Annotated in this window: 100 protein-coding genes, 6 tRNA genes, 4 pseudogenes and 1 riboswitch (1 of these 111 running past the window's edge); of the genes and pseudogenes, 34 read left to right on the top strand and 76 right to left on the bottom strand. The window is 43.4% G+C overall.

Features of this window, described 5'->3' with window-relative positions:
• From H8S63_RS00555 to H8S63_RS00470, 18 genes are all read right to left on the bottom strand, one after another.
• Window positions 1–870, bottom strand: partial view of a glycosyltransferase family 4 protein gene (locus H8S63_RS00555; protein ID WP_186925402.1) — the 5' portion only. It extends 282 nt beyond the left edge of the window; the window shows 870 of its 1,152 coding nt (coding positions 1–870); it begins with the start codon at window positions 868–870; its stop codon lies off the left edge, out of view.
• Window positions 860–1,864 carry an acyltransferase family protein gene (locus H8S63_RS20260; protein WP_370527596.1) on the bottom strand — a complete coding sequence of 335 codons (1,005 nt, stop codon included), beginning with the start codon at window positions 1,862–1,864 and terminating at the stop codon, window positions 860–862. Before H8S63_RS20260 ends, H8S63_RS00555 begins: the two co-directional genes overlap by 11 nt.
• Window positions 1,865–1,946: 82 nt before the next feature.
• A complete protein-coding gene (locus H8S63_RS00545; RefSeq protein WP_186925400.1) occupies window positions 1,947–3,011 on the bottom strand; it encodes a glycosyltransferase family 4 protein in 1,065 nt (354 codons plus the stop codon).
• A complete protein-coding gene (locus tag H8S63_RS00540; RefSeq protein ID WP_186925399.1) occupies window positions 3,001–4,182 on the bottom strand; it encodes a hypothetical protein in 1,182 nt (393 codons plus the stop codon). Before H8S63_RS00540 ends, H8S63_RS00545 begins: the two co-directional genes overlap by 11 nt.
• A gap of 3 nt (window positions 4,183–4,185) precedes the next feature.
• Window positions 4,186–5,727: a lipopolysaccharide biosynthesis protein gene (locus H8S63_RS00535; protein ID WP_186925398.1), complete on the bottom strand. Its 1,542-nt coding sequence runs from the start codon at window positions 5,725–5,727 to the stop codon at window positions 4,186–4,188.
• Window positions 5,728–5,751: 24 nt separating this feature from the next.
• The gene (locus H8S63_RS00530; RefSeq protein WP_222619532.1) at window positions 5,752–6,120 is read right to left on the bottom strand and encodes an acyltransferase; all 369 of its coding nucleotides are present in this window, start codon (window positions 6,118–6,120) and stop codon (window positions 5,752–5,754) included.
• A gap of 358 nt (window positions 6,121–6,478) precedes the next feature.
• Complete coding sequence (locus tag H8S63_RS00525; protein WP_186925396.1) at window positions 6,479–7,063, bottom strand: serine O-acetyltransferase; 585 nt, start codon at window positions 7,061–7,063, stop codon at window positions 6,479–6,481.
• Window positions 7,060–7,566 carry an HAD family hydrolase gene (locus H8S63_RS00520; RefSeq protein WP_186925395.1) on the bottom strand — a complete coding sequence of 169 codons (507 nt, stop codon included), beginning with the start codon at window positions 7,564–7,566 and terminating at the stop codon, window positions 7,060–7,062. Before H8S63_RS00520 ends, H8S63_RS00525 begins: the two co-directional genes overlap by 4 nt.
• Before the next feature lies 1 nt (window position 7,567).
• The gene (locus H8S63_RS00515; protein WP_186925394.1) at window positions 7,568–8,617 is read right to left on the bottom strand and encodes an N-acetylneuraminate synthase family protein; all 1,050 of its coding nucleotides are present in this window, start codon (window positions 8,615–8,617) and stop codon (window positions 7,568–7,570) included.
• Complete coding sequence (locus H8S63_RS00510; protein ID WP_186925393.1) at window positions 8,614–9,363, bottom strand: cytidylyltransferase domain-containing protein; 750 nt, start codon at window positions 9,361–9,363, stop codon at window positions 8,614–8,616. Before H8S63_RS00510 ends, H8S63_RS00515 begins: the two co-directional genes overlap by 4 nt.
• Window positions 9,364–9,388: 25 nt before the next feature.
• Window positions 9,389–10,573: a UDP-N-acetyl glucosamine 2-epimerase gene (locus H8S63_RS00505; RefSeq protein ID WP_022276383.1), complete on the bottom strand. Its 1,185-nt coding sequence runs from the start codon at window positions 10,571–10,573 to the stop codon at window positions 9,389–9,391.
• A gap of 8 nt (window positions 10,574–10,581) precedes the next feature.
• Window positions 10,582–11,784 carry a capsular polysaccharide biosynthesis protein CapF gene (locus tag H8S63_RS00500; RefSeq protein ID WP_186925392.1) on the bottom strand — a complete coding sequence of 401 codons (1,203 nt, stop codon included), beginning with the start codon at window positions 11,782–11,784 and terminating at the stop codon, window positions 10,582–10,584.
• Window positions 11,784–12,875, bottom strand: coding sequence for a polysaccharide biosynthesis protein (locus H8S63_RS00495; protein WP_022276385.1), 1,092 nt, complete (start codon window positions 12,873–12,875; stop codon window positions 11,784–11,786). The genes H8S63_RS00500 and H8S63_RS00495 overlap by 1 nt, the downstream gene beginning before the upstream one ends.
• A 20-nt stretch (window positions 12,876–12,895) precedes the next feature.
• On the bottom strand, window positions 12,896–15,310 hold the full coding sequence (locus H8S63_RS00490; protein WP_186925391.1) for a polysaccharide biosynthesis tyrosine autokinase: 2,415 nt from the start codon (window positions 15,308–15,310) through the stop codon (window positions 12,896–12,898).
• 9 nt (window positions 15,311–15,319) lie between these two features.
• Window positions 15,320–16,153, bottom strand: coding sequence for a polysaccharide biosynthesis/export family protein (locus H8S63_RS00485; protein ID WP_022276387.1), 834 nt, complete (start codon window positions 16,151–16,153; stop codon window positions 15,320–15,322).
• 16 nt (window positions 16,154–16,169) lie between these two features.
• A complete protein-coding gene (locus H8S63_RS00480; RefSeq protein WP_186925390.1) occupies window positions 16,170–18,098 on the bottom strand; it encodes a nucleoside-diphosphate sugar epimerase/dehydratase in 1,929 nt (642 codons plus the stop codon).
• Between the two features lie 60 nt (window positions 18,099–18,158).
• Window positions 18,159–18,731 carry a UpxY family transcription antiterminator gene (locus H8S63_RS00475; RefSeq protein WP_022276389.1) on the bottom strand — a complete coding sequence of 191 codons (573 nt, stop codon included), beginning with the start codon at window positions 18,729–18,731 and terminating at the stop codon, window positions 18,159–18,161.
• A 353-nt stretch (window positions 18,732–19,084) separates the two neighbouring features.
• Complete coding sequence (locus tag H8S63_RS00470; protein WP_022276390.1) at window positions 19,085–20,032, bottom strand: site-specific integrase; 948 nt, start codon at window positions 20,030–20,032, stop codon at window positions 19,085–19,087.
• A 501-nt stretch (window positions 20,033–20,533) separates the two neighbouring features.
• Between H8S63_RS00470 and pyrB the strand changes: the two genes are divergently transcribed.
• The 5 genes from pyrB to glyA all read left to right on the top strand — a co-directional run bounded on the left by pyrB (window position 20,534) and on the right by glyA (window position 24,671).
• The gene (gene pyrB / locus H8S63_RS00465) at window positions 20,534–21,475 is read left to right on the top strand and encodes an aspartate carbamoyltransferase (RefSeq protein ID WP_007755317.1); all 942 of its coding nucleotides are present in this window, start codon (window positions 20,534–20,536) and stop codon (window positions 21,473–21,475) included.
• Window positions 21,472–21,933, top strand: a complete 462-nt coding sequence (gene pyrI / locus H8S63_RS00460; protein ID WP_007755315.1) for an aspartate carbamoyltransferase regulatory subunit — start codon at window positions 21,472–21,474, stop codon at window positions 21,931–21,933. The genes pyrB and pyrI overlap by 4 nt, the downstream gene beginning before the upstream one ends.
• A complete protein-coding gene (locus tag H8S63_RS00455) occupies window positions 21,930–22,499 on the top strand; it encodes a flavin reductase family protein (protein WP_007755313.1) in 570 nt (189 codons plus the stop codon). Before pyrI ends, H8S63_RS00455 begins: the two co-directional genes overlap by 4 nt.
• 17 nt (window positions 22,500–22,516) lie before the next feature.
• Entirely contained in the window at window positions 22,517–23,254 is a 738-nt protein-coding gene (locus H8S63_RS00450) for a porin family protein (RefSeq protein WP_186925676.1), read from the top strand.
• A 136-nt stretch (window positions 23,255–23,390) separates the two neighbouring features.
• Window positions 23,391–24,671 carry a serine hydroxymethyltransferase gene (gene glyA, locus H8S63_RS00445; protein ID WP_007755307.1) on the top strand — a complete coding sequence of 427 codons (1,281 nt, stop codon included), beginning with the start codon at window positions 23,391–23,393 and terminating at the stop codon, window positions 24,669–24,671.
• 161 nt (window positions 24,672–24,832) lie between these two features.
• Here the strand turns inward: glyA and H8S63_RS00440 are convergent, their stop codons facing one another.
• Window positions 24,833–26,500 (bottom strand): formate--tetrahydrofolate ligase, encoded by a 1,668-nt coding sequence (locus tag H8S63_RS00440; RefSeq protein WP_007755304.1) that lies wholly within the window; start codon window positions 26,498–26,500, stop codon window positions 24,833–24,835.
• 116 nt (window positions 26,501–26,616) lie between these two features.
• Here H8S63_RS00440 and aspT point away from each other — a divergent pair, with 116 nt between their 5' ends.
• The 5 genes from aspT (at window position 26,617) to H8S63_RS00415 (ending at window position 32,163) form a co-directional block, all read left to right on the top strand.
• The gene (gene aspT / locus H8S63_RS00435; RefSeq protein ID WP_186925389.1) at window positions 26,617–28,311 is read left to right on the top strand and encodes an aspartate-alanine antiporter; all 1,695 of its coding nucleotides are present in this window, start codon (window positions 26,617–26,619) and stop codon (window positions 28,309–28,311) included.
• Between the two features lie 61 nt (window positions 28,312–28,372).
• Window positions 28,373–30,007 carry an aspartate 4-decarboxylase gene (aspD, locus tag H8S63_RS00430; RefSeq protein ID WP_186925388.1) on the top strand — a complete coding sequence of 545 codons (1,635 nt, stop codon included), beginning with the start codon at window positions 28,373–28,375 and terminating at the stop codon, window positions 30,005–30,007.
• A 153-nt stretch (window positions 30,008–30,160) separates the two neighbouring features.
• Window positions 30,161–30,697: a hypothetical protein gene (locus H8S63_RS00425; RefSeq protein ID WP_055278745.1), complete on the top strand. Its 537-nt coding sequence runs from the start codon at window positions 30,161–30,163 to the stop codon at window positions 30,695–30,697.
• A gap of 570 nt (window positions 30,698–31,267) precedes the next feature.
• Window positions 31,268–31,546, top strand: coding sequence for a LysO family transporter (locus H8S63_RS00420; protein WP_032839737.1), 279 nt, complete (start codon window positions 31,268–31,270; stop codon window positions 31,544–31,546).
• Window positions 31,543–32,163, top strand: a complete 621-nt coding sequence (locus H8S63_RS00415; RefSeq protein ID WP_007755286.1) for a lysine exporter LysO family protein — start codon at window positions 31,543–31,545, stop codon at window positions 32,161–32,163. Before H8S63_RS00420 ends, H8S63_RS00415 begins: the two co-directional genes overlap by 4 nt.
• Before the next feature lie 4 nt (window positions 32,164–32,167).
• Here the strand turns inward: H8S63_RS00415 and H8S63_RS00410 are convergent, their stop codons facing one another.
• The 10 genes from H8S63_RS00410 to atpD form a co-directional block, all read right to left on the bottom strand.
• Window positions 32,168–34,339, bottom strand: a complete 2,172-nt coding sequence (locus H8S63_RS00410; protein WP_022276397.1) for an HRDC domain-containing protein — start codon at window positions 34,337–34,339, stop codon at window positions 32,168–32,170.
• Between the two features lie 90 nt (window positions 34,340–34,429).
• On the bottom strand, window positions 34,430–35,353 hold the full coding sequence (locus tag H8S63_RS00405; RefSeq protein WP_186925387.1) for a F0F1 ATP synthase subunit gamma: 924 nt from the start codon (window positions 35,351–35,353) through the stop codon (window positions 34,430–34,432).
• A gap of 102 nt (window positions 35,354–35,455) precedes the next feature.
• Window positions 35,456–37,039: a F0F1 ATP synthase subunit alpha gene (gene atpA / locus H8S63_RS00400; protein ID WP_186925386.1), complete on the bottom strand. Its 1,584-nt coding sequence runs from the start codon at window positions 37,037–37,039 to the stop codon at window positions 35,456–35,458.
• The gene (locus H8S63_RS00395; protein WP_007755261.1) at window positions 37,039–37,599 is read right to left on the bottom strand and encodes a F0F1 ATP synthase subunit delta; all 561 of its coding nucleotides are present in this window, start codon (window positions 37,597–37,599) and stop codon (window positions 37,039–37,041) included. Before H8S63_RS00395 ends, atpA begins: the two co-directional genes overlap by 1 nt.
• Window positions 37,600–37,604: 5 nt before the next feature.
• On the bottom strand, window positions 37,605–38,108 hold the full coding sequence (gene atpF, locus H8S63_RS00390) for a F0F1 ATP synthase subunit B (protein WP_007755259.1): 504 nt from the start codon (window positions 38,106–38,108) through the stop codon (window positions 37,605–37,607).
• A 4-nt stretch (window positions 38,109–38,112) separates the two neighbouring features.
• Window positions 38,113–38,370 carry an ATP synthase F0 subunit C gene (atpE, locus tag H8S63_RS00385; protein ID WP_004295758.1) on the bottom strand — a complete coding sequence of 86 codons (258 nt, stop codon included), beginning with the start codon at window positions 38,368–38,370 and terminating at the stop codon, window positions 38,113–38,115.
• A 45-nt stretch (window positions 38,371–38,415) separates the two neighbouring features.
• Window positions 38,416–39,552, bottom strand: a complete 1,137-nt coding sequence (gene atpB, locus H8S63_RS00380; RefSeq protein WP_186925385.1) for a F0F1 ATP synthase subunit A — start codon at window positions 39,550–39,552, stop codon at window positions 38,416–38,418.
• Window positions 39,536–39,970 carry a hypothetical protein gene (locus H8S63_RS00375; protein ID WP_186925384.1) on the bottom strand — a complete coding sequence of 145 codons (435 nt, stop codon included), beginning with the start codon at window positions 39,968–39,970 and terminating at the stop codon, window positions 39,536–39,538. Before H8S63_RS00375 ends, atpB begins: the two co-directional genes overlap by 17 nt.
• A 55-nt stretch (window positions 39,971–40,025) precedes the next feature.
• Window positions 40,026–40,271, bottom strand: a complete 246-nt coding sequence (atpC, locus tag H8S63_RS00370) for an ATP synthase F1 subunit epsilon (RefSeq protein ID WP_007760817.1) — start codon at window positions 40,269–40,271, stop codon at window positions 40,026–40,028.
• Between the two features lie 13 nt (window positions 40,272–40,284).
• Window positions 40,285–41,802, bottom strand: a complete 1,518-nt coding sequence (gene atpD / locus H8S63_RS00365; RefSeq protein ID WP_186925383.1) for a F0F1 ATP synthase subunit beta — start codon at window positions 41,800–41,802, stop codon at window positions 40,285–40,287.
• A gap of 641 nt (window positions 41,803–42,443) precedes the next feature.
• On the opposite strand from atpD, the gene purT reads away from it, so the two are divergent.
• Window positions 42,444–43,610 (top strand): formate-dependent phosphoribosylglycinamide formyltransferase, encoded by a 1,167-nt coding sequence (purT, locus tag H8S63_RS00360; RefSeq protein WP_186925675.1) that lies wholly within the window; start codon window positions 42,444–42,446, stop codon window positions 43,608–43,610.
• A 109-nt stretch (window positions 43,611–43,719) separates the two neighbouring features.
• Here purT and H8S63_RS00355 read toward each other — a convergent pair whose 3' ends face one another.
• The 5 genes from H8S63_RS00355 to H8S63_RS00335 form a co-directional block, all read right to left on the bottom strand.
• Window positions 43,720–44,874, bottom strand: a complete 1,155-nt coding sequence (locus tag H8S63_RS00355) for an acyltransferase (protein ID WP_186925382.1) — start codon at window positions 44,872–44,874, stop codon at window positions 43,720–43,722.
• Window positions 44,875–44,971: 97 nt separating this feature from the next.
• Window positions 44,972–45,535, bottom strand: a complete 564-nt coding sequence (locus H8S63_RS00350; RefSeq protein ID WP_055278749.1) for a Crp/Fnr family transcriptional regulator — start codon at window positions 45,533–45,535, stop codon at window positions 44,972–44,974.
• A 23-nt stretch (window positions 45,536–45,558) separates the two neighbouring features.
• Window positions 45,559–46,788, bottom strand: a complete 1,230-nt coding sequence (locus H8S63_RS00345) for an acyloxyacyl hydrolase (RefSeq protein ID WP_186925381.1) — start codon at window positions 46,786–46,788, stop codon at window positions 45,559–45,561.
• A gap of 32 nt (window positions 46,789–46,820) precedes the next feature.
• A complete protein-coding gene (locus tag H8S63_RS00340; RefSeq protein WP_186925380.1) occupies window positions 46,821–47,444 on the bottom strand; it encodes a chloramphenicol acetyltransferase in 624 nt (207 codons plus the stop codon).
• 166 nt (window positions 47,445–47,610) lie between these two features.
• Entirely contained in the window at window positions 47,611–49,128 is a 1,518-nt protein-coding gene (locus H8S63_RS00335; RefSeq protein WP_186925379.1) for a DUF4301 family protein, read from the bottom strand.
• Between the two features lie 106 nt (window positions 49,129–49,234).
• On the opposite strand from H8S63_RS00335, the gene H8S63_RS00330 reads away from it, so the two are divergent.
• On the top strand, window positions 49,235–51,451 hold the full coding sequence (locus H8S63_RS00330; RefSeq protein ID WP_186925378.1) for a bifunctional (p)ppGpp synthetase/guanosine-3',5'-bis(diphosphate) 3'-pyrophosphohydrolase: 2,217 nt from the start codon (window positions 49,235–49,237) through the stop codon (window positions 51,449–51,451).
• A 170-nt stretch (window positions 51,452–51,621) separates the two neighbouring features.
• On the opposite strand, the gene H8S63_RS00325 is transcribed toward H8S63_RS00330, so the two are convergent.
• The 3 genes from H8S63_RS00325 to H8S63_RS00315 all read right to left on the bottom strand — a co-directional run bounded on the left by H8S63_RS00325 (window position 51,622) and on the right by H8S63_RS00315 (window position 54,380).
• The gene (locus H8S63_RS00325) at window positions 51,622–52,776 is read right to left on the bottom strand and encodes an MFS transporter (protein WP_186925377.1); all 1,155 of its coding nucleotides are present in this window, start codon (window positions 52,774–52,776) and stop codon (window positions 51,622–51,624) included.
• An 8-nt stretch (window positions 52,777–52,784) separates the two neighbouring features.
• Window positions 52,785–53,606 carry a 3-methyl-2-oxobutanoate hydroxymethyltransferase gene (panB, locus tag H8S63_RS00320; RefSeq protein WP_007755208.1) on the bottom strand — a complete coding sequence of 274 codons (822 nt, stop codon included), beginning with the start codon at window positions 53,604–53,606 and terminating at the stop codon, window positions 52,785–52,787.
• Window positions 53,607–53,729: 123 nt separating this feature from the next.
• Window positions 53,730–54,380: an HAD family phosphatase gene (locus tag H8S63_RS00315; protein WP_186925376.1), complete on the bottom strand. Its 651-nt coding sequence runs from the start codon at window positions 54,378–54,380 to the stop codon at window positions 53,730–53,732.
• 172 nt (window positions 54,381–54,552) lie between these two features.
• On the opposite strand from H8S63_RS00315, the gene H8S63_RS00310 reads away from it, so the two are divergent.
• The 6 genes and pseudogenes from H8S63_RS00310 (at window position 54,553) to H8S63_RS00280 (ending at window position 61,502) form a co-directional block, all read left to right on the top strand.
• Window positions 54,553–55,911, top strand: coding sequence for an MATE family efflux transporter (locus tag H8S63_RS00310; protein ID WP_186925375.1), 1,359 nt, complete (start codon window positions 54,553–54,555; stop codon window positions 55,909–55,911).
• Between the two features lie 127 nt (window positions 55,912–56,038).
• Entirely contained in the window at window positions 56,039–56,854 is an 816-nt protein-coding gene (locus tag H8S63_RS00305) for a metallophosphoesterase (protein ID WP_186925374.1), read from the top strand.
• Window positions 56,835–57,638, top strand: a complete 804-nt coding sequence (locus tag H8S63_RS00300; protein WP_186925373.1) for a hypothetical protein — start codon at window positions 56,835–56,837, stop codon at window positions 57,636–57,638. The genes H8S63_RS00305 and H8S63_RS00300 overlap by 20 nt, the downstream gene beginning before the upstream one ends.
• 21 nt (window positions 57,639–57,659) lie before the next feature.
• Window positions 57,660–57,929, top strand: a pseudogene (locus H8S63_RS19865) (hypothetical protein); the annotation flags it as partial.
• 313 nt (window positions 57,930–58,242) lie between these two features.
• Window positions 58,243–59,706: a potassium/proton antiporter gene (locus H8S63_RS00285; protein ID WP_186925372.1), complete on the top strand. Its 1,464-nt coding sequence runs from the start codon at window positions 58,243–58,245 to the stop codon at window positions 59,704–59,706.
• Window positions 59,707–59,837: 131 nt separating this feature from the next.
• Window positions 59,838–61,502 carry a long-chain fatty acid--CoA ligase gene (locus tag H8S63_RS00280; protein WP_007760871.1) on the top strand — a complete coding sequence of 555 codons (1,665 nt, stop codon included), beginning with the start codon at window positions 59,838–59,840 and terminating at the stop codon, window positions 61,500–61,502.
• Window positions 61,503–61,629: 127 nt separating this feature from the next.
• Here the strand turns inward: H8S63_RS00280 and H8S63_RS00275 are convergent, their stop codons facing one another.
• The 10 genes from H8S63_RS00275 to nspC form a co-directional block, all read right to left on the bottom strand.
• Window positions 61,630–63,639, bottom strand: coding sequence for a glycoside hydrolase family 97 protein (locus H8S63_RS00275; RefSeq protein WP_186925371.1), 2,010 nt, complete (start codon window positions 63,637–63,639; stop codon window positions 61,630–61,632).
• 115 nt (window positions 63,640–63,754) lie between these two features.
• On the bottom strand, window positions 63,755–64,927 hold the full coding sequence (gene nagA / locus H8S63_RS00270; RefSeq protein WP_186925370.1) for an N-acetylglucosamine-6-phosphate deacetylase: 1,173 nt from the start codon (window positions 64,925–64,927) through the stop codon (window positions 63,755–63,757).
• Between the two features lie 20 nt (window positions 64,928–64,947).
• Window positions 64,948–66,114, bottom strand: coding sequence for an N-acetylglucosamine-6-phosphate deacetylase (gene nagA / locus H8S63_RS00265; RefSeq protein ID WP_007755161.1), 1,167 nt, complete (start codon window positions 66,112–66,114; stop codon window positions 64,948–64,950).
• A 192-nt stretch (window positions 66,115–66,306) separates the two neighbouring features.
• Window positions 66,307–66,382 (bottom strand) — tRNA-Gly (locus tag H8S63_RS00260).
• 34 nt (window positions 66,383–66,416) lie between these two features.
• Window positions 66,417–66,501 (bottom strand) — tRNA-Leu (locus tag H8S63_RS00255).
• 32 nt (window positions 66,502–66,533) lie between these two features.
• Window positions 66,534–66,606 (bottom strand) — tRNA-Gly (locus H8S63_RS00250).
• Between the two features lie 19 nt (window positions 66,607–66,625).
• Window positions 66,626–66,709 (bottom strand) — tRNA-Leu (locus H8S63_RS00245).
• A gap of 23 nt (window positions 66,710–66,732) precedes the next feature.
• Window positions 66,733–66,814, bottom strand: a tRNA-Leu gene (locus H8S63_RS00240).
• A 34-nt stretch (window positions 66,815–66,848) separates the two neighbouring features.
• Window positions 66,849–66,921: transfer RNA gene (locus H8S63_RS00235), tRNA-Gly, on the bottom strand.
• Window positions 66,922–67,039: 118 nt separating this feature from the next.
• Window positions 67,040–68,179: a carboxynorspermidine decarboxylase gene (nspC, locus tag H8S63_RS00230; protein ID WP_186925674.1), complete on the bottom strand. Its 1,140-nt coding sequence runs from the start codon at window positions 68,177–68,179 to the stop codon at window positions 67,040–67,042.
• A gap of 188 nt (window positions 68,180–68,367) precedes the next feature.
• On the opposite strand from nspC, the gene H8S63_RS00225 reads away from it, so the two are divergent.
• Window positions 68,368–68,925 (top strand): NAD(P)H-dependent oxidoreductase, encoded by a 558-nt coding sequence (locus H8S63_RS00225; RefSeq protein WP_007755155.1) that lies wholly within the window; start codon window positions 68,368–68,370, stop codon window positions 68,923–68,925.
• Here H8S63_RS00225 and H8S63_RS00220 read toward each other — a convergent pair.
• The 6 genes and pseudogenes from H8S63_RS00220 to H8S63_RS00195 all read right to left on the bottom strand — a co-directional run.
• Window positions 68,894–69,133, bottom strand: a pseudogene (locus H8S63_RS00220) (hypothetical protein); the annotation flags it as partial. The gene H8S63_RS00225 and the pseudogene H8S63_RS00220 sit on opposite strands and share 32 nt — an antisense overlap.
• Before the next feature lie 75 nt (window positions 69,134–69,208).
• The gene (gene lepB, locus H8S63_RS00215) at window positions 69,209–69,643 is read right to left on the bottom strand and encodes a signal peptidase I (protein WP_370527593.1); all 435 of its coding nucleotides are present in this window, start codon (window positions 69,641–69,643) and stop codon (window positions 69,209–69,211) included.
• Between the two features lie 143 nt (window positions 69,644–69,786).
• On the bottom strand, window positions 69,787–70,674 hold the full coding sequence (locus H8S63_RS00210; RefSeq protein WP_186925369.1) for an Rpn family recombination-promoting nuclease/putative transposase: 888 nt from the start codon (window positions 70,672–70,674) through the stop codon (window positions 69,787–69,789).
• A gap of 61 nt (window positions 70,675–70,735) precedes the next feature.
• Window positions 70,736–71,635: pseudogene (locus H8S63_RS00205) on the bottom strand (AAA family ATPase).
• A 196-nt stretch (window positions 71,636–71,831) separates the two neighbouring features.
• Window positions 71,832–72,515, bottom strand: a complete 684-nt coding sequence (locus tag H8S63_RS00200) for a glycine zipper family protein (RefSeq protein ID WP_186925368.1) — start codon at window positions 72,513–72,515, stop codon at window positions 71,832–71,834.
• Window positions 72,516–72,537: 22 nt separating this feature from the next.
• On the bottom strand, window positions 72,538–74,907 hold the full coding sequence (locus H8S63_RS00195) for an ATP-dependent helicase (protein ID WP_186925367.1): 2,370 nt from the start codon (window positions 74,905–74,907) through the stop codon (window positions 72,538–72,540).
• Between the two features lie 145 nt (window positions 74,908–75,052).
• Here H8S63_RS00195 and H8S63_RS00190 point away from each other — a divergent pair, with 145 nt between their 5' ends.
• The 9 genes from H8S63_RS00190 to H8S63_RS00150 all read left to right on the top strand — a co-directional run bounded on the left by H8S63_RS00190 (window position 75,053) and on the right by H8S63_RS00150 (window position 83,664).
• Window positions 75,053–76,792: an RHS repeat protein gene (locus H8S63_RS00190; protein ID WP_186925366.1), complete on the top strand. Its 1,740-nt coding sequence runs from the start codon at window positions 75,053–75,055 to the stop codon at window positions 76,790–76,792.
• A gap of 77 nt (window positions 76,793–76,869) precedes the next feature.
• Entirely contained in the window at window positions 76,870–77,487 is a 618-nt protein-coding gene (locus H8S63_RS00185) for a superoxide dismutase (RefSeq protein ID WP_007755077.1), read from the top strand.
• A 162-nt stretch (window positions 77,488–77,649) separates the two neighbouring features.
• Window positions 77,650–77,743, top strand: a riboswitch (TPP riboswitch).
• Between the two features lie 60 nt (window positions 77,744–77,803).
• Window positions 77,804–78,004: a sulfur carrier protein ThiS gene (gene thiS, locus H8S63_RS00180; protein ID WP_007755075.1), complete on the top strand. Its 201-nt coding sequence runs from the start codon at window positions 77,804–77,806 to the stop codon at window positions 78,002–78,004.
• A gap of 4 nt (window positions 78,005–78,008) precedes the next feature.
• Complete coding sequence (locus H8S63_RS00175) at window positions 78,009–78,626, top strand: thiamine phosphate synthase (RefSeq protein ID WP_186925365.1); 618 nt, start codon at window positions 78,009–78,011, stop codon at window positions 78,624–78,626.
• Window positions 78,627–78,658: 32 nt separating this feature from the next.
• Window positions 78,659–79,435, top strand: a complete 777-nt coding sequence (locus tag H8S63_RS00170; RefSeq protein WP_007760996.1) for a thiazole synthase — start codon at window positions 78,659–78,661, stop codon at window positions 79,433–79,435.
• Window positions 79,436–79,469: 34 nt separating this feature from the next.
• A complete protein-coding gene (gene thiC / locus H8S63_RS00165; protein WP_186925364.1) occupies window positions 79,470–81,158 on the top strand; it encodes a phosphomethylpyrimidine synthase ThiC in 1,689 nt (562 codons plus the stop codon).
• 12 nt (window positions 81,159–81,170) lie between these two features.
• On the top strand, window positions 81,171–82,295 hold the full coding sequence (thiH, locus tag H8S63_RS00160) for a 2-iminoacetate synthase ThiH (protein ID WP_007755056.1): 1,125 nt from the start codon (window positions 81,171–81,173) through the stop codon (window positions 82,293–82,295).
• A 4-nt stretch (window positions 82,296–82,299) separates the two neighbouring features.
• The gene (locus tag H8S63_RS00155) at window positions 82,300–82,992 is read left to right on the top strand and encodes a HesA/MoeB/ThiF family protein (RefSeq protein ID WP_007755054.1); all 693 of its coding nucleotides are present in this window, start codon (window positions 82,300–82,302) and stop codon (window positions 82,990–82,992) included.
• Between the two features lie 63 nt (window positions 82,993–83,055).
• Window positions 83,056–83,664 carry a thiamine phosphate synthase gene (locus H8S63_RS00150; protein WP_007755052.1) on the top strand — a complete coding sequence of 203 codons (609 nt, stop codon included), beginning with the start codon at window positions 83,056–83,058 and terminating at the stop codon, window positions 83,662–83,664.
• A gap of 126 nt (window positions 83,665–83,790) precedes the next feature.
• On the opposite strand, the gene H8S63_RS00145 is transcribed toward H8S63_RS00150, so the two are convergent.
• Window positions 83,791–84,303: an outer membrane beta-barrel protein gene (locus H8S63_RS00145; RefSeq protein ID WP_186925363.1), complete on the bottom strand. Its 513-nt coding sequence runs from the start codon at window positions 84,301–84,303 to the stop codon at window positions 83,791–83,793.
• A 267-nt stretch (window positions 84,304–84,570) separates the two neighbouring features.
• Window positions 84,571–87,291 (bottom strand): pyruvate, phosphate dikinase, encoded by a 2,721-nt coding sequence (gene ppdK / locus H8S63_RS00140; RefSeq protein ID WP_022275111.1) that lies wholly within the window; start codon window positions 87,289–87,291, stop codon window positions 84,571–84,573.
• 247 nt (window positions 87,292–87,538) lie between these two features.
• Here ppdK and rlmD point away from each other — a divergent pair, with 247 nt between their 5' ends.
• Together rlmD and H8S63_RS00130 are read left to right on the top strand one after the other, a co-directional pair.
• Complete coding sequence (gene rlmD, locus H8S63_RS00135) at window positions 87,539–88,909, top strand: 23S rRNA (uracil(1939)-C(5))-methyltransferase RlmD (RefSeq protein ID WP_222619537.1); 1,371 nt, start codon at window positions 87,539–87,541, stop codon at window positions 88,907–88,909.
• A 115-nt stretch (window positions 88,910–89,024) separates the two neighbouring features.
• On the top strand, window positions 89,025–89,945 hold the full coding sequence (locus H8S63_RS00130) for an RluA family pseudouridine synthase (RefSeq protein ID WP_007752679.1): 921 nt from the start codon (window positions 89,025–89,027) through the stop codon (window positions 89,943–89,945).
• Between the two features lie 158 nt (window positions 89,946–90,103).
• Here the strand turns inward: H8S63_RS00130 and H8S63_RS00125 are convergent, their stop codons facing one another.
• The gene (locus H8S63_RS00125; protein ID WP_022275114.1) at window positions 90,104–90,517 is read right to left on the bottom strand and encodes a hypothetical protein; all 414 of its coding nucleotides are present in this window, start codon (window positions 90,515–90,517) and stop codon (window positions 90,104–90,106) included.
• Between the two features lie 110 nt (window positions 90,518–90,627).
• On the opposite strand from H8S63_RS00125, the gene H8S63_RS00120 reads away from it, so the two are divergent.
• A complete protein-coding gene (locus H8S63_RS00120) occupies window positions 90,628–92,262 on the top strand; it encodes a B12-binding domain-containing radical SAM protein (protein ID WP_186925362.1) in 1,635 nt (544 codons plus the stop codon).
• On the opposite strand, the pseudogene H8S63_RS00115 reads toward H8S63_RS00120, so the two are convergent.
• A pseudogene (locus H8S63_RS00115) lies at window positions 92,259–92,723 on the bottom strand (hypothetical protein); the annotation flags it as partial. The gene H8S63_RS00120 and the pseudogene H8S63_RS00115 sit on opposite strands and share 4 nt — an antisense overlap.
• Window positions 92,724–93,035: 312 nt before the next feature.
• Between H8S63_RS00115 and map the strand changes: the two are divergent.
• Together map and H8S63_RS00105 are read left to right on the top strand one after the other, a co-directional pair.
• Window positions 93,036–93,890: a type I methionyl aminopeptidase gene (gene map, locus H8S63_RS00110; RefSeq protein WP_007761064.1), complete on the top strand. Its 855-nt coding sequence runs from the start codon at window positions 93,036–93,038 to the stop codon at window positions 93,888–93,890.
• Window positions 93,890–95,122, top strand: coding sequence for a DNA recombination protein RmuC (locus tag H8S63_RS00105; protein ID WP_007752581.1), 1,233 nt, complete (start codon window positions 93,890–93,892; stop codon window positions 95,120–95,122). The genes map and H8S63_RS00105 overlap by 1 nt, the downstream gene beginning before the upstream one ends.
• A gap of 52 nt (window positions 95,123–95,174) precedes the next feature.
• On the opposite strand, the gene H8S63_RS00100 is transcribed toward H8S63_RS00105, so the two are convergent.
• From H8S63_RS00100 to dnaB, 10 genes are all read right to left on the bottom strand, one after another.
• Entirely contained in the window at window positions 95,175–96,374 is a 1,200-nt protein-coding gene (locus tag H8S63_RS00100; RefSeq protein ID WP_186925361.1) for a sodium:proton antiporter, read from the bottom strand.
• An 87-nt stretch (window positions 96,375–96,461) separates the two neighbouring features.
• A complete protein-coding gene (gene lepA, locus H8S63_RS00095; protein WP_007752572.1) occupies window positions 96,462–98,243 on the bottom strand; it encodes a translation elongation factor 4 in 1,782 nt (593 codons plus the stop codon).
• A gap of 129 nt (window positions 98,244–98,372) precedes the next feature.
• A complete protein-coding gene (locus tag H8S63_RS00090) occupies window positions 98,373–98,573 on the bottom strand; it encodes a winged helix-turn-helix domain-containing protein (protein WP_004295603.1) in 201 nt (66 codons plus the stop codon).
• A gap of 154 nt (window positions 98,574–98,727) precedes the next feature.
• Window positions 98,728–99,186: a C-GCAxxG-C-C family protein gene (locus H8S63_RS00085; RefSeq protein ID WP_186925360.1), complete on the bottom strand. Its 459-nt coding sequence runs from the start codon at window positions 99,184–99,186 to the stop codon at window positions 98,728–98,730.
• 41 nt (window positions 99,187–99,227) lie between these two features.
• Window positions 99,228–99,992 carry an exodeoxyribonuclease III gene (locus H8S63_RS00080; RefSeq protein ID WP_032839541.1) on the bottom strand — a complete coding sequence of 255 codons (765 nt, stop codon included), beginning with the start codon at window positions 99,990–99,992 and terminating at the stop codon, window positions 99,228–99,230.
• 29 nt (window positions 99,993–100,021) lie between these two features.
• Window positions 100,022–101,275 (bottom strand): Nramp family divalent metal transporter, encoded by a 1,254-nt coding sequence (locus H8S63_RS00075; protein ID WP_007752553.1) that lies wholly within the window; start codon window positions 101,273–101,275, stop codon window positions 100,022–100,024.
• A 225-nt stretch (window positions 101,276–101,500) separates the two neighbouring features.
• A complete protein-coding gene (locus H8S63_RS00070; RefSeq protein WP_007752551.1) occupies window positions 101,501–101,746 on the bottom strand; it encodes a TIGR03905 family TSCPD domain-containing protein in 246 nt (81 codons plus the stop codon).
• Between the two features lie 6 nt (window positions 101,747–101,752).
• Window positions 101,753–102,487, bottom strand: a complete 735-nt coding sequence (locus tag H8S63_RS00065; protein WP_007752549.1) for a YebC/PmpR family DNA-binding transcriptional regulator — start codon at window positions 102,485–102,487, stop codon at window positions 101,753–101,755.
• 31 nt (window positions 102,488–102,518) lie between these two features.
• Window positions 102,519–104,981 (bottom strand): phenylalanine--tRNA ligase subunit beta, encoded by a 2,463-nt coding sequence (gene pheT / locus H8S63_RS00060; RefSeq protein ID WP_186925359.1) that lies wholly within the window; start codon window positions 104,979–104,981, stop codon window positions 102,519–102,521.
• 266 nt (window positions 104,982–105,247) lie between these two features.
• On the bottom strand, window positions 105,248–106,816 hold the full coding sequence (gene dnaB / locus H8S63_RS00055; protein WP_186925358.1) for a replicative DNA helicase: 1,569 nt from the start codon (window positions 106,814–106,816) through the stop codon (window positions 105,248–105,250).
• 196 nt (window positions 106,817–107,012) lie between these two features.
• On the opposite strand from dnaB, the gene ispE reads away from it, so the two are divergent.
• Window positions 107,013–107,840 carry a 4-(cytidine 5'-diphospho)-2-C-methyl-D-erythritol kinase gene (ispE, locus tag H8S63_RS00050; RefSeq protein WP_186925357.1) on the top strand — a complete coding sequence of 276 codons (828 nt, stop codon included), beginning with the start codon at window positions 107,013–107,015 and terminating at the stop codon, window positions 107,838–107,840.
• 219 nt (window positions 107,841–108,059) lie between these two features.
• On the opposite strand, the gene galE is transcribed toward ispE, so the two are convergent.
• From galE to H8S63_RS00005, 9 genes are all read right to left on the bottom strand, one after another.
• Complete coding sequence (gene galE / locus H8S63_RS00045) at window positions 108,060–109,094, bottom strand: UDP-glucose 4-epimerase GalE (protein WP_007752533.1); 1,035 nt, start codon at window positions 109,092–109,094, stop codon at window positions 108,060–108,062.
• A gap of 180 nt (window positions 109,095–109,274) precedes the next feature.
• A complete protein-coding gene (rsxA, locus tag H8S63_RS00040; RefSeq protein WP_186925356.1) occupies window positions 109,275–109,847 on the bottom strand; it encodes an electron transport complex subunit RsxA in 573 nt (190 codons plus the stop codon).
• A gap of 22 nt (window positions 109,848–109,869) precedes the next feature.
• Window positions 109,870–110,454 carry an electron transport complex subunit RsxE gene (gene rsxE, locus H8S63_RS00035; protein ID WP_007752528.1) on the bottom strand — a complete coding sequence of 195 codons (585 nt, stop codon included), beginning with the start codon at window positions 110,452–110,454 and terminating at the stop codon, window positions 109,870–109,872.
• Window positions 110,455–110,473: 19 nt separating this feature from the next.
• Window positions 110,474–111,184 (bottom strand): RnfABCDGE type electron transport complex subunit G, encoded by a 711-nt coding sequence (locus H8S63_RS00030; protein ID WP_007752522.1) that lies wholly within the window; start codon window positions 111,182–111,184, stop codon window positions 110,474–110,476.
• The gene (locus H8S63_RS00025; RefSeq protein WP_007752521.1) at window positions 111,181–112,176 is read right to left on the bottom strand and encodes an RnfABCDGE type electron transport complex subunit D; all 996 of its coding nucleotides are present in this window, start codon (window positions 112,174–112,176) and stop codon (window positions 111,181–111,183) included. Before H8S63_RS00025 ends, H8S63_RS00030 begins: the two co-directional genes overlap by 4 nt.
• A 5-nt stretch (window positions 112,177–112,181) precedes the next feature.
• Window positions 112,182–113,519, bottom strand: coding sequence for an electron transport complex subunit RsxC (gene rsxC / locus H8S63_RS00020; RefSeq protein WP_007752519.1), 1,338 nt, complete (start codon window positions 113,517–113,519; stop codon window positions 112,182–112,184).
• Between the two features lie 24 nt (window positions 113,520–113,543).
• Window positions 113,544–114,446, bottom strand: a complete 903-nt coding sequence (locus H8S63_RS00015; protein WP_186925355.1) for a Fe-S cluster domain-containing protein — start codon at window positions 114,444–114,446, stop codon at window positions 113,544–113,546.
• A gap of 6 nt (window positions 114,447–114,452) precedes the next feature.
• A complete protein-coding gene (locus H8S63_RS00010) occupies window positions 114,453–114,878 on the bottom strand; it encodes a SoxR reducing system RseC family protein (protein WP_186925354.1) in 426 nt (141 codons plus the stop codon).
• Between the two features lie 153 nt (window positions 114,879–115,031).
• A partial coding sequence (locus H8S63_RS00005; RefSeq protein WP_186925353.1) for a PD-(D/E)XK nuclease domain-containing protein occupies window positions 115,032–115,343 on the bottom strand: 312 nt, incomplete at its 5' end.

The raw sequence follows: 115,343 nt of genomic DNA, 5'->3' as shown, positions 1-115,343 counted from the left end.
AGTATTATAGAAAGCATTTAGCTGGCGATGATCAACTTCATTTTTAAATTCAAAATAATTATTCAATTCTTGTCTTTGCACATACTCCTCACACTCTGTTCTAGTTACCCCCGTACCAATAAATGTAACTTTTATGTCTTCAAATCCTTCCTTAAGCAATATTTCTACAGCCTTTATTAATGTTATCTGGTCTTTAATTGGCCAGAAATTTGCCACACATCCAATATGAAAACCGGAATGTGATCCATTTGTTGAATAAAATTTAGTTTTATCTACCCCATTGTATAAGACATAAGTATCTTTAAGTTTTATACCATCATACTCAGCAAGATAGCGTAATATCTCCTTACTTACTCCCACATGTAAATCAATTCTGTTACACAACTTCACGCCATAACTTATACAACGCCTCTTATGCCATTGCCTATCAGCAAAACGTCCATCGGTAATGCTAAGTACGTCATATCCATGATGTTGCAGAATCGTTTTTGTCCGGGGATTCTTAGATTTTACATAATCAGCATACTTTGCTAAACTTGTTACATGAGAATGCACTACAGCTATGTCTTCATATTTAACATTGATACGTTTCAAAGCTTTGCTAAAAGAATGTAGACTGAAATAATCCCCCGCCCCCGGCCACGCATTTGTCGGCAAGTCATACTGCACAAAACGATGTACATTAATACCATCGTATTCATACTCCCCCACTTTGTGCATCCAGGAGTCAGGCATCATCACAATTACCCGATAACGACCGTCACACATTATTGCCTTTACTTGATCATACACGTAAGGACCACGAAATGACTGCGCTGAAGGGAAAAACGGCGTAATAACTAAATATATAGGTTTATAATCAATTCGCATTATCATTTCTTTTATACGCCACTAATAAATTCGTACAATAGTTGCACATTTTATTAAAGCTATAAGCCAATAAAGTACTTACAATTATCAATGCCAAACCTTGAAAGACACTATCCTTTACAATATATTTTACCAACCAAATATGAATCAGATAGAGTTCCAAACTTATAGTCCCAAACATCACTATAACCTGTGAATTTACCATATTCCTCATTAAATAGAGTAATGTCATGAAAGATATTCCTAAAGGCAATTTTATTCCCAATTCACATAACAGAAACCAATGAGTATTCGATAAATCCCTCATAAAAGAGAGTTGTTTAAGCGCAAGACAACCTATACCTAGTAAGAGCAAAAAACTATTATAAAAGCACACTTTTCTAAAAGGCACGCAATCTATCACTCTCTTCCTCTCCGATACTATAACTCCCACCAAGAAACTAAAAGCTTGTTCAGCACATAGTGATGAAAGACACAAAAATGAATAGATCGCAAAAAGTAAAAGCAATAATAACTTGTACTTACCGTTAAGTAACTTATTACTAATATAAAAAGCTATATAACACCTTACCAAATAATCAATATACCAAAAAGAAGAATGTGAACAATTGACGATAGAAAAATATGCACTTCCATCTAATATAGAACCATCTATCATCAACCATATCATCCTAAATAGCACATATGGAAAAATAACACGCAGCACTTTTTTCTTCCAAAACGATTTTAGCCCATTTTTCTTCCATGATTCATTAAGTCCATAACCGGATAAAAAAAGAAACATTGCTACTCCTATGCCACCGAAGGGAGTGAACCCTACAAAATTCCAACACCCTGCAATGTGGCAAAGCATTATTATCAGTATAGCGTAACCCCTATATACTGAAGTATTAGACAATGACAATACGTCTTTACATAATATCAAGTTATCACAAATAAAATATGACGGTAATGAAGTTTTCTTATTATCAACATAAGAACATAGTCTCAACACTACAAACAATACAAAAAACAGTAAAAATGAATTCAGCACTTTTATATACTTTTTACAAAAGTAATTTTATTAACAATGTGTATTATCTAACCAAATTTTCTATTACCTTCTCCCAATCTTTAATAAGCACCCGCCAATCAAATGATTCAGCCAATTTTATAGCTTCGTCCGCAAGAGTATTGAGTTTCCAAGGACTTTGCTGAAGATCTTTGAGTATCACCTCTATATCATCTATTTTATCAACCACATAACCATTTTTCCCTGTGGTAATCCATTCCGAGGCCCCATAATCTGAATAAACAATGGACGGTACCCCCATAGCTGCCGTTTCAAGTGTTACTTTTGGAAAGCCTTCAGAACGAGAAGGAAAAATGTGCAAATCAATACCTTTGAGAAACTCCGATATTTGAGTATGGTCCATTAAACCATGATAGACACAGTTCCTCAGTCCTTTGGATCCAATTTCCTCAACTACATCATAACCAATACCACCACCAACTATATGAAAAGTGAGCGCCGGAAACTTCTCTGCTATTGCATAGAAATCATCAATACCCTTATAGCGAATATTATTACCTATAAACGCTATATTATGTAACTTATCTCTAGGTCTACTTTGAGGTTGAAATAGCTCTGTGTCAATACCTAAAAACAGCACTCCGTCAGAATTAATCCCCAGCAATTCCTTATTCTTCTCAGACATGTATTTAGTAATAGCATAGGTCTTCGTTGTAAAGCTATAGACGTTTACAATAGCTTCCTTAGAGCCATAAGATACAATAGATTTATCTAGATTTGTACCTGATATGACCCCCTCAACAGTGGTGAACGACTTCTTACCAAACCACTTCAGACACCTACTACAGAACTCCCATATTTCACCTTTTGGCAAATATGCCACGTCACACCACATAATACCTCTCAAATATGTAAGATAACGAAAATAACGTTGAGGACGCAAACACTTAAACAACTTTATGCCAACCAAATCACTATCCACACTCAAATTACCATTTGGGAAAAGCATTGCCGCACACTCAATCTTCCCCTTATTAAGATATTTCGCCAAAGCACGACAATTCAAATTTTGCGCATTAGTGTAATTAACGTATCCTCCAAGGAACACTTTTATCTTTTTAGTCTTCATTTCCTGTGAGTATTTTTAATACCTGCTGTCTGTTAAACGAAGCGTATGCACTATCATACCACTCCTTTACAACCTTACAATCTTCTTCATAGACCTGCTTGTCCGCTATCCGTGTTCCCACCTCTAATAAACTCATACTTTCATAAAGAGGATAGCGATATTGTTCATAAAAGATTGTTGTACCATGAGACAACATCTCATCAACCAAGAAAAAAGTAGGAACACCAAAATTTGCATATTCGAAACTAGTAGTAGAACTCCATGTAATGTGGAATAAAGCTAAAGGAACCAACTCTATTAATGTTTTTGTGGTAAACTCTACAAACGGATATTTTGTAGTGACATCACTCAAATCTACCTCATTATTAAAACGAGGATGGTGCTTCAACAACACCTTATAACCCCATTTATCCAATTGCTCCAAGCACTCATACAACATCTTAGGCGAATGCTTATACCACATTTCACCATCTGATGTTATTTGTAAAGATATTATAACACACTCTCGTTTTTGATATACAATATCAATCACAGAATTTCGTATTGGATAACCAACCACTTTTATCCTCTTATATAATTCATCTTTGAACAAAGCCCCATCAAAAGCACATCGATAAAGCGTTCCCCATAACATGACACGTCTATTGGACTTTATATATGAAGGTACCAAATAGTCTTTTTCTACGAAATATCCCGGATGTCCATTAAATATGATTCCATGTTGGTAATCGTACACTATTCCGTTTGGATTTAACTCAGCTAAAACATCAATCATAGAGTTTGAGATTGTAATATACCTCTTTGCTCTAAACTTATGAAAGGTAATTGCATCCCAAAAATGAGCTATATTCGCATCTATCTCTACAGGTGCTTTTCCTTTATGACCAACACGCATCAGCTTACGCATTATCGTCACAATCCAAAAGAAAGCATCTGCTTTCATACACTGAGGATCGCGAGGATTAGAAGTACCACTATCAGGTTCTTCCATTATAAGATATTTTACTCCATTCTCTTTGCAAATCTCAACTATCGAATCAAAATAAGGATTCGTACCTTTAGTTGAACGATTAAAATGTTGCGGATAATATAGAATTACATCTATATTTTTGCCAAACAAAATGTGCTTAATCAATTGAACAAAAGAATATAAGATATCGAAAAACATCATACATTATTTATTTTTCCAATAATCTCTAACGTGAATCATTAAAAATCTAAAATTTTTGTCGAAACACATAAAGAATATGGTAAGGAGAAATAAAATTAAACATCCAATAATAAAACTATACATAAAAGCACCAATCATTGAAGTTGAATTAACCAAAGAACTAATTCCTCCTTCCACATACAAAACACCACATATTGTTATACAAAGGATAACAACATATTTTAAAAACACAGGTAGATATTCTTTAATTATGGACATTTGGAAACCATTTTTAAATAAATAATATGGTTGCCAACAAATTTTTATAAGCAAATCTGCTATTGTAAAAGCAAATAAGATACCAGGCAATCCAAAATACTTACCTAATATTAATGATAGAGACATGCTAATAAACACCTCTGCTATTGGAGCCCACACATCTTGAAACAATCCATAAGCATCTTTAAAATTTGTCACAGTAAGACGCGCTTGAAGTATGAAAATATGAATAGACATCAGTATGAGAACTAATTGAGGCATAATATATTCTTCACCTAACCATACAAGAATTAACTTTGGGACAGCAAAATAAAGCGTTATACTGCACAGTCCTGCAACAAAATATCTTAAACTCATAAGTTCAAAAAATACTTTAAGTAATTTTTCTTTATTACCCTCTGCTATTAAATTTCCTATACTAGCTCCCATACCAATAAATAGACCATCAAAAAAGGCTGTTATTTTAGACATCAACATATTATAATTGCCATATATTGCAACCATAGACAATGAAGAAAAAATACTTATAAAAATGTTTATTGACCCGTTGAATATTAAATGAGATAACTTAAATGCAAAAACTTGCTTTGTCCTTACCCACAAGTCTTTGTAGTCTTTAAATTTTGCTCTTCCCGATTTAATTGAAGTATTTAGCCATGGATAACGTTTCTTCACTGAAAAATGAAGAATGATCGAGTTTACTGTTCCCGCAACAATCTCCAAACATATCCACCAAATATAACAAAATGGCAGTAATGATGACATCATCTGTAACACCGTCTTAACAACAGTAATAATGTTATAGCGATACATTATTACATAGTTGTTCTGCGATGCAGAAAGAATAATCTGCTTATAATTAACAAAATAACTAAGCAGAGCACCATATACCATTGAGAAGAACATGAAATACACCAACCATAATGGAATATTTATATCCTTAAACATTAACGGGAAAAAGCATGAAAATATAAAACTGACACTACCTATTAATATACCTATACGGGAATAAAGGAATCCATACACCGATATAATATCACTTATTTTCTCTCTCTCATCATTAAACAAAGGCTTATAAAGAGTAACACCAACAGCAGTGCCAATCCCTAGTTCTGTGATATTCATCAAATTGAGTATATCGCCTAACGTTGATGACAATCCCAAGAACTCTGTGCCGAGATTATCTAAAAAAACTTTACGAGAGAAGAAAGCCAAAACTGCCGTGATAACATAAAATATCACGTTCACTTTGGCATTTTTTATAGATTTCTGTATTCTGCCTGTCATTTATATTATTTTATCATTGTTTGCCTATAGTCTATACTTTTTATCTCTATACCAACAAATATCACTCTTAATCAACTTTGCAGGGACTCCTGCATATATTGCATTTTCCTCTTCAAGACTTCTAGTAACCAATGACGAATTACCTATAACAGAGCCACTAGGTATCAACACACCTTTCATTATCTTCGCATTCGCACCAATCCAGACATGATGACCGATAGAAATAGACCCGCCATGATTCACCCGCTTACCATGTTGAAATATGGCATGATTGTCTCCTGTTCTCAATTCGATATTCTTTGCAAACATACAATCCTGCCCTATTGTAATATCCATCCCTTCCGTAACCCATAATTCAGCCCCATTAATCGTCGTCTTATTTCCTATAGTCACATCACTACCATCATCCATAACTCTAATAATCAAGTTATTAGCATACCCTCCCTGCAAATAAATCACAGAATTACAACAATTTAAACTAATTTCAGAATTTTCCAATACTTGCGACGAGTGTAATGTATACCCTATTTTCACTTCCCCTAATTTTTATTTTCACTTTTTTTAGCCGGGCTCCATTAAGAATTACCTCATTATTAGCATATCTCTGTAAATACAGAGGTAGAGCATATAAACGATTCTTTAAGGGTCTGAAAGTCTTTTTTAACTGATTTATAATACTCATTTTTATTATCGTCGATTAGAAAATCATATAGTAATAGATTAGTATAATTAAAACAATCGATCTTTTCGGTTACTCTTTATTGAGGTAATGATAACTTCCTGTATCACTCACTTTTTGGGCCGGATTGCCAGCAACAGTTATACCAGCCTCCATTATCGAATGAATAACAACAGAGTTTGCTCCTATCACAACATCATCTGCTATAGTTATGTTGCCAATAATCTTTGCACCACTTCCAATAAAAACCCTATCTCCTATTTGCGGAGCTCCACATCTGTCATAACGTCCTTGTCCACCAATAGTTACATCTGACAGTATTTTACAGTTCTTACCCAGTTTAGCAATGGAACCGACCACAATTTTCCCATGTGAAATATGAATACCAGGACCAGCGCAGTTAGGATTAAGTTCTATACCTGTAATTGCACGTAATCTTGACAACTTCTTAATAAAGTATATACGTTTTACCCCCATAAAAATATCATTACAATTAGTAAAGTATTCCAAATATCTAAGACATTTTGTAAATTCATAATTGTAATCGGGGAATAACCACTCAACTATTCGTTGTTTCAATGAAGGAAACAATACTTTATGTTGAGCCTTACGATCTTCAAGAAGATAATGCTTTAAATCCTGTTTAGACTGTATCATTGTTCTATTAAAAATGTTTTATTGATTATTTCACAAAGTCGCTCCTCACCTATAATTACCTCCACAAATTCACGAAACACACCTTCCCCACCCTTTTTGGAAAGAGGCACATTGGCTAGTTGCTTCACATACTCGGGAGCTGATACTGGAACACCGGCAAATCCCACTTTAGAAAGAACATCCATATCATTAAGATCATCACCTATATAGGCAACCTGCGATAAAGTAATTGATAATTCCTTACACAGATTCTGTACAATAGAAAGCTTATCTTTTACTCCAAGATAACAGTAATCTACTTTTAATTTATCAGCACGACGTTGTACTATTTGAGTATTCTCACCAGTAATAATTCCCACAGGAATATGAAGATTGTGAGCAAATAGTACACCTGCACTATCATACGTGTTGAACTTCTTTAATTCTACATTTGTAGCATCATAATACATTCCTCCATCAGTCCAAACCCCGTCAATATCAGTAAGAATAAGTTTTGGCAGCATATTATAAAATGTACCTTGAATAAATTATTTCATTGGCAGGAATATCTTCCTTAACAGTATGTCCAATTACTAAATCCTTCTGGCTCCATTTAAAACCATCGCCGGGACTCAACATATGTATATCTTTTTCTGTAATAATCTCTCCGGCTTTCAGTACACGCCTGCTTGCAATAGAACGTTCAAGCTTTTCTTTAGCAACAGCAACACTTTTATCAATATACAAATCCTCGGTTCCAAGCCATTTTTCCGCAATACGAATGTCTCTAATCATGCGATTTACACCATCAGGTCCCAATGATCCTGCCTGGTCAGTACCTTTCATGTGACGGTCTATAGTGATATGCTTTTCTATAATCTCAGCTCCCATACCTACTGCTACCACAGGTGCCGAAATACCGATAGTGTGATCTGAGAAACCTATTGGATACTGGCTATAATGTTTTTTCAGATAACTAATGGTCTTAAGATTAAGATTATCAGGATGTGTGGGATATTGTGAAACACAATGCAATATTGAAATATTGGAATGATAACGTGTTATTGTGTTAAGAGCATTGTCAAGTTCTTGTTTTCCTGCCATACCAGTAGAAAGAATAATGGGTATTTTAGTTTCTGCCATTGCCTCAAGCAAAGGAAGATTAGTGAGATCCCGGCTTGCTACTTTTAAATAATCAGGAATAAAAAGCTTAAGTAATGACATACAACCTTTGGCGCATAATGTTTCAACAAAATCAAGACCTTTTTCTTTTGCATACTTATATACTTCATAGTGAGCCTCGTCATTAAGCTCAAGAAAAGCACGATGTTCACCATAAGTACGACCAAATGAGTTCGGAGTATCGTAGATACGATTCATCTGTGAGTTAGTCAATTCTTCGTTAAGATCACGCTTTGTCATCTTAACCGCATTCATTGGCTTTAAAGCTATACCGAATGTTTCCTCTTTAACAGGACGGGAAATCAATTCAACTATTAACTTTGCCACATCAACAGAACCATTATGGTTTTGACCAATCTCACCTATAATATAAGTTTCACCTTTAGTTATCATTTTGAGTTTTTATTTATTTGTTGAACCATTGCATTATAAATATCCGGATGTTCATCAAGATAAGACACAACTTCATCAATCGTAGGATATGGATTTACTTTGCACAACTCAGCATAAACACTCCGTGCATTAGTAAAGTCTTCGATTGTATCTATTGTTAGGCGTATATTCGAACGGCCTTTCAAACAAATAGGGCCTTCAATCCATTCTAGCTTGAAAATTTCAGGATTTGTATAGATATAATTCGTTACATGTTCATGATAAATTCTTTCATCTGTTAAACATTGCACTTTCTTTAATGCATCTAAAGAAACATATTCAGCCCAAAATCCAAAATGAGTTTTAATAGAAGGACAACCGTTAATATCAAAGCTAATATACTCTGCATCAGAGTTACTTGAGACTTCAATCAATTTCTTTATTGAGTTTAATTCGAGAAAAGGATTATCAGAGCAAATGCGGATTATTTTATCCACTCCATTTGTTTCTGCTGCATCTATAAAACGCTTCAAAACATCATTTTCTTCTCCTCTAAAACATACTATGCCATGTTCCTTACAGAACTTTTCTATTACGTCATTTTCTGAACTTACAGAAGTAGCTATAATAATTTTTGCATCAATAATCAGATTCAATTTATTAATAAGTAAATCCAATATGCAATTATTATTATAAAATGGGCGTAATATTTTATGAGGCAACCTAGTTGACCCCATACGAGCTTGAACCAAAAATGCAGTTTTCATATATTATTTCTCACTTATACAAACTTTACTTTTTTCTCCACACCATTTTGTTTACCACCCCCGTATAACTCTGAATAATCTTCACCACTTTATTGGCAACATCTTCAACATATACAGGCACAGGAATCCCGTTATCTCCCTCTGCATTCATGGCAATAGCAGTGTCAACAGCTTGAAGAAGCGACTTCTCATCGATGCCCGCAAGGATAAAACCAGCCTTGTCCAACGATTCGGGACGCTCGGTGCTGGTACGGATACAGACTGCCGGGAAAGGATGTCCCACACTGGTAAAGAAGCTGCTTTCCTCAGGCAGAGTGCCTGAATCACTGATTACAGCGGCTGCATTCATTTGCAGACAATTGTAATCATGGAAACCGAGAGGTTCGTGACGAATTACACGCTTATCCAATTGGAAACCACTCTTCTCTATTCGGTTACGTGAGCGAGGATGACAACTGTAAAGAATAGGCATATCGTACCTCTCAGCTATGGCATTGATAGCATTAAACAGGGAAAGGAAATTCTCTTCTGTGTCAATATTCTCCTCGCGATGAGCACTAAGTAGGATATACTTTCCCTTCTCCAAACCAAGACGACGGTGAATGTCGCTAGCCTCTATATCGGCAAGATTGGCATGCAATACCTCAGCCATGGGACTACCGGTCACATAAGTACGTTCTTTAGGGAGACCGCATTCGTGAAGGTATCTCCTTGCGTGCTCGCTATATGCCAGATTTACGTCACTGATAATATCAACAATGCGCCGGTTGGTCTCCTCAGGCAGGCACTCATCTTTACAACGGTTTCCTGCCTCCATATGGAAAATAGGGATGTGCAAACGCTTTGCCGCAATGGCACTCAGGCAAGAGTTGGTATCACCTAATATGAGCAATGCATCAGGCTTGATTGCATTCATTAATTTGTAGGAGCAGTTGATGATATTGCCGACCGTTGAGCCGAGGTCATCACCCACAGCATCCATATAAACCTCCGGATCGGCTAATTTCAAATCCTTGAAAAATACCCCGTTGAGATTGTAATCATAGTTCTGACCGGTATGCGCCAATACTGTATCAAAATACTTTCGACACTTGGTAATAACTGCTGCAAGACGAATAATCTCAGGCCTTGTACCTACTATGATAAGAAGTTTCAGTTTGCCATTATCTGCAAACTTTACGTCGCTATAATCTGTCTTAATATCTGCCATAATTGTATTTATTCTACGGGTAAGAAATAAGTGTCCGGACAATTGGGATCAAATGCCTCATTCGCCCACATGAGGGTTACCAAATCGCAAGTATCAGAGAGGTTTATGATATTGTGAGTATAGCCGGGCAACATGTGTACAGCCTCTATCTTATCACCGCTAACCTCAAAATTCAGTACTTCATCCGTATCTATCCTACGTTGCTGAATGAGAGCCTTACCCGACACAACAATAAAGAACTCCCATTTCGTATGATGCCAATGCTGCCCCTTGGTAACACCTGGCTTACTTATATTCACACTAAACTGACCACAATTTACCGTCTTCAGCAGTTCTGTGAAACTGCCGCGCTCATCTACGTTCATCTTCAACGGAAAGACAGCCTTCTCTTTGGGCAAATAGCTAAGAAAAGTACTGTAAAGCTTCTTGGCGAATGAATTTTCCGGTATCTCGGGCATTAGCAATGTCTGGGGCTGTGCTTTAAAAGATTCAAGTAACGAAACTATTTCACCCAAAGTTGCTTTATGGGTAACAGGTACGGCGCAATAATGGCCATTGGCGGTAAGAACAGTCTTCACACCGTCAAATTCACAGTGATGCTCATTACCCTGCAAGGCACTTATCATTTCTTTTACAAGATCATCGATATAAAGAAGTTCAAGTTCCACACAGGAATCATTCACCTGTATGTCAAGGTCGTTGGCAATGTTGTTACAGAATGTGGCAACCGCGCTGTTATAATTTGGACGACACCATTTGCCGAAAAGATTCGGAAAACGATATACCAATACTTTAGCACCTGTTTCTCTACCGTACTCAAAGAACAGCTCCTCACCCGCTAACTTGCTCTTGCCGTAATCGCTCGTACCATAACGGCCGATCAGGGTTGCCTGGATGCTACTTGACAACATCACGGGGCAAGTGTTCTTATGAGCCTTCAAACAGTCGAGCAATATTGATGCAAAACCGAAGTTGCCGTTCATAAACTCACTATTCTCCTTTGGACGGTTTACACCTGCTAAGTTGAAGACGAAGTCACAGTCAGAACAGTAAACATCCAATTCCTCCGGATTACTGTCTATATCATATTCATAAACAGCATCAATAACAAGACCGCCATAACAGCGGGCCTTTCCTTCCTTTATATTGTAGAGCTCGGCACAAAGATTTTTTCCTACGAAACCTTTGGCGCCTGTTACAAGTATCTTCATTATTCGGAACGGATTTCTTTTGATTTGGCACGCTCTATCAAACCGAGATCCTCCTGAATAAAGCGCAAACGCATAAGCTGTTCCTTCATCCCCTCAACATCCAGACGTGCGGTGTTGTGAGAGTGATAATCCTCAATTGCTGAAACCTTCTCATTACCTTCCACAAAAAACTTGTCATAGTTGAGGTCACGACTGTCGCAAGGAATACGGTAGTAGTTGCCGCAATCAATGGCTTTTGCCATTTCCTCACGAGTGACAAGAGTCTCATAAAGTTTTTCACCGTGACGGGTACCGATAACCTTGACTTCGGTTTCACCGTATTTAGGATCAATCTTAGAATAAATCTGCTTCAAGGCTTCAGCAAGCACATCCAAGGTCGCGGCAGGAGCTTTCTGTACGAAGAGATCACCATTGTGACCATGGGTAAAGGCATAGATAACAAGATCCACCGCATCATCCAATGTCATCATGAAACGGGTCATATTAGGATCTGTAATAGTAATGGATTTGCCTAACATGATCTGCTCCACCCACAAAGGAATAACCGAACCACGTGATGCCATTACATTACCATAACGGGTACAACAGATAGTTGTCTGCGCACCTTCACCAAGTTCACGCCCTTTCGCAATAGCCACCTTTTCCATCAGAGCCTTAGAAATACCCATGGCATTGATGGGATAGGCAGCCTTGTCAGTAGAAAGAACAACCACATTCTTCACACGATGATCAATAGCTGAAAGCAATACATTGCTTGTGCCCATCACATTAGTCATGGCCGCTTCCATAGGGAAAAACTCACAGGAAGGTACCTGCTTCAAAGCAGCAGCCGCAAACACATAATCCACTCCACGCATCGCAACATCCACAGATTCACGGTTACGAACATTACCGATATAAAACTTCACCTTTGATGCCTGTTCAGGATGCTGTGCCTGAAGATGGTGACGCATATCATCCTGTTTCTTTTCATCCCGTGAAAAAATACGGATCTCCTTTATATCACTTGTGAGAAAACGACGGAGTACGGCATTACCGAATGAACCTGTACCGCCTGTGATCAACAGGACTTTGTCTTTAAACACTGACATATCTTTGATATTATTATTGATTAATTAGCCTTGTCTTTTATCTTATACTCCCCATAACCATAATGTTTACCATAGCCATAATACTTGCCATATTTGCCATAACCATAGTAATAACCATATTTCTTCTTCTGAAGATCCAAGCCATTAATGGCAATACAGAGATTAGGCAGTTTATTATTCTCGGCAAGTTCATTGATCAGGGTAAACTCCGTTTTACGGGTGTAATCAGCACGGCATACATAAACAGATAAGTCCGCTACACGTCCTATAAGCAAAGTATCAGTTACCATACCCACAGGTGCCGTATCCAATATCACGTAATCAAAATTCTTCCTCAAGATTTCAACAGCTTTCTCCAAACCGTCACGAGCCAACAACTCTGTTGGATTAGGGGGAACTGTTCCACCTGGAAGAATATATAAATTCTTGTTTATATCAGAATGATGCACCAAATCCATCAGATTTACAGTGGAATTGGTAAGGAATTGAGTTATACCATACTCTTTCTTAGGTAGGTTGAAAACTTTGTTCAATCCGGGCTTACGAATGTCAAGGCCTACTATCACGACTTTTTTCCCTAACAAAGAAAGGCTGATAGCCAGATTGGCGGATATAAAAGATTTTCCTTCACCACTAACTGTAGAAGTTACCAAAATTACATTCTTACCATTTTCAAGCATAAACTGAAGATTGGTACGGACATTACGGAAGGTTTCGCTCATCAAATTGTTCTGATTCTCAAATACGGCAATAGCTCCCGTCTTTTCATCTGCCAATGGAATATCACCAACAACAGGGAGCGAAGTCAATTTTTCAACATCAGCACGACCTTCTATCTTAAATTTGGTCAGACCGATCAAATAAATAACACCTACCGGAATACCTATTCCAAATACCAAAGCCGCCAAATAAATCGTCATCCGTTTCGGGGAAATCGGAGTACTGTCCGCCTGTGCCTCGTCAATAATCTTGGCATTATTGGCTATGGCAGCCAAGACAATGGCATTCTCCTCACGCTTCTGAAGCAGCATCAGATACAAACCGGACTTGATTTCTTGCTGACGGGCAATACTCACAAACTGACGTTCCTGAGTCGGAGCATCACTGATACGACGGGAATAACGACTCGCTTCACGAATCAAATCAGCTTTCGTTATTTCAAGTCCTTTCAACGTGGCATCCAGAGTGGTCTGTATATTACTGCGCATCGCACGGATACTGGTAGTAAGATTCACAATTGCCGGATTGCTTTCCGTTGATGTACGTAACAGGCGTTTACGTTCGGCTACCATCTCATTATACCGGTCAATCGCCCCCGCTACCCCGGCATCCTGCAAACCGACATTCGCAGGCAGCACTTCGTATTCACTACCCTGCAAATATTTTTTCAAATCCATCACAAGATTAATCTGTGTCTGATTTTCCACCCGCTTCTTCTCGTATTCGGCATTACCAGTTAAGGCAATCTGAGCTTCACTTGTCAAATCAGTGATACCCGCACTACGCTTGAAATTCTCCAGATCGCGTTCCGTGCTACCCAATTCTTTTGAGATGATATCAATGCGCTCATCAATGAACTCGGCCGTTCTCTGGGCTACCTCATTTTTGTCATTGTTGGCATTGATATTATACATCTCAAGCAGTTTGTCTATATAGTCCTTGCCACGCTGGGTATTAGAGTTCTTAAGTGAAACGGTCACGACGGAAGTCGCCTTCGAGGTAGGGGTTATCGACAGGGAACCGGCATAACCTTTCGCTACAGCAAAAGGCCTGTTAATATAAGCCGTAATATGACGTTCTGTTGTTACACTTTCCGGACGAAGTGATGACAAAGTATCATTGTTCGCAAAAAAAGCAACCGTACCTTCATCGGTAGGAAATACGGCAGGCAATTTCTCAAGATGTTTCCGGTACTCCTTTTTTCCCACCTTGACCTGCACATCCATCGCACCGGCAGGTTGCAGAAGCATATCTATCTCCATTGTCTGCGGAAGCCTGTCCGCTTCCTGAGGGGTCAGACTGACCAAAACCGGAGAAGTACGATACAATTCCTTGTTTGGAAACTTATCTTCGTCCATATAGGTCACAAACAAGCCTAAAGAACTGACTACCTCCCTTGCCAATGTTCTGGATTTTAGCACTTCAATTTCATTCTCTATATTACTTGATGAAGAGACAAAACCGTTTAGCCCCATCTTTTCCAGTTCGGAAGACATATTCGCACCGCCACCTTTCTTTTCATCCTTAATCAGAACAGTGGCAGAAATATTGTATACAGGTGTTGTCAGACGCAGATATCCCCATGCTAAAGCAACACAAACTATTACCGAAACTACGAACCATGGCCAATGAATCAGATAGCGGAAAAGGATTTCCTGAATATTGATCTGTTCTTCGGATTGTGCCCTCATTTTTTCTTTTCCTTCCTCAACCATACGATGTTATTATCTGAAGATTGTTACTAATAAACTTGCCAATGAAATTAAAATAGAAGTAGCCGAAAACCATATACTTGTACTGTTGCTGATATCCGAATTGCGAGCCTTTGCCTTGTTCGGAGTCACATAAACAATATCATTCTGCTGCAACCAATAGTAAGGAGAAAGAAGAGTTTCAGCCTTATTAAGATCCAGTGTTATGATTTGTTGTTTGCCATTGGCATCTTCACGAATCAACTTTACATTATCACGGATTCCATAAATGGTCATATCACCTGCCATGGCCAAAGCTTCCAATAAATTCACTTTCTCATTGCTGATAGTAAATGTACCGGGACTAGCGACTTCTCCTAACACAGAGATTTTGTAATTGACCATACGTGCAGTAACAATCGGAGTTTCTTTTATGTAGGGTTTCAACTTTTCCACTATCATTTGCTCTACCTCCTTTTTGGTCAGTCCCCCGACTTTCAATGTCCCCAATACAGGAAAATTGATATTCCCCTCGTTATCCACCAGATAAGTCTGTTGGGAGGATTGGGAAGCGCCCTGTGAATTTCCGGCAGTCAAACCAGCAGAACCAGTCATTCCCAGGTTGAAAGGAGCCGCCAGTTCAGGGTTCGTACATGATACCATGATAGTAAGTTGATCCTTAGGCATTATTCTGGCATCATACAGGGTTTCCTGTTGGGTAACCTGTCCCACAATTTCAGAGTCCTGCAGATAGGGGACTTTCTTGTATGACTGGCAGGAAGCAAGCAAAAAGAGTGCAAACAGGCAGGGAAGTATCCCACCGACTTTTTTCTGCATACTTGTAGCAATGCAAAATGAATTGTTCATAATATATTCTAGTTTATTATTCTTTATCCAACACCTCAAACCTCGGAGAATTCTTCGATTTGAACTCGGGCACCACCTTCTTCATCAACCGGACGGTATCCATAATCTTGACGGCACGGGACAACCTCTCGAACTCTGAATAAGTGTCAAGGATATCGGAATATTCATACCGGCGAACCTTAGCGATCATGATCTTTTTATTTTCAGTCGGAATCGTATTCTCCTTATCGCTCAGGACCTCTTCGTAAAGCTTCTCACCGGGACGTAAACCCGTGAACTCGATCTTTATGTCTTCACCGGGACGATAGCCAGCCAATTCAATCATACGGGTGGCCAGATCGACGATCTTGACTGCCTTGCCCATCTCAAAGACAAATATCTCATTGCCCTCCCCCATAGTGGCGGCCTCCATCACCAGACGGCAGGCCTCGGGAATCGTCATAAAGAAACGGATGATATCAGGATGGGTGACGGTGACCGGACCGCCATTCTCGATCTGTTCCTTGAAGCGGGGAATGACGGAACCGTTACTGCCCAATACATTTCCGAAACGCGTTGTGATGAATTTGGTACGCCCTTGCACTTTCCCCTCACGGATGGCACAACCCAGGCTCTGCACGTAGATCTCGGCAAGGCGCTTGGAGCAGCCCATCACATTCGTTGGGTTAACAGCCTTGTCAGTAGAAACCATTATCATCTTCTCCGCACCGTATTCAACGGCCATGTCCGCAACCTGGCGGGAGCCGGTGACATTCACCAAAACCGCCTCACAGGGGTTTTCCTCCATCAAAGGAACATGCTTGTAGGCGGCGGCGTGGAAGACCACCTGGGGATGGTAATTTTCGAATACCATACGCACGCGCTCTTTAACACGGACGTCACCGATGACAGGAATGAAATCTATATCGGGATAATTCTTCTCGAATTCAAGACGCACATTATGCAAAGGGGTCTCAGCGGAATCAAACATGACAAGTTTACGGATGCCCAGACCGACAAGCTGGCGGCAAAGTTCGCTGCCTATGCTGCCTGCTGCACCGGTCACCAGAACGACTTTACCACGGAATTCTGCAGCCACCTGGCGAAGGTTGATATTGATTTCCGCACGGCCCAAAAGGTCCTCGATCTTGATGGGACGGACCCACTGGTGGAAGTTACCGTCAGAATCGACCTCACTGATCGTCGGGGCTATCAGGGTCTTGAGATCATTGCTCTTGCAGTATTCCAAAAGACGGTTTTCCTCAAGACGGGTATCCTCATAACGGGAAAACAAAATACCTTTAATGCCACGCTTACGGATGATGTAATCCACATCGGAATCGTTTTCAAAATAATAAATGGGAAGATCGGCCAAACGGCGGCGACTGTTGTTCCTGCCATAAACATAAAAGCCCGCCACCTTGTAATGGGAACTGTCCCTGAGACGAAGCTTCAGCGCCACACTCTCCTCGTCGGTGCCATAGATAAGGATACGGGTGTTCTTCTTGTTCACCCAGTCCAGCAATAGATCGTACGTGATGATGAGTGAAACACGAAAGACTGTCAGCGCAACCAGGGTCAGAAGACCGTCGAGAAGAAGGCAGGAAAAACGGTATTTATCGAACGCAGACGTTTCGGGAATAATCCAGAAAGAAACGGCAAGCAGGCAGACAGACTTGAACAATACGGCACACATGACACGCCAGAGCTCACGGGCCTGGGAAAAACGGATCGTGTTGCGATACGTGTGGAACAACAAAGAGCCGACAACACTACCCAGCAAAGAAACGAGAACAAACTGACAAAGAACCCAGTCACTCACAGGTATATGTGCCATATAATGAATGACAGCATAAGCGATCAATGAACATACTACTGATATTGTTGTGTCAATACCCAAAATAATCCAATAGCTCAAATAGTTCTTACGAGCGTATTGAGCTATCCCCCTTAATGTCTTTTCCATTATAGTATAAACGATAAATTGTGTATCAGAGATACAATGAGATATAATCAGATACTAAAATCAAGATTTCACCGATTCTACATAACCGATAGGCATATCCACACATGCACAGCCTAACAGATTCAGTCGCACGGCAATCTTAGTCTTACCATCTACATTGACCAGTTCACCCACCAGTCCGGTCAGAGGTCCCTTGATGACACGTACTTTTTCACCACGCGCCAAAGGGGAGCTGTTCATGCAAACAGCTTCTTCGGAATAATCAAGCATAAAACGGAAACGAGCCATCTGCTCGTCGGGAATCACTGCCGGTGTGCTCTCACCCCGCATCACCATATAGCGACTAACTGTAGAAAAACTAAGGACTTCCATGCGCTCTTTCTGATCAACATGGACAAATACCATCATTGGAAGAAGAACAGCTTCTACTTTTTTACGCCGGTCGCTCCATTGATGAATCTCCTGTTGGACAGGAACAAAATTTTCAATCCCCATTTTGTCCAAACGCTCGGCAACTTTCTTCTCATGATGCATACGCACCATAGCTACATACCAGCGTTTAGAGTGTGCTACGCCTTCCCCTGTCCCATTACTAGGCCCAGCATTTACTGATTTTCGGCTTGTTAAAATCATGTTTTTTTACCCCATATACATCCGTTACTTTTTAGGTAACGGATAAAATGCATCAGAACATACTTTATGACGAAAACGGAAAGAATACAAGTATAAGGAGGGGCCAACCGGAAATTTGCTTGATGTTCAGCAAAATGAATTTAAAATCGGACAATAAAAAGTATAGGGCATGAAAATGAGTTCTTTTCATGCTCCGGGATTTTCTTATACTAAAATTTAAATAAAACAAAAAAAAATGTAGAATTGCTTGTTTGCTATTTATGTTTTTGGCTATCTTTGCAACAAATTTTAAATCCGTTACCTAAAAAGTAATGGATATAGTTTATCACTGATTAACAGTTGATTATCTTTAATTATCCTTTCACTTTACAATTTCTGATGTAAGATAAATTTCCTTTATTCACTTCTGTTCTTTCTTCCAGTCCGAAGCCTTTCAAATAAGTCTGTGTGGTTTTTATGGATTTATGTCCCAACGCCTCGCTAATCATTTCAATGGACACTCCCCGATACTTGGCAATAGTAGCCCACGAATGGCGTAGCGTGTAAGAAGTGACCGGAGATTTCAAATGTAACGCCTTCGCCAGCTCTTTCAGATTTTTGTTAAATTGACGAAGGGCAGACTGATATTCCCGGTAAGCCTTTTCATCCTTCCGTGACTTATCACCACAAAGAATATCAAGCAAATAATCCGGACAACCGGGTTGGGACTTCCGAACGCTCCGAAGTCGGTCGATCTTCACCATAGCACTATCCAACACTTCTACACTCATCGGCGTTTTCGTCTTGATGCGATTATAGCGAAGCATATTATTTTCAAGAGCCGATTTTTCCAAATGTGCCAGATCGGCAAACGACATTCCACAAAGTTGGAACAGCAGGGAAGCAATGTCCTGAATGCGGCGCAAACGTTCCGATCGGGGATCGTCAAACAAAAGCCTATGCAGTTCGGCAGCAGTCAAAGCCCTCTTCTGACAAACATCGATTCCCGTATAAGCCTCATGAAACAACCGCGGCACAAAAGGGGCATTACCCGCTTCCACCCCACGATTGTAAATGCTACGAAGCATACGCATATACGTAGAAATCGTATTAAGCTTCAATCCATTCTCGTAAAGATACTGCCCGTAAAGCCGCAGGCTCTCACGGGTGATTTGCCTGAACGACACATTACACGTACCACAAAACACACTGAAAGAAAAAAGAGCATTCTTATAGACATGCGCTGTAGAATATCTGCCTTCTTCACGTAAACGATCGATGTAGAGCTCGCCACACCGACTAAAACCTTTTTTGTTCGTCATTTGCACCATTAGTTATTTGATTATTATACCATTATTGGCAAGCAACAAAAGAACGAATCTTTTCGAAGATAGATCGCACTCTACAGAGAAAAAAGATATAATGTATTTTAATACATTCTTTATTTATTATATATATTAGTTGCCGGATGGGGTGCCGGAACGCATTTCGGGTATCTTCCGTATCCCCCATCAATAGGGCATTTCAGGAGGTATGAAGGGGTGCCGCGTGGGGTGCCGCTCAAAAGTGCGGTCGATTCAATATAAACGACCGTATATTTTGTACCAAACGACCGCCCGTTTACACTCGTCAGACCGTTCGATCGGTTCAAAACGAGCGGTCGTATTAATCAAAAGATACGGTCGTTTCATCCAACAGGAACGGCTGAAACAAAAATCATCCGGCTGAACCTAAAAAAAACGAAATAATTCTGTGCTTCTCACAAATTCTTCGTACCTTTACACTCCGGTAAAACAAGTTCTATCCACATAAAAGATAACAAAATGGAAAACAGAAGTTTAGTAACCATTGCCGAACATTCTAAAGAAAAAATCCTCTATATGCTCGAAATGGCGAAGCAGTTTGAAATGAATCCCAACCGCCGGTTATTGCAAGGAAAGGTAGTAGCAACCTTGTTCTTCGAACCTTCCACACGTACCCGCCTGAGTTTTGAAACAGCCGCCAACCGTCTCGGTGCACGTGTTATCGGATTTTCCGACCCGAAAGCGACCAGTTCTTCCAAAGGGGAGACACTAAAAGACACGATTATGATGGTGAGCAATTATGCGGACATTATCGTCATGCGCCACTATCTCGAAGGAGCCGCACGGTATGCCAGCGAGGTAGCTCCGGTGCCTATCGTCAATGCAGGAGACGGAGCCAACCAACATCCGTCACAAACCATGCTCGACCTCTATTCCATCTACAAAACACAGGGAACACTGGAAAACTTGAATATTTATCTGGTAGGAGATTTGAAGTACGGACGTACCGTGCACTCGCTGCTGATGGCCATGCGCCACTTCAACCCTACTTTCCATTTTATCGCTCCCGAAGAGTTGAAAATGCCGGAAGAGTACAAGCTCTATTGCAAGACCCACCAGATAAAGTATGTTGAGCACACGGATTTCACCGAAGAGATTATCGCTGATGCGGACATTCTGTACATGACCCGCGTGCAACGGGAGCGTTTCACCGATCTGATGGAATACGAACGTGTAAAGAACGTATATATCCTGCGCAACAAAATGCTGGAGAACACCCGTCCCAATCTGCGTATCCTGCATCCGCTGCCTCGTGTCAACGAGATTGCGTATGATGTGGATGACAACCCGAAAGCATACTATTTCCAACAGGCGCAAAATGGTCTGTATGCCCGCGAAGCAATTCTTTGCGATGTGTTAGGTATCACATTAGATGATGTTAAAAACGATATTTTATTATGAGCGAAAATAAACAAGCATTGCAAGTAGCTGCCCTGAAAAACGGGACAGTGATTGACCATATCCCTTCCGAAAAGCTCTTTACCGTAGTACAACTGCTCGGAGTGGAGCAAATGACCAGCAATATCACGATCGGATTCAACCTCGACAGTAAGAAGCTGGGTAAAAAAGGTATCATTAAGATTGCAGACAAGTTTTTCTGCGACGAGGAAATAAACCGTATATCGGTGGTGGCTCCGCACGTCAAGCTGAATATTATCCGCGATTATGAGGTGGTGGAAAAGAGGGAAGTGAAAATGCCGGATGAGCTTCATGGAATCGTAAAATGCGCCAATCCGAAATGTATCACGAACAATGAACCGATGGCTACGTTATTCCATGTGATAGACAAAGATAACTGTATCGTAAAATGTCATTATTGCGAAAAAGAACAAAAGCGTGAAGAGATCAGTATCCTATGAAACAAGATTGGAAACCTGGAACGATGATTTATCCGCTACCGGCTGTATTGGTCAGTTGCGGAAAAGAAGAAAGTGAATATAATATTATCACAGTGGCATGGACGGGCACGATTTGCACCAACCCGCCCATGTGCTATATATCCGTACGTCCGGAACGATACTCCCATGAGATTATTAAAAAGAACATGGAGTTCGTTATCAATCTGACAACAAAAGACATGGCTTTCGCCACAGACTGGTGCGGAGTACGTTCGGGGCGCAATTATCACAAATTCGAAGAAATGAAGCTGACTCCGGGACATTGCACTGTGGTCAGCGCTCCCTTGATTGAAGAGTCACCTCTCTGCATTGAATGCCGTGTGAAAGAAATCGTCTCTCTAGGCTCGCATGATATGTTTATTGCAGACGTGGTGAACGTTCGGGCAGACGAGCGGAATCTGAATCCGGAAACCGGAAAACTTGAGTTGGCGGAAACCAACCCATTGGTATATGTACACGGCGGATATTATGAGCTTGGTGAGAAAATCGGAAAGTTTGGTTGGAGTGTAGAGAAAAAGAAAAACTGACCCCAGATAATACGACCATGAATATGCTGCGTACAATTTTCCTTTTAGGTTTGCTGACCGTAGGCTGTATGGCTTTCGGTCAGAACTACAACGCAGAGAAGGTGGACCGTCCCAATACCAAGAAAATAAACTTTGGTATTAAGGCTGGATTCAACTCTTCCATGTTCCTGGTGTCCAAACTAAAAATCAAGGATGTGACTATCGATGAGGTGCAGAATAATTATAAAATCGGTTATTTCGGCGCCCTCTTCATGCGCATCAACATGAAGAAACATTTCATCCAGCCGGAAGTATCCTATAATGTGGCCAAATGTGAGATCAGCTTCGATAAGCTGGGCTCACAGCACCCTGCTATCGAACCGGATTATGCATCCGTACAATCTGTATTGCACAGTATCGATTTCCCTATTCTATACGGTTATAATGTTGTGAAAAAAGGACCTTACGGGATGTCTATTTTCGTAGGACCCAAACTCCGTTATTTATGGGGGAAACATAATGAAATCACTTTCCGCAACTTCGACCAGAAAGGGATTCACGAAGAACTTTATCCGTTCAATGCCAGTGTGGTGATCGGTGTAGGGGTCAATATTTCGCGCATCTTCTTTGATTTCCGTTATGAGCAAGGAGTGGGAAACATATCCAAGTCGATTGTTTATGACAATATCAATTCCGACGGCAGCACGGGCGTGAGCAACATTACTTTCCGTCGTCGCGACAGCGCGTTAAGTTTTTCGCTTGGCTTCATCCTTTAAGAATAAAATATCATTAAATCCCACTTTTTACTAACATTTTTCTTGTACTTCCTTCATTCTTTATTTATTTTCATTAACTTTGTGCGCTTAAAAATAGGTATCTCGAATTAAAAATTTAATCTTACTTTATAAAAGAATGAAAAGAGACGACTTAATTTTCGATATTATCGAAAAAGAGCATCAACGTCAGCTAAAAGGTATTGAGCTGATTGCATCAGAAAACTTCGTGAGCGACCAGGTAATGCAGGCAATGGGTTCTTGCCTGACCAACAAGTACGCAGAAGGTTATCCGGGCAAACGCTATTACGGAGGCTGTGAAGTAGTAGACCAGAGCGAGCAAATCGCTATCGACCGCTTGAAAGAGATTTTCGGTGCTGAATGGGCAAACGTACAGCCGCACTCCGGAGCACAGGCCAATGCAGCAGTTTTCTTGGCTGTACTGAATCCGGGCGACAAATTCATGGGACTGAACTTAGCTCACGGCGGACATCTCTCTCATGGTTCATTGGTGAATACTTCCGGTATCATCTATACTCCTTGCGAATACAATCTGAATAAAGAAACAGGACGGGTGGACTACGACCAGATGGAAGAAGTCGCTTTACGTGAGAAACCGAAAATGATTATCGGTGGCGGTTCCGCTTACTCTCGCGAATGGGACTACAAGCGTATGCGCGAAATCGCTGACAAAGTAGGCGCTATCCTGATGATCGATATGGCACACCCTGCCGGTCTGATTGCTGCCGGAATACTTGAAAATCCGGTTAAATATGCACACATTGTCACTTCGACTACACATAAGACACTTCGCGGACCTCGCGGTGGTGTTATCATGATGGGTAAAGATTTCCCTAACCCATGGGGTAAGAAAACTCCGAAGGGAGAAATCAAGATGATGTCTCAATTGCTGGATTCTGCCGTTTTCCCGGGTATTCAGGGCGGACCATTGGAACACGTCATTGCTGCCAAAGCGGTAGCTTTCGGTGAAATCCTGCAACCTGAGTTCAAGGAATATGCAAAACAGGTACAGAAGAACGCTGCCGTACTTGCACAGGCTTTGATCGATCGTGGCTTTACAATTGTTTCCGGCGGTACGGACAATCACTCCATGCTGGTAGACCTGCGCAGCAAATATCCTGATTTGACAGGTAAAGTAGCGGAAAAGGCATTGGTTTCTGCCGACATTACCGTTAACAAGAACATGGTTCCGTTCGACAGCCGTTCCGCATTCCAGACTTCCGGTATCCGTTTGGGTACTCCTGCTATCACGACTCGTGGTGCTAAAGAAGACTTAATGCTTGAAATTGCTGAAATGATCGAGACTGTTTTGTCTAACGTAGAAAATGAAGAGGTGATCGCACAAGTCCGCGCACGTGTGAACGAAACGATGAAGAAATATCCTCTTTTCGCATACTAAATCAGAACTTTTCATAATATAATATTCAGAGTTTGTCCTTTATGAAAGGGCAAACTCTTTTTTTATTTATTGACGTTCTTCTCCGAACCATCCACACCCAAATTTGTTTTTCTTTTCTCCCCCTCTATATACAATCATCCCCGTCTTTCCGTACTTTCACACTAACTAAGTCCTTCTATTTCTCCATCGACAATATCAATATGCAATGCCTGCGGTTCTTTGGGCAGTCCCGGCATACGAAGGATTTCTCCGGCAATGGCTACAATCATTTCAGCTCCGTTATTGATAACTATATCTTTGATGTGGAACTCGAAATTATTTACCGCACCGTATATTTTCGGATCGGCGGAGAACGAATACTGAGTCTTTGCAATACAAACCGGATAATGAGTGATTCCCATCTTCTCAATCAGTTTGATACGGTTGCGTGCGATACTGCTGTACGTGATCACACTGGCCCCATAAATATGGGTAGCCACTTTTTCGATCTTCTGCTGTATACTGTCTTCCTCCTTATACGTAAAAGTCAATGGCTCGGAAGGATTGTTTTCAATCATATCCACCACCAGACGCGCCATATCCACTGCTCCCTCTCCTCCTTCACTGAACGCATTGTTGATGGCAAAGCCCACTCCTAACTGTTCACAGTGCTCACGCAGCAGTTCCATCTCTTCTTCCGTGTCGGATGCGAACTTATTGAAAGCTACGACAACCGTCTGACCGAACGAGCGAAGATTACGTACATGTTTATCCAAATTGCGCAAGCCTTCTTTCAGCCCATCCATATTCGGTTCCTTGATACGGTCAAGACTGACACCGCCGTGCATCTTCAATCCCTGCGCCGTAGCGACAATAACAGTGAGACGCGGCTGGAGTCCGCTCTTGCGACACTTGATATTGTAGAACTTCTCCGCACCAAGATCGGCACCGAATCCTGCTTCCGTAATCACATAGTCACCGAAAGTCATCGCTAATTTGGTGGCCAGAATGGAGTTGCAACCATGAGCGATATTCGCAAACGGACCGCCATGCACAAAAGCGGCAGTTCCTTCGGTTGTCTGCACCAGGTTAGGATGGATGGCATCTTTCAGTAATACGGTAATAGCACCCGCCACTCCCAAATCTTTGACTGTAAAAGGCTGGTCATCATAAGTGAACCCGAGCAGGATATTTTCGATACGGCGACGCAAATCATTCACATCTTGAGCAAGACACAGAATAGCCATAATCTCCGAAGCCGGTGTAATATCAAACCCGGACTCTTGGGTGATACCGTTTGACTTCGGACCGAGCCCCACGACAATGCTGCGCAACGAACGGTCGTTCACGTCCAACACCCGACGCCAGAGTATTTCTTTGAGCCCGAAACCTTTTGCCTGATTCTGATAGAGGTAGTTATCCAACAAAGCAGAAATCATGTTATGAGCCGAAGTGATGGCATGAAAGTCTCCGGTAAAATGAAGATTGATCTTATCCATCGGGAGCACTTGGGCATATCCTCCTCCGGCAGCTCCCCCTTTCATTCCGAAGCACGGACCGAGAGACGGCTCACGCAGGGCGACAATCGCCTTCTTCCCTATTTTATTAAGTCCCAATGCAAGACCGATAGACACGGTAGTTTTGCCGATACCCGCTTTTGTAGCTGTAATGGCAGTGACCAGTATAAGATTGCTTTTCTTTACCTTCTCTTCATCAATCAACTGTTCGGGTATCTTTGCAATGTAGCGACCGTAATTTTCCACTTCATCACGAGGGATTCCGATACTTTCGGCAACCTGCTTCACTTTCTTCAGCTCAATGCTGCGAGCTATTTCTATGTCTGATTTCATACAGAATATGATTAGTTTTAGTTGAAAATGCAAAAGTAACAAATCTATGTAAAGCTACAAAACTCTTTCCGCATAATAACTGTTGTATGTAACATAACCTAAACAACAACTTAATTATGGAATGGATTATTAATCAACTAAGGGTACACCCTGAGCTTGCTATCTTTCTCACGCTTTTCGCGGGATTCTGGTTGGGCAGGCTCAAAATAGGGAAGTTCTCTCTAGGTACAGTGACCAGTGTTCTGCTAGTCGGAGTATTGGTAGGACAACTGAACATCACTGTAGACGGTCCGATGAAGGCCGTATTTTTTCTGTTATTTTTATTCGCCGTTGGCTATAAGGTAGGGCCGCAGTTCTTTCGGGGATTGGAAAAAGACGGTTTGCCACAGGTAGGATTCGCCGTATTGATGTGTATCGTCAGCCTGGTAGCCCCGTGGATACTTGCCAAAATCATGGGATATCACGTAGGAGAAGCCGCCGGATTACTGGCAGGATCACAAACTATCTCAGCCGTTATCGGTGTGGCAAGTGATACCATTAATCAGTTGGGTATCAGCGAGGCACAGAAAGCTACGTATATCAATGCCATTCCGGTAGCATACGCCGTGACTTATATCTTCGGTACGGCGGGATCGACCTGGCTTCTGGCTTCTCTCGGTCCGAAAATATTAGGAGGGCTGGATAAGGTGAAAGCAGACTGCAAGGCATTGGAAGTGCAAATGGGAACATCGGAAGTAGACGAACCGGGATTCTCACCCGCACTCCGCCCGGTTGTGTTCCGCGCTTATAAAATTACCAACGAATGGTTTGGAAAAGGAAAAAAGGTAAGCGAGCTGGAAACGTATCTGGCGGAAAAAGATAAACGGCTGTTTGTAGAGCGGGTCCGCCAACGGGGAATTGTAAAAGAGGTCAGTCCGGATCTGATGCTCCGGCCGGAGGATGAAGTCGTTCTAAGCGGGCGACGTGAATTTGTGATTGGTGAAGAAGATTGGATCGGTCCGGAAGTGATTGACGCCCAATTGCTCGATTTCCCGGCGGAGACTCTCCCGGTAATGGTTACTCACCGCACTTTCGCAGGAGAGAAAGTCGCAACGATCAGATCACAGAAGTTCATGCACGGTGTCAGCATCCGTAGTATCAAGCGTGCAGGTATCAACGTGCCGGTGCTCGCTCAGACCGTAGTCGATTCGGGAGATATCCTCGAACTTACGGGCATGAAGCACGAAGTGGAAGCCGCCGCCAAACAAATGGGTTATGTAGACCGGCCGACCAATCAGACCGACATGATTTTCGTAGGACTGGGAATCTTGGTCGGTGGCCTTATCGGGGCTCTTTCCATTCATCTGGGAGGTATCCCCATCAGTCTATCTACCAGTGGAGGCGCATTAATCGCAGGGCTTGTATTCGGCTGGCTGCGCAGTAAACACCCTACTTTCGGCGGTATCCCCGAACCTTCGCTATGGGTATTGAATAACGTAGGACTGAATATGTTTATCGCAGTGGTGGGCATTGCCGCCGGTCCCAGCTTTGTAGCCGGATTCAAGGATGTAGGTTTCAGCCTGTTTATTGTCGGTGCACTGGCTACGGCTATTCCATTGGTCAGCGGATTACTGATGGCAAAATATCTGTTCAAGTTCCACCCTGCCCTATCCTTGGGGTGCACGGCGGGAGCACGAACGACAACCGCTGCACTGGGAGCCATTCAGGATGCAGTGGAAAGCGATACTCCGGCTTTGGGATATACCGTGACGTATGCCGTAGGCAATACGCTGCTGATTATCTGGGGAGTGGTCATCGTACTGCTGATGTAAACCGGCAGTACTTACTGTTTCAGACAAATTATTTACTATTCTAACAAATATAAATTTCATTATGGAGAAAAAAGACAATAGCCCGGCTATCACTAAAAGCTATGCTAAAAAGATGGAAACCATCAGCCCTTTCGAACTTAAAAACAAGCTTATCGAAATGGCGGATGAAAGTATCAAGAAAATAGCGCACACCATGCTAAACGCCGGTAGAGGAAATCCGAACTGGATTGCTACCGAACCCCGTGAGGCGTTTTTCCTGTTAGGACAATTCGGCCTTTGCGAATGCCGCCGTGTATTCTCGTCGGAAGAAGGGATAGCGGGTATCCCGCAGAAAACAGGAATAGCCGCACGTTTCGAGGCTTTCTTGAAAGATAACGAAAAGACACCGGGAGCCGACTTGCTGAAAAAGGGATATAACTATATGTTGATGGAGCACGCAGCCGACCCGGACACGCTCGTTCATGAATGGGCGGAAGCTGTAATCGGTGACCAATATCCCGTGCCCGACCGTATTCTGCATTTTACGGAACTAATCGTACAGGATTATCTGGCGCAGGAGATGTGCGACCGCCGTCCGCCGAAAGGAACTTTCGACCTGTTCGCCACTGAAGGGGGAACGGCAGCCATGTGTTATCTGTTCGATTCACTGCAAGAGAATTTCCTATTGAACCAGGGGGACGCCATTGCATTGATGATTCCGGTGTTTACTCCTTATATTGAGATTCCGCAATTACGACGTTACCAATTTGAGGTCACTGAAATTTCCGCTGACCAGATGACGGCTGACGGGCTGCACACCTGGCAATACAAGGATGAGGATATCGACAAGTTAAGGAACCCGAAAATCAAGGCTTTATTCATCACCAATCCGAGTAACCCGCCCAGCTACGCACTGAGCGCTGAGACTGCGGCACGCATTGTCAACATTGTAAAGAATGACAATCCGAATCTGATGATTATTACGGATGACGTGTACGGGACATTTATCCCTCACTTCCGTTCATTGATGGCTGAATTGCCACATAATACGCTTTGCGTCTATTCTTTCTCCAAATATTTCGGAGCTACGGGATGGAGAAATGCAGTGATCGCCTTACACGAAGACAATATCTACGACAAAATGATTGCCCGCCTGTCGGAGGAGCAGAAAAAAATATTGAACAAACGTTATTCGAGCCTTGACCTGCATCCGGAGAAGATGAAGTTTATCGACCGTATGGTAGCTGACAGCCGCCAGATCGCTTTGAATCATACGGCAGGGCTCTCTCTCCCTCAGCAAATGCAGATGAGCTTGTTTTCTCTTTTCGCTCTTCTGGATAAAGAGGACCGCTATAAGATCAAGATGCAGGATATCATCCATCGCCGTTTGCACGCATTATGGGACAATACCGGATTTACACTGGTGGAGGATCCGCTGCGCGCCGGTTATTATTCGGAAATCGATATGCTGGTGTGGGCGAAGAAATTTTATGGGGATGATTTCGTCGCTTATCTGCAAAAGACATATAATCCGCTGGATGTGGTGTTCCGTCTCGCCAATGAGACTTCACTCGTACTGCTGAACGGCGGTGGCTTTGCCGGCCCCAAATGGAGTGTCCGTGTATCGCTTGCCAATCTGAATGAGGCCGATTATGTGAAAATCGGGAAAAGTATCAAACGGGTGCTGGACGAGTATGCCAAAGTATGGCAGTCGTAAACAGATAATTCCTAAAGCGCAGATGAACACAGATGAACGCAAATTATCGCAGATAATATTTAATCTTTGCGTAAATCTGCGTTAATCTGCGCTTGTTTCATAGATAGTCAGACTGAAATTTTCTATCTTTGTGATAAATTAACCTGTACAAAGATGAAAAAACTGATTCTATTTCTTTCGCTGATATTATCTGCCGGAATCGTATCCGCACAATCGGAAATACCTTCCGACAGTATCCGCCGTGCCCCGTCAGCTAATGTAAAAGAGTTCGGCGGTTTCTTGCTGGATATGGGGATAATGAATATCACTGCCCCCCAACTTCCCAAAACAGATCTGAGTATACCGAATGTAACCAAGGACTATAATCAGCTATTCCGCATGAATACGGATGCTATCTATTCTCAAGGATTCACAGACACCTTCTCTCCTTCATATTCCGGCTTCGGATACGGATACAATTGGGGATTTTACTCTTCACCGCAGTTTATGCAGATGGGATCTTTCAAACTGAAAAACGGAATGCAAATCAATACATACGGAGATTATGATAAAGACGGATGGAGGGTTCCCAATCGAAGCGCTATGCCTTGGGAAAAGAATAATTTTCGGGGAGCATTCGAACTAAAATCAGCCAATGGTAATTTCGGAATACGAATTGAAGTGCAACAGGGGCGCAATGTCCCCTACTAATTACCGGATATTTGCCCGGTGATATTAGAATTTCTAACTAAAAAAGTGTTTAATAAAAGGGACATTGGAATATCAAAATCTTAATCTATGTTATGAAACATACTTTTCCCCTTGGATTATTTGCAGATATCACAAAAGTCCGTACCTTTGCAATGTGTTTTTCATAGTATTAGATTTAAGGTTAACAAAGGTTGGAGCAAGGCGTTGCTCCTTTTTTTATGTCTGTACGTTACGTTTTACATATTTATTTGGAAAATATACAATAAAGCTGTATCTTTGCAGCAAAATAGAAAAACCAACGATGAACCCAATATTACAATTACATAACATTTCTCCAACTCCTGCAGGGATATCCTCTTTCTGCAATTCAAGTTGCGTACATGTACATTGGTTCAGCGGATTCATCTAAATTCACCCATTCTTTTTTACAGAAACTGCTTATCAATTTCTTTTTATTTATAAGTAGTATTTCTAATTGATTTTCAATAAGATATATTATCTTTTTGAAAACAGGTATTCAGTGTGTAATTGAATTATTCGTATAACCGAATCACCCCAATATATCATAATATGTTCTCTATTATATCCACTATGTTCTTAGGAATCGGCATTGGTTATGCATTGCGTAACTGGAGCATTCTGCAAAAGACAGAAAAGACAATTTCTCTTACAATATTCTTGTTACTCTTTATCTTGGGAGTATCTATTGGTTCTAACAGTCTGATTGTAAACAATCTCGGAAAATTCGGATGGCAAGCTATCATCCTTTCCACATCCGGTGTATTGGGAAGTCTGATTGCCGCCCGCTTAGTATTACAACTGTTTTTCAAGAAAGGAGGTAAACAATGAAAGGAAGTCTGATTGTTATATTATTCTTTTGCATAGGTTGTATCATGGGATTTTTTAATAAGTTCGAGTTCGACACACATGCTGTCTCCATGTATATACTTTACGGATTAATGTTGCAAGTAGGAATCAGTATCGGCTCTAATAAGAATTTGAAAACTATTGTTTCACATCTGCATCCCAAAATGCTATTGATTCCGTTAGGAACAATTATCGGCACGCTATTGTTCTCGGCTCTGGCAAGCCTGTTGCTACACCAATGGAGTGTATTCGACTGTATGGCAGTAGGAAGCGGCTTTGCATATTACTCACTGTCCTCCATTCTTATCACTCAGTTTAAAGAACCATCTATCGGACTTCAACTAGCAACGGAACTAGGCACTATTGCCCTGCTAACCAATATCTTCCGTGAAATGACAGCATTGATTGGTACTCCGATCATCAAGAAATATTTCGGGGAGTTAGCGCCTATTTCTGTAGCCGGAGTCAATTCGATGGATGTGCTGTTACCGTCTATCAGTAGATATTCAGGAAAAGAAATGATTCCTATCGCCATTCTACACGGTATCCTGATTGACATCAGTGTTCCGGTCTTCGTTTCTTTTTTCTGTAATCTCTGAATCCTTAACTCTTAGCATTTTTCAGATATTCGCGAATAATCCCCAAAATTTCAAGCCCGTATTTCTGTACTCCCTTCGCACCGAAATAGGGTATGGCCTCCAAAGCTTCCGGAGTATCGGGCAACAAGTTTACAATCCCCATCAGGGCTTTCTGTTGCATTATGATATAAGCCGGGAGACTTACTTCGCGTGCTTTTGCCGCTCTCCATTCGGACAAGGTACGATAAAGCTCCGGGTACAGAATATCTGTAGGAACCTCAACCTTTGCTTTCGAAGAACTACGTGTACGTTCTTTACGTCCTTTCCGTTCTCTCTTCTCTTTCGGAGCTTTGGGTGAAGAACCGGAAGAAGAATCGTCTTCAAGGCTTAACGTCACTTTAGCTTTTAACTTCAAATATCCCGTAACAGTAAAGGGTTGCCCCATCATCGCTTCCAATAAAGATTCCTTAATCCACAACGCATCATCCAACGCTTGCAGGCGTTCATTCAACTGCTTCCTAAGTTCTTTATTATCAAGGGGCATATTCGTCTTTTCAAACAACGCGCGTACAGGTTCGAGTTCCTTACGAAAGTATCCTGCACCGGAACGAACCCGCTCCTGCAATCCCTGGTCCGCCGCATAATCATCGCTCCCATTTATCAATCGGGTATATTGATTGCGGAAACGTTGAGACACTTCCACTATCTTTTCTTTGATATGAGGAGCCAATTCTTTATACTCGGCAAGTTGTTTCGGATAAAGCTTATAGAGGTCTTCATCTATCAGGCGAAGCAGCCGCTTATAAGCTTGGTCGAGCGAATAAAAGTTGAATAAATCACTCAGTAAATCAAAGAAATAGGCCTTCTGCATATCGTGTAACTGCCGGTTGCCCGGTTTGTTTCTTTCTACTTCTTTGGTGAAGTCATCTACAGTACTATCACTGATGATAGCTTCTCTGCGCAGAGGGGATTCCAGCACCATGCCTTCCAAAGTTTTGCAACGGCTTAAGGCTACGTAGGTCTGCCCATGCGCAAAAGAATTGCGCGCATCAATAATGGCACGCTCAAACGTCAGTCCCTGACTCTTATGTATCGTAATAGCCCAAGCTAACCGGATAGGATACTGACGGAAGGTTCCTTCTATCTCTTCGGTGATTTCCTTCGTTTCTTCATTCAGCACATATTTATAATTGCCCCACTCTTCCGGCAATAACTGAAATTCATCTCCATTATCTTTTCCCCGCACAATCATCCCCGCATCATTAACGGCTGCCACTTCTCCAATCATGCCATTATAATACCGCTTTTCCGACGAGGGGTCATTTTTAAGGAACATAATCTGTGCCCCCGCTTTTATGGTGAGAACTTCGTCTGCCGGATATAAATATTCCGGAAAAGTTCCGTCTATCTCTGCACGAAAACTATAAGTCTGCCCGGGCAGAGAGGCCAATTCATTATCGTTCACCTTCTGCGCCTGATAATTATGCGTTGTCAGACGGATGTAGCCTTCTTCCTTGCGAGGACGAAAACCCGGCTGATACCGACGGTTCAACTCATTCAATACTTCATCGTCCGCCTGATTCTCACGTATCTTATTCAACAAGGAAAGAAAAAAGGTATCACTCTGACGATAGACTGTTTTCAGTTCAATTGTCATATATACCGTCTCACGCAAAGCACGGCTGGCAAAGAAGTAAGGAGTTTCATAATAGTTCTTCAACATTTCCCATTCATTCTCTTTCACCACAGGGGCTAACTGCTGCAAATCTCCAATCATCAGCAATTGGACTCCACCGAAAGGCTTTTCCCTATCCCGGTATCTCCGCAGAGCCGAATCTATCGCATCCAACAAATCGGCACGCACCATACTGATCTCATCTATGACCAGCAAGTCCATGCTACGAATGATATTCCGCTTTTCTTTACTGAAACGATAGTGTGTCTGGGAAGAGTTGAACGTGGTCTCCGGAACAAAAGGTGCAAAAGATAACTGGAAAAAAGAATGAATGGTAACTCCTCCCGCATTGATAGCGGCAATACCTGTCGGCGCCAAGATAACCATACGTTTAGGGCTCTGTTCCTTCAATCTTCTCAGAAATGTAGTTTTTCCGGTTCCGGCCTTTCCGGTAAGAAATAAATGTGTGCCTGTATTTTCAATGAACTGCCACGCTAGTTGCAGTTCGGGATTATTTTCCATGGGATTCAAATTTTCAACAAAGGTAACTATTATTCTTTTTCTTTCGTCTTGATACGAAAGAAAAAGAACCAAAAAGAAAGAATAAGAATATTATTTCATAGAGCCCCCCACAATATCCAACAGCTCATTTGTAATAGCCTGCTGACGACTCTTGTTATATTGCTTCGTCAAATCCTGAATCAGCTCGTTCGCATTATCCGTAGCTACCTGCATAGCTAACGTACGGGCAGCGTGTTCCGATGTGTTCGAGTCAACGGCTGCTGTAAATAGTTTCTGGCTTAATACAGTTGGGATTAGGTTGGCAATCAGTTCTTCAGCGTTGGGTTCGATGATGTAGTCGTTGGCGACTTCACGTCTTTCCGCCTCCCCTTTGTCCTTTTGCTCCTCATTCATCTGCCCCTTGTTTTGTTCTTCTTCATCTATGATATGTGTCAGATCGATGGGAAGATACGTTTCACGAAGGAGGATTTGCGTACCCATAGACTTAAAATGATGATAGATAATTTCCACACGGTCTATTTCACCGGATACAAACATCCCCATCAGACGATGAGCCAAGTCGGCAGCTTCCTGATAAGTCGGTTTGTCAGATAAGGTGGGCGAAGTTTCCTGCGGTTGGAATCCCATGCGTTTTACAGCTTCATCTACTTTCTTGCCTATTGGAAATATCAAGATATTGTCTTGCCCGAGAGTGCGATATTCACCTACCGTTTGCAATAACATTTTTATCACATTGGCATTGAAAGCACCACAAAGAGACGTATTCGAAGAGAAGGCGACAATTGCCACACGCTTCACCTCGCGCTCCTTCACGTAGGGAGATTCGATAGGAAGGTCCGCACTCAGAAAGTTAGTCAGAATCTTGTTCAACTTCTTCTGATAAGGCAACATATTCTCAATGGCTCCTTGTGCCTTATGTAATTTGGCAGAAGCCACCATCTTCATTGCTGAAGTGATTTTTCGGGTACTCTTTACCGAATTTATTCTGGTTTTTACTTCTTTCAGTGAAGCCATAATTTTTTAAATTAAGAATGAAAAATTAAGAATGAAGAATTTACTATGCAGTATAGTCAAATAGTTAATAATAAGAATTCTTCATTCTTTATTCCTATATTTCTATAAGTATTGTTTGGCAACCATAGCGGCGGTTTCCTCGATGGCATTGGTTACATTATCATCGATAACGCCTGTCTTTAAGACATCCAACACATCCTGCTGGTGATTCAGTTGCAGAGATTCGATGAAGCTACGTTCAAAGTCCTGTACCTTATCCAATGGGACATCATGAAGAAGTCCGTGCGTACCGCAATAGAGAATAGCAATCTGCTGTTCTACGGGCATTGGGCTGTATTGAGGTTGAATCAAAAGTTGGGCGTTCTTACGTCCCTTATCAATCGTCAAGGCGGTAATCGGATCCATATCACTGCTGAACTTAGAGAAAGCTTCCAGCTCACGATATTGGGCTTGGTCAATCTTCAATGTTCCGGCTACCTTCTTCATGGCCTTAATCTGCGCGTTACCACCCACACGGGATACGGAGATGCCCACATTGATAGCCGGACGGACACCCTGATTAAAGAGATCGGTTTCGAGGAAGATCTGTCCGTCAGTAATGGAAATCACATTCGTCGGGATATAGGCCGAAACGTCTCCTGCCTGTGTCTCGATGATAGGCAATGCGGTAAGGGAACCTCCTCCTTTGACTATATCCTTCAAGCTGTCCGGCAGGTCATTCATTTCGCGCGCCACTTCTTCCTGGCTGATAATCTTCGCCGCGCGTTCCAACAAACGGGAATGCAGATAGAAGATGTCACCCGGATACGCTTCACGTCCCGACGGACGGCGGAGAATCAGAGATACCTCACGATAAGCTACCGCCTGCTTGGAAAGGTCATCATACACAACCAGCGCATGACGGCCTGTATCACGGAAATACTCACCGATGGCTGCACCCGCAAATGGCGCATAGTATTGTAGCGCGGCCGGGTCACCGGCTGTAGCGGCTACTACAATCGTATAGTCCAACGCTCCATTCTCACGAAGTGTATTTACGATAGAAGCGACTGTAGAACCTTTCTGTCCGATTGCCACATAGATGCAGTATACAGGGTCGCCTGCCAGAAAATTGCTACGCTGATTGATGATCGCATCAATCGCAATAGCCGTCTTTCCCGTCTGACGGTCACCGATAATCAACTCACGTTGACCACGCCCGATAGGAATCATGGCATCAACTGCCTTCAATCCGGTCTGTAATGGCTGATTGACAGGCTGACGGTAAATTACTCCCGGAGCTTTCCGTTCCAACGGCATATCATAAAGTTCACCGCCAACCAGCCCTTTGCCGTCGAGCGGTTCACCCAACGGGTCGATGACACGTCCCAACATCCCCTCGCCTACACGAATGGAGGCGATGCGTTTTGTACGTTTCACAATAAACCCTTCTTTGATTCTGTCCGTCGGACCCAGTAGTACAGCACCCACGTTGTCCTCTTCGAGGTTCATCACGATTGCTTTGATACCATTGTCGAACTCCAGCAATTCATTCGCTTCGGCGTTCCGCAGTCCATAGATACGGACTACACCGTCGCTCACCTGAAGCACCGTACCGATTTCGTCAAGCTGCACATTGGCATTAATCCCTTCGAGCTGCTTGCGCAATATATCGGATACTTCGCTTACTCTTATATTTTCAGACATTATACAATTCTCCTATTCTTATCAATAAATTGTTGTTTCACTCGCTTTAACTGCGTAGCAACGCTCGCATCCAAACGGTAATCGTTGATATCGAAAATAAATCCACCCTCAATGGACGGGTCTACTACCGTTTCCAACTCCATCTGCGCATGCAGGATATGCGCTGCCGCAGAACGAATCCGATCCGATGTCGCTTTATCAACGTCAACAGCCGTAATCAGTTTACCGACTCCGATATGTTTCAACTTCCGATACAGGTCCAGGTACATCAGGCCGATAAATTGCAGATAACCTTCACGCCTGTTTTTTAATACCAAAGTGATAAAACGGATAAACTCTCTGGTTGATGTACCTTCACCATCGGCAGCCGTACAAACCAACGCTAATTTCTCCTTAATCGCAATGACCGGATTATCAAGTGCCTCACGCAGTCCGGGTTGTGCACAAAAGCTGTGAGACAGAGTGAGGAATTCCTGATATACCCTGTCTTCCACTCCTTTTTCCTGCGCGTATTCGATCATCGCTTTTGCATAACGCATTGAGAGTATTCCGACTTCCATTTTCCTTAGTTCTTATTCGGGGTTAATACTTCATCCAGCATACGGTCAATCATCCCCATCTGTGCTTCCTTATCTGCAAGATTCTTGCGGAGCACTTTCTCGGCAATGTCCACCGAAAGGACAGCCACCTGACGACGGATGTCGCGGATAGCCTCGTCTTTCTCTATCTGGATTTGTTGCTTCACCGCATCAAGTTCTTTTTGTGCGGCTATCTCGGCTTGCTTACGGGCCTCGTGAACAATTTTGTCACGTTCTTCCATTGCTTCCCTCAAGATGCGTCCTTGTTCCTTGTTGGCAGCAGCCACCAACGCGTCACCCTCTTCTTTCAGTCTGGACAACTGTGCATTGGCTTCCCTCGCCACCTCCAAAGACTGGTCGATATAGGTTTTACGGCCTTCCACCATTTTTATAATGACGGGGAAGCCGTATTTCGCCAATATCACGAACACAATCCCGAATGAGAGGAACATCCAGAACAACAGGCCACTATCAGGTAATAGTAATGACATAAGCTTAGAGGAAGAATACCAATAGACAAACAACTACCGCCAACAGTGCCACACCTTCAATCAAAGCGGCGGCGATAATCATATTCATACGAATGTCACCTGAGGCTTCCGGCTGGCGTGCGATAGCTTCCATTGCCGAACCACCAATTTTACCAATACCCAAACCAGCTCCGATTACTGCAAGACCTGCACCGATAGCTGCACCTAATTTACTTACTCCTACTGCTGCCGCAGTGGCTTGTAACAATACTGATAGTAACATAATTTTCAGTTTTAAAATGGTTTATATTTTCTCTCGTTTAATTATTTATTTCTCTTCCGCTTTTACTTTGGCTCCTTCCTGCGCCAACCCGATAAACACAGCCGACAACATGGTGAATACGTATGCCTGGATGAAAGCGACCAACAATTCAAGCGCATTCATAAAGATGTTGAACAATACGGAGGCTACTGTCAGTGTGCCGTTCAAGGCAGGTCCCATACTTGCCGAGATAAATATCAAGCAAGTAAGCACCAACATTGCCATGTGTCCCGCCAGCATATTGGCAAAAAGACGGATCATCAAAGCAAACGGTTTTGTAAAGATCCCGAAGAACTCGATAAACGGCATCATCGGCACAGGCACTTTCAGCCACCAAGGAACATCAGGCCAGAAAATATCTTTCCAGTAATGCTTCGTTCCGAAAATGTTGACCGCCAGAAACGTGCATACGGCAAGTACCATTGTGATAGCAATATTTCCCGTCACATTCGCACCTCCGGGAAAGAACGGGATCAGCCCCATCATATTATTGATAAAGATAAAAAAGAATGCCGTCAGCAGATAGGGGGCAAATTTCCGGTAATTAGGACCGACACAGCTTTTAATAATGTCGTCATTCACCATCATAATGAACATTTCCATGAATCCGATAAATCCTCCCGGAGCTTTGGCTCCCTGCGGACGTTTTCTGTACCAGTGCGCCACACTCAGGACGATTACCAGCAACAATACACTATTAAACAGTAAGGCGAATGTAACTTTCGTAATGGATATATCCCAAGGACGGACTTGTTCGCCCGCCGCATTGTATTCCACCAGTTTGCCCTCGTACTTACTTCCTTCCGGAGCTATCGAAAGCCCCTCATACGTGCCTCCGTTCTCTTCGAGACGAGAAGAAAGGAACACATGCCAGCCTGTACTATTACTATAAACAATAATAGGTAATGGTATAGTAATGTGCGTTTTACCCCACGTGGTAATATGCCATTCGTAAGAGTCGCCGATATGTCCGAATACGATTTCCTTCACGTCCACCGTATTCTCCTGTTCCTCTTTCGGAGTAATCACATCCTGCACCTGTGAAGTCGCTTCTCCCTGCTCTTGCGCAAAGCCGGACAGACCGGACACCATCATCAGACAGAACAATATCAACGGAGTCATTATGTTATGCAACTGTTTCATTTTTCTTCTTATTTTGCTTTTTCCGTTTCTGATTCACCTCAAAAGAGAAAAAGAACCAGGTTTCGAATATCAGATATATCAAATAGAATGAGATAAACGTCAGCAAAAAAGCCTTAGCCTCTTCGCGCACGGCTATACAATAAATCAGGACTAGAATGATAGAAAGAATCATCTTTACCATCTTTATTGCCAGATACAACAGTAACATTTTCTGGGGAGCGTGCAGCCGACACGCATCGAACATATAGATACTAAACAAACCGAATAGATAAAAATAGACCGGAATAAACGGGTATCCTCCGAAGTAGTGTCCCGGCAGAGCGATATGCAAAATAACCGCTCCCAATCCTACACTTATGATTGCAAACAGCGTATGCAACCCGATAAAATTTCGTTTCGTTTTCGTAATGTTCACCATGTCACTGTGTTTTTCTTAATATATTGTCTTCCGTCAGCCGACTGTCACCCGTCTGTCAGGAGATGCAAGCGGAAACCGTACCGTCACTCAGTTCGACAAAACCACCCTGAATATCTATCGTACGCTCCTCGCCTTCCATCGTCGTGTAACTCAACGTACCCGCTTGCAATGACGAGACGATAGGCGCATGTCCGGGAAGAATAGAAAACGAACCAACCGTCCCCGGCAATGTGACAATCTTCACATCTCCGTCGAATATGCTCTTTTCGGGCGATACTATACTCAAATGCAGTTCTTTCATCCTTCTTATGTTTTTATTTCTTTGCCTGTTCCAGCAGTTTCTTACCTTTCTCTATCGCTTCCTCGATTGTTCCGACATTCAAGAATGCCTGTTCGGGGAGATAATCAACCTCGCCATCCAAAATCATCTTAAAGCCTTTAATCGTATCTTCGATCGTCACCATTACGCCCGGTACACCCGTAAACTGCTCGGCTACGGCAAACGGCTGCGACAGGAAGCGCTGCACACGGCGGGCACGGTTCACGACCGTCTTGTCCTCTTCCGACAGTTCTTCCATACCAAGTATGGAGATAATATCCTGTAGTTCCTTATTACGCTGGAGAATCTGCTTTACCCGTTGCGCTACATCGTAATGTTCCTGACCGACAATATGCGGATCGAGGATACGGGATGTAGAAGCCAATGGGTCTACAGCCGGATAAATTCCAAGCTCTGTAATCTTACGGTCGAGCACGGTCGTCGCGTCCAAATGGCTGAAAGTAGTTGCAGGAGCCGGGTCTGTCAAGTCATCGGCAGGCACATATACAGCCTGTACAGAAGTAATAGAACCTTTACGGGTAGAAGTGATACGTTCTTGCATAGCGCCCATTTCCGTAGCCAATGTCGGTTGGTAACCAACGGCGGAAGGCATACGTCCCAAAAGAGCGGATACTTCCGAACCGGCCTGCGTAAAACGGAAAATATTATCTATAAAGAACAGGATATCACGCTTCTCGCCTTCTTTTCCGGCATCACGGAATGATTCCGCTACCGTCAGTCCGGACAATGCAACGGAAGCACGTGCGCCCGGCGGTTCATTCATCTGACCGAATACCAAAGATACCTGCGATTTCTCCAACTCGTTATAATCGACTTTTGAAAGATCCCAGTGACCTTTTTCCATACCTTCCTTGAACGCTTCACCATAGCGGATAACGCCCGATTCGATCATCTCGCGCAGCAAGTCATTACCTTCACGGGTACGTTCACCTACTCCGGCAAATACAGAAAAGCCGTTGTGCTTTTTGGCTATGTTATTGATAAGTTCCTGAATCAATACAGTTTTTCCTACACCGGCACCGCCAAACAAACCGATCTTACCACCTTTGGCATACGGTTCGAGCAGGTCGATTACCTTGATACCTGTGAAGAGTACTTCCTGCACAGTTGTCAAATCTTCAAACTTAGGGGGGTCGCGGTGAATGGAATATGCACCTTCACGGTCGAGTCCTTTCATACCATCAATAGAATCACCGACTACATTCATCAATCGTCCTTTAATCTGTTCGCCAATCGGCATTGTGATAGGACCTCCGGTGGGATATACCTTTAAGCCGCGTTGAAGCCCATCGGTACTGTCCATTGCTACGGTACGTACCGTATTTTCACCGATATGTTGCTGAACCTCTACAATCAGTATTTTGCCGTTTGGCCTCTTTATCTCCAATGCATCATGAATGCTTGGTAACACCATTTCTGCATCCGTACCTTCAAAGTACACATCGACCACAGGGCCGATCACCTGCGAGATATGTCCGATAATCTGTGACATAAGCAATCTTTTATTTATATTATTCTTCTCTATTCCTATTGAAAAAATAGTATGACAAGGAACGTTTCGCGTTTTACCTGTTTCACTATTATAATAACAGCTAAGTTCAGCTTTTGTTCAACTATTTTCTATATCAGATAAACTTCTGCCCTTAGAAATAGTTAAATAAACAACTGCGCAAATGTAGAAACAATTCTGTGTCATTGTTCTTCCTTTTTCATTATTTGTTGTTCGATAACACTTATTAGACCTACAATAACTACAAATTGACCAATTTAGACAAAATTCAACTACAAATCAATACCAAAACAAGCTTGAAGATAATAATTCATCAATAAACTAAAAACACTCATTCAGTTTCCTATCTCTTTGTTAAAAATCAACGGATTAGCAATTTTACAAAATAGTGGCAAGAACAACTAGTTTTGTGCTCAAGCACTATAAATTCCATTTTCCGGATATTCCTTAATAAAGTTTAAAGGTGGGGCTCTATTTTTCAATTATCCATTTCTCCATATTCTGCATTTCCGCACTAAAGTTCACATCATATTCATAAAACAAAAATTTAAATACACCGATAATATGTATATTATCCATTTTTTACTGTAATTTTGCACTACTAATATAAAACACTCAAAATGATGAAGAAAATACTGTTACTCGGTTCCGGCGAACTAGGAAAAGAATTTGTAATTTCAGCTCAACGTAAAGGCCAGCACATCATTGCTTGCGACTCCTATGCAGGAGCACCGGCTATGCAAGTGGCCGATGAATTTGAAATATTCGATATGCTGAACGGTGAAGAATTAGAACGCGTAGTGAAGAAGCATCGTCCGGACATTATCGTTCCGGAGATTGAGGCAATTCGCACAGAACGTTTATACGACTTCGAAAAAGAAGGCATTCAGGTAGTTCCCAGTGCTCGTGCCGTGAACTTCACCATGAACCGTAAAGCCATTCGCGACCTTGCCGCCCAAGAACTCGGACTGAAAACAGCCAAATACTTCTATGCCAAAACCCTGGAAGAACTGAAAGAAGCTGCCGATAAAATCGGCTTCCCTTGTGTCGTTAAACCGTTGATGTCTTCTTCCGGCAAAGGACAATCGCTTGTGAAGAGTGCCGATGAACTCGAACACGCCTGGGAATACGGATGCAGTGGCAGTCGTGGCGATATCCGTGAGCTTATCATTGAAGAATTTATCAAGTTCGACAGCGAAATCACCCTGCTCACCGTTACCCAAAAGAACGGTCCTACCCTCTTCTGCCCTCCCATCGGACACGTGCAGAAAGGTGGCGATTATCGTGAAAGTTTCCAGCCCGCACATATTGATCCCGCCCATTTGAAAGAAGCGGAAGAGATGGCCGAAAAAGTAACCCGTGCATTGACAGGCGCAGGACTTTGGGGAGTTGAGTTCTTCCTAAGCCACGAGAACGGAGTTTATTTCTCCGAACTTTCTCCTCGTCCGCATGATACTGGCATGGTGACATTGGCGGGTACACAAAACCTGAATGAGTTCGAGCTACATTTACGTGCCGTACTCGGTCTGCCTATTCCCGGCATCAAACAAGAACGGATAGGCGCAAGCGCTGTGATCCTTTCCCCGATTGCCAGCCAGGAACGCCCGCAATATCGTGGCATGGAAGAAGTGACGAAAGAAGAAGATACCTACCTCCGCATATTCGGCAAACCGTTTACCCGCGTCAACCGCCGCATGGGAGTAGTGCTTTGCTATGCTCCGCTGAATGCCGATTTGGATGCCCTGTGTGATAAGGCCAAGAGAATTGCCGAGAAAGTAGAGGTTTATTAAAACCGGAAGGAAAATAAGGAATCATGGAGAATTAGAAGAATAATAGAGAAAATAAAAAGAGGGTGTCCACGGATACCCTCTTTTTATTTTCTTTATAAAAAACTACCGCCTATCGTTTCTTGCTCAAAAAACGCTTTGCCAAATACTTACGTAAAGGTTCGTCATAGAATTTCAAGCTTAGATAAGCCAGTACAATGCACAATGCATAAACACATAAAGCTACCTGCCAAGTCTCACCCAGCGTATAGAGTTGATTTTTAATCAGCCATGCATAGAACAGATACATCAACGGATAGTGTATCACGTAGATCGGATAAGATATATCTCCCAAGAACTTACATATCTGTGTTGACTGCTTATCCGTCGTACTTCCCGACGCACCCAGCCACACAAGGATAGGAAAAGCAATGACAATGCAAAACGCTTCATACACACCGTTCGTACAAACCGGCTCTGCACCCTCCAAATAAGGAACGGAAAACAGGGCAATCAATGCAAGGGTACATATCCAGAAAGCGCCTTTCACTTTCACAGGTTTGAAGTTGCGGGATAAAAGCATACCTAAAGAGAAAGGGAAAAGCATTCTCAATGATCCGCCCAGAAAGTTCACGCCATCCAACGTCCATCCTACCCCAATGTTTCCATAAGTGGAGACATCAAAGATGGCGAACAACGTCAACGCCATCCCCAGCAATACCACCATCACAGCCAACGCCTTATTAGACAGACGGCGAATGAATAACGCATAAAGGATATTGCCTATATACTCGAAAAACAACGACCAGCACGGCCCGTTCAACGGAAACATCTCGCCATTGCCACGAACCTCATAGCCCGCACCCGGCATGGCAGGAATGAAAAATATCGTGCAAAGAAGAGACAACATCACCATGGATATGGCAACGTGCGTTCCATCCCATTGCACAGAACCCTGAATGCAGAACGTGATAGCTCCCAGAACAGCCCCCAGAACAACCATAGGATGAAGACGTATCAACCGGCGTTTAAAGAAATCTTTCATGGTGAGACTCTTACCCCAACGGTCGTCGTAAGCGTAACCGATCACAAAACCCGAAAGGATAAAAAAGAAATCCACGGCTAAATATCCGTGATTCAGAGTTTCAATAGCACTATTACCGGCAAAAGCGAAGCCCTCGAATACGTGATACCATATCACCATAAAAGCTGCCACACCGCGAAGTCCGTCAAGAAGTTCATAATGAGCCTTAGTATCTGAAAAGGCTGAAGCAGAAATGTTCGACATTTGTTTTTCTATTAGTAAGTTAGTATTTTCAGAGGGCAAAGATACGGTTTGCGCTACGAAGTTTCTTTGCTCTAAAGCAAAAAAGCCCGGCTAATCGCTATTTTTTAGCACGTACCCGGCTAAGGGTATAGATGGAAATGCCCAGAAAGGCAGCCACATATTTCAGTTTCACCCGGTTTATCAGTCCGGGATAGCGACGGTTGAACTGTTCGTAACGTTCTTTGGGCGAAAGTTGAAGGCGCTCCACAAACATATGGCTAAGCTCCTTATTCACATTCTGATGCAGGATTCTTCCCCAGTTGGCTATGTCGATATATGTTTCGTAAAGGGCATTCAGCTTGTCGATGTGGATGACGTAGATTTTGCAATCGGAAAGCGTTTCAACGCTTTCTACCGATGGTTGCTGATAGTAGAGCGAATCCATGCCGAACGTAACGTCGCCCTCCTGACTGAACCACGTAGTGGTGTCCTCTCCGTTGTGGTGGAATACGGAACGGGTGATACCCTCTTCAATAAAATAAACCAGACGGTCTGTGACACCTGACTGAACGATACGGGTATCTTTGGGATAATACCTTAATTCCATATTCGCCTGAAGCGCTTGAAGTGCTTCGTCGGAAACCGGATAGATTTGCTTGATTTTACGAATGATATTTTCCATTTGGGGGAATGGTGTATTGGGAGTTAATGACGTACTTTAGGATATTTATTATTAAAACGGAAACCAAGACCGAGCATCAGATAATTAGGGGTCTGGAAATTCTGGAGATTGTAGCCAATGTGAAGGAATGAATTCCGGGTGACGTTGATCTTCAACGCAAAGACCTGATACAGTCCGCGTAAATCGCCACGCCCCAGCACATTCGTTCCCAAGCCGACACCGATGGTAAAAAACGGCATCACGTATTCGGCCCGTCCGGAAAGTCCCAACGCAAGCTGATGCTGGATGCCCGGCACAAGAAATTTACGACGGGAGGAACCGCTGCCTGCATCGTACTCCACCAGCGCATCTTCGGTGTATACATTGGCACTACCGTCATAGACACCATCCAGCGAAATCCCGAAACGCAGCTTATAGTTGAGGTTATACATCGGAGCAAAGTTGAATCCCGCTACAGGATAGCTGCCCGGTGATGCAATCTGTTTCTCGCCTACATAGACACCTTTGCGGCGCCACGAGCCGAACAACACAAGGTCATAACTGATGTGTCGCGGAAAACGGGGAACGTAGGGATGAACCAATGATTTAGTGAGGTCGGCTTCTTCCCGGTTGAAGTTGTACACCAGTCCGATTTTCGCTCCGGTGGTGTTGACACCTGCATTAGGAAACTTGGTGTTGCCGTTGGAGAAATGCGTGAAGTCTCCGCCGATGATAAAGTCGAAATAACGGGAAAGCGACCAGTTAAGGTAGATACCTGCGTTGAGGTAGGCATTCACCCGTGAGCCTACGGCTCCGTTGTAGGAGTTGTAATCGTTGTCATAAGGCTGCCATCCGGCAGAGATACCGAAGTTCCATTCGTAATTGAGTGAAAGGCGGGGATGGAAACGGGCAATGCGTGCACCTTGAAAGACGTAGAACGTCATCGGGTCACCCAACTGCTTTTTATCGCCAAAGGTGGTGAAGGCCAAGCCGAAACCTTGATAGGCTCCGCCATAGATGCGGTCAGCACAGGTGTTGGGACGATACTTGAAAGAATATTTCAGATGAGCGGCAAATGAATTCCGGATGGGTTTCCACCGTTCGTTCTCACCTTGCAGGAAAGGATTGGTGGGGAATACGTATTGTGGCCGCGCCTCTATCCCCAACCGGTGAATGAAAGGTTGGTCTGCCTCCTGCGCACAAAGCGAAGTGAAGGGGAAAAGCAAGGCGGAACAGATTACAACGATTTTCCATACGGGTATCTTTACTCTCATAAATAGTCTGGTTAGTCTTTTCTGAACGGAAGTTACAAATGGAGCTTCTCAATAAACTGTGCCACATGATAGCCGTCCATCAATCCATGATGGCAAGTTACGGAAACGGGCATCATCAGTCTTTCTCCGTTGCGGAAATACTTTCCGGTGGAGATTTTGGGGACACTGTCGCCCGAGCGCATATTGGTGGGGTGCTTCATGTCGGTAAATGAGAGCCACGGCACTGCCGAATAATGTATGGCATTGGGATGGAAAGTACCTCCCTTGTTGAGTCCCGTAGTGGCTTGCAAACGTTCCATCTCTGCTTTTGCCCGGCGGATAAAGACGAGTTCGTCCGGATCGTAGTCAAAGGCGGCAAAAGAAAAAGTATGGTCGGCACGACCTACAGTGGCTTCGGGCAGAAGGCTGTCATAGCACACCACTTTATCGCCTTCGATGCGGTAACGGAATTCTTCTACCGCAGCAGCGGCAGTCGTTATCCGGTGGAGGACTAACAGGGAAAAGGATATACCTTTGGCTTTGGCTTCCTGATACGTGCGCGTACAGTCTACCTGAACGGTCACTCCGAAAAACGGATCGTCAAAAGCACTGAAATGTTCGTAATGTTCTCTTCTGTTCCAAGTAGCAATATCGATGATCTTCTCTATTTGATTCATTCTAAACACTCTTTTTTAAGTTTCACCACAGAGGGCACAGAGGACACAGAGATTTTATAGAGTTTTTATAGAACTTTTTCACCGGATTAATGCAATTGATTCCATTGCTTCCGGTCTTACCTTACCGAAAAAACTCTGTGTCCTTTGTATCCTCTATGTGAATAAATTACTGATGTTGCTCACGCAACAGGTCGTTCACTGTTTTTACCGGGTTGAAAGTGGAAAGCGGTACTTCTACAAAAACAGTGTTCCAATCACTCATCGCACCATTCCACAAACCGGGAAGTTCGAGGGCTTTCAGCTCCTTGCCGTTTTTCGACTTATAAGAAATAAAGCCGGTCGCCTTGTCTACGTATTTCACCAAATCGAACTTATGACCTTTATAATCACGCACGGCACATACTAAGTCCACCGGATTGAAGTGCGTACCCTTCTCGAACATTTCCTTTTTCTGCGGATCGTTCATGTCGATCTGCGAGCTCTCAAGAATTTGAAGAGAGATCGTTCCGTCACTGTTGTATGCCAGGAACGGACCGCCACCCGGTTCACCCACATTCTTCACCATTCCGCAAACGCGCATTGGACGGTTCAATTTGTTCTTCAAGTAAATAGCAAGCACTGAATCTTCGAGATCTTTCGTTTCCGGATTCTTGCAGAAAAGTTTCTTTTGCAGGAATTGCAGCATTTCCATCATCTGTTCGTGCGTATATTTTCCGCTGTCGAGCAGTTCGAGATATTCGAATGCCTGTTTTTGTAAGGTAACGAGTACACCGGCAATCAGTTTTTTATAAGTAACGGTGTCCGCTTTCAGTTTATCGGGAACTACATTGTCGATGTTCTTGATGAAGATAACATCCGCATCGAGATCGTTCAGATTCTCGATCAATGCTCCATGACCACCCGGACGGAACAAGAGTTTGCCGTTATCACGGAACGGCTGGTTGTCCATATCAGCGGCAATCGTATCGGTACTCGGCTTCTGTTCGGAGAAGGTGATATTATAATCCACTCCATAACGTTTGGCAAACTCACCGGCTTTCTCTTCCACCAATTTCTTGAAAAGTTCGCGGTGTTCGGCAGACACGGTAAAATGTACGTTCACTTTGCCACTCTTTCCGGCTGCATACATGGCGCCTTCAGCCAAATGTTCCTCTAATGGAGTGCGTGCGCCTTCGGGATATTTATGGAATTTGAGCAGACCTTTCGGCAGTGCACCATAATTCAAGCCGGCAGTTTCGAGCAATGCGGATACCACAGCTTTATAATTGCCTTCTTCCATCAACCCGGCGATATTCTTCCCGGTAATGCATCGGCAAGCAGCATCGAGATCGTCATAAAAAGCAAAATCCTTGATACCGGCAAAGAATGCTTGTTCAAACTTGGTTGTCGGTTTGTCATAATCAGCAGAAAGGAACTCGAATAGGTTCTTGAACATACGACTTGCAGCACCCGAAGCCGGTACGAACTTCACAATTGTCTTATCCGTGTTTGTATATGCGTCCCACGCTGCCAGATAAGCTTTCTGTTCTTCTGCATTGGGAGCCAATATACCTCTTTCAATGGAAGCAGCCGCATCCAGTTTCAGATAAGGGAAACCTGTCTGGAAGCAAGCCAGTTGCTCTGCTATTTGCGCTTCCGTAATGCCTTTCTTGGCAAGCAACTCTTTGTCCTGTGTCGTTATCATAATATCTAATTTTATTAATTGATGCCCAAAAATACAAAATGTTATTTACTTCTTGCCGAATAACCAATAAAAAAAGTAATTTTACATCGAATTAACAAGATTGAATATGAACGACTTTTTTACATCAGAGGAAAAAAAGGAGCTTTTTTCACTCTATCGGCACTTGATGCAATCTGCCGGAGACAGTATTTCCTGGAAGGATTGCCAAAAATTAAAGAATCATCTTATCAAAGCTGCCCAATATAACGGGCTGCAACGCAATAACTTCGGGATGAATCCCGTTATCAAAGATCTGCAAACGGCAGTCATCGTAGCCGAAGAAATCGGAATGAAAGGTTCGTGCCTTATCGGTATCATGCTGCACGAGATTGTAAAAACGCATATTCTGTCTATCGACGAGGTAAGCGTAGAATACGGAGAGGATGTGGCAAGTATCATCAAGGGATTGGTGAAAACGAATGAATTGTATGCGAAGAGCCCGGCAATAGAGTCGGAGAATTTCCGTAACCTTCTGCTCTCCTTTGCCGAAGATATGCGTGTGATCCTGATTATGATAGCCGACCGTGTGAATGTAATGCGCCAAATCAAGGATACGGGAAACGAGGAAGACCGGATAAAGGTGGCCAACGAGGCTGCTTATCTGTATGCTCCGTTGGCACATAAGCTGGGGCTCTATAAGCTGAAATCGGAATTGGAAGACTTATCGCTGAAATACACACAACGGGATACTTATTATTTTATAAAGGATAAGTTGAACGAGACGAAGGCGTCACGCGACAAGTATATCGCTGCCTTTATCGAACCAATCAAGAAGAAAGTGACGGAAGCGGGCTTGAAGTTCGACATCAAGGGACGTACCAAATCCATTCATTCGATATGGAACAAGATACAGAAGCAGAAAACCCCGTTTGAGGGTATTTATGATCTGTTCGCTATCCGCATTATCCTGGATTCGGAACCTGACCCGGCAAAAGAAAAGCAGGAATGCTGGCAGGTATATTCTATCGTGACGGATATGTATCAGCCTAACCCGAAGCGTCTGCGCGACTGGCTGTCGATTCCGAAAAGCAACGGTTACGAGTCATTGCATATCACCGTAATGGGACCGGAAGGGAAATGGGTGGAAGTGCAGATACGTACCCGCCGCATGGATGAGATTGCCGAACGGGGACTGGCCGCGCACTGGAGATATAAAGGTATCAAAGGAGAAACGGGCCTGGACGAATGGCTGACTTCGGTACGGGAGGCGTTGGAGAATGCAGACAACGACTCAATGAAGATGATGGATCAGTTCAAGATGGATCTTTACGAGGACGAGGTTTTCGTGTTCACTCCTAAAGGGGATTTGTTCAAGTTGGCAAAAGGGGCTACGGTACTCGACTTTGCCTTTCATATCCATAGCAAACTGGGATGCAAATGTATCGGCGCTAAAGTAAACGGCAAGAATGTCCAACTGAAGCAGAAGTTGAACAGTGGCGACCAGGTGGAAATCATGACTTCAAATACCCAAACTCCGAAACAGGACTGGCTGAACATCGTAACTACCTCCAAAGCCCGCACGAAGATACGGCAGGCGCTCAAAGAAATGGTGGCACGCCAACATGACTTTGCAAAGGAAACACTTGAACGAAAATTCAAAAACCGCAAACTGGAATATGATGAAGCGACCATGATGCGCCTCATCAAGCGTTTGGGCTTTAAAAACGTGACGGAGTTCTATCAAAAGATCGCTGATGGTGTGCTGGATGTAAACGAGATTCTGGACAAATATGTGGAGCAGCAGAAACGGGACAACGACACGCGCGACGAAATAGTCTACCGCAGTGCTGAAGGGTACAACCTGCAAGCGGCACAGGAAGAGACTACCTCCAAAGAGGATGTGCTCGTAATCGACCAGAATCTAAAAGGATTAGAATTCAAATTGGCGAAATGTTGTAATCCTATCTATGGTGATGATGTATTCGGTTTCGTAACGGTAAGCGGCGGGATAAAGATTCACCGGGCAGACTGCCCGAACGCCAATCAGATGCGTGAACGTTTTGGTTATCGAATTGTGAAAGCCCGTTGGGCAGGCAAATCGGAAGGGACACAGTATCCCATTACGCTGCGCGTCGTAGGGCACGATGATATCGGCATTGTGACGAATATTACTTCTATCATATCTAAGGAAAATGGAATCACACTACGCTCCATAGGAATCGATTCAAACGACGGACTGTTCTCCGGTACACTAACGGTCATGGTTGGAGATACAGGTCGCCTGGAAGCGCTAATCAAAAAGCTAAGAACTGTAAAAGGAGTGAAACAAGTGAGCCGGAACTAATTTTTTCACCACAGATTAACACAGATTCTCACAGATTAAAAAGACAAGATACAGTATATCCGCTCCGAAGGGACTGAGTGCAAAATAAATTGCATTAATTTCACAATCCTGCATTTTGCCTTTTCTTTCTTTAATCTGTGAAAATCTGTGTTAATCTGTGGTGAAGAATTCTATCGCACTTTCTTCCTTTTATAATAAGGATAAGTCACCAAAACAAAGAATATCAAAGCTATCGAAGCTGCTATCTGACCGATATGAAGCATTTTGTCTGTATCCAACTCCATACAGCAGGCAGCTGCGATACCTAAAGAAATCCCCATTTCACTAGCCAATAAATGAGTGGTATTTGCAGTTCCCCGTTGACAATGACGGGATAGCTTCACGAACATAATCAGGAACTCCGGCATGACAAAACCTAATCCAAGTCCCAGGAGCATGGAAGAAACGCCTATCGGAGTACTATTCAACAATGATATGGCAAGAATCTCTAGTCCAAGCCCCATAATTACCTGTCTCAATGTTTTTTCTTTCAGGAAAAAGAGACGAGCAAACAAGAGAGATACCAAGTAACCGCCCCCCACTCCTACAAAGAAAGGCACTGAAACACCTGTATTTCCCAATATGGAATCATTCAGGAAAGGATGTACAAGAGGCATCAGCAATCCCGGAACAAACGTAACCAGAATCATATTGATAGCCGGAATCCAACTACGCAACAGTAGAAAACGGTCAAAAGAATAAAGTCTAGTGACAATCGGTGCACGGAAAGGTACATATATTCCCGATACGACAAGAATCCCTAACACTCCGGCAATAACGGATACATACAGCAAATTCCGGATTGGATAACTCTGATAAAGCCAAACTCCGAGAACGATACCTAGAATCATTCCCAAACGGGCTACCCACGAAAAACTGACATTCCCTGCGCTACGGAGCGTAGAGTTGGTGATGTCGATAGCCAACGTGATACCCGCAGTAGTGGCTACACCGAACGCCAATCCTTGTACAGTGCTTAGCAGGATAAGTTCCGTAAGGTTCGTCACAAACGCATAGCCTACCGCCGCCACCACCATAAGAGCGAAAGCATATATATATACGTGCTTCCGTTTGTAAGCGTCCACCAAATAGGCATGGAAAGGACCAATCAGGAACATTCCCAATGTAAAAAAAAGAAAGATTACTCCTGTCTGTGCCACCGGCACTCCGAGACGGTCTGCCATCTCAACGGAGAGTACCGGAAATAACACATACAAGGACACAAACAACAGCAAATTAGCTATACATATCCGTATAAAATGCGCTGTCCACAATGTAACTGCCATATATTGCTTTAATATTGTTCCTTCTCGTTGGGGAAGTAGCAGTTCTTAACGTCGGACACATAACGACTGATAGCATCGGTCATCACTGTGTACAAATCGGCATAACGACGCAAGAAACGGGGACGGAAACCATTATTCATGCCCAACATATCCTGAATCACCAACACCTGGCCATCTACATGTCCACCGGCACCGATACCAATAATAGGTATAGTCAACTCACCGGCTACACGTTCTGCAAGGGTTGCGGGAATCTTTTCAAGAACAATAGCGAAACAACCTGCTTCTTCCAGCAAATGAGCGTCACGAATCAATTTCTCCGCTTCGGCATCATCTTTGGCGCGCACGGTATAGGTTCCGTATTTGTTGATAGACTGCGGCATTAATCCCAAATGTCCCATCACCGGAATACCTGCACCGACAATGCGTCTCACCGTATCGATGATTTCTTCTCCGCCTTCCATCTTCAAAGCGTCAGCATGACTTTCTTTCATGATGCGGATAGCGGAAGCAAGACCTTCCATCTCATTGCCTTGATAGGAACCGAAAGGCATATCCACCACCACCATAGCACGTTTTACACCACGCACCACAGATTTTGCATGATAGATCATCTGGTCAAGCGTGATAGGCAATGTAGTCACGTTACCTGCCATTACATTGGAAGCGGAATCGCCTACAAGGATTACGTCTATCCCCGCACCGTCCACAATCTGCGCCATCGTGTAATCGTAGGAAGTAAGCATTGAAATCTTTTCGCCTCTCTGTTTCATTTCAACCAAGCGATGTGTCGTCACCTTTCTTGTGTCATCTGATATATAACCAGCCATTTCTTTCTAATTAAAAATTAAAAATTAAAAATTAAAATCGAGGCAGCATTGGCGCTACCCGAAAATCGAGGGCAAAGTTATAACATTTAATTCATAACAGAGAAGGAAATGCAAAAAATCCTCTCAATCCCTTGTCAGAGACAGCAATTTCTCATAACTCATTCCGGTAAAGTCATCCATTATATAATGTGCTTTTCCGGTAATGGCTTCGCGGGAATTGGTTGTAGCGAGACCGATCACGGTTGCACCGGAAGTCATTCCCGCCTGCAGACCATGAAAAGAATCTTCAAAGACGTATGTTTTTTCTGGAGTAGCTCCAAATACTTCCATCCCTAGAAGGAAACAATCGGGAGCAGGTTTGGAACGGGCAAACATCTCTCCGGTAAGAATACGGTCTACCATTGCCGGAAACTCGGGATGAGCATTGTAGACGTTCTGCATCTTCTCTTCATTAGAGCTGGTTACTACGGCTATCTTCACACCATGACGGCGGAGTTCGGCGATAAAAGCTTCTACTCCGGGAATATATTCATAGGACATCTGTTTCTCAAAAACATTGAGGTCTGCCGTGATTTTCTGCCGAGCTTCCGGAAGAGCTGAAAAGTATTTCTCGTAGATTTGCGTCAGCGTCTGCCCTTTGATACGGCGTCCGAAATCTTTCTCATTCAGATATTTACGTCCCTGCTCGTCCCAAAAGACGGTGTACTGTGTTTCCGTATCCATAATAACACCGTCAAAGTCGAACAGCGCCGCAATTGTTTTCGTTGTATTCATATGAAACTTTCTTTTTACCTAAAACGTTAAACCTTGTGTATCTATGCCTGCAAAGTTCCGAATAATCATCGAATCAGACAAATAATTTGTACCTTTGCAATGCTAAAAAAAACGTAACGGACGTTTTTATCCAACAAATCGACTTTTATTTATCCAACGAATCGACCAACGTATGAGCAAGAACGACCCACACATCTTAGGAAAGGAAAGCATCGGCAAGTTACTGCTACAATATTCCATTCCTGCCATTATCGGAATGACGATTACTTCTATCTACAACATTATTGACAGTATCTTCATCGGACATGGTGTGGGGGCAATGGCCATTGCAGGACTGGCTATCAGTTTCCCTCTGATGAATCTCGTAGTCGCTTTCTGTACATTGGTATCGGCAGGCGGATCAACCCTTGCCTCTATTCGATTGGGACAAAAGGATCTGAAAGGTGCTACGGAAATTCTGTCACACACGCTTATGCTTTGTATCACCAATTCTGTCTTCTTCGGAATATTGTCCTTTATCTTTCTCGATGATATCCTGCTGTTTTTCGGTGCCAGTCACGACACACTTCCATACGCACGCAGTTTCATGCAGGTAATCTTGTTGGGAACTCCTATTACTTATACAATGATAGGATTGAACAATGTGATGCGCGCTACCGGGTATCCGAAGAAAGCAATGCTTACATCGATGGTGACGGTAGTTGCCAATATCATCCTCGCTCCTATCTTTATCTTCCACTTTGAATGGGGAATGCGGGGAGCTGCTACGGCAACGGTTATTTCACAGCTCATCGGCATGGTATGGGTGGTAAGTCACTTCATGCAGAAAGAGAGTACAGTGCACTTCGAAGGAACAATCTGGAAGATGAAAGGGAGAATCGTAGAGAGCATTTTCGCTATCGGCATGTCACCTTTCTTAATGAATGTTTGCGCTTGCATTATTGTCATTATTATCAATAATAGTCTACAGGAACACGGAGGAGATATGGCTATCGGTGCGTATGGTATCATCAACCGGCTGCTGACTCTTTACGTAATGATTGTATTAGGATTGACGATGGGAATGCAGCCGATTGTCGGCTATAACTTCGGAGCACAGAAACTTAATCGCGTCAAACAGACTTTACGACTGGGAATTCTTTCAGGAGTGGTTATCACTAGTAGCGGATTTCTGATTTGCGAACTATTCCCTCATGCCGTATCAGCTCTCTTCACAGACAGTGACGAATTGATTGATCTGGCAGTAGAAGGGCTTCGCTTGGCAGTACTTATGTTCCCATTCGTAGGAGCACAGATTGTTATCGGTAACTTCTTCCAAAGTATCGGAAAAGCGAAAATAAGCATTTTCTTGTCCCTGACGCGACAGTTGCTTTATCTTCTGCCCTGCCTGTTGCTTTTCCCGAACTGGTGGGGATTGAAAGGTATTTGGATCAGTATGCCGGTGTCGGATGCATTAGCCTTTATCACAGCAGTAATCAGCTTGATGATATATATTAAAAAAGTATCGAAACAACAGCCGATAGCTGAATAAAGAATAGTTACTGTTCATTTTCTCATTTTTATTGTTCAATCAGTCCTAATTAGGGATTTATCAATTGCCCATCCGATTGAAAACTCTATATTTGCATAAAGTTTTCAAAACTGCAAACGATTAAACTATGTTGAGAAAGAATTTATATTGGCTTTTATCGTGCCTGTTTCTCGCAGGATGCGGTATGATAGATTACCATCCGTACGATGTCCACATCAGTGGTGAGACAAATGTCAATGCACATAATATGGAAAAGATAGAAGCAAATTGCAAAGGCAAAACTGAAATCCATTTTGCTGTAATGGGAGATTCACAACGCTGGTATGACGCAACGGAGGACTTCGTAAAAGAGATCAATAAACGGGATGATATTGACTTTGTAATTCATGGAGGAGATATGAGTGATTTTGGAGTGACCAAAGAGTTTCTCTGGCAACGGGATATCATGAACGGGTTAAAAGTACCTTATGTAGCCCTTATCGGAAATCATGACTGTCTGGGAACAGGAGAAGAAACTTATAAAACAGTGTTCGGTCCTACCAACTTCTCTTTTATAGCAGGCAACGTGAAGTTCGTCTGTCTCAATACAAACGCTTTAGAGTATGACTACTCCGAGCCCATTCCAAACTTCACCTTTATGGAAGAAGAGATAACAAACAGAAGTGATGAATTTGAAAAAAGCGTAGTATGTATGCACGCACGCCCATTTACAGGCGTATTCAATGATAATGTGGCAAAGGTTTTTCAGCACTATGTCACTCAGTATAAGGGCCTACAGTTTTGCACGGCTGCACATACCCATCATTTTCGGGATGACATACTCTTTGATGATGGAATACATTATATAACCAGTGATTGTATGGATTACCGTACTTATCTGGTATTCACTATAGCTCCGGAAAGCACCTCTGAAAATCCTGATTATGAATTGGTTGAATACTAAATATATTTTATGGACGGGAGTATTATCAATACTTCTCTCTATCTCCGGTCCGGTCTCGGCTACTTACAGAACAGATACAATTATCAACACGTATAAAGCCGATTCACTGCGCTTCATCATCAAGGCTGACTCAATTATCGCCTTCCAAGCCGGAGATTCTTTATTTACGATTATTAAAGCAGACTCCGTATTGCCCGCTGCATCGAAAAAAGTTAAACATACCCGTTACGATAAACGGGTTCACCGTTTCCGCAAAAATTGGGAACGAATCATTCCTACCCACTCTAAGATACAGTTTGCCGGCAACATGGGATTACTTTCTTTTGGTACGGGATGGGATTACGGAAAACATAATCAATGGGAGACTGATTTATTGCTTGGATTTATCCCGAAGTATTCTTCAAAAAAGGCTAAAATAACCATGACTCTTAAACAAAACTATATGCCGTGGAGTATTAATATAGGAAAAGGATTCTCTACAGAACCTCTTACTTGTGGCCTATACATGAATACCGTATTTGGGGATCAGTTCTGGGTAAATGAACCGGACCGCTATCCAAAAGGTTATTATGGTTTTTCAAGCAAAGTACGTTTTCACATTTTCATGGGACAACGCCTGACTTACGATATTGACCCGCAACGCAGGTTTCTAGCCAAGTCTGTAACATTTTTCTATGAGATCAGTACTTGTGATCTTTATGTGGTCAGTGCTGCTACTAACAGCTATCTGCGTCCTCGCGATTATCTCAGCTTGTCTTTCGGACTAAAGTTCCAATGGTTATAAACCAAATTACAATGACTTATAATGATGATACATACCCTCACCAACAATCCGCTATTTCGGGGAATTACTCCGGAAAAGCTCTCTGCCAACCTGGAAGAAGTTAGTTTTCACGCCCGTTCATATAAGAAAGGGGAAATCTTCGCTTTTATGCAACACGCATTAGCCGAATTAACCCGCAACGACATCACAGTAGAAGAATTAGTTCAATTGACTTTGGAAACAGGCAAACATGGAATATCCGCTATGGCACAACTGGATAAAGCCAATACTAGCAGCTACGGTAACCCCGAAAACTGCCGAACGACACGGTTATATTGACCGCTGGCTGTGCAAAATACCGATACAATATGAAGTTCTTGTCATAAGTATTTTATCCTAAATATTCATCAATCAGGCTCGAATCATGCAGATCGCATCATTCGAGCCTGTTTTCATATTCTCACAATTAGCTATTTCCGAGTATCAGATTGACTTTTTTAGACAATTTAACTACCATTTTTGACAAAAATACATCAAAACAGGTATTTCATTTGTTGCTAAATATATGTAACTTCGCACAGTGAAAAATAATGCGGCATTCTTATAACTTTATAATATATAGCATATGATATTTACAGCAGAAAACACCTTACTTATTGGTTCTATCTTACTTTTCGTCAGCATTGTTGTTGGAAAAACCGGATACCGTTTCGGCGTACCTACTTTGTTACTGTTCCTCGTTGTAGGAATGGCATTCGGAAGTGACGGACTCGGTCTCCAATTCCATAATGCCAAAGAAGCCCAATTTATCGGTATGGTTGCCTTGAGTATCATCCTTTTCTCAGGGGGTATGGACACGAAATTCAAAGAAATCAAACCTATTTTAGGACCGGGTATCGTCTTATCCACTGTCGGAGTATTGCTCACAGCTCTTTTTACGGGGCTCTTCATTTGGTGGCTATCCGGTATGAGTTGGACGAACATTTATTTGCCTATCACCACTTCCCTATTGTTGGCCTCTACCATGTCTTCCACAGATTCGGCTTCGGTCTTCGCTATTCTCCGTTCGCAAAAGATGAATCTGAAGCACAACCTACGTCCCATGCTGGAGTTGGAAAGTGGAAGTAATGACCCGATGGCTTATATGCTTACCATTGTTCTGATACAGTTTATCCAATCAGCGGGTATGGGAGTCGGCACTATTGCCGCTTCTTTTATCATTCAATTTATCGTAGGTGCTGCTGCAGGATATATACTCGGGAAACTGGCTATCCGAATGCTGAACAAGCTTAATATCGATAACCAGGCATTATATCCTATCCTGCTATTGGCATTCGTTTTCTTCACTTTCTCCATCACCGATTTAATGAAAGGTAATGGATATCTGGCTGTATACATCGCCGGTATGATGGTAGGTAATAATAAAATTATGCACCGTAAGGAGATTTATACGTTCATGGACGGGCTTACCTGGCTGTTCCAGATCATTATGTTCCTCTGCCTGGGATTGCTAGTCAATCCTCACGAAATGCTAGAAGTAGCCGCTGTCGCTCTGCTGATCGGTATATTCATGATTCTTATCGGTCGCCCGTTAAGCGTATTCCTCTGCCTGCTCCCATTCCGGAAAATCACAATGAAGTCACGCGTTTTTGTATCTTGGGTAGGATTACGCGGCGCAGTTCCTATCATCTTTGCTACTTATCCGGTAGTGGCAGGAGTAGAGGGTTCGAATATTATATTCAATATCGTATTCTTCATTACCATCGTTTCATTGGTCGTACAAGGAACCACAATTTCCTTTGTAGCCCGCATATTACACCTCTCCGAACCTTTGGCAAAGACAGGAAACGATTTCGGAGTGGAACTGCCTGAGGAGATTGACTCTGATCTCAGTGATATGACTGTCACCCGCGAAATGCTGGAAGAGGCAGATACATTGAAAGATATGAACCTGCCAAAAGGTACACTAGTCATGATTGTGAAACGCAAAGATGAATTCCTGATCCCTAACGGAACATTGAAATTGCACGAAGGAGATAAGTTGCTGCTTATTTCCGAGAAATCCAAAGAAGAGTCTGATTCTGAATAACATTTGAAAAGAAATGTAAAATTATATCAGAATTCCTTCGTTAATTAACCGTAAAACTTGATTTTAAAATTCGGTTTACGTTAATGATATATTAATTTTGCGCAGTTTTAAACTAAATGTGCAAAAACAAAATGGAACAAGAACATCAGTTCATTGATTATATTGAGCAAAGTATCATCAAAAACTGGGACAGAGATGCCCTGACCGACTATAAAGGAATTACCCTCCAATATAAGGATGTAGCACGTAAAATTGCTAAATTTCACATTGTTTTGGAAAGTGCCGGAATCCAGCCGGGAGATAAAATAGCGGTTTGCGGACGTAACAGTGCTCATTGGGCAGTTACTTTCTTGGCCACCATCACTTATGGAGCTGTGATTGTTCCTATTTTGCATGAATTCAAAGCAGACAATATTCATAATATCGTCAACCATTCTGAAGCCAAACTACTTTTTGTAGGCGATCAAGCTTGGGAGAACCTGAATGAGGATGCAATGCCTTTATTAGAAGGTATTGCATCATTGGCAGATTTCTCCTCTTTAGTGTCGCGCAACGAAAAGCTCACATACGCTTTCGAACACCGGAATGCCATTTACGGACAACGTTATCCAAAGAACTTCCGTCCTGAACATATCTGTTACCGAAAAGACAGACCGGAAGAACTGGCAATCATCAATTATACATCCGGCACTACAGGGTATTCTAAAGGAGTAATGCTCCCCTATCGCAGTATCTGGTCAAATGTTGCCTACTGTTTTGAAATGCTTCCCGTCAAACCGGGAGATCATATCGTTTCCATGCTTCCTATGGGACATGTATTTGGAATGGTATACGACTTCCTATACGGATTCTCGGCAGGCGCACACATCTATTTCCTGACACGTATGCCATCTCCTAAGATTATCTCCCAATCGTTTTCGGAGATAAAACCCAGAGTCATCTCCTGCGTACCATTGATTGTAGAAAAGATTATAAAAAAGGATATTCTTCCCAAAGTAGACAGCAAAATCGGTAAACTACTGCTTAAAGTACCCATCGTAAACGATAAGATCAAATCGTTGGCACGACAAGCTGCTATGGAGATATTCGGTGGTAATTTTGATGAAATCATTATCGGCGGCGCTCCTTTCAATGCTGAAGTAGAAGCCTTCCTCAAGAAAATAGGTTTCCCCTACACCATCGCTTACGGTATGACAGAATGTGGTCCGATCATTTGCTCCAGCCGCTGGGAAAACCTGAAACTTGCTTCGTGCGGGAAAGCGACGACGCGAATGGAAGTAAAAATCGATTCCCCGGACCCTAAGACTCATGCAGGAGAAATCATCTGTAAAGGAGCCAATCTTATGTTGGGCTATTATAAAAATCAAGAAGCTACTGCGCAAATCATTGACGTAAATGGCTGGTTGCATACAGGTGATCTCGGCACTATAGACGAAGAAGGGAATGTAACCGTTCGCGGACGTAGCAAAAACCTGCTCCTCACCTCCAGCGGACAGAATATCTATCCCGAAGAAATTGAAAGCAAGCTGAACAACATGCCGTATGTTGCCGAATCACTGATCGTCCTGCAACATGATAAGTTGGTAGCCTTGATCTACCCGGATTTCGACGATGCTTTCGCTCATGGATTGCAGCAGACGGATATTCAGAAAGTAATGGAGCAAAACCGTATTGAATTGAATCAACAGCTTCCTAACTATTCCCAAATAAGCAAGATTAAAATCCATTTTGAAGAATTTGAAAAGACTGCGAAAAAGTCAATCAAACGCTTTATGTATCAGGAAGCAAAAGGGTAATCAAGAACCTTTGACTAATTAAGAGTACATACTTATAACAAATAATAAGATAAGTATTCTCGCAAATAAAAACGGTGGACAGCCTCAACACTGTCCACCGTTTTTTTCTAACCTCTAACAAACTTTATTAAAGTGCGATAAATGAAATAGCCTGTCCGCCTCCGGCAGCCATTCGTATGTTCAACGTATTTTCAGAAGTAACCGTTTGTTCCGTTATCCGGTAATCCGTAGGATTTGATTTCCAATCCGCATTCTCTCCATCCGCATAGATGACAGCTTTATACTGTTTGCCCGGTTCCAGGAAATCCAGTTTTATTTCCAGTGTACGGGGTTTCTCGTTCGTTGCCGCTCCCAAGAAATAGTTACCTTTTGCTTTACGCACGATGGCTACAAATTCACCCGGTTCTCCTGCCAATGCTTTCGATTCGTCGCAATCCGGATCGAAATCGCGGAAGAACTGGAAAGCCGGATGTCCCTCATAATGTTCAATCATATCGGAAGCCATTTGCAAAGGGGAATACAAAATCACCCAGTTAGCAAGCTGTTTCGCCAATGTCGTGTTCACACGGCTGTTTCCTTTATCCTGATCGTTCCATTTCCGGCGACGGGGAGAATCCTTTGTCTGTAAAAACAAAATATCAAAAGTTCCAGGAGTGTAATCCATCGGACCGGATAACAGGCGGGTAAACGGCAACATCACATGATGGGAAGGAGGATTACCTTCGCTCCATGCATTCCATTCCATACCTCTTGCACCTTCACGAGTCATCATGTTAGGCCATGTACGGCGAATACCGGTATCTTTAATCGGCTCGTGTGCATCCACTGTCACTTTGTGACGGGCAGCTGCCTCCACCACTTTCTGATAATGATTAACCCCATACTGTCCATGGTGCGAAAGTCCATTCGGGAAAGCACCCGCATAACCGGTTTTCAGGATATGAATACCATGTTCTGTGTACCATTGCATGGCATGATCCATCTGACGTTCATAGTTGGGGATATTGCCTCCAGTCTCATGATGTCCGATGATTTCAACACCTTTCTCTTTGGCATAATGCACAATCTCGTCAATGTCAAAATCAGCATACGGTTTCGTAAAGTCAAAATTCTGCATACCACCCCAGCTTTCCCATCCTTCGTTCCATCCCTCAAACAAAACACCCTCTATATCATTGGCGGCAGCGAAATCAATATACTTCTTGGCATTGGCGGTAGTGGCTCCATGACGTTCGTCCATCTTCCAAGTCTCCACACCTAAATGCATTCCCCACCACACTCCGACATATTTCAAGGGACGAATCCAATCGGTAGTTTCCAGTACACAAGGTTCGTTCAGATTCAAAATCAAGGAAGAATTAATCAGCCCGACAGCTTCCGGAGCAATCTGGATGGTACGCCAGGAAGTAGTAAAATGATTGCCTTTACGCACTTTGATACCATCCGGCCAAGGAGTTAGCTCAGCTTTCAATGTATATCTTCCGGTCTGCTTCAAAGTCATTTCGGAGAAATCATACAAAGCCGCTTCATGAATACTGCCATAAATACCGTCCGCCGTTTTGAATGTGAAAGGAGTATTGGCAGTTTCCACTTCGGAAATAGGCTGTTGCTTATATAGTAATTCATAAGTCTCCGCACTGGCGGGAATTGACCATGAAGTTCCGTCCTGACGAAAACGAAAAGTTGTCAGTTCATCGGTTATCATCAACGAATCCACTGCGGGAACACTGTACTCATAACGGAACCCTACTCCATCATCAAACACACGGAAACGAAGTGTCAACTCCACCTGATCTTTATTGGTCAGGCTCACCGCCATCTCATTATAATGATCCCTGTTCTTTTTATTCTCTCCCCAAGCCTGTGTCCAAATCTCGTCCTTATGATCGAAAGTCGTACTCTTTATCTGAAAGCCTTCTCCTAAAGCAACTCCATTCCCTTCTGTAAACCCCATTGCAGAGTTCTCAATCAATAGTGAATCGCCTACCGAGACATTATAAAACGGAATACCGTTCTCATCCAGCGTGAAAGACATCTTAATATGGCCGTCCGGTGATTTGACTTCTGTTTTCGGACTGCTACACGCATAACATCCCAGCATACACAGAAAAGCTCCGATTGCATAATTTATTTTCATAGCACTATATCTGTTATTTATATATAGTACAATTCAGAAGAGAAAAACACTTATATAATCAAGGTGAATTTCTTTCTAATAAGGAGAATCTCTTTCTCCGGTATGATTTCTATTCTTATTTATGCAACAGAATATCAGTTCCCGGAACAATCTTTCCCATCGACCACACACATCGCACATTCAGTTCTTTATCAAGAATCACAATATCAGCATCCTTACCCTTTGCCAACGCCCCTTTCCGGTCATCCACTCCGATCAAACGGGCAGGAGTCTCGGAAGCCATGCGCACGGCATCTTCCAAAGGTATGTTCGCTTTCTTCACCATAGTACGCACCAAGATATCCATCGTAGCCAAGCTACCGGCCAGTGCTGAATGGTCTGCCATCTTACACACTCCATCCTCTATTATGTAGCGTGGATCAATAGGCACAGTACCGTCACAAGCAGCATAAGCCAGGGCATCCGTGACAAGGCAAGTATTTTCTACCCCTTTCAATTTATAAACTAACTTCAAGATAGTAGCCGGCAAGTGTATGCCGTCCGCAATGACTTCCACCGTCATTCCTTCTGTCAGATATACACTTTCTACCGTACCTTCGTACTTATACTCACGACGTTTATGAAAACCCGGCATAGCGTTATAGAAATGAGCGGCATGAGAGAATCCCACTGCATATGCAGCTTTTATCTCATCATATTCGGCTTCGGTATGAGTCACCGCTGTCATAATCTCCTTTGAACGGGTGTATCTGGCAAAATCATGCGCACCGGGCAATTCCGGGCTGATATCCCAACGTCTGATGCAAGACGTATGTTCCAGCAAAGGAATATATTCATTTTCATCCGGTGTTTTCAGAAATCCGTCATATTGCGTTCCCGCCATCTTCGGGTTCAGATAAGGCCCCTCGATATGCAGACCGAGAATCGGAGAGTCTTTCTCCTTCATCAGATTCTCGCATACATCGACCGCCTGATAAAGCCTTTCGAAGGAAGTAGACGACAAAGTAGGAAACATACCGGTAGCTCCATGTTTCAAGTGTGCCATAGTAGCAGCACGGAAAGCCTCCTCCGTCGTTTCCGTAAAATCATGACCACCACCTCCGTGCGCATGCATACTCACGAATCCCGGTACGATTGTCATCCCACGAGCATCAATCACCGTTGCACCGATAACCGCCAAATCACTGTTGGTCACCTCTAATATTTTTCCATCACAAATCAATACGGAACCGTCTTTCAACCATCCCTGCGGAGTCAATATCCGTCCGTTAATTATCTGAGTCAACATAGTCTTCTTATTTATAGGATTTAAAACAGTTTATTGGTTCCCTCTACCAATTGTCCCATTGCCCACACGGCTCTTACATTCAAGTCCTTATCCAAAGCAATGATATCGGCATCCTTACCACGTTCGAGCGTGCCCTTACGATCCAGCACTCCCATGATACGGGCGGGTGTTTCAGAAATCATTCTAATCACATCTGCCAATGGGATTTCCGCTTTCTGCACCATCGTACGTATCAGACGATCCATCGTCGCCACACTTCCCGCCAAAGCGGAACGGTCGGCTAGTTTACAAACCCCGTCTTCGATAATGACACGGGGGTCAAAAGCCGTTTGACTGTCGCTCGCCGCACAAGCTAACGCATCCGTTATCAGACAAGTACGCTCCACTCCTTTGATCTTGTAAACAAGGCGCAGAATCGTCGGCGGCACGTGGATACCATCGGCCACTACTTCCACTGTCATATCGTCAATCAGATAAATACTCTCCACCGTACCTTCATATTTGTACTCTTTCCGTTTATGGAATCCCGGCATGGCATTATAGAAATGAGTAGCATGGGTATATCCGGCTTCGTATGCCGTCTGTATATCTTCAAACTCAGCCTGCGTATGACCTACTGAAGCCAGCACCCCTTTCGCCGTGATATATTTGCCGAACTGCATGGCTCCGGGAAGTTCCGGCGCAGCGTCCCAACGCTTGATGCAGTGTGTTTCCTCCAACAAGGGAATATATTCTTCCGGGTCCGGATCTTTGATATTCTCCGGAATCTGTCCGCCCGCCATTGCCATATTGAAATAATGGCCTTCAAGATGAAGTCCGAGTACAGGACTGTCCGGTTCCGCCATCATTTTCTCAGTGGTCTCCGCAGCAGCACGGATCATCGGAATGGTAGAAGAAGAAAGAGTAGGAAAAATACTGGTAGTACCATGCTGCATGTGGGCTTTGATTGCCGTACGGAAAGCGTCTTCCGTACCTTCCATAAAGTCTCTTCCACCGCCACCGTGAACGTGGATTTCCACGCCGCCCGGAACGATATACATTCCTTTGGCATCAATCAGTTTGGCTCCGATAATGGCAAGGTCACAATTGGTTACTTCCAGAATTTTATTGTCGCGAATAAGAACTGACCCATCCTTTAGCCAGCCTTGTGGTGTCAGGATGCGTGCATTAATGATTTGTGTTAACATATCATTTTTATTAAATTAATTATAGGTCTACATAAACCGATGACTCTCTTTCGGGGGGAAGTACATCGATTTTTCACTTGCAAAATTACGCTTTTCTATCCAAATTATTGATAAAATCGTCCGCTAAACGTCCAATAAGGTACAAAAAAAGAGGTTATCAGTCTTATTGACCGACAACCTCTATAATTTATCTGGAGCGGAAAACGAGACTCGAACTCGCGACCCTAACCTTGGCAAGGTTATGCTCTACCAACTGAGCTATTTCCGCAAACTAAATTTCGTCATTCAGAAATCTGAAAGATTGGTGCCCAGAACAGGACTCGAACCTGCATGCCTCTCGACACACGCACCTGAAACGTGCGCGTCTACCAATTCCGCCACCTGGGCAAAACTTAGTTCCATCATTTCAAAGAAACAAGAGCGGAAAACGAGACTCGAACTCGCGACCCTAACCTTGGCAAGGTTATGCTCTACCAACTGAGCTATTTCCGCATTTCACTTTAACGAACCGTGAAGAGAAGGAGACTCGAACTCCCACGACATAACTGTCACTACCCCCTCAAAGTAGCGCGTCTACCAATTCCGCCACCTCTCCATAATTTTAAAGTTTAACCTTTGTGCCCAGAACAGGACTCGAACCTGCATGCCTCTCGACACACGCACCTGAAACGTGCGCGTCTACCAATTCCGCCACCTGGGCAAAGATTATTGTTCCAACATTTCAAAGAAACATGAGCGGAAAACGAGACTCGAACTCGCGACCCTAACCTTGGCAAGGTTATGCTCTACCAACTGAGCTATTTCCGCATTTTTTCGTTTGCGGTTGCAAAGGTAGGCATTTTCCGTAAACCTGCAAACATTCTGCACACTTTTTTCAAAGAAATCTGCTCACCTTGCACCCGATGCAAAACAATCAATTTGATTATCAACTCATTCGGTCACGATAATCTTCATAAGAAAATTGCTTGTATATTTCCGCCTTCCCCTCTTTTGTCCAGATAGCAATGGCAGGATGGTGAATTCCGTTAAACATATTCGTTTTCACCATCGTATAGTGAATCATATCTTCAAACACGATACGCTCTCCGATTTGCAACTCGTGATCGAAACTCCACAATCCCATATAGTCACCACTCAAACAGGAATTTCCTCCGAGACGATAGATGTATTTCCCCTCATTTCCCATCTCTGCACCACGCACGGCAGGCTGATATGGCATTTCCAGACAGTCCGGCATATGGCAGGTGAAACTGACGTTCAGAATAGCTGTCTTGATTCCACGACTTTCCACAATATCCACCACCTCGGAAGCCAGTACCCCTGTCTGCCAAGTAAAAGCCGATCCAGGTTCCAGAATTATCTGCAAGTGTGGATAACGCGTTCTCAATTCCTTCAACAGTTTTATCAAATGCTCAGTGTCATAATCTTTGCGTGTCATCAGATGTCCGCCCCCCAGATTCAACCATTTAATCTGCGGAAACCAACGGGAAAACTTGCTTTCCAGATGTTCCAATGTACGTTCCAGCTCATACGAGGAGGACTCGCAATGACAATGGCAATGAAAACCTTCAATTCCCTGCGGCAATGTTTCCGGCAGCAAGTCTGCCGTTATTCCAAAACGGGTACCTGGCGCACATGGATTATAAAGTTCTGTTTCCACTTCCGAGTATTCGGGATTTACACGAATACCACATGAGATACCGCTTCCTTCGGCAACCGTCATCGAATAGAAACGTTCGAATTGGGCCATCGAGTTGAATGTGATATGACTACTACAACGCATGATTTCAGGAAAATCCTGCTCCGTATAGGCAGGAGAATACGTATGTGCCTTGCTCCCGAACTCTTCCAGCGCCAAACGAGCTTCATACACCGAACTGGCTGTTGAATGACGTATGTATTCACGGAATATAGGAAAAGAACGCCACATGGCAAACGACTTGAAAGCAAGGATAATCTCCACTCCCGCCCTGTCGGCTACACTTTTGATCAATGTAAGGTTCTTTCTTAGGAGTTCTTCTTCCATAATATAACAAGGAGAAGGGAACTGTGCAAAATCTATCATCATACTATTTAAATTTTATCTAAAATTCCAAAGTAACGCCTCAATGACGCGGATGCAAAAATACAAATTCAAAAGCAAAGAGAGATTGTTTTATTTTTAATTAAGATATTGCTTTTCGAGAACTTTTTCCTATTTTTAAGCCTTTATTATTTATAAGTAGTTGTATCATCCTAAATAACTGATTGAATATGAATAAAGATTTAAGAAAAGTAGTGATTCTGCTGGCACATCCCAACATTAAAGCCTCACAAGCGAACAAGGCATTAATTGACGCTGTCAGTGACATCGAGGGAGTAGCGGTCTTCAACCTTTACGAATTGTCGGAAGATATCGCTTTCAATGTCGACGAATGGAGTAAAATCATCTCCGACACTTCGGCCGTTATCTACCAGTTTCCTTTCTATTGGATGAGTGCACCGTCATTATTAAAAAAATGGCAGGACGAGGTTTTCACATTCTTATCCAAAACTCCGGCCGTTGCCGGAAAGCCATTGATGGTAGTGACAACTACCGGTTCGGAATACGAGGCCTATCGCAGTGGTGGACGAAACCGATTCACTACGGACGAACTTTTGCGCCCTTATCAGGGAAGTGCAATCCACTCGGGCATGGTATGGCAGACCCCCATTGTGATATATGGAATGGGAACCGCGGATGCGGGAAAGAACATTGCCGAAGGAGCGAACTTGTACAAACAAAGAGTAGAAATGCTTATTAACAGCAGCAATGCGGGAAATAATTGGTAAAAACAAACACTCCGACCACTGACATTATCAACCCGCCAATAGTGCCTGCCGCCAACGGAAACCAGAATCCCTCCTTTTCCGCTCCTACCATAAAAGGAATAAATCCCAAAACGGTAGAAGCAACTGTGAGGAAGATAGGTATTATCTTTGTATTCCATGCCTTCACATAGGCCCGTAACGGTGCAAGACACGGAAAACGCTTGGGAATCGGCAAAGGTCCGAACTCACGGATAGTCCATCCAATTTGTTTGTCATACGGAAATGTACCGACCACAATACCATACTACTCCGGATGATCCAAGTTCGCAAGACCGTGTTGAGCGCTGTAATTTCCCAGTTGTTCGTCACATCCACGTATTTTATAAAATCCGCCCCGAATCTCTAACGTATCTCCTGGCAAAGCAATACATCGCTTTACGTAATATTGCATTACATCGAACCTTACACTATCCCAACGATTCATTTGATAAGGGAAATTAAAAACCAGTATATCATTTTTCAATACAGCAAACACATCAAACAGGCGAGCCCCCTTTATCACCTTATTAACCAATATCCGGTCGCCATCCTTCAATGTCGGTTCCATGACACAGTCTTCTAGTTTCACCTGTTTGCTAGCAATGGGATACAAGCCTATATCGTAAGGTGGATACCCCTTTGCCCAATGAATATCTATGGGGGATTGTAAAAGGTGAAGACGATAATCCGCATTTATCAATTTATGTCTCGTTTTTAGATCAAGCAGATGTATGTCAATAAAATAGGTTATGCAAATTACATCCAACAAAAAACGCTCCCAATATAAATGGAAGCGTTGTCTTTATCTTTTTTTAAAATTCACGATATTTTGTGGCAATCCTATTATAAGCTTTTTATTTCTTCAATGGATAGTCCTGTAACTTGAGAAATAGTATCAAGTGGAATATTCAAAGATTTCATATTATGTACCATTTCTCTTTTTTCTTCCATACGTCCCTCTGCACGTCCCTCTGCACGTTCGGTATATATATTATCTCGTAGAATCACTATGTTATCCAAATGACGATAATAAGCATTTAATTCTTCTTTAGTCATCCTATCCAGTTTCAAGCGTTGACGAGCCTCATCCAATCCCGGTGCTGTTGCACTATCAGGTATATCACCTGTATTCATATAATAAATCCATTCCTCCAATGGACTCCGGGCTACTTGATTGAAATCATTGACCTTCAAAATATAATATTCGGGATAAAGCTGACTGACACTGTCTACTTTGAATGTCTGTTTTTGGAAAGGAGTCAATTCCAAAACATCTCCCTCATGGATTCCGCGGAATTCTGTTTTTCCATGATATACAACATCCTTTCCATTCCCTAAAGAGAAATATACAATATTGACACTATATACTTTCCTTACATTATCATACCCTTCCCCGCGATTTATATATTCAGTGACCAATTTCGAAGTACCGAATAGCATACGTTGGAAATACGCATACTCATTATTATTTTGAACTTCAATCAAAATAAGTTCGCCTTTTGAGTTCTCCGCAAGCATATCTACCCGATTATACTTGTCAAACTCGTCCTCTTGATTGCTTTCACTTTCCAACAACTTCTGAATGACTATCTTTTCATTTAGAAGAGTGGTAAGAAAGCCCTCAAGAACTGCAAAATTGGCTTTATTACGCAATAAGCGTTTCATAGCCCAATCGAAACGAATATAATTACTTCCCATAAGTTCGTCTTCTTTCCCGTTTTCTTTTTTCATACCAACAAAGGTAAGCAGAAAATGTTTGATTTCAAATATATATCCTTCTATTTCTTTCTGTTTAAGAATATTCTATCACCCACTCTCCCAAAGTCTGTGTTGTACTATCAAAATTCACTCCAACCTTAACAACCTTGCGATGATCTATCTCGTAAGGAATAGCATATTGTTTACTATTAATTTGAGCCAATGCTTCTTCGGGAGTTCCATCTATCTTAAACTCAAATACATAAATTGCATCGGGCATCTTTATTACTACGTCAGCCCTGCCAATGGCATTTTTTACTTCTACATCTACGTATTGACCCATTAAACGGAATAATAAAATCTTCGTCTTTCACTTCCATCTTTTCCAATAGATTAAGACTGAAATCCATTCGCTGTAACATTTCAATCAAGAAAGTGGATGTACCGGTAGAGAACCAAAAGCTCTTATAATCTTTTTGCGAAAAGGCATTGAAAAGGCTGAACGGATTGTAAATATCTTCACAATTCTTGCTGAAATGATAACCGTCATACTGCCGTTTCAAATGCCGACAAGCTTCTTCATAGGTTTCATCATTTGCTTGAGCTATCCTCTCAATATCCGGTTGCATCTGACTTAGCAACTCTTGCTCTGTAATACCACAAATAGCACTATAATCATCGCTCATACTGATATTCTGTAAGTTATTCAGCTCACTAAAAAATCAATATGCAACACAGGATAAACAGTCCATTCTTTCTCTAACTGTTCCATAGCCAATCCTTCGAACAACTCTTTCTTTCCGGAAAAATAAGCTTCAAGAGTAGAGATTAGAAGACTTTTTCCAAAACGGCGGGGACGGCTAAGAAAATAAACTTTATCAGTATGAGTCAATTGATAAATTAACGCTGTTTTATCAATATACACACAATTATTATTGCGCAAATCCTCGAAATTCTGTATCCCGATAGGGTATCTTCTAAATATCTCTTTCATATAAACCTAATGCATTAGTTGAAAGAAGTGTTATCATTTTTCACTCATTCACAACGAGCAATTTCAGCATTATATATTCGTTTATAATGAGAAGTTTTATATCTTTACAATCAAATACTATTAAGATAGTGACGCTATTCCAGGCATATACTGTCACTATGTTTAAACCGGATTATTCAGGCTATTATTTCTAATTTCAACGCTGTGTAGGCAGAGTAAACTCCTGCGAGTCGCAGATCACCCCATTTTCATCTGCCACTGCTACACGGAACGTTACTTCGCCGTCTTTCAATCTATCACCGGCATGTATGGAAGCCGTATAACGAATGCCTTCGCCCGGCAAAATTTCTTCGACCATTACCGAAGGAGAAATGCCGATATGCTTCACCTTGCCTACGGTTTCCACCACCGGAACTACGTTATAAACAGGCTTCCGGCCTTCATTCATAATCTCAAAGATAATCTTACTGTTCTCTCCCGCATCAATCACATGACTGCGATTATCATCTATAAAACGGATTCTACGTAGTTTCAATTGAGAAACAGGCTGCTGAACCGACTGTTTTTTATATTTCTGCACACGAACCTCCCGAACTTCGGGAACGTATGCGTCATCCTCTATCGGCTCTTGTCGCGGTGCGGTCAACGCACTGCCTATCGCCGCACCGGCAATAGTCCCTACAATATTGCCAATAGCAGAGCCACGATAACCACCTCGCCAACCTCGATTATTATCTCCAATCAATCCACCTATCGAACCTCCCAAACTACCTCCGATAGAAGCACCGGCCACGATAGCTCCCGGATTACCCATACGCCCTGATGCACATCCGCTCAAAAGTAAAACGGAAAGCAAAAATACTGTTAGTTGTTTCTTCATGCGCCTTTCTATTTTAATATTTTTATTCTATTACCTTAAAACGAGCGAAACGCAATAATAGTTGTTTCTCTCCCGCATTTTTAAAATGAATAGTTGCTTTTGCATTGTCTCCCGTGCCTTCTACCTTCATCACTTCTCCCAAACCAAAACGTTCATGTTCAATTCTCTGTCCGGCTTGTAATCCTGCAACCGATACCGGACCGGAAGACATCGCTTGAGAACCGCCACTTACCGTGCTTACCTTTTTCAAATTTCTCGGCACACTGGGAGCTATTATCTGAGCTTTCGGCCGCTCCTTTCGTTCCGAAGAAGCACTTCCAAAAGGTGTAGTACGCGACGGAGAAGCAGAACGAATGAATCCTCCTTCAATCTCCCTGCGGAAACGTCCTGCGCCTTCATCCACCGAACGACTGATTCCCGCTTCGTGCGGCATCTTCAAATAATGGATATCAATATCACGCAAGAAACGACTGGGACTCCCAAACTCCATCTTTCCATAACGGAAGCGGGTTTTGGCAAAAGACAAGTAGCAATGTTCCTCTGCACGGGTAATGGCGACATAGAACAAACGGCGTTCTTCCTCCAATGCACGGGGAGAATCGCCAACCATCCCACTTGGGAATAGGTTTTCTTCCAGACCGACTACAAAAACATTCTTAAATTCCAACCCTTTGGCGGAATGAACTGTCATCAATGTTATCTTTTCTCCGTCATCCGCTTTGTCGGAATCCTGATCGGTGAGCAACGCAATCTCTGAAAGAAAATCGGTAAGAGATATATTCGGATTGCCTTCCTCCTGCCGCAAAGCACAGAAATCATTCATTCCATTCACCAATTCTTCTATGTTTTCCTTACGGCTCAGGTTCTCCGGAGAAGTATCCTGACACACATCGTTCATAATACCCGATTGACGGATAATATCCACACCTATCTCGTACGCATTCTTATCCGCCTGACCGGTTATAAAACCCTCGATCAATGCACGGAAACCTTGCAGCTTTGCATGAGTACCTTTGTTGATGTTCAGTCCATAGGTCAACGGTTCACAAAGCGTTGACCACAGACTGACTCCATGATCAGTTGCCGCCGATATGATTTTACCGACCGTAGTATCTCCGATACCACGAGCAGGATAATTAATAATTCGTTTGAATGCTTCTTCATCGTTCGGATTCACCACCAAACGGAAATAAGCAATCACATCTTTTATCTCTTTACGTTGGTAGAATGAAAGTCCGCCATAAATTTTATAAGGCATACTCCGTTTCCGAAGAGCTTCCTCAAAAATACGACTTTGTGCATTCGTACGATATAGGATAGCAAAATCAGCATACCCGTAATGATATTCCCGACGAAGTTCAGCTACCTTATTAGCAACGATATCCCCTTCTTCCACATCACTATATGCCTGAAATACACCGATAGCTTCCCCTTTCTCCTTTTCGGAAAATACGGCTTTACGTATCTGGCGCTCATTCTTTTCTATCAAGCTGTTGGCAGCACAAACAATGGTCTGTGTGGAACGATAGTTCTGCTCCAACTTGAAAACTTTCGTATTCGGATATGTCTTCGTAAAGTAAAGGATATTATCAATATCCGCTCCACGAAAAGAGTAAATGCTTTGTGCATCATCGCCAACAACACAAACATGCTGATTTTCTTTCGTCAATTGCAGAACAATGCTATGTTGCGCATAATTAGTATCTTGATACTCATCAACGAGTATATATCGGAATTGGTCTTGATAACGTGCCAATATTTCCGGATAATCACGAAATAAGATATAAGTATATACCAGCAGATCATCAAAATCCATAGCTCCCGCCTGACGACACCTTTCCCAATAACGGGTATAGATATCACGAATAGCAGGCATTTTTACAGCCATATCGCCTTCATATGCTTCTTTATTGGCAGCGTATCCCGTAGGAGTGACCAAATGATTCTTTGCATTGGAGATGCGGGCTTGTACCGTTCCCGGTTTATAAGTTTTTTCGTCCAGTCCCATTTCTTTAATAATAGAACGAAGCAGACTTTTACTATCAGCCGTGTCGTAGATTGTAAACTGGGAGGTAAAGCCGATATATTGCGCCTCAGCACGAAGAATACGGGAGAAGATGGAATGAAATGTACCCATCCACAAGTAACGTGCCCGTTCCGCCCCCACTTGTCGGGCAATACGTTCTTTCATCTCACGTGCCGCCTTATTGGTAAAGGTAAGTGCAAGAATATTCCACGGATTGTAACCGTTCTCCAACAGATAGGCTATTTTATAAGTCAGCACACGTGTCTTACCCGAACCCGCACCGGCTATCACTAGCGAAGGCCCGTCATTGTAAGTCACCGCCGCGCACTGACTCTCATTCAATTCCTTTATATAATTGATATCCATAACAGCATTATAAAAACAATGTAGTTTTTTAACAAACTCTCGGCATTCAAATTTGTTCTGAATACAAAAGTATAATATTCATTTGAGAATGACGGTATTTTTATAATTTTTCGTCACTAACTATTTTAACCTAACCCCCAAAGCAATGAAAAAAAGTATATTGTTATCAATTATTTTGAGTTTAAGCCTAGTCGCCTGCATTCCACAGGCTATGGCGCAAAAACAAAGCCGTATGGAAAAACTGCTAAGGTATCTGAACGATAATGATACGGAAAAATGGCAGAAGAACCGAGAAAAGGTAGACAACGACACGAAGGCATATTATGCCGAAGAACTGGCCCTGCTGGATGTCCTCAACGGATTGTGGAACGAACAAAGTGAACAAGCCGCAACCGATTATTTCGGATGTTACGGGAAAGCGGCCAACGCCTACTTCTCCAACATCTGTGAGGAAGAGAAAATACCGCTTCCGAACGTACAGGACAGAGCGGAACAGGCTATTATCCACATATTGGAGGCTTCAAAAGAACAGATACCTTTCAGCCGTACACTGCTGGACAGTATTCGTTCAAGCGGCTATACGGCAGACTCCGTTATTGCACAGAAGATACGGAATATCCGCGAATTGGCTTTATTGGAAGGTATGCTGACAGCGCCTGCACTCAGCACATATCAGACATATATAGCGGAATATCCGAACGGGAAATTTATCCCACAAATCAATGCTGCCGAAAACAAACGGTTATACGGGATTGTAAAGCATAACCCGTCACAGGAAAATTTCAAAGCTTTTTTTGACGATCCGGCAATGCTAAAGTTTTTCACGGACAAAGAAACGCGCCCGTTTTTGCCAGAAGTCCAAGCTTTATATGATGATTTTCTATTCCATTGTATCGACAGTCTGCGAGAGGGAAACAATGCAACCGCCCTCCGGCATGTTATTGACGATTATAAACGCAACCCTTATCTGAGTTCCTCAGCACGTACCCATTTGGACGACCTCGAATATCTTAGCGAGAAAGCTGATTTTGAACTTTTGAAACCGGCAATAACCAATTCCGAATCTTTGGGTTTGTTGCAGGAATTCCTCAGTACACATAAGTACAAAGAGTTCCGTGATCAAGCCAATGCGCTACGAGCTCCATTCATTCTACAGACAATCATCTCCACTCCCACTTCCGTAAAATATTACAATGCGGGACGACTGATCAAGTCTGCCGCCAACGACAGCACTGGGAATGTGTCAATCACTTATTCGTACAATGACAAGGGGCAGCTTGTCTCTATATTATCCCTGACTATGAAAAACGGTCAGGTGAGTGAGGAGGTGCAAACAAACAGACTATATGACCCTCAAGGCCACTGCATTTTTGAAGTGCAGACAAATCCCAAGACCAAAACGGACATTTACCGAAGGACACGCCGTATCGGTGCCGACGGGAGCATCGAGAGCGATTCACTTAAATATATGGACGGAAGGTCGATTATCAGCACATACAATAAACAAGGCTTATTGACTGAAGCCAAAGAATATAATAAGAACGGAGAACTCCAAGCATACACAGCGAACAAGTATGATGAAAAAGGCAGATTGACCGCATCGCAACATCAGAACCTGCTTATGGCTAACCCCGCCGATCAGGTTATCTCCCAAAAAGATACTTATGAATATGACAAATACGGTTATTTGACTCAGATAGCTTATCAGCGTATTTTAGGCAATAACCAGAAAACATCCGGTTACCTGACTTGTATGTATGATAAATATGGCAATCCGATTGACGGAAATTCTTATTATGAATATGATAATACAGGGCAATGGGTCTGCCGTATAAATCGCGGAAATCCCCAAGAGGTGGAACGGGTACAGTATATTTATAAATAAAAGTGAAGATACTGCGAACCTTTTACCAAATGCTTCTGTTATTATAGTATAACAAGCCATTTAAAACTTGTAACATTATGAATACTATATTAATGTCTTTAATTATGATGACCATGACTTACGAAATGCCTAAACTTCCTTACGCAAACAATGCGTTGGAACCTGTAATCAGTCAGCAAACGATAGATTTCCATTACGGGAAACATCTACAAACGTATGTAAATAATCTGAACAGCCTCGTGCCCGGAACCGAATATGAAGGTAAAAAGGTGGAAGAAATCGTTGCCACCGCACCGGACGGAGCTATATTCAATAACGCCGGACAAGTATTGAACCACAATCTATATTTCCTGCAATTTGCCCCCAAACCTGCCAAGAAAGAACCGACAGGCAAACTGGGAGAAGCCATCAAGCGTGACTTCGGCAGCTTTGAAAACTTCAAGAAAGAATTCAATGCGGCAGCGGTAGGATTATTCGGTTCAGGATGGGCCTGGTTGTCCGTTGATAAAAACGGAAAACTGCACATCACCAAAGAAGGAAACGGCAGTAACCCTGTACGTGCCGGATTGAAACCGCTTCTCGGTTTTGACGTGTGGGAACACTCTTACTACCTGGATTACCAGAACCGTCGCGCCGACCATGTCAATGCTCTGTGGAGTATCATCGACTGGGATGTGGTGGAAAACAGAATGTAACGGATTTACTGACTAAACTATACTTGAACAAGGTCGTTGTGATTTTCACAGCGACCTTGTTTAGGCTATATAGATGCCACCAACACAAATATCCGACAGAAAAATGAAAAAAAATCAACCGATGTAGTGTTTTTATGTTTCTTTTTCACTTACTTTGCTCCCGTAAAGACAAAGGGGTGCCCCATGAGGGGCTGAGATTATACCCTAAGAACCTGATGCAGTTAGCACTGACGTAGGGATTGTGTTTCTTCTTATCGCCTTTCCGTAAAAGCACGCTCTTTGTATTTACTTTCAACTTATTTATTCTGATAGGACAATGAAAGTACAAGTGAACAACAAAGAGGTGGAACTTATTCCCAACTCTACCCTTACACAGCTGACGACGCAACTCGAACTTCCCGTTCAAGGCATTGCTATCGCGGTAAACAACAAAATGATTCCCCGTACCGAATGGGAACGTTTCGTATTGCATGAGAATGACAATCTGGTAATTATCAAGGCGGCTTGCGGAGGATAAGAAAATGATTAGTCTGCAATTTATCACACATCAGACCGAACGGTATTCATATTTCGAATCGGCACGTATGGCACTCGAAGGAGGGTGCAAATGGATCCAACTACGCATGAAAGAAGCTCCTCTTGAGGAGGTGGAACAAGTGGCGCTGCAACTGAAGCCACTCTGTAAGGAACACGAAGCCATCTTAGTTCTCGATGATCATGTCGAATTAGTCAAGAAACTGGAAGTGGACGGTGTACATCTGGGAAAGAAGGATATGCCCATCGACCAGGCACGACAGATACTCGGAGAAGCCTTTATCATCGGTGGCACGGCCAATACCTTCGAGGATGTCGTACAACATTACCGCGCCGGAGCCGATTACTTGGGGATCGGTCCCTTCCGCTTCACCACCACTAAAAAGAATTTAAGTCCCGTACTCGGTCTGGAAGGTTACGCTTCCATCCTTTCACAAATGAAAGAAGCGAATATCAACCTTCCGGTAGTAGCTATCGGAGGAATCACCAACGAAGATATCCCCGATATCCTCCGCACAGGAGTCAATGGCATCGCCTTGTCCGGAACGATTCTCCGGGCGGAAAATCCGGTAGAGGAAACACGGAAGATTCTAAGTAATTCATAAATCAACATCTATAATTCTAAATTCCAAAAGACATGGAAAAGTTAGTAATTGCAGGACGTGAATTCAGCTCACGCCTTTTCTTGGGAACAGGAAAATTCAACTCCAATGAAATAATGGAGCAATCTATTCTGGCTTCGGGCACAGAAATGGTAACGGTTGCCATGAAACGTATTGACATGGACAACAAAGAGGACGATATGCTGAAACATATTATCCATCCGAATATCCAGTTATTACCCAACACTTCCGGTGTACGCGATGCGGAAGAGGCTGTGTTTGCCGCACAAATGGCGCGTGAAGCGTTCGGAACGAATTGGCTGAAACTAGAGATTCACCCCGATCCCCGCTACCTGCTCCCCGACTCTATCGAGACACTGAAAGCTACGGAAGAGTTGGTGAAATTAGGTTTCGTCGTATTGCCTTATTGTCAGGCAGACCCCGTGCTTTGTAAACGATTGGAAGAAGCCGGAGCAGCTACCGTTATGCCTCTCGGCGCTCCGATCGGCACAAATAAAGGATTGCAGACTAAAGAATTCCTACAGATTATTATCGAGCAGGCAGGTATCCCTGTTGTCGTTGATGCAGGTATCGGTGCGCCAAGCCATGCCGCTGAAGCAATGGAACTGGGAGCTTCCGCGGTACTGGTAAATACAGCAATTGCCGTTGCCGGAAACCCGGTAGAAATGGCGAAGGCTTTCAAAACTGCCACCGAAGCCGGAAGACAGGCATACGAAGCGGGATTAGGACTGCAAGCGGACAACTTTATAGCCGAAGCCAGCTCACCGCTGACTGCTTTTTTAGATAAATAATATGAATAAGTAGCCGACTGCTAAAAGAACAATTATGGAACAAAAAATAAAATTTCCCCGCTCTCAGAAAGTATATTTGCCCGGAAAACTTTATCCGAATATCCGCGTTGCCATGCGGAAAGTGGAACAAGTGCCCAGTGTCAGTTTTGAAGGCGAAGAAAAGATTGTAACTCCCAATCCGGAAGTATATATGTATGACACCAGCGGACCGTTCAGTGATACGGAAATGAGTATTGATCTCAAAAAAGGCTTGCCCCGAATGCGTGAAGAATGGATTGTCGGTCGTGGTGATGTGGAGCAACTACCCGAAATCACTTCCGAATACGGACAAATGAGACGGAACGACAAAAGCCTCGACCACCTGCGTTTTGAGCATATCGCTCTGCCTTATCGGGCAAAAAAAGGAGAGGCTATTACTCAAATGGCATACGCCAAAAAGGGAATTATCACCCCAGAGATGGAGTATGTGGCCATCCGTGAAAATATGAATTGCGAAGAGTTAGGAATCAAGACTTATATCACTCCCGAATTTGTCCGCCAGGAGATTGCGGAAGGACGTGCCGTACTGCCCGCCAACATTAATCATCCGGAAGCCGAACCGATGATTATCGGACGTAACTTTCTGGTAAAAATCAATACGAATATCGGAAACTCGGCTACTACTTCGAGCATTGACGAAGAGGTAGAAAAAGCATTATGGAGTTGCAAATGGGGAGGCGATACGTTGATGGATCTCTCTACCGGAGAAAACATTCATGAGACACGTGAATGGATTATCCGCAACTGCCCCGTACCCGTCGGCACAGTCCCTATCTATCAAGCTCTTGAGAAAGTAAACGGTGTGGTGGAAGACCTGACTTGGGAAATTTACCGGGATACTTTGATTGAACAATGCGAACAAGGAGTGGATTACTTTACCATCCATGCAGGTATCCGTCGGCACAATGTCCATCTTGCCGACAAGCGGTTGTGCGGTATTGTCAGTCGCGGAGGAAGTATCATGAGCAAATGGTGTCTGGTGCACGACCGGGAAAGTTTCTTATATGAACACTTTGACGACATCTGCGATATTCTGGCACAGTATGATGTGGCAGTATCTTTGGGCGACGGACTTCGTCCGGGTTCTATCTACGATGCCAATGACGAAGCGCAGTTTGCAGAATTGGATACAATGGGAGAATTAGTGTTACGCGCATGGGATAAGAATGTGCAAGCATTCATCGAAGGCCCCGGACACGTTCCGATGCACAAGATTAAAGAAAATATGGAACGCCAGATTGAGAAATGCCACGATGCGCCGTTCTATACACTCGGCCCGCTGGTAACGGATATTGCTCCGGGATATGATCATATCACTTCCGCCATCGGTGCGGCACAAATCGGATGGTTGGGAACGGCAATGCTTTGCTATGTCACTCCTAAGGAACATCTTGCCCTGCCGGACAAAGAAGACGTACGTGTGGGAGTCATCACTTATAAGATTGCCGCCCATGCCGCCGACCTCGCCAAAGGACATCCGGGAGCACAGGTACGTGATAATGCATTGAGCAAAGCCCGGTATGAGTTCCGTTGGAAAGACCAGTTTGATTTATCACTTGACCCGGAACGTGCACAAAGCTACTTCCGTGCAGGACATCATATCGACGGAGAATACTGTACGATGTGCGGACCTAATTTCTGCGCGATGCGATTGTCACGTGATTTAAAGAAGAACAAAAAATAATCACTAAAAATTATGTTTTCAGACGAATTAGAAAAAATATCTTGGGAAGAGACGACAAAAGCCATCTATTCCAAAACGGATGCAGACGTACGACGTGCATTGGGTAAGAAAGAGCATCTGGACGTCAATGATTTTATGGCATTGATTTCTCCGGCCGCCGCTCCTTACCTGGAAGTGATGGCACGCCTCAGCCAGAAATATACATTGGAACGGTTCGGCAAGACCATCTCTATGTTTGTTCCGCTCTATCTGACTAATTCTTGCACCAACTCTTGTGTGTATTGCGGTTTCCATATCAGTAATCCGATGAAAAGAACCATTCTGACAGAGGAAGAGATTATCAACGAGTACAAGGCTATCAAACGTCTGGCTCCTTTCGAGAATCTCTTGCTAGTGACCGGCGAGAATCCCGCAGCAGCGGGTGTTCCTTATATCGCCCGCGCTTTGGACTTAGCCAAACCTTATTTCAGCAATCTCCAGATTGAGGTAATGCCGCTTAAAGCAGAAGAATACAAGGAGCTGACCAATCATGGCCTGAACGGAGTAATCTGCTTTCAGGAGACTTACAACAAAGCAAATTACAAGACGTACCATCCGAGAGGCATGAAGTCCAAATTTGAATGGCGTGTCAATGGCTTCGACCGTATGGGACAGGCAGGTGTGCACAAAATCGGTATGGGGGTATTGATCGGTTTGGAAGAGTGGCGGACAGATGTTACGATGATGGCTTATCATCTGCGCTATCTGCAGAAGCACTATTGGAAAACGAAATATAGCGTGAACTTCCCGCGTATGCGCCCGTCGGAGAATGGAGGTTTCCAGCCCAATGTCATCATGAACGACCGCGAACTCGCTCAACTCACATTCGCCATGCGTATCTTCGACCATGATGTAGATATCTCTTATTCTACCCGTGAAAGTGCGGAGATACGCAACAACATGGCAACACTGGGTGTAACGACCATGAGTGCGGAAAGTAAGACCGAACCGGGAGGATACTACAGTTATCCCCAAACTTTAGAGCAGTTTCATGTCAACGATGAACGGAAGGCCGTTGAAGTGGAACGTGATTTGAAAAAGCTGGGACGTGAACCTATTTGGAAGGATTGGGACCAGTCGTTCGATTTCAAAAGATAGGCTGATGCGATACGACAGACAAATTATACTTCCTGAGATTGGGGAAGAGGGACAGAATAAGTTGCAAAAGGCAAAAGTGCTGATTGTAGGTGTGGGAGGGTTAGGCTCTCCCATCGCTCTTTATCTGGCGGGTGCAGGCGTAGGCTGTCTTGGTCTGGTAGACGATGATTCGGTAAGTATCAGCAATCTGCAACGACAGGTCCTTTATTCCGAAGAGGAGCTGGGAAAGCCGAAAGCCGTATGTGCCTCCCAACGCTTGACCTCGCTCAACAGTGAGATTGAGACAAGACACTACTCTGCCCGACTGACTGCGGAAAACGCAGACCGTATTATCCAAGAATATGATATAGTGGTGGACGGCTGTGATAATTTCGATACCCGTTATCTGATTAACGATATCTGCATCAAGCAGGGAAAGCCGTATGTATATGGCGCTATCTGCGGATTTGAAGGACAAGTCTCGGTTTTCAATTACGGAAACCGAAAGAAAAGTTATCGTGATCTTTATCCTGACGAAGAAGAAATGAAACGAATGTCACCTCCCTCTAAAGGAGTAATGGGAATTACGCCCGCCGTTGTAGGGAGTATTGAAGCAACAGAAGTTCTAAAGATAATCTGTGGTTTCGGTGACGTTTTAGCCGGTGAACTATGGACAATTGACCTGCGGACATTGCAATCTAACAAATTTTCACTATAAAGGTTGGTTTCTGATATAGTTAATTAGTAACTTTGCTAAAGAATCCAATTTTAACAAAGGGAAATGAAATTAATTGTAGTCACCACACCCACTTTCTTCGTTGAAGAAGACAAGATTATCACTGCTCTTTTTGAAGAGGGATTGGATATTCTACATCTTAGAAAACCGGAAACTCCGGCCATGTACTCTGAACGGTTACTGACTCTTATTCCGGAGAAATATCATCGCCGTATTGTCACGCACGAGCATTTCTATATGAAAGAGGAGTTCAATTTGATGGGGATTCATCTGAATGCCCGCAATCCCAAGGAGCCACATGATTATGACGGACATATCAGTTGTTCATGCCATTCTGTGGAGGAAGTGAAAAACAGAAAACATTTTTATGACTACGTTTTCATGAGTCCTATTTACGACAGTATCTCTAAAGTGAACTATTATTCGACGTATACTGCCGAAGAATTACGTGAAGCACAAAAAGCTAAAATCATCGACTCGAAAGTAATGGCATTAGGCGGTATCAATGAGGAGAATCTGCTTGAGATTAAGGACTTCGGCTTTGGCGGTGCCGTTATATTGGGGGATCTTTGGAATAAATTCGATGCTTGTTCCGATCGTGATTATCTGGCTGTAATCAAGCATTTCAAGAAACTGAAAAAGCTATCGGATTGAGCGAATAAAGAGCCGGGCTTGTATTTTATATTGCAATCACTAGATTTAGATTTTATATAAAGGAAAAGGGAATCCCCGAATATTCGAGAATTCCCCTTTCCTTTATTATTGTACAACGGTTCTTTATCAGAACTCGTAATGGAAACCAAATGAAAGGTCTTCACTACCGAATGAAAATCCGTAACCATCAGTACCATACGCATAATCATCTCTGTATCCCAAGAATCCACATTTGGCAATAAGGCTAAAGTGATTATTCAATTTAATGGCAAGTCCCGGTTTGATCCCCAGCTCAAAGCCACCTTCGGAGTTGTCACCGTATTTAACAGAAGAAATTCCAATACCTCCATCCAAGAACAGACGTACTACTTTATTCTCGTAATATGAATAACGAACATAAGGAGCAAAACTAAAAGCATTTTTAAAACCTACTGTTTCTTTGCTATTGTGAGCAAATCCTAAAGTAGCTCCCACTGCCCATCGTTCACTAAAGTTATATCCAAATTCCGGTTCAATCAGGAAAGATGTATTATCTGCATCGTCATTATGCCACAATGCCACATTTCCACCCACATAAAATTGTGCTTTAGCAGACAAAGCCGCCATCACTACAAAAATCAAAACTACAATCTTTTTCATTTTATCGTTGTTTTAGTTAAACATTCAGGCCTCTTAAAAGCCTAATACCTTAATTTTTCGGGGAACAAAAGTATAACCCTTTTTTGATTAAAACAACTTTTTAGTTAGTTTTTCATAAAGTACACATCTTGAGCGAGTGTAAACTTTGAGTAAACATCGCAACTAGTAATAGCAAATAATCGACTGAAAAAAATAGGCTGCAATCAACTCTATGAGATGATTACAGCCTACATAACAGATAGTTAAGTACCTAACCAGTGTATTTGACTATCCTTCTATAGCTGCCTGCGCCGCTGCCAATCTTGCAATAGGCACTCGGAACGGCGAACAACTTACGTAGTTCAATCCTACTCTGTGGCAGAACTTCACAGAAGAAGGTTCACCACCATGTTCACCACAAATACCGCATTTCAAATCCGGACGGATGGCACGGCCTTTTTCCGTTGCCATACGAACCAACTGTCCTACCCCATTCTGGTCGAGAACCTGGAACGGGTCTACTTTCAAAATCTTCTTTTCCAAATATACAGGGAGGAAAGAAGCAATATCATCACGAGAGTAACCGAAAGTCATCTGCGTCAAGTCATTTGTACCGAATGAGAAGAATTCCGCAGAAGAAGCAATACGGTCGGCAGTCAAGGCTGCACGAGGTATTTCGATCATAGTACCAACTTTGAAATCAATGCTGTCTCCCATTTCCTCAAACAATTTCTTAGCTTCGGCACGGATCACCTTTTCCTGTTCTTTGAATTCATACAGAATACCGGTCAACGGAACCATAATTTCCGGATGAGTCTCCACTCCTTCTTTCTTCAATTCCAAAGCAGCACCCAAGATAGCGCGTGTCTGCATCTGTGTAATCTCCGGATATGTATTTCCCAAACGACAGCCACGGTGTCCCAACATCGGATTGTGCTCACACAATGATTCCACACGCTGTTGGATATATTGCAGGCTCACTCCCATAGTATCTGCCATTTCCCGCTGTCCTTTCAGATCGTGAGGAACGAACTCATGCAAAGGAGGATCGAGCAGACGTACAGTCACAGGACAACCCGCCATTGCCTTAAAGATACCTTTAAAGTCGGCTTGTTGATATGGAAGAATCTTAGCCAATGCCTTACGACGGCCTTCTGCATTTTCAGCCAGAATCATTTCACGCATAGCCTTAATCTTCTCACCCTCAAAGAACATATGTTCCGTACGGCAAAGACCGATACCCACCGCACCGAAATTACGGGCTACCGTCGCATCATGAGGCGTATCCGCATTGGTACGTACCTGAAGACGGGTATATTTATCGGCAAGCGCCATCAGTTCGGCGAAGTCACCGGAGAGTTCGGCAGCCTTCGTTTCCACCTTGCCATTATATACTATACCTGTACTTCCGTTCAATGAGATATAATCTCCTTCTTTCAATACCACACCGTCAATTTCTACAGTACGAGCTTTATAATCGATATTCAAAGCACCTGCACCCGACACACAGCATTTGCCCATACCACGTGCAACCACAGCAGCATGAGAAGTCATACCACCGCGAGCAGTAAGAATACCTTCGGCAACTGCCATACCGGCCAGGTCCTCAGGAGAAGTCTCGATACGAACCATCACTACACGCTTACCGGCAGCACGCCATTCGGCTGCATCATCAGCAAAGAATACAATCTGACCGGCAGCAGCACCCGGAGAAGCAGGAAGACCGCGAGTTAGAATTTTAGCTTTCTTCAAAGCGTCCTTATCGAATACAGGGTGGAGCAACTCATCCAACTTATTCGGTTCCACACGCATCAAGGCAGTCTTTTCGTCAATCATGCCTTGACGGAGCAAATCCATAGCAATCTTCACCATAGCAGCACCCGTACGCTTTCCGTTACGTGTCTGGAGGAACCAAAGTTTACCTTCTTGTACGGTGAACTCCATATCCTGCATATCCTTATAGTGATTTTCCAGTTTGGTTTGAAGCGCATCCAATTCTTTATAGATTTCGGGCATGGCTTCTTCCATAGAAGGATATTTGGCAGCGCGTTCCTCTTCACTGACTCCTGCCAGTTGAGCCCAACGCTGAGAACCTATCTTAGTAATCTGTTGCGGAGTACGGATACCGGCTACCACATCCTCACCCTGCGCGTTAATCAGGTACTCACCATTGAAAAGGTCTTCGCCTGTGGCAGCGTCACGGGAGAAACAAACACCTGTTGCCGAAGTTTCGCCCATATTACCGAATACCATAGCCTGTACACTGACTGCTGTTCCCCATTCGTCAGGAATTCCTTCCATCTTACGATAAAGAATAGCACGTTCATTCATCCATGAGTTGAATACGGCACAGATAGCTCCCCAAAGCTGTTCGTAAGCTGATTTCGGGAAATCCTGTCCGGTCTGTCCTTTTACGGCGGCCTTGAATCGTTTTACCAATTCCTTCAAGTCTTCCACTTCCAGCTCATTATCCAGTTTCACACCTTTCTGATGTTTCACTTCTTCGATGATTTCTTCAAACGGGTCCACATCTTCCTTATTCACCGGCTTCATGCCCAATACCACGTCACCGTACATCTGTACAAAACGACGGTAAGAATCCCATGCAAAACGCGCATTTCCTGTTTTGCGGATCAATCCTTCCACTACTTCGTCATTCAATCCCAGATTCAGAATCGTATCCATCATGCCCGGCATGGAAGCACGCGCACCGGAACGAACAGAAACCAACAACGGATTCTCAACGTCACCGAATTTTGATTTCATCAAAGTTTCTATATTGGCGATTGCTCTTTCTACTTCACTTTTCAAAAGAGATACGACTTTATCTTTTCCTAATTCGTAATATTCTGTACAAACATCTGTGGTGATTGTAAATCCCGGAGGAACAGGGACACCGATAAGATTCATTTCGGCAAGGTTGGCGCCTTTACCACCTAACAAGTTTCTCATGTCAGCCTTCCCTTCTGCCTGACCATTTCCAAAGGTATAAACTCTTTTTTTATCCATAATATTGTGTTTAAAGTTACATTATGACTTTTTTCTGTTCGCAAATCTAAGGATATTTCGCAAACCAGAAAACTTTTTGCGAAAAAACTTTCTAGCAAAATGCAATTTCGACATTACAATCTGGAATATTTCCGTAGACACAGAAGTTTTCCAAAAAAAATACCTACTTTTGCAAAGTAATTATTAGATTGGTGTAAAAGTGGCAAGAAAGAAAAAAGAGCTTCCCCTATTGGAGAAGGTAACAATCATGGATGTGGCTGCCGAAGGGAAAGCCATCGCAAAAGTAAATGACCTGGTAATTTTTGTACCATACGTAGTACCGGGCGATGTAGTAGACCTTCAGATCAAGCGTAAAAAGAACAAATATGCCGAAGCAGAAGCGGTGAAGTTTCATGAACTGTCGCCCAACCGCGCTGTTCCTTTCTGCCAACATTACGGTGTATGCGGCGGTTGCAAATGGCAAGTGCTCTCCTATTCGGAACAAATCAGATATAAACAGAAACAAGTAGAAGATAACCTGAAACGTATCGGAAAGATCGAGCTTCCCGAGATTTCTCCTATTCTTGGTTCGGCAAAGACCGAATTCTATCGGAATAAACTGGAATTTACATTCTCAAACAAACGCTGGCTGACTAGTGAGGAAGTCCGTCAAGACGTGAAGTATGACCAGATGAATGCAGTAGGTTTCCACATTCCGGGAGCATTCGATAAAGTGCTGGCCATTGAGAAATGCTGGTTGCAAGATGATATCTCCAACCGCATCCGTAATGCGATACGCGACTATGCATACGAACATGATTATTCCTTTATCAATCTGCGCACGCAGGAAGGTATGTTGCGTAACATGATTGTCCGCACGTCTTCAACCGGTGAGCTGATGGTAATTGTGATTTGTAAAATCACGGAAGAGCATGAGATGGAGTTGTTCAAGCAGTTATTGCAGTTTGTCGCCGACTCATTCCCGGAGATCACTTCCTTGCTATACATTATTAATAATAAATGCAACGACACTATCAATGATCTGGATGTACACGTATTCAAAGGCAAGGACCACATCTTTGAAGAAATGGAAGGATTGCGCTTCAAAGTAGGTCCGAAATCTTTCTATCAGACAAATTCGGAACAAGCGTACAACCTATATAAGGTGGCCCGTGAATTTGCCGGTCTGACCGGAAATGAGCTGGTATATGACCTTTATACGGGAACAGGAACAATTGCGAATTTCGTATCACGCCAGGCACGTCAAGTAATAGGTATCGAATATGTACCGGAAGCCATCGAGGATGCAAAAGTCAATGCAGAAATCAATGATATCAAGAACGCATTATTCTATGCAGGTGATATGAAAGACATGCTGACTCAGGACTTCATCAATCAGCACGGACGTCCGGATGTGATTATTACAGATCCTCCCCGTGCCGGTATGCATCAGGATGTGATCGACGTTATCCTGTTTGCCGAACCCAAACGGATTGTTTACGTAAGTTGCAATCCTGCTACTCAAGCACGCGATTTGCAACTGCTCGATGAGAAATATAAGGTGAAAGCCGTTCAACCGGTAGATATGTTCCCTCATACTCATCATGTGGAAAATGTAGTGTTATTGGAACTCCGATAAAGAATTCGGTTCACCACAGATTACACGGATTAACACAGATTTTTTATTGTTGGATTTTATAATCCGTGTTAATCCGTGTAATCTGTGGTGAGTATTAAATCAAAAGAAAAAAGATATGGAAAAAAGACCGAGAAGAACTCCCGCTGAAAAGGCACGTGCTCAATATACCAACTATGCAGTCAAGGAACCGATGGAACTTATGGAGTTTCTGGCTGCCAAAATGCCGGATGCAAGTCGTACCAAACTGAAATCATTACTCAGTAAAAGGGTCGTATTCGTTGATAATGTAATCACTACGCAGTTCAACTTCCCGTTACAGCCGGGTATGAAGGTGCAGATCAGCAAAGAAAAAGGAAAGAAAGAGTTTAATAACAGACTGCTGAAAATTGTATATGAGGACGCTTACATTATTGTGGTCGAGAAAATGCAAGGACTTCTATCCGTCAATACAGAACGTCAGAAAGAACGTACCGCATATACAATACTGAATGAGTATGTACAACGTTCCGGACGCCAATTCCGCGTGTATATCGTTCATCGGCTGGATAGGGATACTTCCGGCTTAATGATGTTCGCTAAAGATGAAAAGACGCAACGTACACTACGCGACAATTGGCATGATATAGTGACCGATCGCCGATATGTAGCTGTAGTAGAGGGAAGCATGGAAAAGGATTATGGAACTGTAGAATCGTTTCTTACAGACAGAACTCTCTATGTCAGTTCAAGTCAACAAGATGATGGCGGTGCGTTATCCATCACTCACTATCGCACTATCAAGCGTGCCAATGGGTATTCTTTGATAGAATTGGACTTAGAGACAGGCCGTAAGAATCAAATCCGTGTACATATGCAGGATCTGGGACATCCGATTATCGGAGACGGAAGATATGGTGGTGAAAATACTCCTAACCCTATCGGTCGAATGGCACTTCACGCTTTCAAGCTGTGTTTCTATCATCCGATAACAGGAGATTTGATGGAGTTTGAGACTCCTTATCCGGCAGACTTCAAGAAATTATTTCTGAAAAAGTAAACTCTCATACAAAATAAAGAGAGGATATCCAAACGCAGATTAACGCAAATTATCACAGATCATTTCAATGATAAATATAAATCAACGACTTAAATCATTTCTGCGATAATTTGCGTTAATCCGCATTTTATCACTCATTATGACACTATGCTATTACTTTACTGACGACGCATATAAAAAGGTTGCCCATTTATCCTATCCCTGAAATCTTGCCATGTATTATACCATGTTCCACTAAATGTCCTGCCGGTAGCTTCCGCTCCCCAAATGTAAGCATAAGTGCCATCACCATAAAAATGCAGTTCCATTGAATTATATCCTCCATCAATCCACTCCCACTCAAAAAGCAAATAATTTGGGTCGCCTATTGAACCAATTGTCCCTTGATTCCTCGCATTGAAAGTCATTACTGTACCTCTTCCCCACGTATATGCGCCATAATCTATTTCTTCATTAGTATACCACTCACCTGGCAGATTAAATTCCGTCTCATCTTCACTCTCACACGAAGTAAAGCCGACCAATAAAGTCAGCATAAGTAGAAGCCCCGCATATTTCTTAATCAGTTTCATATCTTTTCTAGTTTATTTCGTTTACAAATACAAAATTAGCATTTTTATTTTACTATATACCACAAGCCATAAGTTTTTCGTACCTTTGCCAAATAATTTAAAATTCTCACATGAAACTTCTTTGGCTTGATTTAAATAGTTCATACGCCCATTCATCTTTGGCATTGCCTGCCTTGCACGCGCAAATAGCAGATGACACCACAGTCGAATGGTGTATGGTCTCCGCAACAATTAATGAAAACACCGGTAACATCGTCAAACAGATCTATCAACACCAACCGGATATTATTGCAGCTACCAATTGGCTATTTAATCATGAGCAACTGTTACACATTGTCTCACGCTCCAAAGCACTGCTTCCACAATGCTGTATCATACTCGGAGGTCCCGAATTTTTAGGAGACAACAAAGACTTTCTATTCAAGAACAAATTTGTCAACGGAGTGTTTCGGGGAGAGGGAGAAGAAGTATTTCCATTATGGTTAAAGGTGTGGAATCGACCAAGAAAAGAATGGAAATCAATCACAGGCCTCTGCTATCTTGACGAATCGGAAGAATATCAAGACAACGGTATTGCCCGCGTCATGAACTTTTCCGCATTGGTTTCCCCGGAGAGAAGCCGTTTCTTTAATTGGAGCAAACCCTTTGTCCAACTGGAAACGACACGAGGTTGCTTCAATACCTGCGCATTCTGTGTCAGTGGCGGCGAAAAGCCTGTCCGTACCATCCCATTGGAAGCCATCCGCGAACGTTTGGATAATATTCATCAGCATGGTATTAAAAATGTGCGTGTACTCGACCGTACGTTCAATTATAACAACAAAAGAGCCAAAGACCTCTTGAATCTTTTCCGTAAATATCCGGATATCCGTTTCCACCTGGAAATTCACCCGGCACTCCTTTCCGAAGAGTTAAAGAATGAACTGGCTGCTTTACCCGATGGTTTATTGCATTTGGAAGCCGGCATTCAAAGTTTGCGGGAACCTGTTTTGGAACAAAGCCACCGTATCGGAAAACTATCCGACGCCCTCGAAGGATTGAAATACCTCTGTTCATTAAAGAACATGGAAACCCATGCCGATCTGATAGCAGGTCTCCCCCTCTATCATCTGACAGAAATATTTGAAGATGTCCGTACACTTGCAGAATATGGTGCAGGGGAAATACAACTGGAATCATTAAAGTTACTTCCGGGCACAGAAATGCGAAGAAGAGCAGAAGAATTGGGCATTCAATATTCTCCGCTTCCCCCATACGAAGTATTGCAAACCCGTGAAATCTCAGTAGAAGAATTACAAACAGCCCACTATCTGTCCCGTCTTTTGGATGGATTCTATAATACTCCCACCTGGCGGACGATCACACGGACATTAATTCTGGAGAATCCTCATTTCCTACATGAGCTACTTGATCATTTGGTTCGGACAGACGTCATAGACACCCCTCTAAGTCTGGAAAGAAGAGGATTAATCTTATATGATTTCTGTAAAAAGCATTATCCCGGTTATCTGACGCAAGTCAGTATCGCATGGATAGAGGCCGGTATGTCATTAAAGAAAGCTCCGGCGGAAAAAGTAAGGACCAAACGCCAAGTCCCACCCGAGAAATGGGAAATAGTATACGGAACTTATCGTGAGAATTTACGGCTATGTTTCCTCCCCACTGATGAAGCAGAACATGGCTATTGGTTTGGGTTCGAATCGGAGATTCAAAAGATACAACCCGTATTTAAGGCAAAAAATTAATAACAACGGGCAACCGGATAATCGGCTCTGTAAACTCGATCGAAGAAAGGAATCCATTCATTCTCAGCAATGCCAAGCTGCAAGCCATAAAAATGTGTATCCGCCTTTCTATATTCCAATATCCGGTCAGTCAACTTCGGTGAGGGAAGCGGTATTTTAAAATCAGTAATCCATAAAACATCCGCATTCATATACTCTTTCTTCGATTGAAGTAAGTCGAAAGTAGCTTTCAGCATCCGGGTGGCATCCGTGTCCCCGCAAGAGGTGGTAGAAAAGAAATCAAGCAAACGGGCCCGTTCCTTGCGGACATCAATCGGACATATCGAAACAGAAAAAGCGATCAGGAAACAAGGACGGCGTTGCCTGTCGGCTATTTCCAATAGTTTCATCAACAAAGAATAAGCTATTTTCTCCGGAATGCCTACCATGCTTCCGGAAGTATCCAGACAAACAATCATCGGCCAATGTAAATTCCGGATGACTGATATCCTCCAGCTACAGGCTAAAAGTCAAAGTGGCAGTGATGGGATCAAAACCAAACTTCGCATTAATAGATCTCAATCCCTGCACCAATGCCATAAACGCTTTCCTACTTTTAGTATTCAACGTTTCAAAAACTTTTTGTCCGATTACATTCGTATTATACAAATCGTATAATACAAATCCAATAAAATCGACTCTCACCACCGAGCCTGAAAAGTTTTAAAAGCCCAAAAGCTACATCTTCCATTAAATCTCGTACCTTTGCTGTCGATTTTAAATATCATATAATAATGAAGAACTTTATCAAGGGATTCCGGTTTACTCCCTCCAATTATCCGGCTGCAGTAGAAGAGAAAATACAGAAATACAGAAAACAAGGATACAAACTTCCGCCACGTAAGGTACTCCGTACCCCCGAGCAACTGGAAGGGATTCGTGAAAGCGCAAAAATCAATACAGCGTTGCTGGACTATATTTCGGAGAATATCCGTGAAGGGATGTCCACAGAAGAGATCGATGTGATGGTGTATGATTTCACAACCGCCCACGGAGCTATTCCCGCACCGCTCAACTATGAAGGATTTCCCAAAAGCGTCTGCACAAGTATCAATGATGTAGTGTGTCATGGGATACCCAACAAGCACGAGATTCTCAGAAGCGGTGATATTATCAACGTAGACGTTTCTACCATTTACAAAGGATATTTCTCCGATGCATCCCGGATGTTTATGATTGGAGAGGTCAGCCCTGAAATGCGCAAATTGGTTCAAGTGACCAAAGAATGTATGGAAATAGGTATTGCAGCCGCACAACCCTGGAAGCAATTGGGAGATGTAGGCGCAGCTATCCAAGCGCATGCCGAGAAGAACGGATTCAGTGTGGTACGTGATCTTTGCGGACATGGCGTAGGGATGAAGTTCCATGAAGAGCCGGATGTAGAACATTTCGGACGGCGAGGCACTGGCATGATGATCGTGCCGGGAATGACTTTTACCATCGAACCGATGATCAACATGGGAACTTACGAAGTATTCGTAGACGAAGCCGACGGATGGACAGTCTGCACGGACGACGGACTGCCTTCCGCCCAATGGGAAAACATGATTCTGATTACTGAAACCGGAAACGAAATTCTTACATATTGATGGAACTGATTCTACTCATTGCGATTGCCATATTAGTGACAGTCCTGCTGGTATTGGCTCTGACGAAAGGCAACAATCAAACGCAAGCGGAACAATTACAGATAGCCCTGCGCCAACAAATGCAAGAGAACCGGGAGGAACTGAACCGCAGTATCCGGGAACTCCGCATGGAAATGACGCAGACGCTCAACCAGAATATGCAGCAACTTCAAGACGTTCTGCACAAAAACATGATGACTACCGGAGAACTGCAACGGCAAAAGTTCGACATGATGGCCCGCCAGCAGGAAACGTTAATAAAATCCACCGAGAAACGTTTGGATGATATGCGTCTGATGGTGGAGGAGAAACTGCAAAAAACACTGAACGAACGAATTGGGCAATCCTTCGAGATAGTCCGTTCGCAACTGGAAAATGTGCAGAAAGGGCTGGGAGAAATGAAATCTCTCGCCCAAGATGTCGGCGGACTGAAAAAGGTATTGAGCAATGTGAAAATGCGGGGCACATTCGGAGAAGTCCAACTGGGTGCTTTATTGGAACAGATGATGAGTCCGGAACAGTACGATGCCAATGTCAAAACAAAAAAGAGCGGAACAGAATTCGTCGAGTTTGCTATTAAACTTCCGGGAAAAGATGACGCCAACAGCACTGTTTACCTCCCGATTGACGCTAAATTCCCCAAAGATATTTACGAACAGTATTATGATGCATTCGAGGCCGGAGATACCGCACTGATGGAGTCATCCGGCAAGCAACTGGAAAATACGATCAAGAAGATGGCAAAAGATATTCATGACAAGTATGTGGACCCACCTTTCACTACGGACTTTGCCATCATGTTTTTGCCATTCGAAAGTATCTACGCTGAAGTTATCCGCCGTACCAGCCTCGTAGAGACACTCCAAAAAGAATATAAAATTGTAGTGACCGGACCGACGACATTAGGCGCTATCCTCAACAGTCTGCAAATGGGCTTCCGCACCCTGGCGATCCAAAAGCGTACCGGAGAAGTGTGGACTGTATTGGGAGCTGTCAAGACAGAATTCGGCAAGTTCGGAGGACTGCTTGAAAAGGTACAAAAGAACCTCCAAAGTGCCGGCGACCAACTGGAAGAAGTGATGGGGAAACGGACACGTGCCATTGAACGCAAACTACGGCAAGTGGAACAGTTACCCCATGAAGAAAGCCGGAAAATTTTACCTATTGACGGAATAGAAGAAGAGGAAGAATAGTCTCACAGGCTATCAGAGTTGCATTACGGATATAATCATCAGAATATGTTTGTCAAGAACGAATCGTTGTGCCCTTTGTCGTAACGGAACGCAGCGCCAGTTTTTTCACCCAAAGCACAAAGATTCCTGTCAAAATAAGGTTCAAGACCAAAGTCAATACTGAAATCACCAATGCCGGACCTCCCAGATTATATCCTAATGCTATGAAAATAATCCCCGCTCCCACTTCGCCACGGGTAAACATACCGATCGAAAGAGCCAGGCGCTCACTCAACTTCCGGTCGCGATAGAAGAACATCGGACAAAGTTTTCCTAGATTTGACAGTAAAGAAACAATCACGACATGGAATAGAATCATTCCCCACGACATCATTTCCTGCGAACCGGTCACCGAATGTGTACCGGCATGAGTCTCCGCAAAGTTCACTCCGATAAAATGAGGCATACTCATCCCCACCAGGAACATAAACAGAAAGGAGATTCCCGTAGCAACCGACCGTTCAACCGGTGTATCATGCTCTTTATGCTTCATGATCATTCCCAAAACAAATGCCGGTAAAAGCACTTCGATATGAATGCTTCCCGCTTCTCCGTATAGTTCCTTGCTGCCAAGATAAAGTATCTGAGTAGCCAGAAATATAATAACAGAATAAAAGAGGATAGCCTTCCAATCCTGCCGCCAATCATATTTATTCAATCGCTGCCAGCCGATAGACAGCAATAGAAACACAATCACCACTACAATAATCAACTGCCAGCGCAAACCGATCATCATAATCTGAAGAGGAATCATCAGGATAATCGTGTCCAGATCATCGAAGATAGCCAACACCTGTATTTTCTTATAAATCCAACTGGATTTCAATCCGATAGCAGCCAGCATTGTAAATAAGATACCCGCAGAGGTAGGGGCGGCAAAACGGCTTAGCAACAGATTCTCTTTCCATGCCTCCCAGCTATTCCAGTAATCGTGCGGAAGTAATATGAACACATAATAAATAGCAATCATAAACCAAGGGAGAGCAGCCGTCGCCATCGCTATAAAATAATCTTCGGCATAACTTTTCCAGCGGGACTTGTCAAGAACAAATTCCCGGCCCACGTTAATCATTATAAAACTAAGACATACATAAAGCAATACGTTAGAAATGGACTTGACAACTCCATACCCCTCTCCTGCTATCATTGGCAGGAATTGTGAAATGACGAGCCCCAACATCAGGAAGCCCGAAAAAGACAGTACTTTTCTCATATTTATAGTTGTTGCTGGTATATTAAAAACTAACCGCAAGTCAATTTGTTCAGCGCATATCTCTGAAAAATTGCTTGCGGCAATGTTTTAATCCAATTTCAGTACGGCAAGGAAGGCTTTCTGAGGAACCTCCACGTTGCCAATCTGCTTCATCCGTTTCTTACCCCTCTTCTGCTTTTCAAGCAGTTTTCGTTTACGGCTTACGTCGCCACCGTAACATTTGGCTGTTACGTCTTTACGGACTGCCTTGATGGTTTCACGCGCTATAATCTTAGCTCCAATAGCCGCCTGGATAGCAATCTCAAACTGTTGGCGGGGAATCAGTTCTTTCAATTTCTCACACATCCGGCGTCCCATATCATAGGCATTGTCGAAATGGATCAGCGTAGACAGAGCGTCCACCGGCTCGCCGTTCAGCATAATATCCAGTTTCACCAGCTTGGAAGGTCTGAAACCGTTGGGATGATAGTCAAACGATGCATACCCTTTCGAAATACTCTTCAAACGGTCATAGAAGTCGATCACAATTTCCCCCAAAGGCATATTATAAAAGATCTCCACACGATTGCCGGAAATATATTCCTGTTTAAGAAGTTCTCCGCGTTTCCCCAGACAAAGCGTCATAATGGGGCCGATATAATCGGTAGTGGTGATGATGGAAGCCTTGATATAGGGTTCCTCGATATGATCGATCAATGTCGGGTCGGGCATACCACCGGGATTATGCACCTCCTTCATCTCTCCCTGTTTGTCATATATATTATAAGATACGTTGGGCACGGTAGTGATCACATTCATGTCGAATTCGCGATCAAGCCGTTCCTGCACGATCTCCATGTGGAGCAATCCCAGAAAACCGCAACGGAAACCAAAACCCAATGCCAATGAAGACTCCGGCTGGAAAGTCAAAGAAGCGTCGTTCAACTGCAATTTTTCCAACGAAGCGCGCAAATCTTCAAAATCTTCCGCCTCAATCGGATAAACTCCCGCAAATACCATCGGCTTCACTTCCTCAAATCCGGCGATAGCCTGCGCGCACGGACGGCCCACATGAGTGATGGTATCTCCCACTTTCACCTCTTTTGAAGTTTTAATACCGGAAATAATATACCCAACATCTCCCGTACGAAGCTCATTGCGAGGAACCAGCTCCATCTTCAATACCCCGACCTCGTCAGCGTCATATTCTTTACCCGTATTGAAGAACTTCACCTTATCCCCTTTCCGAATCACTCCGTTCTCAATCTTGAAATAGGCGATAATACCACGGAAAGAGTTGAATACGGAATCGAAGATCAATGCTTGCAGCGGCGCTTCCTCATCTCCTACCGGATGGGGAATACGTTCGATTACGGCTGCGAGAATCTCTTCCACCCCCATACCCGTCTTACCGGAAGCACGTATGATTTCCTCACGCTTGCAGCCCAGCAGTTCGACAATTTCATCTTCCACCTCTTCCGGCATGGCGCTTGCCATATCGCATTTATTGATTACAGGAATAATTTCAAGATCATGCTCGATAGCCATATACAGATTGGAAATGGTCTGTGCCTGTACTCCTTGAGATGCATCGACAATCAGCAACGCACCTTCACAGGCTGCGATAGAACGGGACACCTCATAGGAAAAGTCCACGTGTCCCGGAGTATCAATCAAGTTCAGGATATACTTCTCACCCTTATAATTATACTCCATCTGGATGGCATGGCTCTTGATTGTGATACCTCTCTCCTTCTCCAAGTCCATGTCGTCAAGCATCTGCCCTGAAGTCACCTGAATAGTGTTGGTATACTCCAACAAACGGTCGGCCAGAGTTGACTTACCATGATCAATGTGGGCTATAATGCAGAAATTTCGAATATTCTTCATTCTGAATTCTTATTATTTTGTCTTTTTCGGTGTGCAAAGATACGTAAATGGCGGAATATAAAAAAATGCGTTGATAACATTATGATAATGTACCAACGCATTTTTTTATTGCTTAAGTGAGTTACTCGCTTAGATCAATTTGATGAAGAGTTCACCTTCAACTTCTTCCACAGAGACTTTGTCTTCTCTCAATAACCAGCCAAGTCCGAGGAACAAATCTTTGTCAACCAATTTAGTTGCTTTCTTCAATTGCTTGGCAGTCATTCCTTCTGTTTCATTCAGTGCATTCCAGATAGTACCTGCAATCACACCTGCTTTTTCTTTCAACATTTGCTTTGAAATTTTAGTTAGACATGCTTTAAATCATCCGGTCTTGAAAGACTTTCAGATTTTATTTCGGGGACAAAGATAGCTATTTTTATGTTATAGAACACTTTATTGAAGTTTTTTTTATTGATTTTGTAAGAATAATGGCTTTTTTCCTTTATTTGGGATGGTTTTCGAGATATTCAGACCAGATTCTCGCCGCTTCTTCCACCATTTTCGCACAAGGACGTTTGCTATAATATTGAGCAGTACGTTCTTCCGGAACATTTGAGACCAGTTCTTTTTTCTTCAATCCCAACAATTCGCCACAAATCAGCGACCCGTTGCGTTTTTTAAACTCAGCAGCCAATTCCTGGACAACTGCATAATTTGCCGCCTTTCCCTCGCGGTCTGTCGCTTCCGTAGCTCCGGTTTCGAGTCCTGCCACCAAGAACATACCGCAAGCAGCACCACAAGTTTCGCGCATCCGGCCTATTCCTCCACCAAAGGATGCCCCCATGCGCAGAGCCTGTTCCTGCGTGAATCCGTACATATCTGCAAAAGCTGCCACTACGGACTGTGAACAATTGTATCCGCTTTTAAAAAACTCTACTGCTTTTTGTACTCTATCTTCCATACTATTGTCTTTTTATTATTATTCATCCCGACCCTAAAAACTCAACGGTCAATCTCCAACACCATCGGACAATGATCGGAATGCACCGCCTCATTCAGAATCCGCGCACTCTTCAGCCATCGGCGTACCGGCTCGCTGGTCATACAATAATCTATTCGCCAGCCTTTATTTTTGGCACGCGAATTAAAACGGTAACTCCACCAGGTATACTCCTGTTTTTCCGGATAAAGCAGACGGAAAGAATCAATAAAGCCTGCCGAGAGAAAACGCGTCATCCATTCCCGTTCTTCGGGGAGGAAACCGCTATTCTTCGCATTACGGACAGGATCATGAATATCAATCGGTTCATGGCATATATTATAATCACCGCAAAGAATCAGATTCGGACGTGTCTTCCGCAGCTCTGTCACGTATTTCTGAAAATCCTCCAGCCACACCATCTTGAATGCCTGGCGTTCGTCCCCGCTAGTCCCCGAAGGGTGGTACACGCTTACCACCGACAAATCGCCGAAGTCCGCACGGATAAAACGGCCTTCATTATCGTATGCTTCGATTCCCATCCCGTATTCCACGTGGTCAGGTTCTTGCTTGGTCAATATGGCCACTCCGCTATATCCTTTTTTCTGTGCCGAATACAAATACGACTTATAGCCCAATGCTTCAAACACTTCCGCCGGGTATTGATCCGGCTGTAGTTTTGTCTCTTGCAGACAAAGAATATCCGGATTTTCCTGCGCCAGCCATTCCGGGAAACCTTTGGAGACAGCAGCACGCAAGCCGTTCACATTATAAGTTATAATCTTCATCATTATATATTTATTGATTCACGTTTATTTTAGGAAAACAGAAGCATGATATTCAGTACGGATACAATTATCGCAATAGTATACAGCACAAATGTGCTCCAACGACTATTCACATAATTCCCCATCACCTTTCGGGAAGATGTCAGTCCGACTTGCAGAAAGACCGTGAAAGGCAATTGGATACTAAGTATCATCTGCGAAATAATCAGCCCCTTAAAAGGATCTCCGATAAAGAAAATCAGCAATAAGGCGATTCCTAGCGATAAAAGGACTCCCACTTGCGAGTGACTGTCTTTGATGTGATAAGACTCACCGAAAATACCGGCAAAGATGGAACCTGCCGCCATCCCGCTTGTAATGGTGGACGAAATGCCCGCCATCAGCAATGCCAAAGCAAATACAATGGCAGCGTTGCTGCCCAGCAACGGTTCCAGCAAGGACTTGGCCTGTTGCAGTTCCTCCACTTGAATGCCGCTTTTAAAGAAAGTCGCGGCAGCCAGCAGAATCATGGCACTGTTAATCGCCCAACCGATAACCATTGAGAACAGCGTATCGAACAATTCATATTTCAGTACTTTCTTGATAGATGCATCATCTTTCTTGTTATACTCGTGACTCTGTATCACTTCCGAATGCAAAAACAGGTTATGAGGCATTACCACCGCTCCCAGCACGCTCATGATTATCAACATACTTCCTTCGGGAAACGAAGGAGTCACCCACCCCGCTGTTGCAGCCGGCCAGTCTATCTGCACCAAGAAAAGTTCATAAATAAACGAAAGTCCGATGACAGACACAAACGCAATGATGGAACGTTCTATTTTTTTATAGGAATTGGTGAAAAGCATGATGGACACAAAAAGCGTAGTCAGCACAGCTCCCCATACAATAGGAATATCGAACAGCATTTCCAATGCGATGGCTCCACCCAGAATCTCTGCCAGCGAAGTAGAGATGGAAGCCAGCACCGCCGTACCAAGAATAGGACGGGATACCCATTTGGGAGTATATTTGGTGGCAGCTTCCGAAAGGCAAAGTCCGGTGACAATCCCCAAGTGAGCAACATTATGTTGAAGGATGATCAGCATAATCGTGGACAAGGTAACCACCCACAGTAATGAATAGCCGAATTCGGATCCGGCGGCAAAATTAGAAGCCCAGTTTCCGGGATCTATAAATCCGACAGTCACCAGAAGTCCCGGACCAATATATTTGAAAACATCCAGTCCGCCCAAATAGCGTTTATGATCTTTGCGTTTTAAGTCTTGAAAAAGATTCTTCATTGCTGCATAATAGTTTATTCAGTACAAATATACTTATAAATAACGAGTAGGGATCAATTTTGGTTCAAAATACCGACAAATAAGGAAAACGCTACTAACATCAAAAGCCCAAAGCAGTATCATAAAAGAATGCGGATCAACGCAAACCTACACAAAGATTAAATTTAATCTGCGATAATTTGCGTTAATCCGCGTTTCCTATCTTATACTTGAGACCGGATGATATCAATACCCCATCTCATGCAATGCACGGCATAACTGGTCCGGACACGAAGTGGGTCTGCCACCACAGCGTACTCCTTCAAGTTTACTTATCACGTCCTCCACCTTCATTCCCTTTACCAGGCGCGAAAGACCTTGAAGATTGCCGTTGCATCCTCCCCAAAAGGCCACTTCTTTCACCACTCCATCTTCCACATTCAGTTCAATGTTGGTGCTGCAAGTGCCTTTCGTCTTATAAACATATTCCATGAACTGCTATTCTTCGCCTTCCGGTTGCATATTGGTATAAACGGTCTGCACGTCGTCAAATTCTTCCAAACGTTCCACCATCTTATCTAATGTCTCACGCTGTTCCGGAGTAACCTCTTTCAGATCGTTCGGGATATAAGTGAAGTCTCCACCGACATCTTCGAAACCACATTCTTCCAAATGTTTCTGAATGGCGGCATAGCTCTTAGGATCACCATAGATCGTAATTGTTCCTTCTTCCTCATCTTCATCATATTCATCTTCTACATTATAATCTATCAGGTCAAGAATCAGTTCTTCCATATCCAAGTCCTCTTTCTTCTTGAAAGTGAAAATACACTTATGGTCGAAAAGAAATGCCAAAGAACCCATTGTACCCAAGTTTCCGCCGAATTTGTTGAAAACGGAACGCACGTCCGCTACAGTACGGGTAGGGTTGTCGGTAAGTGTATCTACGAATACAGCTACTCCGTGAGGGCCGTATCCCTCATACGTCATGCCCTTATAGTCACTCTGGTCTTTACCCATCGCATTCTTGATGGCACGCTCGATGTTATCCTTCGGCATGTTTTCACGCTTACAAGTAGCGATCACCGAACGGAGTGTCGGGTTGTTTTCGGGTTCCGGACCACCTGCCTTTACAGCAATAGCGATTTGTTTACCCAGTCTTGTAAATGTTTTAGCCATGTGGCCCCATCTCTTCAGCTTGGTAGCTTTTCTATATTCAAATGCTCTTCCCATTGGTTTATATTTTTAGATTGAAATTTTAAACTTATCTAAGTTTGGCTCCTAGTTTATCTTCCAGGTTTTTCACCAGTTTCGACATGATCTTATCAATCATCTTATCGTTCAATGTCTGGCTCTCGTCTTGAAGCAAGAAACTGACCGCATACGATTTCTTACCAGCTTCCAGGTTCTTGCCTTCATATACATCGAAGAGTTCCACTTCTTTCAGCAACTTCTTCTCTGTCTCGTAAGCGATCTTCTCGATTTCGGCAAACTGCACATTCTTGTCGAGCAGCAAAGCCAAATCGCGCCGTACAGCCGGGAACTTGGAAAGCTCCTTGTAGCTGACCTTAGCCGAACGGACAGCTTTCAGCAATTCTTTCCAGTTCAAGTCAGCGAAATAGACTTCATTGTCTATATCGAACGCTTTCAGCAGCTTCTTAGTAACTACACCGAAAGAAGCAAGGCGTTTGCCACCCTTCGTATGGACAGACAGTGCGGCAGCAAAGATATCATCAGACAGATTGCCTACCACCAGATTGTGCAAATCCAGTCCTAAACGTTTCAAGATATTCTCCACGTATGCTTTCAGCTCATATACCGAACTGTTCTCATCCGGATGCGCCCATGAGTTGGAAACCTTCTTGCCTGTAACCCACAGACCCAAATGATAATCTTCCGAATAAGGAGCCAACGCTTTTTCCGGGTTCTTCTTGTCCCCATCGAAATAATAGCAATTACCAAATTCAAAGAATTTCAGATCCGCATTTTTACGATTGGCATTATGGGCAATGCTTTCCAATCCACCGAACAGCAAAGTCTGGCGCATAGCGTTCAAATCAGCGCTTAGCGGATTCAACAGCATAACCAGGCGATTGGAAGGATAAGTTTCCAGACCGTCATAATAAGCCGCACGGGTCAATGAGTTGTTCAATATTTCATTGAATCCACAGCCCACCAATTGTTCGGCAACCAGATTCTGCAATTTATTCGACTTGTCATGCTCGCCTTTAGTAGTCAGACTGGATTTCAACGTAGTCGGAATTTCCACATTATTGTATCCGTAGATGCGGAGAATATCCTCAATCACGTCACAATCACGCTGCACATCCACACGATAAGGAGGAACGGCCAGTGTCAGTCCTTCCACCGTCTCATTAGTTATCTTCATTTCCAGGCTCGTCACAATGCTCTTGATTGTCTCTACCGGAATCACTTTACCAATCAGCGAATGTACTTTCTCGTAAGACAGGTCTACTATGAAATCCTGTGCAGGAGTAGTATATACATCTTTTATTTCAGAAGAGATAGTACCGCCTGCCAACTCTTTTACCATTATGGCAGCCAGTTTCAGACAGTAAATCACACTATTCGGGTCGATGCCGCGTTCAAAGCGGAAAGAAGCATCGGTATTCAAGCCGTGACGACGGGCCGTCTTACGCACCCATGTAGGATGGAAATAAGCACTTTCGATGAAAACATCCGTTGTAGCTTCCGTAGAACCGGAATCCAATCCGCCAAATACGCCCGCAATGCACATGGCTTCTTCCTTATTGCAAATCATCAGGTCGCGGTCACTCAGCTTACGTTCCACCTCGTCCAGTGTAACGAACGGAGTTCCTTCGGGCATTGTCTTTACGATAACTTCATTACCCTTTATCTTACCGGCATCAAAGCAATGCAACGGTTGTCCGAAAGCATGGACAATGTAATTAGTGACATCCACTACATTATTAATAGGACGCACACCGATCAGACGCAATTTATTCTGCAACCATTCCGGACTTTCCTTTACAGTCACTCCTTTCACGGTAACACCGGCATAATGCGGACACGCTTCACTGTTTTCAACCTTTACTTCAATATCCAAATCATGGTTTTCCACTTTAAAGTCATCCACCGACGGACGTTGCAGAGTTGCCTGCTTACCGTTCTGAATCAGATAAGCATACAAGTCACGGGCTACCCCGTAGTGAGAGCATGCATCCGCACGGTTAGGAGTGATATCCACTTCAAGCACATAATCGCTCTTGATATTATAATAATCTTTGGCAAGAGTACCCGGGACAGCATTTTCCGGCAAAACGATGATACCTGCATGATCCGTACCGATACCGATTTCATCTTCAGCACAAATCATACCTGTAGATTCTACACCGCGGATTTTTGATTTTTTGATGGTAAAGCATTCGTCCCCGTCATAGAGTTTTGTCCCCAATGTAGCGACTACCACTTTTTGTCCGGCAGCCACGTTCGGAGCTCCACAAACGATCTGCACCGGATCGCCTTCTCCCAGATTGACAGTAGTAATGTGCAGATGGTCCGAATTAGGATGTTCCACACAGGTCAGCACTTCGCCGATCACAAGTCCCTCCAAACCACCTTTAATGGTCTGCACTTCTTCCACACCACCTGTTTCCAAGCCGATAGAAGTCAACGCAGCCGCCGTTTCATCAGGCGTCAAATCGAAGTTGACATACTCTTTCAGCCAGTTATAAGAGATATTCATATAATTAATTTTTTATTGTTTCTCAAAAGATTCGCAAAGTTAATAAGATTTTTCGGTTGACCGAAAAGGTTAGATAAAAAATTGCAGGTTATTTCACCACAGAGGACACTGAGGACACAGAGTTTTTTCTTTTTATTTAAGCACTCATGTTTAATTAGTTTATAAGTTAATTATACACACTTTGCTTATTACGGATTTACACTTATTTTTCATCTTTCTGATATCCTCTGTGCCCTCAGTGTCCTCTGTGGTGAAATAATACGCAACTAAAATGGCAAAGGTCCATCCCCTCCTACCGGTGCCCCGAACGGATTACCCGACTGCGGAGTAAAGTCCGGTGTCGGCGGTGGCGGAACGGAACCGGCTCCTCCGGCATTCATCTTAGACCCCAGCATAGCACCGGCAGGCTCACCCGGCATAGGAATCACCATGTCATCCTCCGGATTTGAGAAACGGGTAAACTCACCTTTGAATCGGAGCAGCACTTCACCCACCGCACCGTTACGATGCTTGGCTATCACAATCTCCGCCATACCGCGAAGGTCATTACCACGATCATCCTGGTAAATTTTGTAATATTCCGGACGGTGGATAAAACATACCATATCGGCATCCTGCTCGATGGCTCCCGATTCACGAAGGTCGCTCAACTGCGGACGTTTGCCATCAATTCCTTCACGGCTCTCCACACCACGATTCAACTGCGACAATGCGACAATCGGGATGTTCAGCTCCTTCGCCAATCCCTTCAGTGAACGTGAAATGGTACTGACCTCCTCCTGACGGCTTCCGAACGCCATTCCACTAGCATTCATCAACTGCAAGTAGTCAATAATAATGATTTTCACCCCATGTTCACGCACCAGACGACGGGCTTTCGTACGAAGCTCAAACACCGACAGAGAGGGAGTATCATCCACATACAGCGGTGCATCCAGCAAATCCTTCAGTTTATAGTCCAATTGCTGCCATTCATAATTCGCCAACTGTCCGCTTTTAATTTTCTCACTCGGAATCTCGCAGACATTCGTAATCAGACGATTCACCAACTGGACATTACTCATTTCAAGAGAAAACAACGCTACCGGGTTACGATAATCGACGGCTATATTCTTCGCCATAGAAAGGACGAAAGCTGTCTTACCCATCGCAGGACGGGCGGCAATAATAATAAGGTCGGAGTTCTGCCAACCGGAAGTCATCTTGTCCAGCTTCGTAAAACCGCTTTCAAGCCCACTCAATCCGTCCGTTCGTGCCGCTGCCTTCTGAATCAGCTTATACGCTTCGTCAATCACCGGATTGATCTGCGTGTAGTCCTTCTTCATGTTCTGCTGCGAAATCTCAAAAAGCTTTCCTTCGGCTTCCTGCATCAGATCGTCCACATCCAGCGTTTCATCAAACGCCTTACTTTGAATGTTACTGGTAAAAGTAATCAACTCGCGCGCCAATGATTTCTGTGCTATGATGCGTGCATGATATTCAATATGCGCCGAAGAGGCCACTTTGCTACTCAACTGAGTAATATAGAACGGACCTCCGACCTCTTCCAGCTCTCCGCGTTTGCTAAGCTGTTCCTTTACTGTCAGAATATCCACCGGCTTCTGATTTACGGCAAGATCGGTGATAGCGGCATAGATCAGTTGATGCCGGTGTTCATAAAAAGATTCGGGACGAAGAATTTCACTCACCAACGAATAAGCGTCCTTCTCAATCATCAAAGCCCCCAATACTGCTTCTTCCAGCTCAGGTGCCTGCGGCTGAATACGTCCATAATCATTTACCGGTTGCACTTTAGCAGACTTCGTATTGCGGGTGTTTCTTCTCTGTTCGGCCATTAATTCAATTAAAAATTAAAGATTAAAAACTAAAAGTTACGACTGGACATACTCATTCATAACAGATTTCTTCCGGTCGGGAGGACAAAGATAGAACATAATCACGAAGAATAGATAAGGAAAAATGAAGTTTTTACTAACTTTGTCCCCTGTGTCGCTTTTTCTTTAATTTTTAATCTTTAATTTTTAATTGATTATGATTGCTTTTCCCAATATCAAAATAAACTTGGGGCTTTCCATTACGGAAAAACGCCCCGACGGATACCATAATCTGGAAACAGTGTTCTATCCGGTGGCTTTGGAAGATGCGCTGGAAATCCGTACTTCTCCCGACACTGACCGGAAATTCACCCTTTACCAACACGGAATGGAAATAGCGGGCAAGCCGGAAGATAATCTGGTGGTAAAAGCCTATCTGTTGATGGATAAGGAGTTCCATCTTCCTCCTGTAGAGATCCATCTATATAAACACATTCCTTCCGGAGCCGGACTGGGTGGAGGGTCATCCGATGCAGCTTTCATGCTGAAGTTGCTCAATGATCATTATCAGTTAGGGGTATCTGAAGAACAATTGGAGGTATACGCCGCCACTTTGGGAGCAGACTGTGCTTTCTTTATCAAAAACAGACCTACCTTTGCCGAAGGAATCGGTAATATCTTTTCTCCGGTCGAGCTTTCATTAAGCGGCTACCAAATCATGATTATCAAACCGGATGTGTTCGTATCCACTCGGGAAGCTTTTGCAAACATCCGCCCTCATCATCCGGAATATCCTGTCAAAGAGGTCATCCGACGCCCGGTTACAGAGTGGAGAGATACCCTGATCAATGATTTCGAAGCCAGCGTATTCCCGCAACATCCCATCATCGGAGATATAAAAAAAGAGCTCTATCATCACGGAGCGATCTACGCATCCATGAGCGGTTCCGGTTCTTCAGTTTTCGGACTGTTCACACCCGATGTACTGTTACCGGAAATTGATTGGGGAACAGATACGTTCTGCTTCACAGGAACACTTAAATAAAAACGGTACCACGACTCACGTCGTAGTACCGTCACAACACAAACACAAAATAAAACACGACAAAACTACTGTGCAATCTGCCTGTCTATACCAAAGAGGTATAAGTACTGCTCTTGTATATTCACATACCCGCGAACAGCTTCAGGTCGATCACATCAAATTAAACAAATCTACATTGATTTGTTCGAGTTATCAGATGATAAAACAAAAAAATGCTATTTACTGAATACCTCTTTCACGAAGTTTCAACTGCCAGTTCCAGGCAGAGCGCAAAGTATCTTCCAAAGTTTCCACAGCTTTCCATCCCAATTCGGAATTAGCGAAATCAGGATTTGCCCAAACTTTTTCAATATCTCCCGCACGACGTCCAACGATCTGATAGTTCAACTTCACACCGGTAGCCTTCTCGAAGCCTTGAATCAATTCCAATACAGAGACACCACGTCCCGTACCGATATTGAATACTTCCACTTTTTCTTTCTGCGCCTTCTCCAAGATACGGCGGATAGCAATCACGTGCGCCTTAGCCAAGTCAACAACATTGATAAAGTCACGGATGCAAGAACCGTCGGGCGTATCATAATCGTCACCGAACACACTCAACTTCTCGCGAATGCCGATAGCTGTCTGAGTCAGATAAGGAATCAGGTTTTGGGGAACACCGTTCGGCAACTCACCCAGCAATGCGGTAGGATGCGCGCCTATCGGATTGAAATAACGCAACATGATTGCATTGATCGGAGCACCGGAGGCTACCGTATCACGGATAATCTCTTCATTAATCTGTTTTGTATTTCCGTATGGTGATTCCGCTTTCTTAATCGGCGCCTTTTCTGTCACCGGCAATTCATCCGGCTGTCCATACACCGTACAAGAAGAAGAGAATACAATACCTTCCACTCCGTGTTTCGGCATCAGTTCGAGAAGGTTGATCAAAGAAACCAGATTATTACGATAATAAAGCAACGGTTTCTCCACCGATTCACCTACCGCCTTGCTTGCAGCAAAGTGGATGATAGCTTTAATTCCTTTATATTTTGTGAATACGGCGTCAAGACCTTCAAAATCAAGACAATCCAACTTTTCGAAAGCCGGACGGATACCGGAAACTTTTTCTATATTGTCGACAACATCAGCACTGGAATTTGATAAATTATCGATGATGATTACTTCATACCCACTGTTTTGCAGCTCTACAACAGTATGGGAACCAATATATCCCGTTCCCCCTGTCACTAAAATTCTTTCTTTCATATTCTTTACTTATATGGTTAGTTCTTCGGTCTATTATTGTTTGAGCTACAAATGTATGGAAATAAAATGAGAATGCAATATTCCGTAACCATTTTATTTATAAAAGAATTGGGAACTCATTATCTGTATGTCCCCACACAGCCGAGCTCCCAATTCATATTTAATTATCAACTGTAAATCTTATACCACGCCGGAGAATCCCATGAATGCCATAGCCAGCAAACCGGCGGTGATCAAAGCAATCGGAGTGCCTTGCATTCCCTTCGGGATTTTCACCAGACTCATCTGCTCGCGCAATCCTGCAAAAAGCATCAGCGCCAGTCCGAATCCGAGAGCTGTTGAGAACGCATATACAACGCCTGTCAGCAAATCATAGTCTTTCTGAATCACCAGAATAGCCACACCCAAGATACAGCAGTTGGTTGTGATCAATGGCAAAAATACACCCAACGCCTGGTACAGAGCCGGAGAGACTTTCTTCAGAATGATTTCCACCATCTGCACCAGTCCGGCGATCACCAGAATAAAAGTGATTGTCTGCAAATATCCCAGATCGAAAACATCCAGAACAAATTTCTGAATCAGGAAAGTGACAATGGTAGCGATGGTCAGCACGAAAGCAACCGCAGCGCTCATACCCATCGCAGTTTCCACTTTCTTGGATACGCCCAGGAACGGACAAATGCCCAAGAACTGCGACAACACGATGTTGTTTACAAAGATTGCCGAAATAAAAATCAATATATATTCCATATTCTTCTCTTATTTAATTGAATTAGGCTTTCTTCAAGCTGTTGATCAACGCAATAAGGTATCCTAAAGCGATGAAAGCACCCGGAGCCAATACAAACACCAACATTCCGTACTCTTCCGGCATGATTGTCAGATTGAAAATCTTGCCTGTTCCCAAGAATTCGCGGACAGCTCCCAGCAGAGTCAAGGCTATCGTAAAACCAAGTCCCATACCAAGACCGTCGAACATGGAAGCCACCGGATTATTCTTCGCGGCGAATGCTTCAGCACGTCCCAGCACGATACAGTTTACTACGATCAACGGGATGAAAAGCCCCAGTGTGGCATACAAATCCGGCACGTAAGCCTGCATCACCATCTGGAGCAATGTTACGAAAGACGCAATGACTACAATGAACGATGGGATACGTACCATATCCGGAATCAGATTCTTGATGGAAGAAATTACCACGTTCGAGCAAATCAACACAAACATAGTGGCCAGTCCCATACCCATACCATTGATAGCCGATGAAGTTGTACCCAATGTAGGACACATACCAAGCAGGAGCACAAACGTAGGATTCTCTTTGATAATCCCGTTCATCATTACTTTAAAATTATTCATATCTTAATCTCCTCCTTTCTTAATTAATAGAATCTTGCTTCACCGTTTCAGTTTCCGGAGCAGTGGCAGGTTCATTTTTCTGCGAAGCTCCCGAAACAGTATCTACTTCTCCCGTCTTATAGGCCTCGTAAGCCTTGTTGATAGCGTTCAGGAAAGCGCGCGACGTGATAGTGGAAGCGGTAATAGCGTCTACCTGACCTCCGTCCTTAGAGACTTTCAGCTCACCTTCGCCCGGACTCATGCCTATGATAGACTTTTTGCTCATTTCGTGCGTCACCGCCTTTTCGCCTTTGGTAGCGTCATAGGCTCCAAACCATTTGTCAGCTTTCGAGCCCAATCCCGGAGTCTCGGTATGGGCCAGCAAAGAGTAATTGTAAATCTTGCCTTTTGCATCAAAGCCGACCAGCACTTTCAGTTCGCCACCGAATCCCATAGCTTTGGACTCAACAGCCGAACCTACCCATTCCTCTCCTTTTTTTGCCGGATAAACGATGAAGTCCACCACTTTCTTTCCGTCTTTCTCGCTGAAGATCGTGTCGCTTTCGCCTACCGGGTTATTAGTAAATTCCGGAAGAACCTGTTTCAAGGCCTTGTTCAATGTCTTCGCATTCGCTTCGGCAATAGGACCTTTTGTCAGTTCATTCACGTAAGCCAGCAATGCTACGGAAATGGCAGTCACCCCCGTAAGTACCAGCAGCATATTCTTTAAAGATGATTCTAACTTTTTCATTTCTTCTTCGCTACCTCCCCAAAGCGTTTAGGTTTACAATAGGTGTTAATCAGCGGAGTGAACGCATTCATAATCAGGATGGCAAACGACATACCTTCGGGATATGCGCCGAACAGACGGATAATAACCGTCAGCAGACCGATACAAACACCATAAATCAACATTCCTTTCTTGCTCATCGGAGAAGTCACATAGTCGGTTGCCATAAAAACCGCACCCAACATCAATCCGCCGGAAAGCAACTGCAATACCGGAGATACATATTTTGCAGGATCAACCAAATGCATGATACCGGCAAAAACAAATACAGTGACCAAGATAGACACAGGGATATGCCAAGTGATGATTTTCTTCCAAAGCATGTAACCCAATCCGATCAGCAGAGCCAACGCGCTGACCTCACCGATACAGCCACCGTTCTGACCGATCAGCAGACTGAAAGAATCAGGAAGCTGGTCGATAGAGAATCCCTGAACCCCTCCGATTATTCCTTTCATGATAGCCAACGGAGTAGCTCCGGTAGTAGCATCCGTATAAGCTGTCAACTGACCTACTACCGGCCAGCTAGTCATCTGTACGGGGAACGAAAGCAACAGGAAGACACGTCCTGCCAATGCGGGGTTGAAAGGGTTGCAGCCTAATCCGCCGAAAGACATCTTGCCTACACCGATAGCGAACAATGCGCCCAGAATAATAATCCATACAGGTAGGTTGGACGGCAAATTGAAAGCCAGCAACACACCTGTGATGACAGCAGAACCGTCACAAATTGTTGAAGTCGGTTTCTTCATCAAATATTTTCCGATCGCCCATTCGAAGAATAAACAGGCCGCAACGGAAGTAGCAGTAACAATCAGAGCACCCAGTCCGAAGAAATAGAGAGACACCAGAAACGCCGGAATCAGTGCAATCAGCACACCGTACATATTTTTCTGTACGCTGTCTCCGCCATGAACGTGGGGTGATAGTGATACGATTAATTTATTTTCCATATTCGTTATTTTTTAGCTTGACGTGCACGAATCATAGCTCCCACTTTGCCTTTACCGAGACGACAATAGTCGAGCAACGGACGGTTGGCAGGACAAGTGAACTGGCAAGAGCCACACTCGATACAGTCCATGATTCTTTCTTTTTCCATTCTTTCAAAATCACCGTTTTCGGACAAAGCTCCCAGCAAGTACGGTTCCAGTCCCATCGGACAAGCGCTTACACACTTCGCGCAACGGATACAGGTCTGTGCCTCACCACGCTTGGCTTCCTTCTGATTCATGATCAGAATACCGGAACTGCCTTTCGCAGTAGGAACTTCCGTATTGACCAAAGCCTTACCCATCATCGGACCACCACCGATCACTTTTCCCGTATCTTCCGGTAGACCCCCGCAAGCATCAATCAGCTGCTTCATCGGCGTACCGATACGGGCCAGGAAGTTGGAAGGTTTTGCAACCGACTTACCGGTCACAGTGATTACCCGTTCAAACAACGGCTTGTTCTTCTGAACGGCTTGATACACAGCAAAAGCAGTACCCACGTTCTGAACGACCGCTCCGGTAGAAATAGGAAGGGCGCCGCTCGCCACCTGGCGTTTGGTTATCGCATCGATCAGTTGCTTTTCACCTCCTTGCGGATATTTCACCTTCAAAGGCACTACCTCGATACCGGCATAACCGGAAGCCACTTTCGTCATCAGCTCGATAGCGTCCGGTTTGTTATTTTCGATTCCGATAAATGCCTTGTTCACTTTCACAGCTTTCATCAGGATAGAAACACCGACCATGATCTCTTCCGCGTGTTCCAGCATAAGCTGATGATCGGCCGTCAGATAAGGTTCGCACTCTACCGCATTGATAATCACACATTCGGCCTTGAAAGAAGGAGGAGGACAAAGTTTCACCTGAGTAGGGAAACAAGCGCCACCCAGACCGACGATTCCCGCTTCGGCAATCTTTTTCACAATCTCCTCCGATGAAAGCTCACATTCTTTCACCAGGGTTGCGCTACGGTCAATCGTTTCTTCCCATTCATCACCTTCCACATCAATAAAAATAGCTGGTTTCGCATAACCGCTGGCATCGACTATCGTATCAATCTTCGCCACTTTGCCACTGACGGAAGAGTGAATTGCTGCCGAAACAAAGCCGGCCGGTTCGGCAATCTTAGTGCCCACCTTTACCACATCCCCTTTCGCAACAATCGGCTTTGCAGGTGCGCCGATGTGCTGCCCCAGCAAAATAACGGCCTTTGCAGGAACCTCCGCCGTGATGATAGGTTGATGTGCCGACAATTTATTTTCGTGTGGATGAACTCCACCAATTGAAAATGTCTTTAACATACAATTCTGTATTTTATTCTGTTATTATTCTGTTACTTTCGGAGTAGCCGGAGCTTTCGGAGCAACTGGTGCTTTCGGAGCTTCCACAGCTTCTTCTGCCTTCGGTTTGCGAGGAGGGAAATTCAGCTCGATAATGGAATTCTGCGGACAAACTTCCACACATTTCCGGCAAGATTTACACTTGTTCGGATCAATGTAAGCCAGATTATTCTCCAATGTGATAGCCTCGAACGGACAAGTCTTCACACACTTGCCACAGCCGATACAACTTACCGTACAAGCTTTGCGGGCAACGGCGCCTTTGTCTTTGTTCACGCAAGAGACGTACACGCGACGCGACTTCTTACCCTGCGGGCGAATCTCGATAATCGCTTTCGGACAGGCCTTCACACAAGCACCGCAAGCCGTACATTTAGTCTCGTCCACTTCCGGCAGACCCGTTTCGGGATTCATGTGGATGGCGTCAAACTGACAAGCCGCCACACAGTCACCACATCCCAGACAACCGTAACTGCATCCCGTCTCACCACCATACAGTGAAGCGGCAATAGCGCAGCTCTTGGCACCATCGTACTGGTTGATGCGAGGGCGGTTGGCACAGGTTCCGTTACATCTCACCACTGCTACCATCGGTTCAGTCTCACCGGCTGCCAGTCCGAGAATATCAGCAACTTTTGCCATGACAGGCTGTCCGCCTACAGGGCAGAACTTACCTTCCAGTGAACCGGCTTTGACACAAGCGTCGGCAAATCCGCTACAACCGGGGTAGCCACATCCACCGCAATTAGCCTGGGGTAATACTTCCCCCACTTGGGCAATCCGCGGGTCTTCATACACGGCAAATTTCTTGGAAGCCACATACAAAATAGCGGCCAGCACGAGCGCTATCGCTCCCAATGAAATCACTGCAATCAGAATCAAATTCATAATGTTTTAGTTATTTATTGGTTTTATAGTAAATGAAAATTTTTGTTTCAGTCGTGTTTTGTTGAGCCAGAGAATGAAATAATAGGGTATAAGTATAGCCAGAGAAAGAAGAGCGGAATACAGTTCATTCTCCATCAACGCCATAAAAAGGAATAGTGAAAATATCAGAAGTATGAAAGGAATTATAAAAGCCAATACCACCGCCATCATGCCCATCGACGTTTCGCCAATCACCATGACTTTCTCTCCTACCCGGTAGGAAGAGGCCGCCGTATCGATAATATCTATGATTTTGTCCTTGCTATCCGCTGAGGAACAGTGTCCCTTTGCGCTACAAGCCACACAAGCCGATGTCTGAACAATCCTCACCGACAGATGAGAACCCTGTATGTTTTCCACAATACCCAGATGCTTTATAGTATTATTCGTCATTTTGCAAACTCAACATTACAAATCGCGGCAAATTTAATCATTATTTATGAACTACGAAGCATTCTCCCTATTTTTTTACACATAATAAAATGTTATTTTTTGCGTCCGCGTTATCGCACACGGAAAAGATATGGCTACGATTTGTACACTTTATCAGCCTTTTTCAATCTCCCAGTCTCCTACTGTCCCCCGTTCACTATCAAAGTTAATCGCTACTTTCACGACCGGAAGGCCACACAAAGAGAAGCGTTCAGGATAATTCTTCAAGTTGATCTGTTCCATAGCTTCACCGGCAGTCTTATCAAGCTTCAACTCCATCACATAAAGTGTGGTTTTCGTACGAAGAACCACATCCACTCGACCACGGGGAGTACGGACTTCAATATCTACATAATAATTCAGCAGACTGAATATGACATAAAAGAGTTGCTGGTAATGCCCCTCATATTTAGTATTGTCACAATA

It is taken from the genome of Bacteroides sp. NSJ-39 (assembly GCF_014287315.1).
Taxonomy (GTDB): Bacteria; Bacteroidota; Bacteroidia; order Bacteroidales; family Bacteroidaceae; genus Bacteroides; species Bacteroides finegoldii.
Note: the sequence above shows the minus strand (reverse complement) of the source record. Positions and strands in the feature narration are given on the sequence as shown.

Bases quoted from the DNA above. Each gene is read 5' to 3' on its own strand.
- H8S63_RS00545 (WP_186925400.1), bottom strand. From the start codon at position 3,011: ATGAAGACTAAAAAGATAAAAGTGTTCCTTGGAGGATACGTTAATTAC.
- H8S63_RS00540 (WP_186925399.1), bottom strand. From the start codon at position 4,182: ATGATGTTTTTCGATATCTTATATTCTTTTGTTCAATTGATTAAGCAC.
- H8S63_RS00535 (WP_186925398.1), bottom strand. From the start codon at position 5,727: ATGACAGGCAGAATACAGAAATCTATAAAAAATGCCAAAGTGAACGTG.
- H8S63_RS00525 (WP_186925396.1), bottom strand. From the start codon at position 7,063: ATGATACAGTCTAAACAGGATTTAAAGCATTATCTTCTTGAAGATCGT.
- H8S63_RS00520 (WP_186925395.1), bottom strand. From the start codon at position 7,566: ATGCTGCCAAAACTTATTCTTACTGATATTGACGGGGTTTGGACTGAT.
- H8S63_RS00515 (WP_186925394.1), bottom strand. From the start codon at position 8,617: ATGATAACTAAAGGTGAAACTTATATTATAGGTGAGATTGGTCAAAAC.
- H8S63_RS00510 (WP_186925393.1), bottom strand. From the start codon at position 9,363: ATGAAAACTGCATTTTTGGTTCAAGCTCGTATGGGGTCAACTAGGTTG.
- H8S63_RS00505 (WP_022276383.1), bottom strand. From the start codon at position 10,573: ATGGCAGATATTAAGACAGATTATAGCGACGTAAAGTTTGCAGATAAT.
- H8S63_RS00500 (WP_186925392.1), bottom strand. From the start codon at position 11,784: ATGAAGATACTTGTAACAGGCGCCAAAGGTTTCGTAGGAAAAAATCTT.
- H8S63_RS00495 (WP_022276385.1), bottom strand. From the start codon at position 12,875: ATGTCAGTGTTTAAAGACAAAGTCCTGTTGATCACAGGCGGTACAGGT.
- H8S63_RS00490 (WP_186925391.1), bottom strand. From the start codon at position 15,310: ATGGTTGAGGAAGGAAAAGAAAAAATGAGGGCACAATCCGAAGAACAG.
- H8S63_RS00485 (WP_022276387.1), bottom strand. From the start codon at position 16,153: ATGAACAATTCATTTTGCATTGCTACAAGTATGCAGAAAAAAGTCGGT.
- H8S63_RS00480 (WP_186925390.1), bottom strand. From the start codon at position 18,098: ATGGAAAAGACATTAAGGGGGATAGCTCAATACGCTCGTAAGAACTAT.
- H8S63_RS00475 (WP_022276389.1), bottom strand. From the start codon at position 18,731: ATGATTTTAACAAGCCGAAAATCAGTAAATGCTGGGCCTAGTAATGGG.
- H8S63_RS00470 (WP_022276390.1), bottom strand. From the start codon at position 20,032: ATGACGAACAAAAAAGGTTTTAGTCGGTGTGGCGAGCTCTACATCGAT.
- pyrB (WP_007755317.1), top strand. From the start codon at position 20,534: ATGGAAAACAGAAGTTTAGTAACCATTGCCGAACATTCTAAAGAAAAA.
- pyrI (WP_007755315.1), top strand. From the start codon at position 21,472: ATGAGCGAAAATAAACAAGCATTGCAAGTAGCTGCCCTGAAAAACGGG.
- H8S63_RS00455 (WP_007755313.1), top strand. From the start codon at position 21,930: ATGAAACAAGATTGGAAACCTGGAACGATGATTTATCCGCTACCGGCT.
- H8S63_RS00450 (WP_186925676.1), top strand. From the start codon at position 22,517: ATGAATATGCTGCGTACAATTTTCCTTTTAGGTTTGCTGACCGTAGGC.
- glyA (WP_007755307.1), top strand. From the start codon at position 23,391: ATGAAAAGAGACGACTTAATTTTCGATATTATCGAAAAAGAGCATCAA.
- H8S63_RS00440 (WP_007755304.1), bottom strand. From the start codon at position 26,500: ATGAAATCAGACATAGAAATAGCTCGCAGCATTGAGCTGAAGAAAGTG.
- aspT (WP_186925389.1), top strand. From the start codon at position 26,617: ATGGAATGGATTATTAATCAACTAAGGGTACACCCTGAGCTTGCTATC.
- aspD (WP_186925388.1), top strand. From the start codon at position 28,373: ATGGAGAAAAAAGACAATAGCCCGGCTATCACTAAAAGCTATGCTAAA.
- H8S63_RS00425 (WP_055278745.1), top strand. From the start codon at position 30,161: ATGAAAAAACTGATTCTATTTCTTTCGCTGATATTATCTGCCGGAATC.
- H8S63_RS00420 (WP_032839737.1), top strand. From the start codon at position 31,268: ATGTTCTCTATTATATCCACTATGTTCTTAGGAATCGGCATTGGTTAT.
- H8S63_RS00415 (WP_007755286.1), top strand. From the start codon at position 31,543: ATGAAAGGAAGTCTGATTGTTATATTATTCTTTTGCATAGGTTGTATC.
- H8S63_RS00410 (WP_022276397.1), bottom strand. From the start codon at position 34,339: ATGGAAAATAATCCCGAACTGCAACTAGCGTGGCAGTTCATTGAAAAT.
- H8S63_RS00405 (WP_186925387.1), bottom strand. From the start codon at position 35,353: ATGGCTTCACTGAAAGAAGTAAAAACCAGAATAAATTCGGTAAAGAGT.
- atpA (WP_186925386.1), bottom strand. From the start codon at position 37,039: ATGTCTGAAAATATAAGAGTAAGCGAAGTATCCGATATATTGCGCAAG.
- H8S63_RS00395 (WP_007755261.1), bottom strand. From the start codon at position 37,599: ATGGAAGTCGGAATACTCTCAATGCGTTATGCAAAAGCGATGATCGAA.
- atpF (WP_007755259.1), bottom strand. From the start codon at position 38,108: ATGTCATTACTATTACCTGATAGTGGCCTGTTGTTCTGGATGTTCCTC.
- atpE (WP_004295758.1), bottom strand. From the start codon at position 38,370: ATGTTACTATCAGTATTGTTACAAGCCACTGCGGCAGCAGTAGGAGTA.
- atpB (WP_186925385.1), bottom strand. From the start codon at position 39,552: ATGAAACAGTTGCATAACATAATGACTCCGTTGATATTGTTCTGTCTG.
- H8S63_RS00375 (WP_186925384.1), bottom strand. From the start codon at position 39,970: ATGGTGAACATTACGAAAACGAAACGAAATTTTATCGGGTTGCATACG.
- atpC (WP_007760817.1), bottom strand. From the start codon at position 40,271: ATGAAAGAACTGCATTTGAGTATAGTATCGCCCGAAAAGAGCATATTC.
- atpD (WP_186925383.1), bottom strand. From the start codon at position 41,802: ATGTCACAGATTATCGGACATATCTCGCAGGTGATCGGCCCTGTGGTC.
- purT (WP_186925675.1), top strand. From the start codon at position 42,444: ATGAAGAAAATACTGTTACTCGGTTCCGGCGAACTAGGAAAAGAATTT.
- H8S63_RS00355 (WP_186925382.1), bottom strand. From the start codon at position 44,874: ATGTCGAACATTTCTGCTTCAGCCTTTTCAGATACTAAGGCTCATTAT.
- H8S63_RS00350 (WP_055278749.1), bottom strand. From the start codon at position 45,535: ATGGAAAATATCATTCGTAAAATCAAGCAAATCTATCCGGTTTCCGAC.
- H8S63_RS00345 (WP_186925381.1), bottom strand. From the start codon at position 46,788: ATGAGAGTAAAGATACCCGTATGGAAAATCGTTGTAATCTGTTCCGCC.
- H8S63_RS00340 (WP_186925380.1), bottom strand. From the start codon at position 47,444: ATGAATCAAATAGAGAAGATCATCGATATTGCTACTTGGAACAGAAGA.
- H8S63_RS00335 (WP_186925379.1), bottom strand. From the start codon at position 49,128: ATGATAACGACACAGGACAAAGAGTTGCTTGCCAAGAAAGGCATTACG.
- H8S63_RS00330 (WP_186925378.1), top strand. From the start codon at position 49,235: ATGAACGACTTTTTTACATCAGAGGAAAAAAAGGAGCTTTTTTCACTC.
- H8S63_RS00325 (WP_186925377.1), bottom strand. From the start codon at position 52,776: ATGGCAGTTACATTGTGGACAGCGCATTTTATACGGATATGTATAGCT.
- panB (WP_007755208.1), bottom strand. From the start codon at position 53,606: ATGGCTGGTTATATATCAGATGACACAAGAAAGGTGACGACACATCGC.
- H8S63_RS00315 (WP_186925376.1), bottom strand. From the start codon at position 54,380: ATGAATACAACGAAAACAATTGCGGCGCTGTTCGACTTTGACGGTGTT.
- H8S63_RS00310 (WP_186925375.1), top strand. From the start codon at position 54,553: ATGAGCAAGAACGACCCACACATCTTAGGAAAGGAAAGCATCGGCAAG.
- H8S63_RS00305 (WP_186925374.1), top strand. From the start codon at position 56,039: ATGTTGAGAAAGAATTTATATTGGCTTTTATCGTGCCTGTTTCTCGCA.
- H8S63_RS00300 (WP_186925373.1), top strand. From the start codon at position 56,835: ATGAATTGGTTGAATACTAAATATATTTTATGGACGGGAGTATTATCA.
- H8S63_RS00285 (WP_186925372.1), top strand. From the start codon at position 58,243: ATGATATTTACAGCAGAAAACACCTTACTTATTGGTTCTATCTTACTT.
- H8S63_RS00280 (WP_007760871.1), top strand. From the start codon at position 59,838: ATGGAACAAGAACATCAGTTCATTGATTATATTGAGCAAAGTATCATC.
- H8S63_RS00275 (WP_186925371.1), bottom strand. From the start codon at position 63,639: ATGAAAATAAATTATGCAATCGGAGCTTTTCTGTGTATGCTGGGATGT.
- nagA (WP_186925370.1), bottom strand. From the start codon at position 64,927: ATGTTGACTCAGATAATTAACGGACGGATATTGACTCCGCAGGGATGG.
- nagA (WP_007755161.1), bottom strand. From the start codon at position 66,114: ATGTTAACACAAATCATTAATGCACGCATCCTGACACCACAAGGCTGG.
- nspC (WP_186925674.1), bottom strand. From the start codon at position 68,179: ATGATAGATTTTGCACAGTTCCCTTCTCCTTGTTATATTATGGAAGAA.
- H8S63_RS00225 (WP_007755155.1), top strand. From the start codon at position 68,368: ATGAATAAAGATTTAAGAAAAGTAGTGATTCTGCTGGCACATCCCAAC.
- H8S63_RS00210 (WP_186925369.1), bottom strand. From the start codon at position 70,674: ATGAAAAAAGAAAACGGGAAAGAAGACGAACTTATGGGAAGTAATTAT.
- H8S63_RS00200 (WP_186925368.1), bottom strand. From the start codon at position 72,515: ATGAAGAAACAACTAACAGTATTTTTGCTTTCCGTTTTACTTTTGAGC.
- H8S63_RS00195 (WP_186925367.1), bottom strand. From the start codon at position 74,907: ATGGATATCAATTATATAAAGGAATTGAATGAGAGTCAGTGCGCGGCG.
- H8S63_RS00190 (WP_186925366.1), top strand. From the start codon at position 75,053: ATGAAAAAAAGTATATTGTTATCAATTATTTTGAGTTTAAGCCTAGTC.
- H8S63_RS00185 (WP_007755077.1), top strand. From the start codon at position 76,870: ATGAATACTATATTAATGTCTTTAATTATGATGACCATGACTTACGAA.
- thiS (WP_007755075.1), top strand. From the start codon at position 77,804: ATGAAAGTACAAGTGAACAACAAAGAGGTGGAACTTATTCCCAACTCT.
- H8S63_RS00175 (WP_186925365.1), top strand. From the start codon at position 78,009: ATGATTAGTCTGCAATTTATCACACATCAGACCGAACGGTATTCATAT.
- H8S63_RS00170 (WP_007760996.1), top strand. From the start codon at position 78,659: ATGGAAAAGTTAGTAATTGCAGGACGTGAATTCAGCTCACGCCTTTTC.
- thiC (WP_186925364.1), top strand. From the start codon at position 79,470: ATGGAACAAAAAATAAAATTTCCCCGCTCTCAGAAAGTATATTTGCCC.
- thiH (WP_007755056.1), top strand. From the start codon at position 81,171: ATGTTTTCAGACGAATTAGAAAAAATATCTTGGGAAGAGACGACAAAA.
- H8S63_RS00155 (WP_007755054.1), top strand. From the start codon at position 82,300: ATGCGATACGACAGACAAATTATACTTCCTGAGATTGGGGAAGAGGGA.
- H8S63_RS00150 (WP_007755052.1), top strand. From the start codon at position 83,056: ATGAAATTAATTGTAGTCACCACACCCACTTTCTTCGTTGAAGAAGAC.
- H8S63_RS00145 (WP_186925363.1), bottom strand. From the start codon at position 84,303: ATGAAAAAGATTGTAGTTTTGATTTTTGTAGTGATGGCGGCTTTGTCT.
- ppdK (WP_022275111.1), bottom strand. From the start codon at position 87,291: ATGGATAAAAAAAGAGTTTATACCTTTGGAAATGGTCAGGCAGAAGGG.
- rlmD (WP_222619537.1), top strand. From the start codon at position 87,539: ATGGATGTGGCTGCCGAAGGGAAAGCCATCGCAAAAGTAAATGACCTG.
- H8S63_RS00130 (WP_007752679.1), top strand. From the start codon at position 89,025: ATGGAAAAAAGACCGAGAAGAACTCCCGCTGAAAAGGCACGTGCTCAA.
- H8S63_RS00125 (WP_022275114.1), bottom strand. From the start codon at position 90,517: ATGAAACTGATTAAGAAATATGCGGGGCTTCTACTTATGCTGACTTTA.
- H8S63_RS00120 (WP_186925362.1), top strand. From the start codon at position 90,628: ATGAAACTTCTTTGGCTTGATTTAAATAGTTCATACGCCCATTCATCT.
- map (WP_007761064.1), top strand. From the start codon at position 93,036: ATGAAGAACTTTATCAAGGGATTCCGGTTTACTCCCTCCAATTATCCG.
- H8S63_RS00105 (WP_007752581.1), top strand. From the start codon at position 93,890: ATGGAACTGATTCTACTCATTGCGATTGCCATATTAGTGACAGTCCTG.
- H8S63_RS00100 (WP_186925361.1), bottom strand. From the start codon at position 96,374: ATGAGAAAAGTACTGTCTTTTTCGGGCTTCCTGATGTTGGGGCTCGTC.
- lepA (WP_007752572.1), bottom strand. From the start codon at position 98,243: ATGAAGAATATTCGAAATTTCTGCATTATAGCCCACATTGATCATGGT.
- H8S63_RS00090 (WP_004295603.1), bottom strand. From the start codon at position 98,573: ATGTTGAAAGAAAAAGCAGGTGTGATTGCAGGTACTATCTGGAATGCA.
- H8S63_RS00085 (WP_186925360.1), bottom strand. From the start codon at position 99,186: ATGGAAGATAGAGTACAAAAAGCAGTAGAGTTTTTTAAAAGCGGATAC.
- H8S63_RS00080 (WP_032839541.1), bottom strand. From the start codon at position 99,992: ATGAAGATTATAACTTATAATGTGAACGGCTTGCGTGCTGCTGTCTCC.
- H8S63_RS00075 (WP_007752553.1), bottom strand. From the start codon at position 101,275: ATGAAGAATCTTTTTCAAGACTTAAAACGCAAAGATCATAAACGCTAT.
- H8S63_RS00070 (WP_007752551.1), bottom strand. From the start codon at position 101,746: ATGGAATATGTTTATAAGACGAAAGGCACTTGCAGCACCAACATTGAA.
- H8S63_RS00065 (WP_007752549.1), bottom strand. From the start codon at position 102,487: ATGGGAAGAGCATTTGAATATAGAAAAGCTACCAAGCTGAAGAGATGG.
- pheT (WP_186925359.1), bottom strand. From the start codon at position 104,981: ATGAATATCTCTTATAACTGGCTGAAAGAGTATGTCAACTTCGATTTG.
- dnaB (WP_186925358.1), bottom strand. From the start codon at position 106,816: ATGGCCGAACAGAGAAGAAACACCCGCAATACGAAGTCTGCTAAAGTG.
- ispE (WP_186925357.1), top strand. From the start codon at position 107,013: ATGATTGCTTTTCCCAATATCAAAATAAACTTGGGGCTTTCCATTACG.
- galE (WP_007752533.1), bottom strand. From the start codon at position 109,094: ATGAAAGAAAGAATTTTAGTGACAGGGGGAACGGGATATATTGGTTCC.
- rsxA (WP_186925356.1), bottom strand. From the start codon at position 109,847: ATGGAATATATATTGATTTTTATTTCGGCAATCTTTGTAAACAACATC.
- rsxE (WP_007752528.1), bottom strand. From the start codon at position 110,454: ATGAATAATTTTAAAGTAATGATGAACGGGATTATCAAAGAGAATCCT.
- H8S63_RS00030 (WP_007752522.1), bottom strand. From the start codon at position 111,184: ATGAAAAAGTTAGAATCATCTTTAAAGAATATGCTGCTGGTACTTACG.
- H8S63_RS00025 (WP_007752521.1), bottom strand. From the start codon at position 112,176: ATGGAAAATAAATTAATCGTATCACTATCACCCCACGTTCATGGCGGA.
- rsxC (WP_007752519.1), bottom strand. From the start codon at position 113,519: ATGTTAAAGACATTTTCAATTGGTGGAGTTCATCCACACGAAAATAAA.
- H8S63_RS00015 (WP_186925355.1), bottom strand. From the start codon at position 114,446: ATGAATTTGATTCTGATTGCAGTGATTTCATTGGGAGCGATAGCGCTC.
- H8S63_RS00010 (WP_186925354.1), bottom strand. From the start codon at position 114,878: ATGACGAATAATACTATAAAGCATCTGGGTATTGTGGAAAACATACAG.